The sequence below is a fragment of the Stenotrophomonas sp. MYb238 genome, from assembly GCF_009496535.1.
Classification (GTDB): Bacteria; Pseudomonadota; Gammaproteobacteria; order Xanthomonadales; family Xanthomonadaceae; genus Stenotrophomonas.
In genome coordinates, this window is record NZ_WIDL01000002.1 from 111967 (window position 1) to 224143 (window position 112177).

At 66.3% G+C, this 112177-nt stretch carries 106 protein-coding genes, 1 pseudogene and 1 riboswitch (1 of these 108 cut by a window edge); of the genes and pseudogenes, 63 read left to right on the plus strand and 44 right to left on the minus strand.

Annotation, left to right across the window (positions count from 1 at the left end; genetic code table 11):
* Window positions 1-1951, plus strand: a 1951-nt coding sequence (ligD, locus tag CQ393_RS01970; RefSeq protein ID WP_194269550.1) for a DNA ligase D, incomplete at its 5' end; no start/stop codon positions are given.
* 273 nt (window positions 1952-2224) lie between these two features.
* On the opposite strand, the gene CQ393_RS01975 is transcribed toward ligD, so the two are convergent.
* Window positions 2225-2572, minus strand: coding sequence for a BON domain-containing protein (locus tag CQ393_RS01975; RefSeq protein ID WP_153189950.1), 348 nt, complete (start codon window positions 2570-2572; stop codon window positions 2225-2227).
* Window positions 2573-2603: 31 nt separating this feature from the next.
* On the opposite strand from CQ393_RS01975, the gene CQ393_RS01980 reads away from it, so the two are divergent.
* The 4 genes from CQ393_RS01980 (at window position 2604) to CQ393_RS01995 (ending at window position 4971) form a co-directional block, all read left to right on the plus strand.
* Window positions 2604-2837 (plus strand): hypothetical protein, encoded by a 234-nt coding sequence (locus CQ393_RS01980; protein ID WP_153189951.1) that lies wholly within the window; start codon window positions 2604-2606, stop codon window positions 2835-2837.
* Between the two features lie 110 nt (window positions 2838-2947).
* Complete coding sequence (locus tag CQ393_RS01985) at window positions 2948-3199, plus strand: hypothetical protein (protein ID WP_153189952.1); 252 nt, start codon at window positions 2948-2950, stop codon at window positions 3197-3199.
* Between the two features lie 143 nt (window positions 3200-3342).
* Complete coding sequence (locus CQ393_RS01990) at window positions 3343-3945, plus strand: DUF892 family protein (RefSeq protein ID WP_153189953.1); 603 nt, start codon at window positions 3343-3345, stop codon at window positions 3943-3945.
* Between the two features lie 12 nt (window positions 3946-3957).
* Complete coding sequence (locus CQ393_RS01995; RefSeq protein WP_153189954.1) at window positions 3958-4971, plus strand: CorA family divalent cation transporter; 1014 nt, start codon at window positions 3958-3960, stop codon at window positions 4969-4971.
* Between the two features lie 63 nt (window positions 4972-5034).
* Here the strand turns inward: CQ393_RS01995 and CQ393_RS02000 are convergent, their stop codons facing one another.
* Window positions 5035-5214, minus strand: coding sequence for a hypothetical protein (locus CQ393_RS02000; RefSeq protein WP_153189955.1), 180 nt, complete (start codon window positions 5212-5214; stop codon window positions 5035-5037).
* A gap of 196 nt (window positions 5215-5410) precedes the next feature.
* Here CQ393_RS02000 and CQ393_RS02005 point away from each other — a divergent pair, with 196 nt between their 5' ends.
* From CQ393_RS02005 to CQ393_RS02025, 5 genes are all read left to right on the plus strand, one after another.
* The gene (locus tag CQ393_RS02005) at window positions 5411-6070 is read left to right on the plus strand and encodes a DUF6766 family protein (protein ID WP_153189956.1); all 660 of its coding nucleotides are present in this window, start codon (window positions 5411-5413) and stop codon (window positions 6068-6070) included.
* Between the two features lie 102 nt (window positions 6071-6172).
* Window positions 6173-8545, plus strand: a complete 2373-nt coding sequence (locus CQ393_RS02010) for a catalase (RefSeq protein ID WP_153189957.1) — start codon at window positions 6173-6175, stop codon at window positions 8543-8545.
* 210 nt (window positions 8546-8755) lie between these two features.
* Window positions 8756-10369 (plus strand): FAD-dependent oxidoreductase, encoded by a 1614-nt coding sequence (locus CQ393_RS02015; RefSeq protein WP_343199454.1) that lies wholly within the window; start codon window positions 8756-8758, stop codon window positions 10367-10369.
* On the plus strand, window positions 10366-10890 hold the full coding sequence (locus CQ393_RS02020; RefSeq protein WP_153189959.1) for a hypothetical protein: 525 nt from the start codon (window positions 10366-10368) through the stop codon (window positions 10888-10890). Before CQ393_RS02015 ends, CQ393_RS02020 begins: the two co-directional genes overlap by 4 nt.
* Before the next feature lie 173 nt (window positions 10891-11063).
* Window positions 11064-11345, plus strand: coding sequence for a DUF3247 family protein (locus CQ393_RS02025; RefSeq protein ID WP_153189960.1), 282 nt, complete (start codon window positions 11064-11066; stop codon window positions 11343-11345).
* A 7-nt stretch (window positions 11346-11352) separates the two neighbouring features.
* Here CQ393_RS02025 and CQ393_RS18000 read toward each other — a convergent pair whose 3' ends face one another.
* The 5 genes from CQ393_RS18000 to CQ393_RS02045 all read right to left on the minus strand — a co-directional run bounded on the left by CQ393_RS18000 (window position 11353) and on the right by CQ393_RS02045 (window position 14751).
* The gene (locus CQ393_RS18000) at window positions 11353-11526 is read right to left on the minus strand and encodes a hypothetical protein (protein ID WP_194269551.1); all 174 of its coding nucleotides are present in this window, start codon (window positions 11524-11526) and stop codon (window positions 11353-11355) included.
* 5 nt (window positions 11527-11531) lie between these two features.
* Window positions 11532-12164, minus strand: coding sequence for a DUF4142 domain-containing protein (locus CQ393_RS02030; protein WP_153189961.1), 633 nt, complete (start codon window positions 12162-12164; stop codon window positions 11532-11534).
* Window positions 12161-13036 carry a BON domain-containing protein gene (locus CQ393_RS02035; protein ID WP_153189962.1) on the minus strand — a complete coding sequence of 292 codons (876 nt, stop codon included), beginning with the start codon at window positions 13034-13036 and terminating at the stop codon, window positions 12161-12163. Before CQ393_RS02035 ends, CQ393_RS02030 begins: the two co-directional genes overlap by 4 nt.
* Before the next feature lie 232 nt (window positions 13037-13268).
* Window positions 13269-13436, minus strand: coding sequence for a histidine kinase dimerization/phospho-acceptor domain-containing protein (locus CQ393_RS02040; RefSeq protein WP_228114224.1), 168 nt, complete (start codon window positions 13434-13436; stop codon window positions 13269-13271).
* A gap of 4 nt (window positions 13437-13440) precedes the next feature.
* The gene (locus CQ393_RS02045; protein WP_153189964.1) at window positions 13441-14751 is read right to left on the minus strand and encodes a sigma-54 dependent transcriptional regulator; all 1311 of its coding nucleotides are present in this window, start codon (window positions 14749-14751) and stop codon (window positions 13441-13443) included.
* A gap of 348 nt (window positions 14752-15099) precedes the next feature.
* Here CQ393_RS02045 and CQ393_RS02050 point away from each other — a divergent pair, with 348 nt between their 5' ends.
* From CQ393_RS02050 to CQ393_RS02060, 3 genes are all read left to right on the plus strand, one after another.
* A complete protein-coding gene (locus tag CQ393_RS02050) occupies window positions 15100-15474 on the plus strand; it encodes a response regulator (RefSeq protein ID WP_153189965.1) in 375 nt (124 codons plus the stop codon).
* The gene (locus CQ393_RS02055; RefSeq protein WP_153189966.1) at window positions 15461-16846 is read left to right on the plus strand and encodes a PAS domain-containing protein; all 1386 of its coding nucleotides are present in this window, start codon (window positions 15461-15463) and stop codon (window positions 16844-16846) included. The genes CQ393_RS02050 and CQ393_RS02055 overlap by 14 nt, the downstream gene beginning before the upstream one ends.
* 375 nt (window positions 16847-17221) lie before the next feature.
* A complete protein-coding gene (locus tag CQ393_RS02060; RefSeq protein ID WP_153189967.1) occupies window positions 17222-18415 on the plus strand; it encodes a hemerythrin domain-containing protein in 1194 nt (397 codons plus the stop codon).
* 156 nt (window positions 18416-18571) lie between these two features.
* On the opposite strand, the gene CQ393_RS02065 is transcribed toward CQ393_RS02060, so the two are convergent.
* Window positions 18572-19465 carry a LysR family transcriptional regulator gene (locus CQ393_RS02065; RefSeq protein ID WP_153189968.1) on the minus strand — a complete coding sequence of 298 codons (894 nt, stop codon included), beginning with the start codon at window positions 19463-19465 and terminating at the stop codon, window positions 18572-18574.
* A gap of 123 nt (window positions 19466-19588) precedes the next feature.
* Here CQ393_RS02065 and CQ393_RS02070 point away from each other — a divergent pair, with 123 nt between their 5' ends.
* The 5 genes and pseudogenes from CQ393_RS02070 to CQ393_RS02090 all read left to right on the plus strand — a co-directional run bounded on the left by CQ393_RS02070 (window position 19589) and on the right by CQ393_RS02090 (window position 23937).
* Complete coding sequence (locus tag CQ393_RS02070; RefSeq protein WP_153189969.1) at window positions 19589-20644, plus strand: NAD(P)-dependent alcohol dehydrogenase; 1056 nt, start codon at window positions 19589-19591, stop codon at window positions 20642-20644.
* An 11-nt stretch (window positions 20645-20655) separates the two neighbouring features.
* The gene (locus CQ393_RS02075) at window positions 20656-21690 is read left to right on the plus strand and encodes an alpha/beta hydrolase (protein WP_153190083.1); all 1035 of its coding nucleotides are present in this window, start codon (window positions 20656-20658) and stop codon (window positions 21688-21690) included.
* Window positions 21691-21780: 90 nt separating this feature from the next.
* Complete coding sequence (locus CQ393_RS02080) at window positions 21781-22998, plus strand: MFS transporter (protein WP_153189970.1); 1218 nt, start codon at window positions 21781-21783, stop codon at window positions 22996-22998.
* Between the two features lie 139 nt (window positions 22999-23137).
* Window positions 23138-23494 (plus strand): cyclophilin-like fold protein, encoded by a 357-nt coding sequence (locus tag CQ393_RS02085; RefSeq protein ID WP_153189971.1) that lies wholly within the window; start codon window positions 23138-23140, stop codon window positions 23492-23494.
* Between the two features lie 36 nt (window positions 23495-23530).
* Window positions 23531-23937, plus strand: a pseudogene (locus tag CQ393_RS02090) (cupin domain-containing protein).
* Window positions 23938-24042: 105 nt separating this feature from the next.
* On the opposite strand, the gene CQ393_RS02095 reads toward CQ393_RS02090, so the two are convergent.
* Window positions 24043-24747 carry a hypothetical protein gene (locus CQ393_RS02095; RefSeq protein ID WP_153189972.1) on the minus strand — a complete coding sequence of 235 codons (705 nt, stop codon included), beginning with the start codon at window positions 24745-24747 and terminating at the stop codon, window positions 24043-24045.
* A gap of 34 nt (window positions 24748-24781) precedes the next feature.
* Here CQ393_RS02095 and CQ393_RS02100 point away from each other — a divergent pair, with 34 nt between their 5' ends.
* From CQ393_RS02100 to CQ393_RS02120, 5 genes are all read left to right on the plus strand, one after another.
* Entirely contained in the window at window positions 24782-25426 is a 645-nt protein-coding gene (locus CQ393_RS02100; RefSeq protein ID WP_153189973.1) for a UdgX family uracil-DNA binding protein, read from the plus strand.
* A gap of 308 nt (window positions 25427-25734) precedes the next feature.
* Window positions 25735-26004, plus strand: coding sequence for a hypothetical protein (locus CQ393_RS02105; RefSeq protein WP_153189974.1), 270 nt, complete (start codon window positions 25735-25737; stop codon window positions 26002-26004).
* 114 nt (window positions 26005-26118) lie between these two features.
* Window positions 26119-26844, plus strand: a complete 726-nt coding sequence (locus CQ393_RS02110; protein ID WP_228114225.1) for a hypothetical protein — start codon at window positions 26119-26121, stop codon at window positions 26842-26844.
* A 564-nt stretch (window positions 26845-27408) separates the two neighbouring features.
* Window positions 27409-28929, plus strand: a complete 1521-nt coding sequence (locus CQ393_RS02115) for a beta-N-acetylhexosaminidase (RefSeq protein WP_194269552.1) — start codon at window positions 27409-27411, stop codon at window positions 28927-28929.
* Window positions 28930-28984: 55 nt separating this feature from the next.
* Window positions 28985-29260 (plus strand): hypothetical protein, encoded by a 276-nt coding sequence (locus tag CQ393_RS02120; protein WP_153189976.1) that lies wholly within the window; start codon window positions 28985-28987, stop codon window positions 29258-29260.
* A gap of 53 nt (window positions 29261-29313) precedes the next feature.
* Here the strand turns inward: CQ393_RS02120 and CQ393_RS02125 are convergent, their stop codons facing one another.
* The 5 genes from CQ393_RS02125 to wrbA form a co-directional block, all read right to left on the minus strand.
* Window positions 29314-29739, minus strand: coding sequence for a RidA family protein (locus tag CQ393_RS02125; protein WP_153189977.1), 426 nt, complete (start codon window positions 29737-29739; stop codon window positions 29314-29316).
* 289 nt (window positions 29740-30028) lie between these two features.
* The gene (locus CQ393_RS02130; protein ID WP_153189978.1) at window positions 30029-30508 is read right to left on the minus strand and encodes a carboxymuconolactone decarboxylase family protein; all 480 of its coding nucleotides are present in this window, start codon (window positions 30506-30508) and stop codon (window positions 30029-30031) included.
* Window positions 30509-30590: 82 nt separating this feature from the next.
* Window positions 30591-31520: a transporter gene (locus CQ393_RS02135; protein ID WP_153189979.1), complete on the minus strand. Its 930-nt coding sequence runs from the start codon at window positions 31518-31520 to the stop codon at window positions 30591-30593.
* Window positions 31517-32674, minus strand: coding sequence for an MFS transporter (locus CQ393_RS02140; RefSeq protein WP_343199456.1), 1158 nt, complete (start codon window positions 32672-32674; stop codon window positions 31517-31519). The genes CQ393_RS02135 and CQ393_RS02140 overlap by 4 nt, the downstream gene beginning before the upstream one ends.
* A 59-nt stretch (window positions 32675-32733) precedes the next feature.
* Complete coding sequence (gene wrbA / locus CQ393_RS02145) at window positions 32734-33369, minus strand: NAD(P)H:quinone oxidoreductase (protein WP_153189981.1); 636 nt, start codon at window positions 33367-33369, stop codon at window positions 32734-32736.
* A gap of 96 nt (window positions 33370-33465) precedes the next feature.
* Here wrbA and CQ393_RS02150 point away from each other — a divergent pair, with 96 nt between their 5' ends.
* Window positions 33466-34392: a LysR family transcriptional regulator gene (locus CQ393_RS02150; protein ID WP_153189982.1), complete on the plus strand. Its 927-nt coding sequence runs from the start codon at window positions 33466-33468 to the stop codon at window positions 34390-34392.
* A gap of 543 nt (window positions 34393-34935) precedes the next feature.
* Here the strand turns inward: CQ393_RS02150 and CQ393_RS02155 are convergent.
* Entirely contained in the window at window positions 34936-35802 is an 867-nt protein-coding gene (locus tag CQ393_RS02155; protein ID WP_228114226.1) for an MBL fold metallo-hydrolase, read from the minus strand.
* Window positions 35799-36587 (minus strand): MBL fold metallo-hydrolase, encoded by a 789-nt coding sequence (locus tag CQ393_RS02160; RefSeq protein WP_153189983.1) that lies wholly within the window; start codon window positions 36585-36587, stop codon window positions 35799-35801. Before CQ393_RS02160 ends, CQ393_RS02155 begins: the two co-directional genes overlap by 4 nt.
* A gap of 164 nt (window positions 36588-36751) precedes the next feature.
* On the opposite strand from CQ393_RS02160, the gene gcvA reads away from it, so the two are divergent.
* The gene (gene gcvA / locus CQ393_RS02165) at window positions 36752-37684 is read left to right on the plus strand and encodes a transcriptional regulator GcvA (RefSeq protein ID WP_194269553.1); all 933 of its coding nucleotides are present in this window, start codon (window positions 36752-36754) and stop codon (window positions 37682-37684) included.
* 273 nt (window positions 37685-37957) lie between these two features.
* Here gcvA and CQ393_RS02170 read toward each other — a convergent pair whose 3' ends face one another.
* The 3 genes from CQ393_RS02170 to msuE form a co-directional block, all read right to left on the minus strand.
* Window positions 37958-38986: a methionine synthase gene (locus CQ393_RS02170; RefSeq protein ID WP_153189985.1), complete on the minus strand. Its 1029-nt coding sequence runs from the start codon at window positions 38984-38986 to the stop codon at window positions 37958-37960.
* 29 nt (window positions 38987-39015) lie between these two features.
* A complete protein-coding gene (locus tag CQ393_RS02175; RefSeq protein WP_153189986.1) occupies window positions 39016-39999 on the minus strand; it encodes a DUF1852 domain-containing protein in 984 nt (327 codons plus the stop codon).
* 75 nt (window positions 40000-40074) lie between these two features.
* Window positions 40075-40662: an FMN reductase gene (gene msuE, locus CQ393_RS02180; RefSeq protein ID WP_153189987.1), complete on the minus strand. Its 588-nt coding sequence runs from the start codon at window positions 40660-40662 to the stop codon at window positions 40075-40077.
* A 130-nt stretch (window positions 40663-40792) separates the two neighbouring features.
* Between msuE and CQ393_RS02185 the strand changes: the two genes are divergently transcribed.
* Window positions 40793-41716 carry a LysR family transcriptional regulator gene (locus CQ393_RS02185; protein WP_153190086.1) on the plus strand — a complete coding sequence of 308 codons (924 nt, stop codon included), beginning with the start codon at window positions 40793-40795 and terminating at the stop codon, window positions 41714-41716.
* 41 nt (window positions 41717-41757) lie between these two features.
* Window positions 41758-42603, plus strand: a complete 846-nt coding sequence (locus CQ393_RS02190) for a methylenetetrahydrofolate reductase (protein ID WP_153190087.1) — start codon at window positions 41758-41760, stop codon at window positions 42601-42603.
* A 145-nt stretch (window positions 42604-42748) separates the two neighbouring features.
* On the opposite strand, the gene CQ393_RS02195 is transcribed toward CQ393_RS02190, so the two are convergent.
* The 10 genes from CQ393_RS02195 to CQ393_RS02240 form a co-directional block, all read right to left on the minus strand.
* Window positions 42749-43003 (minus strand): hypothetical protein, encoded by a 255-nt coding sequence (locus CQ393_RS02195; protein ID WP_153189988.1) that lies wholly within the window; start codon window positions 43001-43003, stop codon window positions 42749-42751.
* 40 nt (window positions 43004-43043) lie between these two features.
* On the minus strand, window positions 43044-43703 hold the full coding sequence (locus tag CQ393_RS02200) for an epoxyqueuosine reductase QueH (RefSeq protein ID WP_153189989.1): 660 nt from the start codon (window positions 43701-43703) through the stop codon (window positions 43044-43046).
* Window positions 43700-44590 (minus strand): 3-hydroxyisobutyrate dehydrogenase, encoded by an 891-nt coding sequence (gene mmsB / locus CQ393_RS02205; RefSeq protein ID WP_153189990.1) that lies wholly within the window; start codon window positions 44588-44590, stop codon window positions 43700-43702. The genes CQ393_RS02200 and mmsB overlap by 4 nt, the downstream gene beginning before the upstream one ends.
* Window positions 44591-44603: 13 nt before the next feature.
* Window positions 44604-45776: an enoyl-CoA hydratase/isomerase family protein gene (locus CQ393_RS02210; RefSeq protein WP_153189991.1), complete on the minus strand. Its 1173-nt coding sequence runs from the start codon at window positions 45774-45776 to the stop codon at window positions 44604-44606.
* Window positions 45773-46585 carry an enoyl-CoA hydratase gene (locus CQ393_RS02215; protein WP_153189992.1) on the minus strand — a complete coding sequence of 271 codons (813 nt, stop codon included), beginning with the start codon at window positions 46583-46585 and terminating at the stop codon, window positions 45773-45775. The genes CQ393_RS02210 and CQ393_RS02215 overlap by 4 nt, the downstream gene beginning before the upstream one ends.
* Entirely contained in the window at window positions 46582-47754 is a 1173-nt protein-coding gene (locus tag CQ393_RS02220) for an acyl-CoA dehydrogenase family protein (protein ID WP_153189993.1), read from the minus strand. Before CQ393_RS02220 ends, CQ393_RS02215 begins: the two co-directional genes overlap by 4 nt.
* An 11-nt stretch (window positions 47755-47765) precedes the next feature.
* Window positions 47766-49280 (minus strand): CoA-acylating methylmalonate-semialdehyde dehydrogenase, encoded by a 1515-nt coding sequence (locus CQ393_RS02225; protein WP_153190088.1) that lies wholly within the window; start codon window positions 49278-49280, stop codon window positions 47766-47768.
* A gap of 135 nt (window positions 49281-49415) precedes the next feature.
* A riboswitch (cobalamin riboswitch) is annotated at window positions 49416-49682 on the minus strand.
* 184 nt (window positions 49683-49866) lie between these two features.
* The gene (locus CQ393_RS02230) at window positions 49867-50514 is read right to left on the minus strand and encodes an anaerobic ribonucleoside-triphosphate reductase activating protein (RefSeq protein ID WP_153189994.1); all 648 of its coding nucleotides are present in this window, start codon (window positions 50512-50514) and stop codon (window positions 49867-49869) included.
* A gap of 14 nt (window positions 50515-50528) precedes the next feature.
* Window positions 50529-50720 carry an anaerobic ribonucleoside-triphosphate reductase gene (gene nrdD / locus CQ393_RS18335; protein ID WP_153189995.1) on the minus strand — a complete coding sequence of 64 codons (192 nt, stop codon included), beginning with the start codon at window positions 50718-50720 and terminating at the stop codon, window positions 50529-50531.
* Window positions 50717-52489: a ribonucleoside triphosphate reductase gene (locus CQ393_RS02240; RefSeq protein ID WP_153189996.1), complete on the minus strand. Its 1773-nt coding sequence runs from the start codon at window positions 52487-52489 to the stop codon at window positions 50717-50719. The genes nrdD and CQ393_RS02240 overlap by 4 nt, the downstream gene beginning before the upstream one ends.
* A gap of 476 nt (window positions 52490-52965) precedes the next feature.
* Here CQ393_RS02240 and CQ393_RS02245 point away from each other — a divergent pair, with 476 nt between their 5' ends.
* Window positions 52966-65934 (plus strand): RNase A-like domain-containing protein, encoded by a 12969-nt coding sequence (locus CQ393_RS02245; protein WP_153189997.1) that lies wholly within the window; start codon window positions 52966-52968, stop codon window positions 65932-65934.
* A gap of 510 nt (window positions 65935-66444) precedes the next feature.
* Here CQ393_RS02245 and CQ393_RS18010 read toward each other — a convergent pair.
* Complete coding sequence (locus CQ393_RS18010) at window positions 66445-67041, minus strand: integrase core domain-containing protein (protein ID WP_194269557.1); 597 nt, start codon at window positions 67039-67041, stop codon at window positions 66445-66447.
* Window positions 67042-67678: 637 nt separating this feature from the next.
* Between CQ393_RS18010 and CQ393_RS02255 the strand changes: the two genes are divergently transcribed.
* From CQ393_RS02255 to CQ393_RS02390, 28 genes are all read left to right on the plus strand, one after another.
* Window positions 67679-68239, plus strand: coding sequence for a tetratricopeptide repeat protein (locus CQ393_RS02255; protein WP_194269558.1), 561 nt, complete (start codon window positions 67679-67681; stop codon window positions 68237-68239).
* A gap of 154 nt (window positions 68240-68393) precedes the next feature.
* Window positions 68394-68633 carry a hypothetical protein gene (locus CQ393_RS02260; RefSeq protein ID WP_153190000.1) on the plus strand — a complete coding sequence of 80 codons (240 nt, stop codon included), beginning with the start codon at window positions 68394-68396 and terminating at the stop codon, window positions 68631-68633.
* A 188-nt stretch (window positions 68634-68821) separates the two neighbouring features.
* The gene (locus CQ393_RS02265; RefSeq protein ID WP_153190001.1) at window positions 68822-69970 is read left to right on the plus strand and encodes a tetratricopeptide repeat protein; all 1149 of its coding nucleotides are present in this window, start codon (window positions 68822-68824) and stop codon (window positions 69968-69970) included.
* Window positions 69971-69981: 11 nt separating this feature from the next.
* Window positions 69982-70245 carry a flagellar biosynthetic protein FliQ gene (locus tag CQ393_RS02270; protein ID WP_153190002.1) on the plus strand — a complete coding sequence of 88 codons (264 nt, stop codon included), beginning with the start codon at window positions 69982-69984 and terminating at the stop codon, window positions 70243-70245.
* 4 nt (window positions 70246-70249) lie between these two features.
* Window positions 70250-71014, plus strand: a complete 765-nt coding sequence (locus CQ393_RS02275) for a flagellar biosynthetic protein FliR (protein WP_153190003.1) — start codon at window positions 70250-70252, stop codon at window positions 71012-71014.
* On the plus strand, window positions 71014-72078 hold the full coding sequence (locus CQ393_RS02280) for an EscU/YscU/HrcU family type III secretion system export apparatus switch protein (protein ID WP_153190004.1): 1065 nt from the start codon (window positions 71014-71016) through the stop codon (window positions 72076-72078). The genes CQ393_RS02275 and CQ393_RS02280 overlap by 1 nt, the downstream gene beginning before the upstream one ends.
* Entirely contained in the window at window positions 72075-74141 is a 2067-nt protein-coding gene (locus CQ393_RS02285) for a flagellar biosynthesis protein FlhA (RefSeq protein ID WP_153190005.1), read from the plus strand. The genes CQ393_RS02280 and CQ393_RS02285 overlap by 4 nt, the downstream gene beginning before the upstream one ends.
* A 10-nt stretch (window positions 74142-74151) precedes the next feature.
* Window positions 74152-74817, plus strand: a complete 666-nt coding sequence (locus CQ393_RS02290; RefSeq protein WP_153190006.1) for a flagellar hook basal-body protein — start codon at window positions 74152-74154, stop codon at window positions 74815-74817.
* 12 nt (window positions 74818-74829) lie between these two features.
* Window positions 74830-75594, plus strand: coding sequence for a flagellar hook-basal body complex protein (locus CQ393_RS02295; RefSeq protein WP_153190007.1), 765 nt, complete (start codon window positions 74830-74832; stop codon window positions 75592-75594).
* Window positions 75595-75620: 26 nt separating this feature from the next.
* Window positions 75621-76313 (plus strand): flagellar basal body P-ring formation chaperone FlgA, encoded by a 693-nt coding sequence (flgA, locus tag CQ393_RS02300; protein WP_194269559.1) that lies wholly within the window; start codon window positions 75621-75623, stop codon window positions 76311-76313.
* A complete protein-coding gene (locus CQ393_RS02305; protein WP_228114228.1) occupies window positions 76303-76890 on the plus strand; it encodes a flagellar basal body L-ring protein FlgH in 588 nt (195 codons plus the stop codon). The genes flgA and CQ393_RS02305 overlap by 11 nt, the downstream gene beginning before the upstream one ends.
* Window positions 76872-78002, plus strand: coding sequence for a flagellar basal body P-ring protein FlgI (locus CQ393_RS02310; RefSeq protein ID WP_153190009.1), 1131 nt, complete (start codon window positions 76872-76874; stop codon window positions 78000-78002). The genes CQ393_RS02305 and CQ393_RS02310 overlap by 19 nt, the downstream gene beginning before the upstream one ends.
* A 9-nt stretch (window positions 78003-78011) precedes the next feature.
* Window positions 78012-78389 (plus strand): hypothetical protein, encoded by a 378-nt coding sequence (locus CQ393_RS02315; protein WP_153190010.1) that lies wholly within the window; start codon window positions 78012-78014, stop codon window positions 78387-78389.
* Window positions 78386-78757: a flagellar basal body rod C-terminal domain-containing protein gene (locus tag CQ393_RS02320; RefSeq protein WP_153190011.1), complete on the plus strand. Its 372-nt coding sequence runs from the start codon at window positions 78386-78388 to the stop codon at window positions 78755-78757. The genes CQ393_RS02315 and CQ393_RS02320 overlap by 4 nt, the downstream gene beginning before the upstream one ends.
* Complete coding sequence (fliE, locus tag CQ393_RS02325) at window positions 78757-79053, plus strand: flagellar hook-basal body complex protein FliE (protein WP_153190012.1); 297 nt, start codon at window positions 78757-78759, stop codon at window positions 79051-79053. Before CQ393_RS02320 ends, fliE begins: the two co-directional genes overlap by 1 nt.
* A 2-nt stretch (window positions 79054-79055) precedes the next feature.
* Window positions 79056-80438, plus strand: a complete 1383-nt coding sequence (gene fliF, locus CQ393_RS02330; RefSeq protein WP_153190013.1) for a flagellar basal-body MS-ring/collar protein FliF — start codon at window positions 79056-79058, stop codon at window positions 80436-80438.
* Window positions 80438-80902 (plus strand): hypothetical protein, encoded by a 465-nt coding sequence (locus tag CQ393_RS02335; RefSeq protein ID WP_153190014.1) that lies wholly within the window; start codon window positions 80438-80440, stop codon window positions 80900-80902. The genes fliF and CQ393_RS02335 overlap by 1 nt, the downstream gene beginning before the upstream one ends.
* Window positions 80889-81560 (plus strand): hypothetical protein, encoded by a 672-nt coding sequence (locus CQ393_RS02340; protein ID WP_153190015.1) that lies wholly within the window; start codon window positions 80889-80891, stop codon window positions 81558-81560. Before CQ393_RS02335 ends, CQ393_RS02340 begins: the two co-directional genes overlap by 14 nt.
* On the plus strand, window positions 81557-82882 hold the full coding sequence (locus CQ393_RS02345; RefSeq protein ID WP_153190016.1) for a FliI/YscN family ATPase: 1326 nt from the start codon (window positions 81557-81559) through the stop codon (window positions 82880-82882). The genes CQ393_RS02340 and CQ393_RS02345 overlap by 4 nt, the downstream gene beginning before the upstream one ends.
* On the plus strand, window positions 82875-83327 hold the full coding sequence (locus CQ393_RS02350; RefSeq protein WP_153190017.1) for a hypothetical protein: 453 nt from the start codon (window positions 82875-82877) through the stop codon (window positions 83325-83327). Before CQ393_RS02345 ends, CQ393_RS02350 begins: the two co-directional genes overlap by 8 nt.
* A complete protein-coding gene (locus tag CQ393_RS02355; protein WP_153190018.1) occupies window positions 83314-84120 on the plus strand; it encodes a hypothetical protein in 807 nt (268 codons plus the stop codon). The genes CQ393_RS02350 and CQ393_RS02355 overlap by 14 nt, the downstream gene beginning before the upstream one ends.
* Window positions 84120-84536 carry a flagellar hook capping FlgD N-terminal domain-containing protein gene (locus tag CQ393_RS02360; protein ID WP_153190019.1) on the plus strand — a complete coding sequence of 139 codons (417 nt, stop codon included), beginning with the start codon at window positions 84120-84122 and terminating at the stop codon, window positions 84534-84536. Before CQ393_RS02355 ends, CQ393_RS02360 begins: the two co-directional genes overlap by 1 nt.
* A 10-nt stretch (window positions 84537-84546) precedes the next feature.
* On the plus strand, window positions 84547-85704 hold the full coding sequence (gene flgF, locus CQ393_RS02365) for a flagellar basal-body rod protein FlgF (protein ID WP_153190020.1): 1158 nt from the start codon (window positions 84547-84549) through the stop codon (window positions 85702-85704).
* 4 nt (window positions 85705-85708) lie between these two features.
* A complete protein-coding gene (locus CQ393_RS02370; protein WP_153190021.1) occupies window positions 85709-86455 on the plus strand; it encodes a hypothetical protein in 747 nt (248 codons plus the stop codon).
* Window positions 86456-86503: 48 nt separating this feature from the next.
* Window positions 86504-86758: a FliM/FliN family flagellar motor switch protein gene (locus tag CQ393_RS02375; protein ID WP_153190022.1), complete on the plus strand. Its 255-nt coding sequence runs from the start codon at window positions 86504-86506 to the stop codon at window positions 86756-86758.
* A 2-nt stretch (window positions 86759-86760) separates the two neighbouring features.
* Entirely contained in the window at window positions 86761-87120 is a 360-nt protein-coding gene (locus CQ393_RS02380; protein WP_153190023.1) for a hypothetical protein, read from the plus strand.
* A complete protein-coding gene (gene fliP, locus CQ393_RS02385) occupies window positions 87098-87847 on the plus strand; it encodes a flagellar type III secretion system pore protein FliP (RefSeq protein WP_153190024.1) in 750 nt (249 codons plus the stop codon). The genes CQ393_RS02380 and fliP overlap by 23 nt, the downstream gene beginning before the upstream one ends.
* A 12-nt stretch (window positions 87848-87859) precedes the next feature.
* On the plus strand, window positions 87860-88537 hold the full coding sequence (locus CQ393_RS02390; RefSeq protein WP_153190025.1) for a sigma-70 family RNA polymerase sigma factor: 678 nt from the start codon (window positions 87860-87862) through the stop codon (window positions 88535-88537).
* Between the two features lie 139 nt (window positions 88538-88676).
* Here the strand turns inward: CQ393_RS02390 and CQ393_RS02395 are convergent, their stop codons facing one another.
* Together CQ393_RS02395 and CQ393_RS02400 are read right to left on the minus strand one after the other, a co-directional pair.
* Complete coding sequence (locus CQ393_RS02395; RefSeq protein WP_153190026.1) at window positions 88677-90653, minus strand: TonB-dependent receptor; 1977 nt, start codon at window positions 90651-90653, stop codon at window positions 88677-88679.
* Window positions 90654-90725: 72 nt separating this feature from the next.
* The gene (locus CQ393_RS02400) at window positions 90726-91136 is read right to left on the minus strand and encodes a helix-turn-helix domain-containing protein (protein ID WP_153190027.1); all 411 of its coding nucleotides are present in this window, start codon (window positions 91134-91136) and stop codon (window positions 90726-90728) included.
* An 84-nt stretch (window positions 91137-91220) separates the two neighbouring features.
* Between CQ393_RS02400 and CQ393_RS02405 the strand changes: the two genes are divergently transcribed.
* Window positions 91221-91847 carry a cation transporter gene (locus tag CQ393_RS02405; RefSeq protein ID WP_153190028.1) on the plus strand — a complete coding sequence of 209 codons (627 nt, stop codon included), beginning with the start codon at window positions 91221-91223 and terminating at the stop codon, window positions 91845-91847.
* A gap of 243 nt (window positions 91848-92090) precedes the next feature.
* Here the strand turns inward: CQ393_RS02405 and CQ393_RS02410 are convergent, their stop codons facing one another.
* The 4 genes from CQ393_RS02410 to CQ393_RS02425 all read right to left on the minus strand — a co-directional run bounded on the left by CQ393_RS02410 (window position 92091) and on the right by CQ393_RS02425 (window position 97246).
* Complete coding sequence (locus CQ393_RS02410; RefSeq protein WP_153190029.1) at window positions 92091-92990, minus strand: hypothetical protein; 900 nt, start codon at window positions 92988-92990, stop codon at window positions 92091-92093.
* A gap of 2 nt (window positions 92991-92992) precedes the next feature.
* Window positions 92993-94243 carry a hypothetical protein gene (locus CQ393_RS02415; protein WP_194269560.1) on the minus strand — a complete coding sequence of 417 codons (1251 nt, stop codon included), beginning with the start codon at window positions 94241-94243 and terminating at the stop codon, window positions 92993-92995.
* 480 nt (window positions 94244-94723) lie between these two features.
* Complete coding sequence (locus CQ393_RS02420; protein ID WP_194269561.1) at window positions 94724-95749, minus strand: N-6 DNA methylase; 1026 nt, start codon at window positions 95747-95749, stop codon at window positions 94724-94726.
* A gap of 417 nt (window positions 95750-96166) precedes the next feature.
* Window positions 96167-97246 (minus strand): site-specific integrase, encoded by a 1080-nt coding sequence (locus tag CQ393_RS02425; protein WP_153190032.1) that lies wholly within the window; start codon window positions 97244-97246, stop codon window positions 96167-96169.
* A gap of 103 nt (window positions 97247-97349) precedes the next feature.
* On the opposite strand from CQ393_RS02425, the gene CQ393_RS02430 reads away from it, so the two are divergent.
* The gene (locus tag CQ393_RS02430; RefSeq protein ID WP_153190033.1) at window positions 97350-98285 is read left to right on the plus strand and encodes a DNA-binding protein; all 936 of its coding nucleotides are present in this window, start codon (window positions 97350-97352) and stop codon (window positions 98283-98285) included.
* A 942-nt stretch (window positions 98286-99227) separates the two neighbouring features.
* Here the strand turns inward: CQ393_RS02430 and CQ393_RS02440 are convergent.
* The 7 genes from CQ393_RS02440 to CQ393_RS02470 all read right to left on the minus strand — a co-directional run bounded on the left by CQ393_RS02440 (window position 99228) and on the right by CQ393_RS02470 (window position 107065).
* Window positions 99228-99965: a copper homeostasis protein CutC gene (locus CQ393_RS02440; RefSeq protein ID WP_153190035.1), complete on the minus strand. Its 738-nt coding sequence runs from the start codon at window positions 99963-99965 to the stop codon at window positions 99228-99230.
* On the minus strand, window positions 99962-100966 hold the full coding sequence (locus CQ393_RS02445) for a N(4)-(beta-N-acetylglucosaminyl)-L-asparaginase (protein WP_153190036.1): 1005 nt from the start codon (window positions 100964-100966) through the stop codon (window positions 99962-99964). Before CQ393_RS02445 ends, CQ393_RS02440 begins: the two co-directional genes overlap by 4 nt.
* Window positions 100963-101982, minus strand: a complete 1020-nt coding sequence (locus tag CQ393_RS02450; RefSeq protein ID WP_153190037.1) for a glucokinase — start codon at window positions 101980-101982, stop codon at window positions 100963-100965. The genes CQ393_RS02445 and CQ393_RS02450 overlap by 4 nt, the downstream gene beginning before the upstream one ends.
* A 74-nt stretch (window positions 101983-102056) precedes the next feature.
* Window positions 102057-102443: a fluoride efflux transporter CrcB gene (gene crcB / locus CQ393_RS02455; protein ID WP_153190038.1), complete on the minus strand. Its 387-nt coding sequence runs from the start codon at window positions 102441-102443 to the stop codon at window positions 102057-102059.
* Window positions 102444-102506: 63 nt separating this feature from the next.
* The gene (locus CQ393_RS02460) at window positions 102507-103880 is read right to left on the minus strand and encodes a replication-associated recombination protein A (protein ID WP_343199458.1); all 1374 of its coding nucleotides are present in this window, start codon (window positions 103878-103880) and stop codon (window positions 102507-102509) included.
* A 101-nt stretch (window positions 103881-103981) separates the two neighbouring features.
* On the minus strand, window positions 103982-104620 hold the full coding sequence (gene lolA / locus CQ393_RS02465) for an outer membrane lipoprotein chaperone LolA (RefSeq protein ID WP_153190039.1): 639 nt from the start codon (window positions 104618-104620) through the stop codon (window positions 103982-103984).
* A gap of 90 nt (window positions 104621-104710) precedes the next feature.
* Window positions 104711-107065: a DNA translocase FtsK 4TM domain-containing protein gene (locus CQ393_RS02470; protein ID WP_343199459.1), complete on the minus strand. Its 2355-nt coding sequence runs from the start codon at window positions 107063-107065 to the stop codon at window positions 104711-104713.
* Window positions 107066-107353: 288 nt separating this feature from the next.
* On the opposite strand from CQ393_RS02470, the gene trxB reads away from it, so the two are divergent.
* From trxB to infA, 5 genes are all read left to right on the plus strand, one after another.
* Window positions 107354-108331, plus strand: a complete 978-nt coding sequence (gene trxB / locus CQ393_RS02475; protein WP_153190040.1) for a thioredoxin-disulfide reductase — start codon at window positions 107354-107356, stop codon at window positions 108329-108331.
* A gap of 25 nt (window positions 108332-108356) precedes the next feature.
* The gene (locus CQ393_RS02480; RefSeq protein ID WP_153190041.1) at window positions 108357-109250 is read left to right on the plus strand and encodes a metallophosphoesterase; all 894 of its coding nucleotides are present in this window, start codon (window positions 108357-108359) and stop codon (window positions 109248-109250) included.
* On the plus strand, window positions 109250-110386 hold the full coding sequence (locus tag CQ393_RS02485) for a GNAT family N-acetyltransferase (RefSeq protein WP_194269567.1): 1137 nt from the start codon (window positions 109250-109252) through the stop codon (window positions 110384-110386). The genes CQ393_RS02480 and CQ393_RS02485 overlap by 1 nt, the downstream gene beginning before the upstream one ends.
* Complete coding sequence (aat, locus tag CQ393_RS02490) at window positions 110383-111141, plus strand: leucyl/phenylalanyl-tRNA--protein transferase (protein ID WP_153190042.1); 759 nt, start codon at window positions 110383-110385, stop codon at window positions 111139-111141. The genes CQ393_RS02485 and aat overlap by 4 nt, the downstream gene beginning before the upstream one ends.
* Before the next feature lie 87 nt (window positions 111142-111228).
* Window positions 111229-111447: a translation initiation factor IF-1 gene (gene infA / locus CQ393_RS02495; RefSeq protein WP_005409596.1), complete on the plus strand. Its 219-nt coding sequence runs from the start codon at window positions 111229-111231 to the stop codon at window positions 111445-111447.
* A gap of 207 nt (window positions 111448-111654) precedes the next feature.
* On the opposite strand, the gene clpA is transcribed toward infA, so the two are convergent.
* Window positions 111655-112177, minus strand: partial view of an ATP-dependent Clp protease ATP-binding subunit ClpA gene (gene clpA / locus CQ393_RS02500; RefSeq protein ID WP_153190043.1) — the 3' portion only. Its footprint extends 1757 nt past the window's final position; the window shows 523 of its 2280 coding nt (coding positions 1758-2280); its start codon lies off the right edge, out of view; the stop codon is at window positions 111655-111657.

Here is a 112177-nt window from a genome sequence, read left to right on the forward strand (position 1 = left end):
GGCGCCGGCGCGGGTTCGCCCAGCAGGTCGTCCGCCTCCTGCTTCGCCGCATACCGGTCGCGCGCCGGCCTTCCATGCGCCGCAGCTGGCCACGCTGGCGACGGCGGTGCCGGACGGTGAGGGCTGGTTACACGAGGCGAAATGGGATGGCTACCGGCTGATCGCCCAGCTCGGCCGCGGCAAGGTGCGGCTGTGGTCGCGCAACGAACTGGAATGGACCGCGCGCCTGCCGGCGATCGTGCAGGCGTTGCAGGGGCTCGGCGTCGAGGCGGTGCTGGACGGCGAACTGGTCGCCGGCGCCGGCCGCCAGCAGGATTTCGGCCTGCTGCAGGCCACCTTGTCCGGCGAGCGCGCCGCGCCGCTGTCCTACGTGCTGTTCGACATCATGCAGCTGGGCGACGTCGATCTGAGCGGATGCCGGCAGGACGCGCGCAAGGGCGTCCTGGCCGCGCTTCTCCAATCGCCCGAGCCCCCGCTGGTGTACAGCTCGCACGTGGGCGAGGACGGCGAGCGCGCCCTGGCCATGGCGGTGGAGCGCGGGCTGGAGGGCATCATCTCCAAACGCGCGGCCGCACCGTACCGCAGCGGCCGCGGCGACGACTGGCGCAAGATCAAGCAGCGCGCCTCGGAGGAGTTCGCGGTGGTGGGATACACCGCGCCCAAGGGCAGCCGCAGCGGGCTTGGCGCGCTGCTGCTGGCAGCGCCGGAAGGGCGCCGTGGCTGGCGCTACGCCGGCCGCGTCGGCACCGGCTTCAACCAGCGCATGCTGGACGAACTGGTGCGCGGCCTGCAGCCGCTGGCCCGCGACAAGCCCGCCGTGCGCCTCGGCGCCGACGTCACCGGCCTGGGCAAGGTCCAGTGGGTGAAGCCGGCCATGGTGGTGGAGGTGTTCCACCACGGCACCGGCAATCTCGGCCTGCTGCGGCAGGCCTCGTTCAAGACGATCCGGGCCGACAAGAGCGCGGCGGACCTGCGCGCGCCATCGCCCGATTCCCACGCGGAGGACCCCATGCCAAGCACGATCCGCAAACCGAAGACCCGAATGCCGGCGAAGGACGTGGTGCTGACCAGTCCCAACCGCGTGGTGTACCCCGATGACGGCATCCGCAAGGAAGACGTGTACGCCTACTACCGCACCATGCTGCCCTGGCTGCTGCCGGAGATCGCCGGCCGGCCGCTGTCCGTGGTGCGCTGTCCGCAGGGCACCGGCCGGCCGTGCTTCTTCCAGAAGCACCTGCCCACGGGCATGGAACATGTCGATTCGGTGGCGCTCGAGGAAGAGGATGGAGCGAGCGCGGACTACATCGTGGTGCGCGACGCCGCCGCGCTGCTGGAACTGGTGCAGTTCAACGCCCTGGAGTTCCATCCGTGGGGCGCGCTGGCCGAGACGCCGGACAAGGCCGACCGCATCGTGTTCGATCTCGATCCGGACACCGGCGTGGCTTGGACGCGGGTGGTCGCGGCGGCGCGCTGGGTACGCGACCGCCTGCGCGAACTCGGGCTGGAATCGTTCGTGCGCACCTCCGGCGGCAAGGGACTGCATGTCGTGGTGCCGCTGCGGCCGGCGTGCCCGTGGCCGCAGGTGAAGGCGTTCGCGCGCGCCTTCGCCGAATCGATGGCGGCCTCGGACCCGCTGGCATACGTGGCCACGGCCAGCAAGCGCCTGCGCAAGGGCCGCATCTTCGTCGACTACCTGCGCAACGGCCGCGGCGCGACCAGCGTGGCGTCCTTCTCGCTGCGGGCGAGACCGGGCGCGCCGGTGGCGATGCCGCTGCGCTGGGAGGAACTGGCGCGGACCAAGGGCGGCGGCGCGCACGACATCGTCTCGGCGCCGCGCCGCATGGCGCGCATGAAACAGCATCCCTGGGGCGACATCGGCCGTATCCGCCAGAACCTGGACAAGGTCGCTTCGCGGTTGGCCCGGCATGCGCCAGACGCGGAGAAGGAGTGATGGCCGGCATGCCGCCGCGCACCGGCACCGGCCCGGAAACGCCGCCGGACCCGGCCACTCTCAAGGAACCGCGTGACCCACGCGAACCGAACGTGCGCGACCCGCCGCCGCATGCGCCCTTTCCGGACGAACGTCGCCGGCCGCCGCGCAAGCGCGATCCGGACAAGCGTGATGCACATGCCCGCGACCGGCGCGGCCGCCTCCCCGGCAGGGCGGCCGCGCCGCAACATGGGCTGCCCGTCAGCCGGAGCCGACGGACCCGCCCGCATGCGCTTACTTCGCGCCGCGCACCACCAGCCTGTTGTCCACGCGGGTGACGCCATCGATCTTCCTGGCCGTGGCGACCGCGCGATCGACCTCGGCCTGCGTATCCACGTCGCCGCTGAGCGAAACCACGCCGTTCACCGTCTCGACTTTGATGTCCAGGCCGGAAACATCCTTGGTGGCCAGCAGTTCGGCCTTGACCTTGGTGGTGATCCAGGTGTCGCTGCCGGGCTGCACCGATTCCTTCTGCTGCATGCCGCGGTCCTGGGCGGCCGCCTGGGCCGTGGTGATGGTCCCCGCGCAGGCGGTCGCGACGACGCCCAGGAGCAGGAGGTGCTTCATCTTGCTTGCGCTCATGTCGATTCTCCTCGAGGAGCGGAAGTGCTCCATGGACCATCCTGCCTGCCGGGGGATTAAGAGCGCGCAGCAGGCCGGTGACGAAGAAGTGCAGGGCGGCGTCGCAGGCAGGCACGACGATGGCGGCTGCCGTGCATGCCGCAAAGCGCCGTACCCGGCGATGACTGTGCGCGTCGTGTGCGCGATGCCGCTGGAGGCGCACCGGACTGCGTGCTCCCGGTCGCCGCATGAAAGCGGCGTGCCCACGCGCCGCGATCGCGTGTGACCGGTTGCCGGCTTTCACAAGACGGCGGCGTGATGCACGCAACGGCTTAACTTCGGCGCCGGTATGTAGGCAGGTGCCGGGGCGGGAACGACGAATGAGGAATGCTTGCTGTGAAAGGTATTCAACTCTATCTGCTGGGACCAGGGCAGGAGCGGCGCCCGGTCAGGCACATCTCCACTGAACTGGCCGACATCAAGTCCATGGGCATCCCGATCCGGAGCGGGCCGGCCGCGGCCAATACGCTGGTGGAGATCAAGACGCTGGCCGACGACGCGGGCAACGTGGCAAGGCAGATCGACTGCGAGGGTTTCCGCTACAAGTTCACCGGCTCGGAAATTCCCTGGTCGCTCGTCTTCGGTTGATGGAGGCAGGCCTGTCCGCCGAAGGGCCTGTTCCCGCGCATGACGATGCAGGCGGAGGGTCGCCACCGATCGTTCACGCGGGATCACGCCGTCCTTTCGGGCGCCTGTCTATATCCAAGCCTCCTTTCACCTGGAGAACGTTCATGACCGGCAAGCCGAATGCGGCGCATGTGCGCGAGTTGTTGCTGCAGGCTCTGGAAACCGAGCGCGGCGGCATCGAGGTCTATACCGCCGCCATCCGCGCGGCGCGCAACAAGGACCTGAAGCAGGAATGGGAGGGCTATCTGGAGGAAACCCGCAACCACGAGCGCATCCTGACCCGCGTGTTCGAGGCGATGGGCCTGGATACGGAGACCTCCAGCCCCGGCCGCGACGTCGTCGCCCACCAGGGCGCCTCGCTGGTCGCCGCGATCGAGATGGCGCTGGCCAACGCCAAACCGGCCGACGCCGAAGTGGTCGCGGCCGAGTGCGTCGTGCTCGCCGAGACCAAGGACCACATGAACTGGGAGCTGATCGGCCAGGTCGCCGAGCAGGATGGGCCGCACGCCGACATCCTGGCCCAGGCGCATGCCGCGGTGGAGACGCAGGAGGATCACCACCTCTACCACACGCGCGGCTGGGCCCGTGAACTGTGGATCCGCAGCCTTGGCATGCCGGCGGTGCTGCCGCCGCCGGAAGAGCAGAAGGACGTCCAGACCGCCATCGGCGCGGCGCGTGCGGAGAAGGCGCGCCAGGACTACCTGTAGCGATCTGCACCGATGGAAACGGACAGCGGCGCGATGGAGGAAGACGGCGCGGAGGATGCGTGCGCGTCCTTCTTCTGCAGGATGTTCGACGCGCAGGGCCAGGTGCGGCGGGTCGGTGCGCGGTCGCTGGCCGCGTGCCGGCCCGCGCACGACGCGCTGGCCTGGGTGGACCTGTGCGATCCCGGCGACGAGGAGATCGACGCGGTGTGGGCGGCCTGGCAGCTGCCGCAGGCCGCGCGGCAGTTCCTGGACGGCGGCACCGTGCCGGAGGTGGGGCAGGGCGATGGCTGTTTCTGGGTCCGTGCCGTCGTCGCCCATGCCGGCGGCGACAAGGACAAGATCAGCGGCGCGGTGCTGGTGTGCGTGGCCGGCGCCGACCGCGTCGTCACCTTCCGGCGCGAACCGATCGACTTCCTGGAGGAGCTGCGCGTGCAGCAGGCCGGACGGGTGGGCGTGCTGCGTGCCGAGAGTTTCGTCGCCACGCTGCTGGACCGCCTGCTGGTCAGCTACTTCAAGGCGATCGACGAACACGAGCTGGCGATCGAGCGCCTGGAAGTCAGCATCCTGGGCAAGGGCGCCTGCGATGCGCTTAACGAACTGCAGCGCCTGCGGCGCTGGGCTTCGCGCCTGCGGCGCATGCTGGCGCCCCACCGGGTGGTGTTCGGCGCCATGTCGCGCCCGGATTTCCGGCCGGACGAGGGGCGTGCGGCCGATCGCCACTTCATCGCGTTGAACATGCGCTTCGAGCGCGCCCTGGACATGGTCGAGAACGCGCGCGATCAGGTGCTGGGCACCTTCGAGCTGTTCAGCAACCAGACCGCGCTGCGCACCAACCAGGCCATGCGCGTGTTGACCTTCGTCACCGTGGTGACGGGGCTGATGGCCACCATCGTCGGCGCGCTGGGCATGAACTTCGGCACGCACCTGTTCCAGAGCGACGACGCCGGGTTCTACGGCGTGATCGCCGGGCTGGTGGCGCTGGCCGCCGGCGCGTTCGTGCTCGGCCGCCGCCAGCGCTGGTTCTAGCGGCAGGGAAAAAACATGGCGGGCGGCGAATCGCCGCCCGTCATCATCCGCGCGTGGACCGCGCTATTCCGGCGTCTTGGCCGGCACGAACGGAGAAACCGGGTCGCTGGCCGGGAAGGTTTCCTCCAGCGCCTCGTCGTGGTTCTCGCTTTCGTGTTCCTTGCGTTCGCGGCGCTCCTGCGGCGTTTCGGTGCAGTCGCGGTCGTCGGCCGGACCGGGCGGATCTTTCCTGTCTCTGTTCATGGCGTGATCCTCGCTGGGGAGATCCGATTGTTCGCAGCCGGGGTTGTCGCCGGCGTGAAACCGCGGCGTGCCTGGCGCACGCCGATGGCCCTGCGTTCATCGATGTGACCTGCAAGGGTCGTGCGGCTGCCGGTTCTTTACGCGGCCTTTCGCGCACGCTGACCACGTTCTCTCCGGGCACCACAGGAGAACGGTCATGAAGCAGGGAAAATCCTCGTTCATCTATCGCAATGGGCTTTCGCTGGTGCTGCTGGCGCTGTTCGCCGCGTCGCTGGTCGGACAGACCTGGGCCGGGCTGCGCGCGTTCAACCAGGAACTGGCGGACAAGGGCGCGCCGACGGTGTCGCTGGGCCGGTACCTGGAAAGCGGGCACTTCGTCTCGGCCACGTTCGAGAACTGGGAAAGCGAGTTCCTGCAGATGGGCATGTACGTGCTGCTGACCGTCGTGCTGCGCCAGCGCGGTTCGGCCGAATCGCGCAAGCTCGACCCGGCCGAGGAGGACGACGAGGTCGAACCCGGCACCACGCCGTGGCCCGCGCGCAGGGGCGGGCTGTGGAAAGTGCTATATGCCAACTCGCTGTCGCTGACCTACCTGCTGCTGTTCCTGCTGAGCTTCGGCGGCCATTCCTACGGCAGCTGGCGCCACGAGAACCAGCAGCGCGCCCTGGACGGGCTGGCCGGCATCGGCTGGGCCGAGCACCTGGGCAGCGCGCAGTTCTGGTTCGAGTCGATGCAGAACTGGCAGAGCGAGTTCCTCGCGGTGCTTTCCATCGTGCTGCTGAGCATCTACCTGCGGCAGAAGGATTCGCCCGAGTCCAAGCCGGTGGAGGCGCCGCACACGCAGACCGGCGCCTGAGCGCAGGCACGGTCAATTTCCCGTGAGCCGCGCGCCGGCAAGGGTCACGTGCGTTTTACCGGCCGCGGCTATGGTCAGGAGCCCTTCCAGCGAGATGCCGCCATGGCCAGCAAGAAAGGCGCTTCGTCCCACCGGCCACACACCACGACCGCCGCGCGCTCGGACAGCGGCCCTGCGGACAGCAACGCACGGCAACCGCTGCGTTCGGCCGACGAGGTGCCCGGGCTGGTCGACGACTGGGCCGGGCAGCGCACCCACAACGCCGACAAGCGCGCCGAGCATGGCGCCGGTGCCGCGCGGCCGCCGGAGGGCGAGCACTACCTGGCGCCATCCGCGGCGGCCGGCGCCAGCACGGTAAGCGAGAGCAACGGCAGCGCCAAGGCCGGCGCGCCCGCCGCGGAGGGGCAGGACGCCAATGCCGGGCCGCTGCAGCGGGTGCGCAACGATGGTTCGGGCCAGCGCATGACCACCAACCAGGCAGTGCCGTTAGCGGACAACCAGAACAGCCTCAAGGCCGGACTGCGCGGGCCGGCGCTGCTCAAGGACTTCATCCTGCGCGAGAAGATCACCCACTTCGACCACGAGCGCATTCCCGAACGCGTGGTCCATGCCCGCGGTTCCGGCGCGCACGGCTACTTCGAGGCCTACGAGGACCTCTCGCCGCTCACCCGCGCCGCGCCGTTCCAGGAGGCGGGCAAGATCACCCCGGTGTTCGTGCGTTTCTCCACCGTCGCCGGCGAGCGCGGCTCCAAGGACACCGCGCGCGACGTGCGCGGCTTCGCGGTGAAGTTCTACACCGACGAGGGCAACTGGGACCTGGTGGGCAACAACATGCCGGTGTTCTTCATCCAGGATGCGATCAAGTTCCCGGACCTGGTGCACGCGGTCAAGCCCGAGCCGCACCACGCCATGCCGCAGGCGGCCTCGGCGCACGACACCTTCTGGGACTTCGTGTCGCTGATGCCCGAGTCCGCGCACATGCTGATGTGGCAGATGTCCGACCGCGCGATCCCGCGCAGCTACCGCATGATGCAGGGCTTCGGCGTGCATACCTTCCGCCTGGTGAACGCGCGCGGCCGGTCGGTGTTCTGCAAGTTCCACTGGACGCCGAAGCTGGGCACCCATTCGCTGGTCTGGGACGAGGCGGTGAAGATCTCCGGCGCCGACCCGGACTATCACCGGCGCGACCTGTGGGAGGCGATCGAGGCCGGCGAGTACCCGGAGTACGAACTGGGCATCCAGGTGTTCAGCGAGGAGGAGGCCGACGGTTTCAGCTTCGACGTGCTCGACGCCACCAAGCTCGTGCCCGAGGAACTGGTGCCGATCCGCCCGATCGGGCGCATGGTGCTCAACCGCAATCCGGACAACTTCTTCGCCGAGACCGAGCAGGTCGCGTTCTGCACGGCGCACATCATTCCCGGTATCGACTTCAGCAACGATCCGCTGCTGGCCGGCCGCATCCATTCCTACGTGGATACGCAGATCAGCCGGCTGGGCGGGCCGAACTTCCATGAGCTGCCGATCAATGCGCCGGTCGCGCCGGCGCACAACAACCAGCGCGACGGCATGCACCGCCAGGCCATCCACCGCGGCCGGGTGTCCTACGAGCCCAATTCGCTGGCCGGCGGCTGCCCGTTCCAGGCCGGCGCGGCCGGCTTCGTATCCTTCGCCGAGCCGCCGCAGGGCGACGAGGTGCGCGCCAAGCCGGAGAAGTTCGCCGAGCACTACGCGCAGGCCACGCTGTTCCACGACAGCCAGAGCCCGGCCGAGCGCCGCCACATCGCCGACGCGTTCCGCTTCGAGCTGAGCAAGGTGACGGTGCCGGCGGTGCGCCGGCGCGTGGTGTCGCTGCTGCGCAACGTCTCCGAGGAACTGGCCGGCGAGGTCGCGCGCGGGCTGGGCATGCCGCTGCCGCCGAAGATGCCGAAGGCCTTCGACGGCGAGGTCGCGGCGGAGGTCGTGTTGTCGCCGGCGCTGTCGCTGCTGTCGCGGCCGGGCGAGGGCGGCATCCGCACGCGGCGGATCGCGCTGCTGGTGGCCGACGGCAGCCGCGCCCGGGACGTGACGATGCTGCACCGGGGATTGACCGGACAGGGCGCGATGGTACGGCTGCTGGGGCAGCATGTCGGCCTGCTGCACGATGACGACGGCAATGCGCTCGATGCCGACGCCTCGCTGGAGAACGAGCCCGGCGTGCTGTTCGACGCGCTGGCGGTCGTGGGCGGCGCCGCGGGCGCGGCGGCGCTGGCGCGCGATGCGCGGGCGCTGGAGCACATCCGCGATGGCTACCGCCACGGCAAGCCGCTGCTGTTCGTCGGCGAGGGGCGGCAGGTGTGGGACGCCGCCGGCCTGACGCCGCTGGACAACGACCCGATGCTGCTCTTCGCCGAACCCGACGCGCGCGACACGGTGGAGCGCTTCGCCATCGCCATCGTGCAGCACCGTTATCCCGAGCGCGAGCCGGCGATGCTCTGACCGGTACGCCTCCGGCCCGCGCCAAGGCGGCGGGCCGGAGGCGGGTGCGAGAGGGATCGCGAGCCACGCACCGCTCCCCCGTTCCGCAGAGAGGGGGATGCCGTGGCATGTACGGCGCGGGGCGGGCCGCCGCCGCATTGGCGGTGGCCAGGTGCGGATGCGGCGCGGCGTGCTGGCAGCGTGTGATCGCCTTCCTCTCGCGGATTGACGGTGCGCTTACCGGCGCGGACCTACCGTCGCAGACCTCATCCACTGCCTGGGGTGTCGATGAAGACCGCACATACCCGACCCGTATGGGACGACGTCACCGCCGCCACCGCCGACTGGTGGCAGGACCCGGTCGCGGACGCGGAAGTGATCGTAGTCGGCGCCGGTATAGCCGGGTTGAGCGTCGCGCTGGAACTGGCCCGCGCCGGAAAGCAGGTGCAGGTGGTGGAGCGCCAGGGCATCGGCGCCGGCGAAACCCTGCGCACCAGCGCGCACCTGGCCTCGGCGCTGGACGACCGCTTCCAGACGCTGGCGCGCTATCACGGCGAGGCCGGCGCGCGGCTGGCCGCGGCCAGCCACGCCGCGGCGATCGACTGGATGGCCGCGGTCGTGGCGCGCGCGGGGACCGACTGCGGTTTCCGGCGCGTCCCGGGCTATCTGTTCTCCTGCACCCGGGACGTCGAGGACCTGCGCCGCGAATGCCGGGCGGCCGGGGCGGCGGGGCTGGCGGTCGAGCTGCAGGCGGAGGGCATCGCGGCGGCGCCCGCGCTCGGTCCGGTGTTGCGTTTCGACGACCAAGCGCGTGTGGACATCGGCCCGTACCTGCTGGCGCTGGCGCGGCAGGCGCGCGAGGCCGGGGTGCGCTTCGCGCGCGGCGACGTTACCGCGATCGAAGGCAGCGGGCGGCCGCGCGTGGAGTGCCGCGACGGTCGCGGGCTGCACGCCGACGCGGTGGTGGCGGCGACCAACGTGCCGGCGCACGAGACCGGCGCGACCTGGCTCAAGCAGGCCGCCTACCGCACCTACGTGGTGGCCGGGCGCGCGCCGGCGCACAGCATTCCCGACGCCCTGTACTGGGACGACGGCGATCCCTACCACTACGTGCGGCTGCGCATGCCGCCGGGCATGGATGCGGACGAGGTGGAGGTGATCGTCGGCGGCGGCGACCACAAGACCGGGCAGGACGACGACCCCGGCGTCTATGCGCGCCTGCAGGAATGGGCCGACGCGCGGTTCCCGTCGATCACGCGCTACACCCACGCCTGGTCCGGACAGGTCCTGGAGCCGGACGACGGCCTGGCGTTCATCGGCGCCGATCCGGACAACGAGAACGTCTATCTGGTGAGCGGCGACTCCGGCAACGGGCTCACCCACGGCACGCTGGCCGCGCTGCTGCTGACCGATCTGGTGCTGGGCCGCGACAATCCGTGGGCGGCGCTGTACGCGCCGGGCCGGCACCGCCTGCTGAGCGCTGGCAACTGGCTGCGCGAGAACGCCAACACCGCCCTGCAGTACCGCGACTGGCTCGCTTCGGTACCGGCCGACGCGCTGGCCGGGCTGGCGCGCGGCAGCGGCCGGGTGGTCCGCTGCGGCGTGCACCAGGTGGCCGTATACCGTTCCGGCGACGGCATGCTGCACGCCCACAACGCCCGCTGCACCCACATGGGCTGCGTGGTGCGCTGGAGCAGCGAGGAGAAATCCTGGGATTGCCCGTGCCATGGCTCGCGCTTCAAGGCGACCAGCGGCGCCATCCTCAACGGCCCGGCGAGCGAACCGCTGGCGCCGTTCGACCTGCCCCAGCAGGAGGTCGTGCGCGATGCCGGCCCAGACCAATGAGCGGCGCAGGGTGGGCCTACGCCGGCTACCTGCTGTGGCTGCTGGCCGGGTGGGCCGATTTCCGCTGCCATCGCCGCAGCGACCTGCCGCACACCTCCGGCCTTGCCGAATCGCTGCTGCACGTGCTGCAGATGGGCCTGATGGGAACGCTGGTACTGGCGTGGCTGGCCGCGCGCCCGGGGTTGCCGCTGCTCGCGCTGTCGGCGCTGCTGGTCCTTGCGCATGCGGTGGCCGGCTACATGGATACCCGTACCGCTTGGGGTCGGCGCCCGGTCACGCCGCTGGAGCAGCACATCCACAGCGTGCTGGACGCCGCGCCGTGGATCGCGCTGGGCGTCGCGGCGTTTGGCCAAGGGCCGGCGGCGCTGGCGCGCGGCTGGAGGTGGGAGTGGCGTGCGCCAGCGCCGCCGGCATCGGCTTGGATCGCGGTGCTGCTGCCGGCACTGCTGCTGTGCATGCTGCCGCTGCTGGCCGAACTTACCGCAGCCTGGCGTGCCCGCGCCCGGCGCGGCGGCGGCTGACGCGGCCGGCGATCACGGCAGTGGTGGCGTTCGCTCCTGCGGAAGAACGCACGCGTCACGTCGCCGCAGGGCGGCGATGGCGCCTGGATACACCGCGGCCATCGTTCCGCCGTGGCCGGGCATCGGCCGCGGCCTGTCATGCACCGATACATCACGCAGAGAGCGAGGACACCATGAGCAGAACAGCCCCCCGCATCCACGTCGAGCAGGCGGACATCGAGCGCCTCAAGGCGCTGCAGCTGGCGCTCGATGCCGAGTTGATGGTCGAACTGCACATGCGCGGCGGCACGACCCTGGTCGGCACCCTGGTGGACCGGCCCACCGTCCAGCAGTTCCGCGACGCGCAGGGCAACGAAGGCACCAACGGCCAGGTGCGGATCGACCTGGGCGGCGGCGACATCCGCGACCTGTGGCTGGACGAGGTCGAGCGTTTCACGCGGCTGGGTTCGAGCTAGGCGCCGCTCAGTCCCTGCGCCGCGGCGCCGGCGGGCGCTCGTAGTCTTCCGGGTGGGCGGTATGTTCGGCCTCGGGCATGTCCGGCCGCTTCCACTGCGCCTTGTCGTTGCGCAGCTTGTCCGGCGTATGCGCCTTGTCCTGGTCGCTGGCCTTGCCGGGATTGAGGGGAAGTTTGTTCATGGCATTCACCGTTGTTGGGAGGCGTCCTGCGCCGGCGGCGGTTCCGAGGCCGGCAGCGCGCGCGCCTGTTCCAGGTGCTGGGCCACGCGGGTCCGCGTCTGCTGCAGGTGCGCCTGCACGTCAGGACGGTTTGCGGCAGGGATGAGGGTATGGTCCAGCGTCGCCAGCGCCTCGGCATGGCCGGAGACCATGGCCTGCACGTAGGCGCGGCGGTAGGCTTCGCCGCTCTTGCCGGCGAGCTGGCGCAGGACGGTATCGCCCTTGTCCCGCTGCGCCCGGGCATTGGTGCTGTCCGGGGTGGGGCGCAGGGCATCGGTCTGCTGCCTGTTGCTGCCGTGTTCGTCGATCATCCGCCGGGCGTAGTCGGCGACGGGCCCCTGCACGCCCTTTTCCAGGGCCTGCCGCCCCATGGCGATCTCGTGGTCGTTGATGGCATTCAGTACCGCCAGCGCGTCGCCATCGCCATCGTTGCCGGCATCGGTGCGCGGGACCGCGCCGGGCGCTCCTTCGCCGGGCGTGGCCGCATCGGCCGCGGGGGCGGCGGTCCCGCGCGACGGCATGGGTTCGTCGTTGCGGCACGCGGCCAGCAGGACGACGCCTGCCAGCAGGAGCGGCTTGGCCATGTCGAAGGCGTTCATGGGCGGACTCCGGGCAGGGGCGCATCGCCGGCGTCGTCCGCGGCGGCGACGGTGATCTCGTTGCGGATGTCCTTCACGCCGCTGCAGGAATCGGCGATGTCCTCGGCCAGGTGGCGCATCCAGCGCGAGGCGACGGTGCCGCTCAGGGTGGCCACGCCGTCGGCGACCTGCACGCTGATGTCGCTGGCATCGAGCATGTCGTTGTCGGTGAGGCGCTCGTTGAGATCCTCGGTGATGCGTTCGTCCGACCGCGCGTAGTTGCGCGGTCCGCGGCCCCGGTACGGGCCGCGGCGGGCGTCCGGCGCGCGGCCGTCGTCGCGGTCCTGCGACCATCGCTGCTGCCGGCCGTCTTCTCCCGGGAAATCGCGGTCGTACCCGCCGCGCCCTGCATGGGGCGACGGCCCGCCACGATCCGCTTCGCTGTACAGGGAGTTTCCCTGCCAGCCAGGGTGGCGGTACTCGCCGCCGTGCGCGTGCCTGCCGTAGTCGCGCAGGGCGCGTTCCTCCTCGTCGGCATGGCCGCGTTCGCCCCAGCGGCTTTCGCCACCGCGGGGCCCGGCATAGTCCGCCTCGCCGGCGCCGAACAGGGCACTGTCGCCGCGCGCCATGCCGCGCCAGAAACCGCCGGCCGTGCCGCGCTCCTGGTCCTGGTCGCGGCGCCAGTCGGTGGCGCGTTCGTCCCGCCCGCGCTCGTGCGGCCCGGCGCCCTGCGCGCCGCTCCAGCCGCGCGGCGTTGCGGCCACGTCCCGGTAGCGGCGTTCGTCGTTGCCGTACGCCGCGCTGCCGGCCGGGTGATGCGGTCGGTCCTCGCCGTATTCCCTGCCGAAGGAACGGCTGCCTTCGTTCCGTTCCTGCCAGTCGTTGCGGTTCATCTCGTTCTCCTGCATGCCGGTGGGGGCGTGGTGCTCCGCCTTTCGCGATGGAAGGGCGGATACGCGGTGGAATCGCAAGTCCCATGCCAGCGGTGGAAGGCAGGAAAGACGCGGCTCCGGCGGACCGGCGTGGTCGCGGTTACCTGCATCTTGTGCACGGGGATGAAGATTCTGCAGGGCACGGCATGCCTTGCGCGGCCGCCGGTGAGGTTCGAAACCGCGCGTGGCCCAGTCACCGCGGTTCCGTCGCCGCGACCGCCTTCGCGCAGCGCTGGGCGGCCAGTTCGATCCTGCGCAGCATATCGCGGGTTTCCGCCGAAGCATCGCGCTCGAGCTGGCGTTTCAACAGCGACAGTCCCAGCGCCACCACGTTCAGGTCGTTGCGCAGGCGGTGCAGCACGCGCTCATCCATGGCGCCGGGTCCGCGCCAGGTGGTTGTGGATGGTGCGCACGCTGACTCCGAGGCTGCGCGCGGTGGCGGTCTTGTCGCCGTTGTGGAAGGCCAGCGTGCGCCGGAGCATCTCCTCCTCGATGTCCTGCAGCGGCGTACCCACGCGGAACTGCACCACGTCGCCGCTGTCGGCCTGGCGCCGGTCCAGCACCAGCGGATTGATGTCGACCATCGGCCCGCCGGCGTCGAGATAGGCACGCTCGGTGGCCGCGATCAGCTCGCGCACGTTGCCCGGCCAGGAATGCCGCAGCAGCCGCGCGGTGCCGGCCGGGTCCAGCCGTTTCGGCGGGCCGCCGTACTTGTCGTTCAATGCCGCGACGAAGCGGTTGGCCAGCAGCCGTACGTCGTCGCCGCGCGCGCGCAGCGGCGGCAGTTCGAGGAGGTAGTGGCCCAGGCGGTAGAACAGGTCCTGGCGCAGCATGCCTTCCTCGGGCAGGCGGTTGGTGGCCGCCACGATGCGCACATCGACGGGGATTTCGCAGGTTCCGCCGACACGCACGACGGTGCCGGTCTCCATTGCCCGCAGCAGGTACACCTGCAGCGCCGGGGGCATCTCGCCGATCTCGTCCAGGAACAGGGTGCCGCCATCGGCCTGTTCCAGGAAACCGGCATGCCGGTTGGCCGCGCCGGTGAAGGCGCCGCGCTCGTGGCCGAACAGCTGGCTGGCCAGCAGTTCGGCAGGCACGGCGCCGCAGTTCACGCACACCAGTCGTCCCTGCCGCCCGCTGTGCGCGTGCACGGCACGCGCCACCAGTTCCTTGCCCGTGCCGGTCTCGCCCAGCACCAGCACGTTCAGGTCGGTGGGCGCCACGCGCAGGATGTCCTGCTTGACGCGGCGCATGGCCGCGCTTTCGCCGACGAGGTCGTGGTCGAGCCGTTCCTGTCCATGGGCGCGGCAGCCGAGGTCTTCCTGCACGCGGCGGAACAGCTGCTCCAGCGCGTCGGCGCCCACCGGCTTGCCGAGGAATTCGGTGGCCGGCGTCGCCACCGCGCGGCGGATCTGCTCGGTGTCGCGGGTGCCGGACACGAAGACGATCTGGCCATGCCGGTCCGAGGGGATGCGATCCAGGAGGTCAAGGCCCGTGCCGTCGGGGAGCGCCATGTCCAGAATGGTCAGGTCGACCTCGTTGCTGGACAGCCAGCGCGTGGCGTCGCACACCGTGTGGAACTGGTGCGTGAGGAAGCCTTGGCGCCTGGCGACCCTCGTCAGGAACACGGAAAAATCGGGATCGTCGTCGACGATGGCCAGGGTGGGAGCGGACACTCGCGTCTCCTTCGTTGCACGAAAACGACGCTAGGCGCGCAGGCGTTATTCCCCTGTCAGCGACGCGCGCCCGCCTTTGATCGACGCAACACACCCGCGCGCCGGCGCATGCATCTCCGCGTGCATCGCATGGACTGCAACGCGGCGCACACGCACGGACGTACACGCGGCGCGCATCGGAGGAACGGCTTGGCGAAACGTTTCCATGTCGTGCGCGGGCTGGAGAAATGCCGGGCGCGGCGACGCGCATGGGCAGGCACGCGGCACCCACGCCGCCATGACCTGCGCTCACGTGCTGCAAACATTCCCGTATCCATATTCAGCCACCCGGCCGAGAGATGAACGACGATGAATGCCAGCCTTGCCGGACGCCGGATCCTCGTGGTCGAGGACGAGTACATGCTCGCCGAATGCCTGCACGATCTGCTGCAGGGCGACGGCGCCGAGGTCCTGGGTCCGGCCAGCAGCGTCGAGGACGCCAACGCCCTGCTGGACCGGTATCCGATGCCGGATGCGGCGGTGCTGGACATCAACCTGGGCCGGCAGAGCGTCTATCCGGTGGCAGACCGCCTGAGCGGGCAGGGGGTGCCTTTCCTGTTCACCACCGGCTACGACCACGGGCTGATTCCCGAGCGCTATTCCGATCGCCTGCAGTGCGTCAAACCGTTCGGCGTGGAAGACGTCAGGGTGCTGCTGCTGGAGCTGCTGCATGCCGATCCCTAGTGAAGCGGACGATGCGCGGAAAGGGGAGCGGCATCTCATCGCGTCCGCGCACCTGGCCGGCTGGGTCTGGCATGTGGGCAGCGACGCGATCACCTGGGCCGATTCAGGCTTCGAGATGGACGGCTACCGGCCCGGCATGGTCGCCCCGGACATGCGTGGCCTGCTGTCGCGCGTGCACGAACAGGACCGCGACCGCCTGCACGATCTGCTGGCGCGCGCGGGCGAGGGGCGCGTGGACTCGGCCTGCCGCTTCCGCTACTGGCTGCCGGACGGACAGCAGCGCCACCTGCTGCTCAAGCCCCTGTTCCGGCTGCGCGAGGCCGATGATCCCGGGCGGGTGGTCGGGACCCTGCATGACGTCACCGACCCCGTCGATGTCGACAAAGCGCTGCATGAAAGCATGGCGCAGTTCGGCGAAGCGGCTTCCGACGTGCTGTGGGTCCGCGACGCGCGCAGCATGCGCCTGGAATACCTGAGCCCGGCGTTCGATCGCCTCTATGGCTGCGACCGTGGAATGATGCTGGCGAATCCGACGCTGGACAGCTGGACCAGCCGGATCCTGCGCGAGGACAGGCGCCGCGTGCACGAGGCGCTGGCCCGGGTCCGGGCGGGCGAACGCATCGTGGTCGAGTACCGCATCGGCCGCGACGACGGCGCCATCCGCTGGATGCGCGACACCGCGTTTCCGCTGCTCGACCGCGAGGGGCGGGTGGTACGCATCGGCGGCATCGGCCACGATGCCACCGAGGAGAAGGAGGCGTCCGGTCGCGCCCAGGTGCTCATCGCCGAACTGCAGCACCGCACCCGCAACCTGATGGCGGTGATGCGCGCGGTGGCCGAGCGTACGCTCGACGAATGCCAGACGCTGGGCGAGTTCCGCGACGCGTATTGCAGCCGCATCAGCGCCATCTCGCGCACCCACGCCCTGCTGTCGAGCCTGGACGAAGGCAGCATGGTCACCTTCGACCGGCTCCTGTTCGAGGAACTGGAAGCGCATGGCGCCGACCGCGCCCGGGTGGTGCTGGACGGGCCCGGCGACATCGCTCTGGAGTCGGCGTCCCTGCAGGCCCTCGCCCTGGCGCTGCACGAACTGATGACCAACGCCACCAAGTACGGCGCGCTCTCGGCGGCGTCGGGACGGCTGGAAGTGCGCTGGCGCCGGCGCCGGCGCGAGGATGGCACGCCGGTGCTGCGCATGGAATGGAACGAGGTATCGCACGGCACCGCGCCGCCGGACCCCGGACGCGAGGGCGGCTACGGGCGCGAACTGATCGAACGCGCCCTGCCATACCAGCTCAAGGCGCGCACTTCCTACCGGCTGACCGGTCACGGCGTGGAGTGCGTGGTCGAGGTTCCGCTGCGCGCTGGCTGAATACTACAGGCTGCCGCTTCCGGCCTGATCCAATACCGCAGGGCATGCGAGCCGATGCGTTGGCGTGCCGTGTCGCCGACGGCGAAGGCCTCCGGCATCGCGTCGCGCTTCGTGCGACCAACGCTGTGCGGGCATGGCCTTGTGTTGATCGCCGGCAATCGAACGCAACGCGCATGTAGCCATCGGTGCCAGCGCGCGCGACCGCATCGCCTGTCGTATCCAACCCCGGAAATATTTTCACCGGTGCGCATTTGCTTCGCGCCTGCCGATGCGCGCGGAAGCCGCGCGATGCCTTGAAACGCCGTGTCTGCGTGTTTTCCGCGATTGGCATGGTGTGTGCTGCCTCTCCTGGTACCGCACACGGAGTCCCAGGAAATGAAGGCAAAAACCACCAAGGCCGCCACCGTGACGAAGACCGCCGGAAAGACCGCCAGGGCCGCCGGCAAGACCGCCGCCGGCAAGGCGCAGACGTCCCCCCGTGTTTCGGCCGGCGGACAGGACGCGGTCGCACTGCTCAAGGCGGACCACCGCCAGGTCGAGCAGATGTTCGCCCGGTGCGCCGCCACCGACGACCCCGACGACAAGTCCGAGCTGGTCAGGAACATCGGCAACGCGCTGGTCATCCACGCGATGCTGGAGGAGGAAATCTTCTACCCGGCGTGCAGGGAGGGCGGCATCGAGGACGCCGTGATGGACGAGGCGCAGGTCGAACACGACACGGTCGGCATGCTGGTCATGGACCTGACCGAAAGCAGCCCGGAAGCGCCGTACTACGACGCCAAGGTCAAGGTACTTGGTGAATACGTGCAACTGCATGTCCGCGAAGAAGAGAAGCCGAGCAGCGGGATCTTCGCAAAGGCCGTTTCAGCCGGCCTGGACATGGCAGAGCTGGGGGAACGCCTGAAAGCGCGCAAGCAGGAACTCGAACTGCAGGCGGAAGCCGAAGGCGTCATTCCCCCGATTTCCCGCTCGCTCGGCACACAGCGTTATTCCGATCATGGAGATATGAACATGGCACGATACAACCAGGAACGCGATGACCAGGGGCGGTTCGTGAGCGATGACGATCGCCGCTATTCCAGCCAGGGCCGCCAGGACGATGACGACCGTCGCTATGGGCGTTCCCGCTATGAGGACGACGACCGCTCCTCGCGTGGTCGCAGCGACGACGACCGCGGCGGCCGCTACAGCCGCTCGCGGGACGATGACGATCGCGGCGGTTCCAGCCGTTCGCGCGGCGACGACGATCGCGGTGGTTCCTCGCGCGGCGGTCACGGCGGCTGGTTCGGCGATCCGGAAGGCCACGCGCGCGCGTCCGAACGCGGCTGGGAAGGACGTCGCAACGACGACGACGACCGCGGCGGCCGCTACAGCCGTTCGCGCTACGACGATGACCGTGGCGGTTCCAGCCGCTCGCGTTACGAGGACGATCGCGGCGGTTCCTCGCGTGGCGGGCACGGCGGCTGGTTCGGCGACCCGGAGGGGCATGCGCGCGCCGCCGAGCGTGGCTGGGAAGGGCGCAGGGACGATGACGACGACCGCGGCCGCCGCAGTTCGCGTGGCCGCTGAGTAGGCCGTGCGCCCATGCACCGCACGAAGGGTCCGCCTGCGGGCCCTTCGTGCGTATGGCGTGGACTAGCCGCAGGCAATGGCCACGCGACCGCCCGTGCGCGAAGGCGCGGGCCGACACCGCTGTCGACGCCGGCGCGTTCGCGGCGCATGCGGTCAGCTGCCCACGCGCAGCGCCTCGATCACCAGCGCGAATGCCGGCGAGTGCTGCTTCCGGCTCGGGTAGTACAGGTGGTAGCCGGAGAACGGCGGGCACCAGTCCTGCAGCACGCGCACCAGCCGGCCTTCCTCGATGTGCGGCGCGAACTCCTCTTCGGGCAGGAAGGCCACGCCGAGGCCGTCGAGCGCGGCCAGCACGATCGGCGGCGAGGTGTTGAAGATCGCCTGGCCCTCGACCCGCACGTTCACCTGCCGGCCGCGGCGTTCGAACTCCCAGACGTACAGGCCGCCGGCGGTAGGGAAACGGATGTTGAGGCAGTTGTGCCCGGTGAGGTCCTCGGGAACCCGGGGCGGGGGATGCCGGCTGAAGTACGCCGGCGAAGCGACGGCCGCCATGCGCAGCTTCGGGCCGATGGGCAGGGCGACCATGTCGCGGTCGATGCTCTCGCCCAGGCGCACGCCTGCGTCGAAGCGGTCGGCGACGATGTCGCGCAGGCCGTAGCTGACGTCGAACTCGACGCCGATGTCCGGGTAGCGGTGCATCAACGGCAGCAGCCGCGGCAGCAGCACCGTGCGCAGCACATGGTCGCCACAGGTGATGCGCACCGTGCCGGCCGGCTTGTCGCGCAGTTCGGTCAGGGCGTCCAGCTCGGCCTCGATCTCGTCGAAGCGGTTGCCGATGGCCAGCAGCAGCCGCTCGCCGGCCGGGGTGGGGGAGACGCTGCGCGTGGTGCGGGTCAGCAGGCGGATGCGCAGCCGTTCCTCCAGCGCCTTGATCGCCTGGCTCAGCGCCGACTGGGAAACCCCCAGCGCCGCGCCGGCGCGGGTGAAGCTGCCTTCCCGCGCCACGGTGACGAAGGCCAGCAGGTCGTTGAGGTTGCGTCGTGCCATGGCGGCAGTGTGGCACTCCAGATTGATTAGTGGAACTAATAGACCTTAAAAGAATCCATCGGCTAATACCTGGAATGCAGGAGGCGCAGAATGCACCCGTCTTCCCACCAGGATGCAGCGCATATGACCCAGCCCGTCAAAGCCTACGGCGCCCACGCCGGCGACCTTCCCCTGGAACCGATCGACATCGTCCGGCGCGCGCCGGGCCCGCACGACGTGCAGATCGAGATCACCTATTGCGGCATCTGCCACTCGGACCTGCACCAGGTGCGCGGCGAATGGCAGGGCACCTGTTTTCCCTGCGTGCCGGGCCATGAAATCGTCGGCCGGGTTTCCGCCGTGGGCGGGCAGGTGACCGGTTTCGCGCCGGGCGATCTGGTCGGCGTGGGCTGCATCGTCGACAGCTGCCGGCACTGCGCGGACTGCGCCGATGGCCTGGAGAACTATTGCCACGGCATGGTCGGCACCTACAACGGGCCCACTGCCGATGCGCCGGGCTGGACGCTGGGCGGCTATTCGGAGCGCATCGTCGTCCACGAACGCTACGTGCTGCGCATCCGCCATCCCGAAGCGCAGCTGGCGGCGGTGGCGCCGCTGCTGTGCGCCGGCATCACCACCTGGTCGCCGCTGCGCCACTGGCAGGCCGGTCCCGGGCGCAAGGTCGGCGTGGTCGGCATCGGCGGGCTCGGCCACATGGGCATCAAGCTGGCCCATGCGCTGGGCGCGCGCGTGGTCGCCTTCACCACCTCCGAATCCAAGCGCGAGGCCGCGCTGGCGCTGGGCGCCGACGAGGTGGTGGTCTCGCGCGACCGCGAGGCGATGGCGGCGCACGCAGGCAGCTTCGACCTGATCGTCAATACTGTGGCCGCGCCGCACGACCTGGACGCCTTCCTCGCGCTGCTGCGCCGCGACGGTGCCATGGTGCTGGTCGGCGCGCCGGCCACGCCGCACCCGTCGCCGAACGTGTTCAACCTGATCACCCAGCGCCGCACCCTGGCCGGGTCGATGATCGGCGGCATTCCCGAAACCCAGGAGATGCTCGATTTCTGCGCCGGGCACGGCATCGTCGCCGACATCGAACTGATCGCCGCCGACGGCATCAATGCCGCCTACGAACGCATGCTGGCGGGCGACGTGAAATACCGCTTCGTCATCGACAACGCGACCCTGTCCCGATGAGGCCGATGCCGATGAGAACGCTGCTGCTCGCGCTGGCGCTCGCCGCCGCGATTCCTGCCGCCCCGGCGCAGGACCTGTCCCACGGCGCGGACAATTTCTACCGGAGCGGGCGGCTTACCCAGCGCAAGGTGAACTTCGACAACCAGTACCGCATGCGCATCGCCGGCAACCTGTTCCTGCCCGGCGACCATGAACCCGGCAGGCGCTACCCGGCCATCATCGTCGGCCATCCGATGGGCGCGGTGAAGGAACAGAGCGCGACCCTGTACGCGCAGAAGCTGGCCGAGCAGGGCTTCGTCACCCTCGCCATCGACCAGTCGTTCTGGGGCGAAAGCGCGGGGCAGCCGCGCAACGTGGTGGCGCCGGACATCTACGCCGAAGCCTTCAGCGCCGCGGTGGACTACCTGGGGATGCAGGACTTCGTCGACCGCGAGCGGATTGGCGTGCTGGGCATCTGCGGCAGCGGCAGCTTGGCGATCAGCGCGGCCAAGATCGATCCACGCATGAAGGCCATCGCCACCGTAAGCATGTACGACATGGGTGCGGCCAACCGCGATGCGTTGAACCATTCGCAGACGCTGGAACAGCGCAAAGCGATCATCGACGAGGCCGCGCGGCAGCGCTGGGTCGAGGCCGGGGGCGGCGCGACGCGGTACACCAGCGGCACCGTGCACCGGCTCGAGGCCGATACCCATCCGATCCAGCGCGAGTTCTACGATTTCTACCGCACCCCGCGCGGCGCGTTCACGCCGGCCGGGTCGTCGCCCGAGCTGACCACGCACCCGACGCTGAGCAGCAACGTGAAGTTCATGAACTTCTACCCGTTCAACGACATCGAGACGATCTCGCCGCGGCCGATGCTGTTCATCAGCGGCGACCAGGCGCACTCGAAGGAGTTCAGCGAACAGGCCTACCGCCTGGCCGGCCAGCCCAAGGAACTGGTCTGGGTGAAGGGTGCCGGGCACGTGGACCTGTACGACCGCACCGACCTGATCCCGTTCGAACGGCTGGCGTCGTTCTTCCGGCGCAACCTGCCGGCGCCATAGCCGCCGCACGCCTTCCGGCGCTTCCGCCTTCCCGCTGTCGACGACCGCGCCCGCACCGGGCGCGCGGCGTCTTTCGTCCATGGAACCGCAATGACCTCTTCTCCGATATCCGCCGCCGCGCCGCAGGACGCCGGCCGCGAACGCGCCCGCTGGGGCGGCGTGTTCGCCATGACGCTGTGCGTGTTCGCCCTGATCGCCTCCGAATTCATGCCGGTCAGCCTGTTGACGCCGATGGCGGCCGACCTGGGCGTCAGCGAAGGGCTGGCCGGCTACGGGATTGCCATCTCAGGCGTCTTCGCGGTGCTGACCAGCCTGTCGATCGCGCGGCTGGCCGGCGCCATGGACCGCAGGACGCTGCTGCTGGCATTGACCGCGCTGATGGCGCTGTCCGGCGCCGTTGTCGCGCTGGCCCCGGACTACCCTACCTACATGGCCGGCCGCGCACTCATCGGTGTGGTCATCGGCGGCTTCTGGTCGATGTCGGCCGCTACCGCCATGCGCCTGGTGCCCGCCGGCCAGGTGCCGCGCGCCCTGGCCATCTTCAACGGCGGCAACGCGCTGGCGACGGTGATCGCCGCGCCGCTGGGCAGCTACCTGGGCGCGGTGATCGGCTGGCGGGGAGCATTCCTGTGCCTGCTGCCGGTGGCGGCGATCGCGTTCGCCTGGCAATGGATCAGCCTGCCGCGCATGGCGGCGGCGACCGGCACGACGCGCGCGCAGGTCTTCCACCTGCTGCGGCGCAGGCCGGTGCTGCTGGGCATGGCCGCCTGCGGCGCTTTCTTCATGGGCCAGTTCGCGCTGTTCACCTACGTACGCCCATTCCTGGAGACGGTCACGCGAGTGGATGCCAAGGGCTTGTCGCTGGTCCTGCTGGGCATCGGTGTCTCCGGCTTCCTCGGCACCGTGGCGATCGGTGCGTTCCTGCGGCGCGGCCTGTACCGCACGTTGGCCGTCATTCCGGTTGCGATGGCCGCCATTGCGCTGGTGCTGATTCCCGCCGGTGGCTGGCTGTGGGCCGCAGGGGCGCTGCTGGCGCTGTGGGGCATGCTCGCCACCGCGGCACCGGTGGGATGGTGGAGCTGGGTGGCCAGGAACTTTCCCCACGACGCCGAGGCCGGCGGCGGGCTGATGGTCGCCGTCGTGCAGTGTTCCATCGCGCTGGGTTCGACCGTGGGCGGGCTGTTGTTCGACGGCCGTGGCTACCAGGCCACCTTCGTCGCCGCCGCCGCGATCCTGCTGCTGGCGGCGCTGCTGGCCGGGCTGACGGCGGCGGCGACGAGGCCGCAGGCCGCGGGAGGCGAGGGCTGATGCGCGCCTGCGTCCGCACCGCGCTGCTGCCGGTGGCCTTGATGGCCTGCTGCCCCTTGCGCCGGCCGCATGCGCAAGGGGCGATGATGCCGCTGTCGCCGCAAGTCCCTGGGTTGCCAACACACCGGAGAACCGTTCGATGAAGATCCGCCTGGTGATCGATGGCCACGTACTGCCCGCCACGCTGGAGGACGGCGCCGCCACCCGCGATTTCCTCGCGCAGCTGCCGCTGGCCCTGCAACTGGAGGACTACGCCGCCACCGAGAAGATCGCGCAGCTGCCGCGCCCGCTCACGACCGCGGGCGCGCCCGCCGGCGTGACCCCGGCCGCGGGCGATCTGGCCTTCTACGCGCCGTGGGGCAACCTGGCGATCTTCCACACGCCGTTCGGCTACTCGAAGGGCCTGGTCCGGCTGGGCCGCATCGACGGCGACCTGCAGGCGCTGCGGCGTCCGGGGCCGGTACAGGTCCGCATCGAACCGGCCACGGACGACTGACATCCCGAAGCTCTCACCCAAGAAGCGAGGCATTCCATGGAAATCAAGCGCGCTGGCTCCCAGCCTTCGATCAAGGGCCCGGCCGAGTGGTTCACCGGCACGGTCCGCATCGACCCGTTGAACGCGCCGCCCGAACCGGCGCGCGCATCCTGCGCCGCCGTCACCTTCCGGGCGCACGTACGGCCTGGCATACGCATCCGCTGGGCCAGACGCTGATCGTCACCTCCGGCTGCGGCTGGACCCAGTGCGAGGGCGGACCCATCGTCGAGATCCGCGCAGGCGACGTGGTCTGGTGCCCGCCGGGACACCGCCACTGGCATGGCGCGTCGCCGACCACCGCGATGACCCATATCGCCATCTAGGAAGCGCTGGACGGCCGGAACGTCGAATGGGCCGAGCATGTCAGCGACGCGCAATATCTGGCCGGTCCACCGCGGGATTGAGCAGAGCGGCGGCATGCCGCGACGACGGGCCCGCGCGCAGATGCGAGAGGCCGGCGCATTGCCGACCGCCGCCGCCAAGCGCGCTGACGCCAGCCGCCAGCCTTCTCACGCGGTGAATGCGTCCCGTGCATCGGTGGCGTTGAACGGCAGCCAGCGCAGCCGCGAGCGCGGCGTCGGGTCCATGACGACGCGTTCGACAAGGTCGTGCCGCGTGCCGCCCATGTCCAGTTCGCGTTCGACGGCTGCCAGCCGCGGCGACAATATGCGCAACACCGCTTCGTCGCGGCATACGCCCAGCCACACCCGCATGCCGGCGCCATGCACGCCCGGCCCGTCGTAGGCCGCGAATGCATGTTCGGCACGCGCGGCGAAGGCGTCGAGGTGGGCGTTCGCCACTGCGAACACCAGCGCCACCACGATGCCGCCGGCACCGCCGGGCCGCACTACCGGGTCGACCGCCGGAAGCACGGCGATGCCGCGTCCGGGGTGCAGCGGCGGCATCGGCATCTCGCTGTCGTTGTCACTGGCGGGCAGGATCGCGTTGACCTTGGCGCGGTGCTCACGCCATGGCGGACCGCAGTAAAAGGCGGCGTTGACCACCGGCCGCGCCTGCTGGTCGTGGAATCCGCGCAGCCAAGTGAAACGCTCCGGATCGCCGTGTTCGACGAACTGCCCGGACACCGTGGCGCCGGGCAGCTTCGATGGCGTGCCGGCATGAACCGACGCACCGGCTTTGGCAGCGGCGTCGCATCCGGCTTCACGCGTATCGGACGCCGCGCGGCAAGGCGGAGCAGCGCCGCGATGATTCACGCCACGGCGAGCGTAGCCGGTCTACGGTGCCGGCATGGCACGCAGATCCGTACGCGAACCGCCGCAGTTGGCCAAACCGGTGGACGAGGTGCCGGCCGGGAGCCTGGCCGTCCTGCGCCGGGAAGCGGCCGATTGCCGGCGCTGCCCGCTGTGGCGGCATGCCACGCAGACCGTGTTTGGCACCGGACCGCGCCGCGCGGCGATGATGCTCATCGGCGAACAGCCCGGCGCGCACGAGGACCTGGAGGGACAGCCGTTCGTCGGGCCCGCCGGTCGCCTGCTGCGCGAGGCGCTCGCCGACGCCGGCCTCGATGCCGCCGAAATGTACATGACCAACACGGTCAAGCATTTCAAGTACGAACAGCGCGGCAAGGCGCGCCTGCACAAGCGCGCCAGCGCTTCCGAGCAGGCCGCCTGTCGTCCGTGGCTGGCCGCGGAACTGCTGCAGGTACGTCCGCGCGTGGTGGTCGCGCTCGGCGCGATGGCGGCGCAGACGTTGTTCGGCACTACGTTCCGGATCAGCCGGCAGCGGGGCACGTGGCAGGCACTGGGAGAGGAAACGCAGGCGCTGGCCACATGGCATCCCTCGGCGATCCTGCGCATGCCTTCGCCGCAGCGTGAACGCACGCGTGCGGAACTGGTCGCCGACCTGGCGCTCGCGGCAACGGCGCTTGCCTGACGCAGCGGAGAGTCGCGCATTCATGCGCTTGGTGCATGGGATGCGCGCAGGGCAGGCGGCTATTTGGACAGAGAGCAGAGGCAGTACCCACACGCATTGGCTTTCAAGCCTGATCAACAAATGCGTTCATGCCGAGAGACTTTCTTGTGCGGAGAACGGCGTGTTTGTCGAGGTTTGTCGTCTGCTTCGTGTTGGCAGCATGAGCTTCTTCACGTGCCATCCACGTGTTCCAACCTCAACTGAAGGCGGATCGGGGATCCTGCGAAAAGGCCGCTATATTCCCAGCTCCGAGACGAAGGAGGATTGGAATGTTCCTGACCAAACAGCATCTGAAGACGGCCGGTACGCTGGGTGTGGCGCTCGTCGCCACCTTGAGCCTTGGCGCCTGCGCCACCTACAAGGACGAGTTTGCAACGATCAACACCCGCCTCGATCAGCTCGACGCGCGCGTGCAGGGCGCGGCCCAGAGTGCCGAGTCCGCCAATCAGTCCGCGCAGCGGGCCAACCAGCGGCTGGATCAGATCGAAGGCCGCGTCCAGCAGCTCGAAACGGCACCGCGCCGCAACGCGCGCGGTTGAGCGCTCTTGCCTGGTTCGTGATGGACATCTGAACCTGGAGCCCGGTGGCCTTTGCTGGCCACCGGGTTGCTTTTGACAGTGCAGTCTTCGTTGCAGAGGAGCCCTCCCATCGGCATGTACAGATACGTTGCAGTCCGGATCGTCCATGGCGCGCTGGCAATGGCGCTGGCATGCACGGGCATCGGCGCGGCCAGCGCCGGGGAGGCCGCCGCGCAACCGGCGGCCGCCGTCGACCTGCTTCCCGAAGGCCAGGACGTCTCCGACACGGTGATCGAGCTTGCGGGTTGGGTGGTCGCGACCCGGGACAGCGAGGGCTATCCGTTCGCGATCATGGACAAGGCCGCAGCGCAGATACTGGTGTTCGGCGGCGATGGCCGGCTTCGCGGCGCGGCGCCGGCGCTTTTTGGTTCGGCGGTCGGCGATCACATCGCCCCCGGCGTCGCCGGTCTTGCGCTTCGCGAGATCCCGGGCCGGGACCGCACGACACCGGCGGGTCGTTTCGTGGGCGGCTTCGGCCCCTCGATCGATGCGGGGCGCGTGCTGTGGGTGGACTACGATTCCGCGGTCTCCATCCATCCCACCGCTACCGGCGTTCCTGCCGAGCGACGCCCCGAACGCCTTGCATCGCCGACGCCGGACGACAACCGCGTCACCCATGGCTGCATCAACGTCGCGCCCGATTTCTACGAGCGGATCGTGCGCCAGACGTTCGAGCGCGGTGGGGTTTTCTACGTCCTCCCGGACAAGGCGTCGTTGGCGGAGACCTTTCCGGAGTTCGTGCAGAGCCGCTCGGCCGGGCAACGCACCGGGGGAAGTCGCACACGTTCCGCCCGCCATTGAAGAGCGCGCCGGTGGAGTACTCCGGATGTATGAGACAGCGCAGCTGACATTGTTGCGTGGCGATCTGGTGGTCACGACACCAGTGGCAGATTGCTCCTCGGTGCCACAGGCTGGCCGATTCCTCAGCGGGAAAGACAGACCCACTAGGAAGATCGCGTACGCGGCGCCTTGACTTGGCGCGGTAGGCATCGGGCGATAGTCGCAACGCCGCTCGATCGGCACTCCTGATCGCATTCCACCCGCCCCTCCGTAAGGCGCCGATCAGTCTCCCGCGCTCATCGGTTCGATCTGGGGTTCCCGAGCAAAGGTGATCCGATGTGCAGTGCATGGGTTCGCCATAAGGCTGCGGTTGCCGATGGCGCACTTCCGGATATCCGCGGAAGAAAACACCGCCGGGCGAGGGCACGGTCCGGCCAGGCGTGCCGGACGTGGAGCGCAAACCACGAATGATCCAGGGCCGCCATGCGTGCGTTCCGGTTCCCGCCCCATCGCGGAGCATTCGATGGCGTGGCCGTTTTGAACTGTGCAGAATGCGGATGTCTTCCCAGCCGGTCGATGTCCGCGATGAAACCGTTCTTCAAGCTCGAAGTCCTGTCGCTCTGCCTGGCACTGGGCGTGAGTGCGGGATGCGCTTCTCAATCCCCGGCCATGGCCGCCGATGCGCCGGCTCCCGTTGCGCACATCGTGCCCCTGCCGTACTCGATGCAGACCTCGCCCGGTGAACTGCGGATCGACGGGGCGGTGGCGTTGGAGGGTGGGACGGCCGCGCCCAGGGCCGGGCGCGCAGTGGCCGAACTGCTGGCAACGCTGCACATCGCCACGGCGGATGCGGCCACGCCGCTGCGGCTGCGGCTGGTCGACGACGCGGCCCTGGGCGATGAGGGTTACCGGCTGGTGGTGGACGAGGCGATCGACCTGAGCGCGCGGACCGACACCGGCCTGCTGCACGCGGTGCAGAGCCTGCGCCAGCTGCTGCCGGCCGACGCGTGGCCGGCGTACCGGTTGCCGCGCGTGGCGATCACCGACGTGCCGGCCTACCGCTGGCGCGGCCTCTCGCTGGACGTGGCCCGCAGTTTCCTGCCGGTCGAATACCTTGAGAAGCACATCGACCGCATGGCGCTGTTCAAGTTGAACCGCCTGCACCTGCATCTGACCGACGACCAGGGCTGGCGCATCGAGATCAAGCGCCATCCGAAGCTGACGGAAGTCGGCGGCGCCAGCGCGGTGGAGGGCGGACACGCCGGTTATTACACGCAGGAGCAGCTGAAGCATCTGGTGGCCTACGCGCAGGCGCGCGGCGTCACCCTCGTGCCCGAGATCGACATGCCCGGGCATGTGCAGGCCGCGCTGGCCTCGTACAACGAACTGGCCTGTGCCGACACCAGGAACCTGTCCACCTATTCGGGCGTGGAAGTGGGCTTCAGCGTGTTCTGCCTGGAGAAGCCCGAGGTCGTCTATCCCTTCGTGCACGACGTGCTGGAGGAGGTGGTGGCGATCTTCCCGTCCAATGAAATCCACATCGGCGGCGACGAGATCAAGCACCCGCTGTATGCCGATTTCGTCGGGCGCGCGGCGGCGATGGTGGACGCGATGGGGCGTACTCCCATCGTGTGGGAAGAAGGGTCGGTGGCCGACATGAAGCCCGATGCGCTGCTGCAGCTGTGGAACGACGGCTATGCCATCGACAAGGCGGTCGCCAAGGGCCATCCGCTGATCCTCTCGCCCTGTTCGTACCTCTACATCGACCACGGCAACTACGCCGGTCAGCCCGGCGCGGACTGGTGCCGCGCGGAGGGCGTGCCGCTGAAACGCGTCTACAGCTTCGACCCGACGCCCTTCAAAACGGCGGTGGGGGTCGAGGCGGCGCTGTGGACCGAGTTCGTGCATACCGATGCGGCAGCGGACGACCACCTGTGGCCGCGGCTGGCAGCGGTGGCGGAAGTGGCGTGGAGCCCGGCCGGGCAGCGCAGCTACGACGGCTTCGTGCAGCGCATGGGCGCATTGCGCCCGCAGCTGGATGCGCTGGGCATCCGCTATCACGCCGAACCGGATCTGGGCTGGACGGACGCGAAGGACGCGCACTGAGTGCCGCGTCGGCCTGACAACAGAGTATCGCTCCGCGTTCCGCGCCGGCGGCGGCATGGCGATCGCCGCGCTGGCACGTGCCTCGATGCTTGCAACACAGTCAGGACGGCACGGCGAGTTCGACGGCGTACAGTACCTGGCCGACGCGGAGCGCGGCTATGCGCACCTGCGCAGGGTCAACCCGCGGTACTGCGCTGATCGCAAGGAGAACATCATCGATGACTTCACCGCGCTGATGGCGCTGGTGGAGTTGCACAACGCCACCGGCAAGCAGGCCTATGCGGATGCCCGGTTGCGCGGACGGACACGAATGCTGGTCCGGCCACAATGAGGATGGCCGGGTATTTCGACATGCCAGCATGCCCGCGCCGGGGAATGCGCGTACTACCCGCGAATGCAGACGATGGCTTCGACCTCGAACAGCATGCCGTCGAGCGCCAGCCGCGGCACCGGGATCAGGGTGCAGGCGGGCTTCGGGCCGGGACCGTAGGCGCGCGCGATCTCTTCGCCGAGGACCTGCAGATGCGTTTCGGTGTGGTCGACGATCAGGACGGTCTGCTTGATCACATGCTCAAGGTCACCGCCAACGGCACGAACGGCGGTGCGCAGGTTCTCCAGCGCCTGTCGTACCTGTGCCCGGAAGCCGTCGGCAAGCATGCCTCCTGCGTCCTCGCCGCCTTGACCGGCGATGTACGCCAGCCGTGCGCCGGCTGGCGGAATTCCGATATGCGAGTAGCCGTTCGGTACAGGGTCGTAGAGGCCCACGGGGTTGAGAAACGTCGGCAGGGCTTGGAGTGCATGTGGATTCATTTCGATTGTCTCCGGGGTTGATGGGGGAGCGTGCGCCTGCGGTCGAGACGCATCGTCGAGGCGAGGGCAGGGGCGTGGCGATCTGTCGGCGGATCAAGGGTCAGTCCGTCGCGCTGCGTGCTGTTTTTCGGTTGGCGATCCAGCGGGAGATGCCGTGATGTTCCATGACGGGCACGCAGATATGGCCCTCGCCAATGCGGCCCTCCAGTCGCGCCTGAGTTCCACCGCGCTCTGGTGGGACCGGACCATGCGTACGCGCGATCGGGCATGGCCGCGCAACCGGGACGAATCATTCAAGCCCTGACGCGGTCAGGCCGAACGCCTCGTCCTGGCTGCCGGGAATGGACCTGAAACCGACATTGACCCGGTTCCATGCGTTGATCGCGCCGATGGTGAACGACAGGTCGGAGATTTCCTGTTCCGAGAACTGCGTGCGTACCCGCTCGTAGAGGTCGTCCGGGACGCCCTGTTCGGAAAGCCTGGTCAGGACCTCGGTCCATTCCAGCGAGGCGCGTTCGCGCGCACTGAACAGCGTCGACTCGCGCCAGACGGGAAGGTGATGGATCCGCAGCGGCCTTTCTCCGTGAACGGTCGCCTGCTTGATATGCATGTCGATGCAGAACGCGCAGTGGTTGATCTGCGACGCGCGGATCATGACCAGGTGCCGGATCGACTCCTCGATCGACGATTGGAGAAACAGGGTGTCGAGCTCGACCAGCTTCCTCGCCAGCCCAGCAGACTGCCGCATGAAATCGACGCGTTGGCTCATGGATGTGATCCGTGGTTGAGGGTTGAACAACGATGCAGCCGCAGCGGCGGGCAAACGGTCGCCACGGCAGGTCCTGGAGAACCTAGAAACCAACCGCATACCTGAGGCTGAGCCTGCTGCCTTCAGTGCGATCCTTCGCCAGCGTCTCGACGTAGGCGGTCGCGTGGAACGAGGAACGTCCGCGCGACCAGGCCAGGGAAGGACCGAAGCCCAGCACGCGCTCGCGTCCGGGTAAGCGGTGGCCATCGACACGGTCGTCGGCGATCTGGACGAGGGCGTACATCGATCCGCCGACGCGCAGGTGTCCGCCCAGCGAACGGGAGATCGCCGAATTCAGGTGGACGGCATCGCCAGCCCGGGTCGCGGATGCGGCCGCTCCGGCGCCGGAATCACGATGGGTGCTGGCCCGGAGATAGTGGATGCGCCCGCTGATTTCCCATTCGGGCGATGCCTCCCATGTAAACGCGTAGTGCGGATTGAACAGCCACGCGTTGCTTCCCAAGTCCAGCCGCGCGGGGCGTCCATGGCGCCCGGTCGGCAGTGTCACGTTGAGGTTGAGCCGCTGCCAGAAGGGACGCCCGGCCAGCGAGGTCTGCGGCCATTGCAGGATCAGCGGGCTGATGAAGACGTCGCCCGCTCCCGTCGCATGCAGCGTGGGGCCCGCCGCAGGTTTCATCCGTGCATGGACGAACGGGACGATCGCTTCCGCACCCCGATAGGCACCGAGTACGCGATGTTCGGACAGGTAGCTGGCCTGCGCCAGCAACGCGACGGATGCGACTTCGGGCGGCGCGCCGCTGCGACGGCCATTGGCATCGCGGAAAGTGCTGGCGTGGTAGGCCGACAGTGTTTGCTGGAACAGCCATCCCGGGCCGGCGATGCCGTCCTGGAACGTGCTGTCGCCCAGATTCACCGGCGGCAAGGCGACCCCGGCGCATGCCGGGCCTGCGTCCACCACGCCGGCAGCGATCGCCACGGCCAACGGTGCCAGCCTGCGCAGCCCGGTCCTCATCGCGCGGCCTCCAGCCGGTGCCGGTATGCATGCGCGCCGGCGGCGGCCGCCAGCGCCACCGCCACGACCGGCACCGCCAGCCACGACCAACCGGCGGTGCCGGCGATGGCGCCTGCCGCCGCCGGACCGATCACGATGCCGGCGTTGTTGCCCTGCGTCGCCAGGCCCACCACCGAGCCGAGCAGCGAGGGCCGCGCGGCCAGCCGCGGCGCGGCATCGAAGATCACGACCGGGATGAAGGCGCCCGCGAACGAGAAGAGCACGCAGAGCGCGTACGCCAGTTCGCCGGGCAGCGGCAATAGCAGCATGCCGATGCTGCAGAGCGCGATGGTCGAGAATCCGACCACGAGCAGGTGCGATGCGCGCCAGCCACGCGTGAGCAGGGCGCCGCACGCGATGCAGCCGGCGGCGCCCGCGGCGACGGCGATCGCGCTCAGCATGCCGGCGGCCGCATCGCCCACGTCCAGGCGATCGCCGAGGAGGGTGGGCAGGAAACCGAACAGCGCGAAGAACACGGCGGTATAGGCACAGAACTGGCCGGCGAGGAACCAGGCGCCTCCGCTTCCCAGCGCATCCCGCAGGCTTCGAAGCACGCCGTCGCGCGCCGTCTCGCCAGCGGCCGTGCCGCGCAGCCGACGTGTGCCCATCGCCAATACCACCGCATAACCAGCCAGCAGCGCTGCATTGGCCCACCACAGGCCGCGCCAGCCGAGCCTGCCCAGCAGCGGCGCGGCCAGCATGACGACCGCCATGCCCACCGGCATGAAGGTGGCCCACGCCGCGAACGCCCGTTTCCTGGACGCAGGCGTCGTGGCGGCCACCACCATGGCCGGCGCGGCTACCGTGACGGCGAGGAATCCCAGTCCTTCAAGCGCGCGCGTCGCCAGCAGCGAAGGCAGCCCCGTCGCCAGCGCGCCCAGCGCCGACCCCGCTGCCTGCACCGCCAGCCCCGCGATCACCGCGCGCCGCGCCTGGAGGCGGTCCGACACCGCGCCGATCAGCAGGCTGGTCAGCGCGCCCACCAGCGCGAACGCGGACAGCACCCACGACACGGCGCCCAGGTCCACGCCCAGATCCGCCCGCAGGGACTGCAGCGCCACCGGCACCTTGCCGACCTGGAAGGCGGAGACGATGCCCGCGCCGATCACCAGCACCAGTGCCGCCCTGTCCGTGGCCGGGCGTGGGAGCGCATCGTTCGCGGCGACGGGCGATGTCATGGCGCCGAGTCCGCGTGCACCGCGTCCTGCCTGGCCAGCGCGGCCGCGATCCGTGCGACATGCCGGCCCTGGAACATGGCGCCGTCGAGTTCGTTGTCCGATGGCTGGCGATCGCTGTCGCCCTCTCCGCTGGCCAGGGTGGACGCGCCGTAGGGCGTGCCGCCGGTGACTTCGCCCATCAGCAACTGGCCCTTGAACGAGTAGGGCAGGCCGACGACCACCATGCCCAGGTGCAGCAGCACGGTGTGGGTGGATTGCAGCGTGGTCTCCTGTCCGCCGTGCTGGCTGCCGGTGGAGGTGAACGCGCTGCCGACCTTCCCCACCAGCGCGTCCCGGAGCCAGAGCCCGCCGGTCTGGTCGAGGAAGTTCTTCATCTGCGCGGCCATGTTTCCGTAGCGCGTGGGGGTGCCGAGGATGATCGCGTCGTACCCGGGCAGCTCCGCGACGGTGGCGATCGGTGCGGCCTGGTCGGTCTTGTAGCCGGACCTGCTGGCCACGGTCTCCGGTACCAGCTCCGGTACCCGTTTGATCGCCACCTCGGCGCCGGTTTCGCGGGCGCCCGCGGCCACGGCTTTTGCCATGGTTTCGACATGGCCGTAGGCCGAGTAATACAGCACCAGGATCCTGGGCATGGCGACGTTTCCGAAGGGGTGTGCGGATACGTTCGCAGTCATGAACGATCTGCGGAAGTGCTAATATTTCGCAGAATCCGATCTAATGGATGGATCATGCTGGACGCCCTGACCCTGGACCAGCTGCGCGTGCTCGTCGCCGTCGCCGAGACAGGAAGCTTCCGTTCCGCCGCCAAGCGCATCCTCCGGGTGCAGTCCGCGGTGAGCCATGCCATCGCGACGCTGGAAGCCCAGCTCGGCGTCACGCTTTTCGACCGCTCCGCCCGACGCCCGGACATGACCCCGGAAGGCCGCGCCCTGCTCGCCGATGCCAAGGCGATCCTGCTCAGGGTGGACGCCATGCGCGCCCGCGCGCGCGGCCTGGGCGAAGGCGTCGAACTCGGTGTTTCGCTGGTGGTGGACACGCTCTTCCCGGTGGCGTCCCTGGCGCATGCATTGCGGGCCCTGCGCGACGCCTATCCCTCCGTGGCCGTGCACCTGCGCACCGCCCCCTTGGGGGAGCCGCTCGCCGCGCTGCGCGATGGCCGCTGCACGCTTGCCATCACCGTGGGCGAGGAGTTCCGCGAGCCGCAGATCCAGCTGGAGGCGCTGTCGCCGATCCCGTTCGTGACGGTCGCGGCCGCCGGTCACCCGCTGTCGCGGCGGGAACAGCCCGGGCAGGTGGACCCCGCCGAGCTGGCCGAGCATCTCCAGATCGTGCTGGAAGACACCACGGCGCGGACCGCCGGCAAGGATTTCGGCGTTCTTTCGCCCGGGACGTGGCGCGTCGCGGGCCAGGACATCAAGCACGCCATGATCCGCGAAGGCCTGGGCTGGGGCCGGTTGCCCCTGTGGGCGGTGGAGGAGGACCTGGCGCGGGGACGACTCAGCCGGCTCGACGTCGCGGCGCTGGGGCGGCACGGATGCGTGGAACTGGAGGCCTACCTCGCGCATCGCCGCGACCAGACGCTGGGGCCCGCGGCGCGCGTGCTGCGCGCGGGCCTGCTCTCGCATCTGCATGGCGGCGTGCCTGCACACGGCTGATGCCCGTCAGCCCTATGGCCGGCGAAGACGTCAGATGCGGGCGTCATCCACGTGCTCCCCAAGCACGAACGTGCAGCGGCCAACTTCTTCGAAACCGCACCGGGCATGGAACCGCTTCGCCCGATCGTTGTGGTCGAACACCGTGAGAAGGTTCCCCGGCCCCGGGATCATGGGCGTCGCGAAGGCGCATGCCCTCGACGCCTGCACGGAGCCGGTGCCGTGCCAATCGGCAAGCACATGGATCTGCTGCAACCTGAGCGCGGACGGGGCGGGGGGGGCGCCCGCGTCCTGAGCGGGTCAGTCTTGCGTAGCGATCGGCGCGCCGTCGGCGAGCGTTGCCATCCTCCTGGCGAAGCCGTGCGGCGCCAGGAGGACGGACTTCCGCGCAATGGCGCCGACGGCTGGGTGTGGCCCGGAAGGTGCGCGGCACGATCGCGCCACAGCAGGAACGTACCGGTGGAAATGACGGTGGATTCTCTTTCTGGTTCCTCGTGCGTGCGCGCCGTCCGCGACCGGCCCGCGCGCGCGATGCGCGATGCCGGCCTACGCCGGCCAGTCCACCCATTCGCCCGGCGCCAGCTCCTGCACGGCGATGGAGCGCTCGCGCGCGACGCGGCGCAGCTCGCCGATGGGATCGTCGACTTCGACGTACTCCTTCATTCCGGACACGCCGTAGTGGATCGGCACGAGCAGCCGCGCGCCGAGGACGGCTGCCGCGGCCACCGCCTGTTCCGGCGTCAGCACGCCGGGCTGGTCGCTGACGGGCTGGCGCCAGCCGAAGCGTGCACCGTTGACCGGCAGGAAGGCGGCATCGAAGGGCCCGAACTGGCGGGCGATGCGCCACCAGTTCCCGTGCCAGAGCGTGTCGCCACCGTGGAAGATGTGCCGCCCGCCCGCCGCGACCACCCAGGACACCTGGGCATCGCCGTAGCCATCCGCCGCCGGCACCGGCGTGGCGGTGAAATCGCCAAGCAGTTGCGGCTCCCACAGCGGACTGGGCCGCGCGCGGACGCCGGCGGGCAGGGACAGCGGCGGGATGCCCGCCGGATGCGCCAGTACGCCGCCGCGATGCAGCGCGGCGGCGGCCGCCATGGCGTCGAAGTGGTCCGGATGGGCATGGGTGACCAACACGCTGGTATCGCCCACGGCGTCGTCCACCGGCACCAGCCGGTCGGCAAGCGCTCCGCCCCAGGCATCGGGGTTCACCAACGGATCGATGAAAAGGGTCGACCCAGGCAGCTGCAGGCGGATGCCCGCCCAGGCCAGGCGCTGGATGCGCAATGAGGCGCGTGCGGGCGATGCCCGCAGCATCCCGGCCGGCAACAGCGCGGCCGCGGACGCACTGGCGCAGCAGGCGAGGAATCGCCGGCGCCCTTCGCTGGGCGGCCTTCCGTCCATCCGGTGGCTCATGCGGCCTTCTCCAGCGCTGCAAGCGATGCGTCCAGCGCGAAGATCGATTGCGCGACGATGGCTTCCAGGTTGTTGCCGTGCCATTCGCGCTCGAACGCGGTGGGCACGACCTGCGGCGCCAGGCAGTCCTCGATGCGGATGGCCGCGATGCGGGCCGCCACGTCCGGCGCCGGCGCCTGCGTGCGGATCCGCACCACGCTGTCCTGGATCCGCGCCAGGTAGTGCAGCGCGTTGTCGAGCACGGCCGCATCGAAGGCGCCGATGTGCCCGCCAACGATACGGCCGCGTCCGAACTGGCGGATGCGGCCGATGGCGGCGCGCTGCAGCGCGGGGTCGGCCCTGGACAGATAGACGATATTGCCGACGATGTTGTCGCCGACGCAGACCAGATCGGCGGTCGGCACGTCCACGCTGAAGTGGTCCATGGTCTTGCCGGGGTTGTACAGCAAGCGCAGCTGGTGCCGTCCCCAGCGCACGGCCATGTTGTCGAGGATGAGGTCCGGTTCCCGGTAGAACGCCGCGACCAGGCGGTTCTGCGACAGGAACGCATGGCGGAAATGCCGGTGGGCCATGACCAGAGCATCGGGAAACAGGGACAGCCCCGCGATGTGGTCGCTCATGAAATGGGTGGACGCGATCATGCGCACGGTCTTGCCCATTCCATCGCAGAGCACGCGGCGCAGCTCCTCCGCGTCCTCCGTGCTGCCGAGTGAATCGACCAGCAGCACGTTGTCGCCATCGATGAATGCGGTGGCGACGGATTCGACGGAATCGCCTACGAACATCACCACATCGGAACACAGTTCTTCTACTCGCACGGCAGGGCCTCGGGTTGGGACGACGGCATCGTCGCCAGCGCGAAAGGCGGTGACAAACGAGTTGTTCTGGCCGTTCGCGTTAGAAAAACTAATGCGATACGATGCCGCGACCCTGGTCGCCCCGGACGCCCGTGAAGCCGCGCCATCCCGCTCCCCTCAATGCATTGCGCACGTTCGAGGCCGCGGCGCGCCACCTCAGCTTCAACACCGCGGCCAGGCAGCTCTTCGTGACGCCGGCAGCGGTCAGCCACCAGGTCAAGCATCTCGAGGCGTACCTGGGCGTCGCCCTGTTCCAGCGCAACCACCGGTCGGTCGCGCTGACCCCGGAGGGCCAGGCGCTGGCCGCGACGGTGGGCGAACTGTTCGGGCAGCTGGACCTGGCGATAGACCGCGCGATGTCGCGCGCATCGGCGCAGCTGCGGGTGACGACGATGGAATCGTTCGCCGCGAAATGGCTGGCGCCGCGACTGCACCGCTTCCACCACGCATGGCCGGACATCCGGGTGCGCATCGTCACCGGCGACGCGCATGCCGATTTCGCGCGCGAAGGCTTCGACGTCGGCATCCGCTACGGACCGGGAGGCTATGCGGGCGTGCAGGCGGAGCCGTTGATGGAAGCGCAGGTGTTTCCCGTCTGCGCGCCGTCGCTGCTGGCCGATGCCTCGCGCCCTCTCCAGCGTCCCGACGATCTTCGGCACCACACACTGTTGCATGACGAAAGCTCGTCGGGCCGGCCGGGCGTGCCGGCATGGCCGGACTGGCTGAAGGCCGTCGGCGCCAAGGACGTGGACGCGCAGCGCGGCCCCATCTTCGCCAGCATTTATCTTGCGCAGGAAGCCGCCGTCGCCGGCCACGGCATCGCGCTGGGCGTCGCACCGCTGGTGGAGGAAGACCTTCGCCAGGGCCGCCTCGTCAGGCCGTTCATGCACGGCTCGGACAATGCGTACAGGTTCTGGCTGATCCGGAGCCCGGCCGAGCCCGACGCCGGTGCGGAAGCGTTCTGCGCCTGGCTCCGGGAAGAAGCGTCGGGCGATTCGGCATCCGCGCTGCGAACGCCGGATTGAGGGTGGGCAGGAACCCGGCGATGCCCAGCCCGGCGGGCAGGCGGCAAGGACGTTTCCGTATTGGCCAGGTCGGCGATCGGCGAGAGGATCGAGGCGGCGAACGGCGACAGGGAACCTCCTGCGCGGACGCGGCGCGGCCGGTCGGCATGGACGAGGGCGGCACGAGGCAAGCGCCATGTGACGCCACCCTCTCCGTCACCCATTCCGGCGCATTTGGCGTTTTTCAATCTACCGATGCCAGCCCTCGGAAACGCGCCGGGCTTCCGCTGGCCATCAGCTCAACAGTTCACGTCGGATGATTTCCGCGCCAGCGCTCAGGGCAAGCAGCTTGCCTCTGGCCACCCGTCGCGACAGGGGGGCCATGCCGCAGTTGGTGGATGGATAGAGTTTGTCCGCATCGACAAATCGAAGTGCGTTCCGCAAGGTGTTCGCCACTTCATCCGGCGTTTCGATGGTGTCGCTGGCCACGTCAATGGCGCCTACCATCACTTTCTTGCCGCGAACCAGTTCGATCAGATCGATCGGCACATGTGAGTTCTGGCACTCCAGTGAAATGATGCCGATGCTGGACTGCTGCAGCTTCGGGAAGGACTCCTCGTACTGGCGCCACTCCGAGCCCAGCGTCTTCTTCCAGTCGGTGTTGGCCTTGATTCCATAGCCGTAGCAGATATGCACGGCGGTCTCGCACTTCAGCCCTTCAACCGCGCGTTCCAGGGCGGCAACGCCCCAATCATTCACTTCGTCGAAGAAGACATTGAAGGCGGGTTCGTCGAACTGGATGATGTCAACGCCCGCCGCTTCCAGCTCCCTGGCTTCCTGGTTGAGAATCCCGGCGAATTCCCAGGCCAGCTTTTCGCGGCTCCTGTAGTGGGCGTCGTAGAGCGTGTCGATCATCGTCATCGGGCCGGGCAGGGCCCATTTGATCGGCTGCCTGGTCTGTTGGCGCAGGAACCTGGCATCGTCGACGAAGACCGATTTGGGTCTACTCACCGCACCCACGACCGTCGGCACGCTGGCATCGTAGCGGTCGCGGATGCGCACGGTCTCACGCTTCTGGAAGTCCACGCCCTCAAGGTGTTCGATGAAGGTGGTGACGAAGTGCTGGCGGGTCTGCTCGCCATCGCTGACGATGTCGATGCCGGCCTGCAGTTGTTCGTGCAGCGAAAGACGCAGGGCATCCTGCTTGCCTTCAACCAGTTCCTCGTCCTGCAGCTTCCAGGGGGACCAGAGCTTCTCGGGTTGAGCGAGCCAGGACGGCTTGGGCAGGCTGCCGGCGGTTGACGTGGGCAACAGTTTCTTCATGACGGGTGATTTCTTGTTCCGGGTGATGGTCAGAGCGCGCAGGCGGCGGCCCACTGCTCAAGCGTCTGGCGGTAAGGATTGATGAAGTTCTCTTCCGTGAACTTTCCCTGCTTGACGGCCAACTGGCTGCGTTCCTCGCGGTCATAGACGATCTTGGTCAGGGAGTAGTCCTGGTGCTTCAAACTGGGCTGGTAGACGCTCCCGGCGGCCGAGTTGGCGTTGTAGATCTCCGGCCGGTAGATCTTCTGGAAGGTCTCCATCGTGCTGATGGTGCCGATCAGCTCCAGGTCCGTGTAGTCGCCGGGCAGGTCGCCGAAGAAGTAGAAGGCCAGCGGCGCAACGCCGTTCGGCGGCATGAAGAAGCGCACCTGCATGCCCATCTTCGCGAAATAGTGATCGGTCGAGGAAAGCTCGTCCTGCAGGTATTCCACGCCCAGCACCGGGTGCTGGTTCGCGGTGCGCTGGTAGATCCTGCTGCTCGATGCGCTGATGCAGATCACCGGCGGCTTCCCGAAGTGGGCCTTGTAGGCGTCGGAGCTCACGAAGTGCTTGAACAGCTTGCCGTGCAGGTCGCCGAAATCCTCCGGCGTGCCGAACACCGGCCGGGTGCTGTTGTATGCCGGCAGCAGCACGCTGAAGTCGTAGTCACGCACGTAGGAGGAGAAATTGTTCCCGGCAATGCCCTCGATGCGCGCCCCGGTTCTGCCGTCGACGATGGTGGTCTTCAGTATCTCGATCAGCGGGAAGGCGGCGGCCGCGCCATGGGCACTCATGTCCATCTCGACGGAGACGATCTCCAGCTCGACGGCATAACGATCCCCGGTGGGGTTGTCCCAGTCGGCCAGGCTGTTGAAGCGGTTGTCGATCATCTTCAACGTGTTGCACAGGTTTTCCTGGCGACGGGTGCCCCTGGCCAGGTTGGCAAAGTTGGTGGTCAGGCGCGTGCTGTCCGAGGGCTGGTAGTTTTCATCGAAGCGGATGCGCTTGATGCTGAATTCAAAGTTCTCTTTCATGGCGGTCCGTTACCGTAGGTTCTGCGGGTGGAATCCGGCACAGCGTCATGCTGATCCGGTGTGGCGGGATTGCTTTCAGGCGGCTGCGACGTTCCCGGTGGCCCGCATTCCTGCCTGGCAGGCCAGGTCGAGTACCGGCAATGCCCGTTCGACCGCCAACCTGGCGCGCTGGACCAGCGCTTCGTCGTGCAGGCGGCCGCCCGCGAAATCCCTGTCGGTCGCGTATACGCCCAGCGGTAACGTGCGCGCCTGGAAGAAGCTGAACAGTGGCCTCAGTTGATGGTCGATCATCAACGCATGGCGCTCGCTGCCGCCGGTGGCAGCCAACAGGACCGGCATGTCGACCAGGGCGTCCTGATCGACGAAGTCGAAAAAGTGCTTGAACAGCCCGGTGTAGGAACCGCGGTAGACCGGCGTGGCCACCACCAGGACATCCGCCTGTTCGACCGCCGCGAGCTCCCGCTCCACCGTGTCGGGCAACTGGGCACGCCTGACCGTACCGGCAAGCTGGGGGGCAAGTTGGCCGAGCTCGATCAGGTGCCGTTCGCAGGGGATCTCCGCCGCGATCAGGTCCGACAGATGCTCAGCCAGCGCCGCAGCCCTGGAAGGCCGTTGCAGTCCGCCGGAGACCGCGACGACGCGTAGTGGAAATGGGAGTGTCATTTTCGCCTTTCATGTAGCTGGTTCGTCCGGCAGCTGAGGGGGGGACGGATGCCGAAGGCCGATCCTAGTCAGGAGGTTCGATGAGGTAAAATGGTATTAATTCAAGAATCCATGATTGGAATTCATCGATATGCTTGAGCGTATCCACCTCAACATCGTCCAGCAGGTCGAAAAACAGGGCTCGTTGACGGCCGCGGCGGGCGTGTTGAACCTGACCCAATCGGCGTTGAGCCACAGCATCAGAAAGCTCGAGCAGCAGCTGGGCACCGACATCTGGCTGCGCGAAGGCCGAAGCCTGCGCCTCACCCAGGCCGGTCAGTACCTGCTGGCGGTAGCGAACCGCGTGCTGCCGCAGCTGGACCTGGCCGAAGAGCGCCTGGGCCAGTTCGCACAGGGCGAGCGTGGGGCGCTGCGCATCGGCATGGAATGCCATCCCTGCTACCAGTGGCTGCTCAAGGTGGTGTCGCCCTATCTGGCCGCATGGCCGGACGTGGATGTGGACGTCAGGCAGAAGTTCCAGTTCGGCGGGATCGGGGCGCTGTTCGGCTACGAGATCGACCTGCTGGTCACCCCCGACCCGCTGTACAAACCGGGCTTGAAGTTCGAGCCCGTGTTCGACTACGAGCAGGTGCTGGTCGTGGCCAAGGATCACCCCCTGGCGTCGGCAACTTACGTCAAGCCCCAGCAGCTGACCCGGGAGATCCTGATCAGCTATCCCGTGGATATCGAGCGCCTGGACATCTACAGCCAGTTCCTGTTGCCCGCCGGCGTAACGCCCCGGCGGCACAAGACCATCGAAACGACCGACATCATGGTGCAGATGGTGGCCAGCCGCCGAGGTGTGGCCGCGCTGCCCCGCTGGTTGGTGGAGGAGTATGCGAGCAGGATGGAGGTGGTGCCGGTGCGGCTGGGCGCACGGGGCATCGCCAAGCAGATATTCCTCGGCGCGCGTGAGGCGGACACCAGCATCGATTACGTGCGGGCCTTCATCGACCTGGCCCGCCACCCGACCGCGGTGGCCGCCGCCGGCACCGGCCGAGGAGCAAGGCGATGAACGGCAACACCGGTCGCAGCTCGCTCGCGCGGCCTTCCGATATGCCCAGGCTTGCCAGCATCATCACCGACGGCTATTCGCTGGAAGTAAGCGCCAGAGCGATTCCCGCGCTGGCCGCAGTGGCACCCCGGATAGCTCCCGGCACAACCGTGTTCATTCCCTACCTGCCGGGCGAAGACAACGAGGCGCGGCTGGGTGCAGCTGCTGCGGTTCGTGGACTCGGCTTCGAGCCCATGCTGCATGTCCCGGCACGACGCATGGCCTCGCTCGCTGAACTGGATTCGTTCGTCACGCGCGCGGTCGCCGAAGCCGGGGCTGAGCGTTGCTTCGTGATCGCCGGCGATTCGTCCAGCCCCAAGGGACCGTTTCCCGACAGCGCTTCGCTTATCGAAACCGGTGTGTTCGAACGCGCGGGCATCAAGCTCCTGGGGGTGGGCGGACACCCGGAAGGTCATCCGGTAATGGGCGAGGCGGCTCGCTGGGAGGTGCTTGCACGCAAGTGCCGCAGCATCGAAGGCCGTGGCATGACGCCGCTGATCGTCACGCAGTTCGGGTTCGATGCCGACATCGTATTGGCCTGGCTGGAAGCATTGCGCGGGCATGGCATCGAGCACCCGGTGCGCGTGGGCGTGCCGGGTCCCGCAGGCGTGGCGGTGCTGGCACGTTACGCGGCAATGTGCGGTGTCAGTGCAAGCGCCTCGATATGGTCCAGATACGGCATCTCGATCGGCAAGCTGTTTGGCACGGCCGGGCCGGACCTGTTTGTCGATCGCCTGGCCAATAGGCTGACGGAAGCAGCCGGAGAAGTGAACCTGCATTTCTTTCCGTTCGGGGGCATTGCCCGGTCCGTGGAATGGATAGAGCATTACCGCGTTCGCAGCCACTAATGCCCTGCCCATTGGACAAACATGATGTGCCGAGTGAAGGGCACCTCCACCGTCCACGGTGTTCCCCAAAGCAATGGCCGGTATGTCCGTATGAGCGGGAATAAAAAGAAGGGCATGGGCAACCAGCGGTTGCCCGATGCCTGATTCATCCACGGCCAGGCCGTGCCGCCCGCTTGACGATTCGAGGCGCGATATCGTGCCCAGGGTGGAGTGCCCTGGCCAGAACTAGGGCTTCGCGTCGGTTGCTCGCGCGGATGGGCTCGATGAACGCGAGCTCCTCGGCAGGCAGGGCGGCTGCAACGCTGGATTGGCGCTGATGCTGTTCCTGTTTCAGAAAGTCGCGGAACAGCGCTTCTTTGCCCCGGTACACCACCGTGACCAGATAGGTGGGCTTTGCCATCAGCTCCGTACCGGCAACGGTAGTGGGGCGCCGCGCAGGATCATCCTTCCGTGTCCTCGGTGCCGTAGAACTTGACCCCGAGTCGGATCTTGTCGCGGCCCTGGTCGCGGCGGTGGCGGTTGCTGTCGCGCAACGAATAGACGCAGCCGCAGTACTCCTGCTGGTAGAAGTTCTCGCGTTTGCTGATCTCGATCATGCGCGAACTGCCGCCGCCCTTGCGCCAGTTGTAGTCCCAGTAGACCAGGTCCTGGTAAGGCGCGGCCGCGCGATGCCCGCAGTCGTTGATCTGCGCCATGTTCTTCCAGCGCGAGATGCCCAGCGAACTGGTCATCACCCGGAAGCCATGCTCGTGCGCGTAGAGCGCGCTGCGCTCGAAGCGCATGTCGAAGCACATGGTGCAGCGGATGCCGCGCTCGGGCTCGTTCTCCATGCCCTTGGCGCGGGCGAACCAGTTGTCGGTGTCGTAGTCGGCGTCGACGAACGGCACGCCATGCTTCTGCGCGAAGCGGATGTTCTCCTGCTTGCGCAGCTCGTACTCCTTGAGCGGGTGGATGTTGGGGTTGTAGAAGAAGATCGTGTAGTCGATGCCCGATTCCACGAACGCTTCCATCAGCTCGCCCGAGCACGGCGCGCAGCAGGAATGCAGCAGCAGCTTGTCGCCGCTGTCGGGAAGCACCAATTTTTCGCGGGTGGCGTTCATGCGTCCTTCGCCACCAGCTTGACCACGCTGGAGAAGTCCAGCCCGCCGTTGCCCTGCCGGCTGTTCATCGCGTAGAGGTTGCGCGCCAGCTCGCCCAGCGGGATCGATGCGCCCACGCCCATCGCCGCCTCGGCGGCCAGCCCAAGGTCCTTGAGCATCAGGTCGTTGCCGAAGCCGCCGCCGTAGCCGCGCGAAGCCGGCGCGTTCTCCAGCACGCCGGGCCACGGGTTGCAGACCTCGGTGGCCCAGCTGCGGCTGGTGCTGACCGCCATCATCCGCGACAGCGCCCTGGCATCCAGTCCGTGCGCCACGCCCAGCGCGATGGCCTCGCCGGTGACCGCCATGATCACGCCCAGCGCCATGTTGTTGCACAGCTTGGCGACCTGTCCCGCGCCGGCGTCGCCCATGTGGAAGATGTTCTTGCCCATCGCCGACAGCACGGGATGCGCGCGCTCGAGCGTCTCGGCGCTGCCGCCGACGATGAAGGTCAGGGTGCCGGCCGCTGCGCCGGCGGTGCCGCCGGAGACCGGCGCGTCGATCATGGCCAGGCCGCGCGCGGCGGCGGCCTCGGCGACCTTGCGCGCGGAAGCCGGGGCAATGGTGCTGCAGTCAATGACCAGCGCGCCGGCGGGAATTTTCGCCAGCAGGCCGGCGTCGCCGAGGTACAGCCCTTCGACGTGGCGGCTGGCCGGCAGCATCGAGATCACGACCTCGGCGTCGGCCACCGCCTCGATGGCGCTGGACGCCGCGCTGGCGCCGGCAGCGACGGCGGCGGCTACCGCGGCAGGCGCGAGGTCGAACACGCGCAGCACGTGGCCGGCCTTGAGCAGGTTGGCGGCCATCGGTCCGCCCATGTTGCCGAGACCAATGAAGGCGATGCGGGACATAAGGGGTTCTCCGTCAGCGGCCGAGGTCGGCCAGTGGATGGGCGTCGGCCGGCCACGGCGCGGCGAAGAACGCCTGCGCCCAGCCCGCCGTGGCGGCGGCCAGCGTCGCCGGCTGCCAGCGTGGGTTGCGGTCCTTGTCGATCAGCAGGGCGCGGATGCCCTCGGCGAAATCGCCGTGCGCGGCGCAGTGCAGGGCGACGATGTATTCGAGGCGGAACACCTCGGCCAGCGACAGCGTGGCGGCGCGCTGCTGCAGCTCGTAACCCAGCCGCGCCGAGCCGGGCGATCCGGCGGCCAGCGTGGCCTGCGCGTTGCGCAGCCACGGGTCGTCGCCGGCATCGAGTGCGACGATGGCGGCGGCGATGGCGTCCAGCGTGTCGTGCGCGCAGGCGGCGGCGATGGTCTGCGCATTGCGCTGCAACGGTCCAGGTGCGGTCGGCTGCGCGAAGCGGGCAAGCAGGGCGTCGAGCTGTGCGTGCGCGCCGGCGGGCGACCACGCTTCGGCGGTCAGCGCGTCGAACACCTCGCTGCGCCGCGTCTCCGGCACGAACACGTCGGCCATGCCGGCGTGGATGGCGTCGCCCACATCCAGCGGCGCGCCGGTCAAGGCCAGGAACAGGCCGGCGCGCTGCGGCACGCGATGCAGCAGCCAGCTGCCGCCCACGTCCGGGAACAGGCCGACGGTGATTTCCGGGAAGGCCAGCTTCGAGCGCTCGCTAACCACGCGATGGCTGGCCCCAGACATCAGGCCGATGCCGCCGCCCATCACGATGCCATGGCCCCAGCACAGCACCGGCTTGGGATAGGTATGGATGCGGTGGTCGAGGCGGTATTCGGTCGCGAAGAAGGCTTCGGCGTGCGGGTTGCCGCACGGGTCGGCAAAGGCGTCGCCTTCCCAGCGATCGCGCTGCTGGTACTCGCGCATGCCGCGGTACAGGCCGTGCAGGTCGCCGCCGGCGCAGAAGGCCTTTTCACCCGCGCCTTGCAGGACGACCAGCGCGATGCCGTCGTCGCCGGCCCATTGCACCAGCTGCGCGTCGAGCAGCCGCGCCATCTCCAGCGACAGGCCGTTGAGCGTCTTCGGCGAATTCAGGATGGCGATGGCGAGGCGCATGCCGTTGCCGGCGGCGCGCTCCTCGAACAGCACGCACGGTTCGGAAGCCGCTGCCTCGGCGGCGGCGTTCATGCGTTCTTCCATTGCGGGGCGCGCTTGTCGAGGAAGGCATTGACGCCTTCGGCCTGGTCGGCGCGATCGAACAGGTCGACGAAGGCCTCGCGCTCGGATACCAGCGCGGTGGCGTGGTGTTGCGTGCGGGTGGCCTGCACGAGGCGCTTGCACGCGGCCACGCTGCTGGGGCTCTGCTTCTCGGCGTGCTTTGCCCAGGCCAGCGCACGTGCCTTCGCCTCGCCCTTGGGAGTCACGTCCTCCACCAGCCCGACCCGCAGTGCGGTAGCGGCGTCGATGCGCTCGCCCAGCAGGATCATCCGCTTGGCCCAGCCCTCGCCGACCAGGCGCGGCAGGTTCTGGGTGCCGCCGGCGCAGGGCAGCAGGCCGACCGTTGCTTCGGGCAGCGCCATCTGCGCCTGTTCCTCGGCGATGCGCAGGTCGCAGGCCAGCGCACATTCCAGCCCGCCGCCCATCGCGTAGCCGTTGATCGCGGCGATCGACACGCCGCCGAACGCGGCCAGCGCCTCGAACGCCTCGCCGAAGCGGCGCGCCGCTTCGCGTGCCAGTGCCTTGTCGCCATCGGCGAACTGCTTGAGGTCCGCCCCGGCGGAGAAGAACTTTTCGCCTTCGCCGGTGACGACCAGCGCGTAGATGTCGCGGTCCTCGTCCAGCGCCTTGATCAGGTCGCGCAGCGCCGCCAGGCTGTGCACCGTCCAGGTATTGGCCGGCGGGTTGGACAGGGTGACGACGGCGGTATGGCCGTCGATCTCCAGTTTCAATCCCGCCCATTCGCGGCTGCGGTAGTGCTTGATGACGTGGGCGCTCATCGCAATTCCTCTTCGGTGTTCAGCAGGTGGCGCGCGACGATCACGCGCATGATTTCGTTGGTGCCTTCCAGTATCTGGTGCACGCGGCAGTCGCGCAGCAGGCGTTCGATCGGGTATTCGCGGATGTAGCCGTAGCCGCCATGCAGTTGCAGGGCGTCGTTGCAGATCGCAAAGCCGGCATCGGTGGCGAAGCGCTTGGCCATGGCGCACCAGACGGTGGCATCGCGGGTATGCGCATCGAGCTTGCTTGCCGCTGTATGCACCATCTGCCGTGCGGCGACCAGCTGCGTCGCCATGTCGGCCAGCTTGAACTGCAGCGCCTGGAACTCGGCGAGCCGCTTGCCGAACTGGCGGCGCTCGCCCAGGTAGCGGCGCGCGGCGTCCAGTGCGCCCTGCGCCGCACCCAGCGAGCAGGCGGCGATGTTCAGGCGGCCGCCGTCCAGCCCCTTCATGGCGATCCTGAAGCCTTCGCCTTCCTCGCCCAGGAGGTTGGCCGCCGGCACGCGCACGTTCTCGAACGTGATGCCGCGTGTGGGCTGGCTGTTCCAGCCGAGTTTTTCTTCCTTGCGCCCGTAGATGATGCCGGGGGAATCGGCGGGCACCGCGAAGGCGCTGATGCCGCGCGCGCCGTCGCCGCCGGTGCGGGTCATCACCACCAGCATGTCGGTCGCGCCGGCACCGGAGATGAAGGCCTTGCTGCCATCCAGCACGTAGTCGTCGCCGTCGTGCACGGCACGGGTCTTCAGCGAGGCCGCGTCGGAGCCTGCGCCGGGCTCGGTCAGGCAGTACGAGGCCAGCTTCTCGCCGCTCGCCAGCGCCGCGCCCCAGGTGCCGCGCAGGGCGGGGCGGGCATGCGCGGTCAGCATCCACGTCGCCATGTTGTGGATGCTGATGTAGGCGGCGGTGGACGGATCGACCGCCGCCAGTTCCTCGAACACGATGGCCGCGTCCAGCCGAGTCAGCCCGCTGCCGCCAGCGGCTTCGTCCGTGTAAAGCCCGCAGAAGCCCAGCTCGCCGGCCTTGGCGATGGCCTCGCGCGGGAAGATGCCCTCGGCATCCCAGCGTGCCGCGTGCGGGGCCAGCTCGACCAGCGCAAAATCGCGCGCGGCCTCGCGGAACGCGAGCTGCTCTTCGCCCAGCCCGGGCGGCCGTGCGGCGTGCAGGTTCATGACGGCGGCCATCACTTCAGGTTGATCGTGGTGTTGACGCCGTGGCCGGCGGTCTCGTCGTCGAACCAGCGCGCCGTCACCGTCTTGGTCTGGGTGTAGAAGGTGACGACCTGCTTGCCGTAGGGGCCGAGGTCGCCCAGCTTGGACGCGCGCGAGCCGGTGAAGGAGAACATCGGCAGCGGCACCGGGATCGGCAGGTTGATGCCGACCTGGCCGACGTCGATCTCCTCCTGGAACCTGCGCGCCGCCGCACCGCTCTGGGTGAACACGGCGGTGCCGTTGCCGTTGGGGTTGGCATTGACCAGCGCGATGGCGTCGTCCAGCGTGTCCGCCTCGAGGATCACCAGCACCGGGCCGAAGATTTCCTCGTCGTAGATGCGCATGCCCGGCTTCACGCCGGAGAAGATGGTGGGGCCGACGAAGTTGCCGCGCTCGAAGCCGGCCACGTCCGGCCTGCGGCCGTCGAGTTCGAGCGTCGCTCCCTGTTCGATGCCGGAGGCGATCAAGGCCTCGATGCGCTCGCGCGCGGCGCAGGAAATCACCGGGCCGACGTCGGTGCCGGGCTCGGTGCCGGCATTGACCTTAAGCGTCTTCGCTTTGGCGACGAGCTCGGGAATCCAGCCGCGCGCCTCGCCCACCAGCACCACCGTCGAAGCCGCCATGCAGCGCTGCCCGGCCGCGCCGAACGCCGCGCCGGCCATCGCGTTGAGGGTCTGCTCCTTGTTGGCGTCGGGAAGGATGACCGCGTGGTTCTTCGCGCCCATCATGCACTGCACGCGCTTGCCGGCCAGCGAGGCGCGGTTGTAGACGTGGGTGCCGACCTTGGTCGAACCGACGAACGATACCGCCTTGATGTCCGGGTGGTCGCAGATCGCATTGACCACGTCCTCGCCGCCGTGGACGACATTGAGCACGCCCTTCGGCAGGCCGGCTTCCAACGCCAGTTCCACCAGCCGCATCGTCACCATCGGGTCCTGCTCCGACGGCTTGAGCACGAAGGTGTTGCCGGTGGCGATCGCCATCGGGAACATCCACAGCGGGATCATCGCCGGGAAGTTGAACGGGGTGATGCCGGCGCACACGCCCAGCGGCTGCAGCAGGGTGTAGGTGTCCACGCCGGTGGCGACGTTGTTCGCCAGTTCGCCCAGTTGCACGTTGCCGATGGCGGCGGCGTGCTCGACCACTTCCAGGCCGCGGAACACGTCGCCCTCGGCGTCGGGCAGGGTCTTGCCCTGCTCTGCGGTGAGGATGGCGGCCAGCTCGCCCATGTGCTCGCGGATCAGCTGCTGGTACTTCAGGAAGATGCGCGCGCGGGTGCCGATGGGCGTCCTGCGCCAGCTCTTGAAGGCCTCCTTCGCCGCGGCGACGGCGGCATCGACCTCGCCGGCGGTGGCGAACGGCACCCGCGCCAGCACATCCTGCGTCGCCGGGTTGACCACGTCGCGCCACTGCGCGCTGCCGGACTCGACGAACTCGCCGTCGATCAGCAGCTTGACCGTCGCGGCGCTGGCCGCAACACGATGCATCTCATTCATTTTCCTGTCTCCGAATCGCACACCCGCGAAGGAAGGCGGGGTGGAGGACAGGACAAGATGACGGGCGCGCACGGCGGCTCCATCAGCTCGCCGAGTCGCCCACCGCAACGCCCGAGAGGGATGTCTTTCCAGACATCCCGCACAGGCCGGTCTCCGGGCTTGCGAGCGATGCGTCACGCATCAATCCGACACCTTCCCGCGCTGCGCGCAGTGGTCGTCCGTCGGGCTTTCTCGCCTACCGTTGCGGGGGCAGCGCCGGCATTGAGGAGTGCGGCCACGGATGGCTGCTTCTTGCCTCTGCGGTCATGGATGACCGCAAAGCCCTCGCACCGGCTTCCCGTTTCACCCTGCGCACCGTGACGGCGGCAGGACACCTGTGATGCGCCCGAGTCTAGGGGTTGGTATCAAGTGAAAGCAAGTTGCAATGTGCAATGTGGGGTACCGCGCCGGAGGCGATGAAGGACCGATGATCGTCACGGCATGTTGTGATTCCGGCCTTGGGGCGCGTGCACGTCCAAGTGGATCTGCCTGACGATCCGCCTTGGCCCAGTTGCGACGGCACGAGTACTGGACGGCTTCATCGGCCTCGGAAGGTGAAGCAGGGGAAGTAGCTGCCAAGGCGGATCAGATCTGCAGACTCGCCTTCATGTCGCCCGCGCCCCGGCTCGCGGCATTCCTGCAACGCCCAACGCCGGACGCCGCGCGCGGCCAGCTGCTCGGCCAGGCGGTACAGCGCCTGCACCGGGAACAGGCCCGAGTGCCAGGTGGTGCGGCACTCGAAGGCAACGCCGCTTTCCAGCAGGTGCCCCAGTGACAGTTCGACCGGTGCTGCGCTGCCGCGCCGGCCGGTGATGGCGTCGTGGTATTCCGCCGGTCCCTTGATGTCCAGTCCCACCCAGTCCAGCAGCGGCAGCAGCCGTTGCAGCCGTGCCGGATACATGCCGCCGGTGTGCAGGCCGATCTGGAAACCCATCGCCTTCACCCGCGCCATGGCATTGGGCAATGTCGCCTGCGAGGTCGGTTCGCCGCCGGAGAACACCACGCCGTCGAGCAGGCCGTGACGACGCTGCAGGAAGGCCTGCACCGCATCCCAATCGAGGCCGCCTTCGCCGCGTGCCGGCAGCAGCTCCGGGTTGTGGCAGTAGCCGCAGCGCCATGGGCAGCCTTGCAGGAACAACACCGCTGCCAGCCGACCGGGAAAGTCGATGCTGGTCAGCGGTGTCATTCCGGCCACGCGGATCATGCGGCTTCGGCCACCGCGATGGCGTCGGCGCGCTCGGTGAAGAAGCGCCGCTCGGCGTGCTCGCCCTGCTTGCCGATGTTGAAGCTGGACACCGGGCGGTGATAGCCCATCACCCGGGTCCAGACTTCGCAGCGCTGGCGGTCCTCGGCGCGCAGCGACGCGGCGGCGGAAGAGGTTGGATTGTTCATGCGTATGTCTCCTTGGAGGTCGGGGTATCGACGGTGGTCGGCGGCACGCTGGCCGCCCGTTGTTCGGCCAGCAGCCGCTCGTCGCAGCGCGGGCAGAATTCGTGTTCGCCTGCCAGGTAGCCGTGCACCGGGCAGATCGAGAAGGTGGGCGTGATCGTGATGTAGGGCAGGTGGAAGCGGGTCAACGCGCGCCGCACCAGTTCGCGGCAGGCCTCGCCGCTGGACAGACGTTCGCCCATGTAGAGGTGCAGCACGGTGCCGCCGGTGTAGCGCGATTGCAGCGCCTCCTGCCGCTCCAGCGCCTCGAACGGATCATCGGTGAAGCCCACCGGCAGCTGCGAGGAGTTGGTGTAGTACGGCTTGTCCGCGCTGCCGGCCTGCAGGATGTCCGGCCAGCGCCGGCGGTCTTCCTTGGCGAAGCGGTAGGTGGTGCCTTCGGCCGGCGTGGCTTCAAGGTTGTAGAGATGGCCGGTCTGCTCCTGGAACTCCACCATCCGCGCGCGCACGTGGTCGAGCAGGCGCAGGGCGAAGGCATGGCCCCATTGGCTGGTGATGTCGTGGGCATCGCCGGTGAAGTTGCGGATCATCTCGTTGATGCCGTTCACGCCCAGCGTCGAGAAGTGGTTGCGCAGGCTGCCGAGGTAGCGCTTGGTGTACGGATACAGGCCGTCGTCGATCAGCTTCTGCACCACCTCGCGCTTGATCTCCAGGCTGCGCCGGCCTAGTTCCAGCAATTCGTCCAGCCGCGCGAACAGGGCGGCCTCGTCGCCGCGATGCAGGTAGCCCAGCCGCGCGCAGTTGACCGTCACCACGCCCAGGCTGCCGGTCTGCTCGGCGCTGCCGAACAGGCCGTTGCCGCGCTTGAGCAGTTCGCGCAGGTCCAGCTGCAGGCGGCAGCACATCGAGCGGATCATCCCCGGGTCCAGCTCGGAGTTGATGAAGTTCTGGAAGTACGGCAGGCCGTACTTGGCGGTCATCTCGAACAGCCGCTGCGCGTTCTCCGATTCCCATGGGAAATCGGCGGTGATGTTGTAGGTGGGGATCGGGAAGGTGAACACCCGGCCACGCGCATCGCCCGCGCTCATCACCTCGATGTAGGCGCGGTTGATCATGTCCATCTCGGGTTGCAGCTCGCCGTAGGTGAACGGCATTTCCTCGCCGCCGATGAAGGGCGTCTGGTGCTTCAGGTCCTGTGGGCACACCCAGTCGAAGGTGAGGTTGGTGAACGGGGTCTGTGTGCCCCAGCGCGAGGGCACGTTGAGGTTGAAGATCAGTTCCTGGATGCACTGGCACACGTCCTCGTAGGCCATCGCGTCCTTGCGCACAAACGGCGCCATGTAAGTGTCGAACGAGGAAAACGCCTGCGCCCCAGCCCATTCGTTCTGCAGGGTGCCGAGGAAGTTGACGATCTGCCCCACCGCCGAGGACAGGTGCTTCGGCGGGCCGGCCTCGACCTTGTTGGGCACGCCGTTGAGCCCTTCATACAGCAGCGTGCGTAGCGACCAGCCGGCGCAGTAGCCGGACAACATGTCCAGGTCGTGGATGTGCAGGTCGGCCTCGCGGTGGGCGCGGCCGATCTCGGCCGGGTACAAGTGCGAGAGCCAGTAGTTGGCGGTGACCTTGCCGGACACGTTCAGGATCAGCCCGCCCAGCGAGAAGCCCTGGTTGGCATTGGCGTTGACCCGCCAGTCGGAGCGGGTCAGGTATTCCTCCATCGACCGTATCGGGTCGATCAAGGGAGCGGTTGTCGCCACGCATCCGGATTCCATGGATCATCTCCATCAACAATATGTTGTGGAAATGATCCTGCATGACTACTACATGTTGTTTGATCTGGATCAAGAGAGCGGCGGTTGATCTGGTTGTCTCTTGGGGCGTTAGAGGTCACTTCCGTCCAGCGTGATGACCTCTGCGCCAATGTCGGCCTTTCAGACTTGTTATCGGACCCAGAGTGGAACGGACGCGGAATCAAGATGCTTCGTTACCACAATGAGCAGCATCGCGTCACGAAGCCGAAGGCGCAGATCTTTGTGTTGATGGACTTGGCGGGTTTTGATGAATGGGGATATTGGAACGACCCTGCACACTGCTTGCCGGCGAAGTGTGCCTACGACATGTTTCCTAGGGTCGTTAGGAAAGTGCCGATGGGCGTCCCCCCTAAACTTCCTCCAGCTTGCCGGGACTGATCTTCTGAGGGGCCCGACTGCGTCCATGAGGGACGCGGGGGTAGCCGGGGAGTTCGGTCATGTCGGCAGTGTTCACGGGTAATGGTCTGGGTCTGTTCAACACCTCGCTGAGCCAGTTGGGGTATGGGCTGGGCGGTGGTGCAGGGGTTGGCCAGGGGCGCGACAGCCAATACGTGAACGCGGCCACGGGCAACCTGGTGTGGCAGAGCAGCGACGAGCACCTGGTATTCCGCGGGTTGAGCGTGAACCTGACGCGGACCTACAACAGCCTGGGGCTGTTGTCCGAGGTCGGGGCTGATGGCTGGGTGACGGGCTTCGAGCGGCGGGTGGCGCTGCAGGGCGGCACGTTCAACGCGGCGGGCAGCGTGATGCGGCGTTTTGCCGGAGATGGCTCCTACCAGGACTTTGCCTATGTTTCGGCCAATACCTATCGATCCACCGGCGGAGATGGCGCCGATGACACCCTGACCTGGACGGGGAGTGGGTGGCGTTATGTGGAGGGCAGCACGCGGCGGGAAGAGGGGTATGCCGACCATGCCGATACCGTCAGGCAGGGGCGACTGACGTACCTGCGTGACCTGCGTAGCGATGGTGCGCTGCCAGTGACCTGGCAGGTGGACTACGACGTCAACCAGCGGATCGCACAGATCCGGGCCGACGATGGCAGCAGCAGCGGGGATGCCCTGGTCTTCGGGTACGACGGCGCCGGCCGGCTGGGCAGTATCGCCACCCGGGAGGGGGGCGTGGTGCGTCACCAGGTGGCCTACGAGTACGACGGCCAAGGGCGGCTCGTCGGGGTGGTGGCGGATCTGACGCCGAACAATGCAGCCGACAACACCTGGAACGGCACGAACGCTTCGCAGAACGACGGAAGGTTGTTCCGCACGCAGTACAGCTATGAAGGGACGAGCCTGCGGCTGGCGTCGGTCAGGCAGGGCGATGGGACGGTGGTGAGTTTCACCTACCACGCCGATGGCCGGATCAAGACGGTGACGCGGGGGGATACGAACGCCAACGATGCCGATGGTCTGGGTGAGACCTTCACCTATACGTATGCGGCGGGCAGCACCACGGTGAGCGACAGCCTGGGCCGTGCGTGGGTGTACGGGTTCGATGCCGAGGGACAGCTGACCAGCCTGGTGGCACCGGCGGTCTCGGGGCAGTCGGACGTGACGACCTATCAGTACGATGCGTCGGGCAACGTGCTGCAGGTCAAGACCGTGCGTGGCGCAGCGGTGCTCTCGCAGGTGGACTATGCCTACGATGCGTCGGGCAACGTGACGTGGGAATGGGACGGGCTGGGCAATGCGATCAGCCGTACCTGGAGTACGGGCAACCAGTTGCTGAGCCTGACGCGGTACACAGGGGTGGACCCGGACCGGGAGGGTGCAGCGCTGCCCACGGGTGGGCTGACGACGCGTTACGTCTATGACGCACAGGATCGGCTGCGTTTCGTGGTCGATGCGCTGGGCCAGGTGAGCGAGTTCACCTATGCAGCCAGTGGCGATGGGATAGGGCAGCAGAACAGCCTGCGGCAATACCTCGGGGCCAGCTATGCCGGCACTTCGGATCTGGCAGGGTTGGAAGCATGGGCGACCAGTGCGAGGAAAGCGAGCAGCCAGCTGACCGAGCTGGGCTATGACGCCTGGGGGCGGTTGAGCCTGCGCACGGAGTACGCCACGGTCAACGCTTCAGGCGTCGGTGTGCTGGACTCGGGGGCAAGTCTGACCCGTTACACGTACGATGCGCAGGGCACGCTGCGCCAGCAGATTACGCTGCGCAATGGCAGCCGCACGGGGGATGGGGCGGCGCTGGCGGGCAGCCAGCAGATCGACTACGTCTATGACGGCCTGGGCCGGTTGCTGAGCAGCACCAGCCGCGAGATCGGCGTGGCGGGCATTGTGCAGACGACCTATGCATACCTGGATTCGGGCCACCAGGTCGTGATGACCGAGGGCGGTGGTCGCGTGGTCACGCAGACGCGCGATGCGGCCGGGCGGCTGGTGTCGGTCAGTGAGCAGGGCAATGCGGGCGGTGGCAGCCAGACCCGCACGCAGTTGAATTATTACGATGCGAGCGGGCAACTTCGCGCCAGCGAAGATGCCGCCGGTGGGCGCAGCTACTTCTTCTATGACGCCAAGGGGCGGCTGGAAGCCACGGTGGATGCCACCGGTGCGCTCATCCGGACCTACTACGACGGGTCGGACCGGGTGGTGGGCACGCGGCAGTATGCCAACCGTCTGACGACCAGCAGCTGGCTGGTGGCGGGCAAGGTGGTGCCGACGCAGGCGGACAGCCTGGGGATCGTGGCCAATGCGTCGCTGGACCGGGTCAGCGGCCGCACTTATGACGGCGCCGGGCGGTTGGCCACGCAGACCGATGGGCTGGAAGGCAGTGCCGAGCGCTCGATCAGTACCTACACCTACGATGGCGCGGGCCGGCTGCTGCAGGTACGCACGACCGATGCGGCGGGGACGGCGGGTACGGCGCGGGCGGTGCGTTACCTCCATGACGAAGCCGGCCGGCAGGTCGGTGTGCTGGATGCGGACGGTTACCTGACCGAAACGCAGTATGACCGTGCCGGCCGCATCCTGTCGCTGACGCGCTATGCGAGCGCGTCGCCGCCGGCACATTGGGCGGCCGGCTCGCTGGCGCAGCTGCGTCCCGGCACGACGGGCCAGGACCAGACCACGCGCTATTTCCACGATGGGCGCGGGCAGCTGGTGGGCGTGCTGGATGCACAGGGTTACCTGACCGAATACGTCATCGACGAGACATGGAGCGTGCGCGCCGAGCGCCGCTATGCCACGGCGGTGGCGGCGGTTGCGGGCGACACGCTGGCCACCCTGCGTGCGCAGGGCGGCACGTACCAGCAGGTGCGCAAGTACTACGACGGCCAGGGCCGGCTGGCGATCGAGTCCAATGCCGAAGGCACGCAGACCCGGTACACCTACGATGTGGCCGGTCGCCTGGTGAAGACAGAGACGGCGCAGGGCACCAGCGAGGTGCGGGAAGGGAACCGGCGCTACAACGCCTTCGGTGAGCTGATCGGGGAGATCAGCGGCGAAGCGGCGCTGCAACTGCTGCCGGGGATGAGCGAGGCGCAGCTGGATGCGATCTATGCGCAGTATGGCGTGCGTCACAGCTACGACGTGCTCGGTCGCCGGATCGAGAGCATCGATGCGGCGGGCAACAAGACCTGGTACTTCTACGACAGCGCGGGCCGGTTGACCTTTACGGTCAAGGGCGTGGCCGACGAGGTGGGCCTGCAGAACGCCCGCGGCGAGGTGACCGAGACCCGCTATACGGCCTTCGGCGATGTCTCCGACACGATCGCCTACACCGGCCGGTTGACCATCCCGGTGCCGGGCAGTCGTGCCAGCGCGGCCAATGCCATCAGCACGCTGGCTTATGCGGCGGCGGTGGATACACGCCGGCAATATGCCTATACCGCTCGCGGCCAGCTGGCCCAGGTCATCGATGCCGAGAACGCGGTGACCACCTATGCGTACACCGCCTTCGGCGACCTGAGCCGTGTCGTTGCCGCCAGTGGCACGGCATCGGCCTCGACCACCGACTATGTCCACGACCGTCGTGGCCACCTGACCCAGCGCACCGAGGGTGTGGGCAGTGGCAGCGTACGCAGCGTGGGGTTCAGCTACGACGCCTTCGGGCGGGTGATCGGTGAAGTTGATGGCCGCGGCACGCCGACCGCTTATGGCTACGACCGCCTGGGGCGGCAGATCAGCGTCACCCGGACGGTGCAGGGCCGGGTGGAGACGGTGAGCACCACCTACGATGCCTACCGGCGCACCCAGGTCACCGATGCCCGCGGCATGGTCACCACCTATGCCTATGACCCGGCCACGCAGGTCATGACGGTGACCTCGGCCGAAGGCATCCAGGTGAGCACGGCCTACAACCGGCATGGCCAGGTGCTGACGGTGACCGATGCCGCCGGCCGGGTGGTCACGCGCAATACCTACGACCGCGATGGTCTGCTGACCAGCAGCAGCGATGCGCTGAACCAGGCGTCGACCCAGACGTACGATACCCGTGGGCTGTTGACGGCCACGGTCGATGCCAGCGGCCGTCGTGTCGAGTTCCGCTACGACGCACAGGGACGGTTGCTGCAGCGGATCGAGGATCCGGGGGCGGGCAAACTCAACATCACCACGAGCTACCGTTACGACGGGCAGGGGCGCCAGCTGACGGTGACCGATGCCAGCGGGCGGGTGACCGGCTACAGCTACGACCGGGAAGGGCGCCTGACGCAGGTGGCGCAGGACCCGGCTGGCCTGAACCAGCGCACGGTGTTCGCCTACGACGCGCAGGGGCGCCAGGTCGCGGTGACCGAAGGCTACGGCACGGCCGCGGCCACGGTGAGGCAGTATGTCTACGACGCGCTGGGGCGGCGGACCGCCGAGGTGGTCGACTCGGGTGTGGGCAAGCTCAACCTGACCACGTCCTATGCCTATGACGGCAACGACAACGTCATCCGCCGCACGGATGCGACCGGCGCGGTCACGCGCTATTACTACGATGAAGCCAACCGGCAGACGTACGCGGTCGACCCGCTGGGCGGGCTGACCCGCAACTGGTACGACGCCAATGGCCGCCTGGTGGCCACCCGCAGTGCTGGACAGGCGTTGACGGCAACGCAGTTGGCCTCGTTGGGCGATGCCACTTCCCTGGCCCAGCTCGATGCGTTGCGCGTGGAGAGCGCTACCGACGCCGGGCGCTACCTGGCCTATGACAACGACGGGCGGCTGCGCTACAGCATCGATCTCACCGGCGCGGTCGAGCAGAGTCTCTACGACAGCGCCGGGCGCCTGATCCGCACCCGGGCGCATGTGAACCGGGTGGACCTGACCCCGGCGCTGGTCGGCCAGCTGCGCGCCGGTACCGCCACGGTCACGACCATGGGCTCGGGCGAGGACCAGGTCACCTGGAGCGTGCTGGACGAGGCCGGGCGGGTCCGCTACAGCATCGACCGGGCGGGCAACGTCCAGGAAACCGGCTACGACGCTGCCGGACGGGTGGCCTGGACGCGCGCCTACGCTACGGCCCTGGTGCTGGACAGCGCGCTGACGGTCAAGCTCAACGCCGGCACCACACAGCTGGGCGATGTCAGCAGCCGGTTGGTGGTGGCCGACGACAAGGACCTGCGCCTCTACCGGATCTACGATGCGGCCGGGCGCCTGCGCTTCTCGGTCGACGCCTATGGTGCCCTGCAGAAGCACTTTACCGATCCGGCTGGCCGTGAGGTGGGCAACCGCCGCTATGCGCCGGCGATGACGCTGGACGCCGCCTTGCTGGCCAAGCTGGCCGATGGCACGGCCACCGAACAGGACATCGCCGCCCGGCTGGGGTCCGACAACGCCCGCGACCTGCAGACCTACCAGGTGTACGACGCTGCCGGTCGCGTCCGCTTCATCATCGACATCGTCGGCGACGCGGCCGGGAACATGCACGGTGCGGTGACCGAGCTCTTCTACGACGCCAGCGGGCGGGTCGTGGGGCGCGCCTCGCGGGAAACCCTGGTCGATGCGGCCGTGCTCACCTCCCAGCTGCCGCAGGTGCGTGCCGGTACCCTGCCGGCGAGCACGGTGGCCGGATGGTTGTCCGGGGCGTCGCGTACCACGCAGTGGGTCTACGATGCGGCGGGGCGTGAGCGCTACACCCTGCATGCCGACGGCAATGGCGCCTACACCGTGCAGGAGCGTCGCTACGATGCGGTCGGCCGGGTCGTGGCCGAAACCGCCTATGGCGTGACCATCCCGTCGGCCACGGCGCTGACGGTGGAGGGCGTGAACGCCGCCCTGGTCGCGGCCAACGGCAATGCCGCCGGCAACCAGCGCACCACCCGCATGGTCTATGACGCCAACGGCGCGGTGCGCTTCGTGCTGGACAACCTGGGCGGCGTGATCGAGCAGCGCTACGACGCCTTGGGACGGGTCGTGGCCCATCGCCAGTACCCGGTCACCATCCCGACCAGTACGCCTGCGACCGAGGCGGCGGTCGTGGCCGCGGTGGCCGACCAGCCGGCCAGCAGCCTGCGCATCACCCGCACCGGCTACGACAGTGCCGGCCGGGTGGCGTGGCTCATGGATGCCAAGGGCGCGACCGAGTCCTTCGAGTACGATGCCGTCGGCAACCGTATCCGCTACACCAACAAGCTCGGCCATGTCTGGACCTATGCCTATGACGCGGCCGGGCGCATGGTCAGCCAGACCAGCCCACCGGTCAGCGTCGCCTCCAGCGACAACGCCGGCAACGTCAGCCATGCATCCCGAGTGGTGGTCACCCTGTACGGGTACGACGCGCTGGGAAACCCGGTGGCCCGGACCGAGGATGCCACCGGCCCCCAGCCGCGCATCACCGAGTACCGGTACGACAACCGTGGCAACCAGATCAGGACGATCCTTCCCGATGCCGGCGTCCTCAACGCCGCCACCGGTGCGATCACGCCCAGCGGAGTACGGCCGACCATCGAGGTCACCTACAACGCGCTGAACCAGGCGGTCGTCCAGAAGGACGTCAACGGGAACTACAGCTACAAGGCCTACGATTCCCGCGGGCAGCTGGCCTATGAAGTCGATGCCGAGGGCTATGTCACCGGCTATACCTACAATACGTTCGGCGAACAGGCCACGCTGACCCGCTATGCCGACAAGTTGGTCGCCTCGGCGATCAGCGGCTGGAGCGAGGGCATGCCGCTGGTGGCGGCACAGGTCGCCGCCGGCCGGCCGGCCGGCACGATGGACCGTACCTTGACCACCCGCTACGACGCGCTGGGCAGGAAGACCGAGGTCACCCAGAGTTCGGTCTACTACTACCAGGCCGACGGTACCCGCGGCGAGACGCAGCCGACCACGCGCTTCCGGTACAACGCGTTCGGCGAACTGGCCAGGACCGCGGTGCTGCTGGATCCGGTGGCCGGACGCTGGTCGCCCACCTATCAGTACTACGACGGGCTGGGCCGCAACATCCTGACCGTGGATGCGGAAGGCTACGTGACCCAGCGTACCCATGACGCCATGGGGCAGGTGACCCAGGTCATCGAATACGCGCGGGCACTGGACGCGGTGACGTTCGCGGCGCTGACGCCGACCACACCGCCGCCGCCGCTGCCGGCGGCCGGCGATGCCGCCATCGGTCACGATCGCGTATTCGCGTATGGCTACGATGCGCTCGGGCGCAAGACCAGCGAAGTGTTGCTGCGGCACTACCGGCAGGGCGATGGCACCGCGGTCGTAGGGGACGTACGGACAGCCTTCGCCTACGATGCCGCCGGCCGTCTTACCGGCGTCACCCGGGATGCGGGAACTGCGGCGGCTGCGACCACGATCACCGAATACGATGCGCTGGACCGCGCCGTCTCGGTGCGCGAACCCGAGCGCGCCGTGCTGGCGGATACGGCCGAAGCCGCACTGATCGGCAGCACCTCCAACACGCTGGGTACCGGCACGCTCTATCAACAGGTATCACCCTATGTGACGATGGCCTACGACGCCTTCGGCAACTTGGTGACCGCTCGCCGATATGCCAATGGCTGGGTGCAGGGCACCACGGCGCCGGTCGCCGATGCAGGGCGGGACCAGGTCATGGTCACGCGCTATGACGGGCAGGGGCGGGCGGTCTGGGAGAAGGACGCCGAAGGCAACGTGGTCATCCGCAGCTTCGATGCCGCTGATCGTCTCCTCAGTACTTCCCATACCCTGACCAACGGCGATGGCAGCAGCGTCACCATCACCAGCACGGCCATCTACGACAAGCTTGGCCGTCAACTGAGCCGGCTGGTGATGCGCGACGCCGCGCGGGATACCGGCGAAGCGGTTGCCTACAATGCGTTCGGCGACATCATCAGCCGCGGTCCGGGTGCTGGCGACCAGCGCGCATTCTATGCCTACGACCGCGCCGGTCGCCTGGAGAGCGACAATGCCACCGGCGCCCCCCGCTGGTACGGTTACGATGCTGCCGGCAACCAGGTCAAGGCGTGGCACAACCTCGACGCAAGCCTGGTTGCTACCACTCTGATCCAGACGGATCGCCTGGGACGCGCCACGCAGGTCCGCACGCCATCGAACCAGGCCGACGCGACGATCACCCATACCAGCAGCCGCACCTATGACCGTTGGGGCAACCTGCTGAAACTGGTGGATGCCAAGGGCCTGACGACCGACTACGAATACGACGAGTTGGGTAACCTCGTGCGCGAAATACAGGCGCTGGTACGTGTGGTGGCCAACGGCACGCCTGCGCAGCAGATGCGTCCCGAACGCAATTGGTACTACGACGGCATCGGTCGCCTGGTGGGGGAGCGGGATGGCAACGGCAACCTCAGCCGGTACGAGTACGACCTGGGAGGCCGGCAGGTCAAGGTGATCGACGCGGCGGGCAACGTGCGCCAGCAGGCCTACAACGCATTGGGCCAGCAGGTGCTGTCGCAGAATGGGCTGGGCTATCTGACCCATACCCAGTACGACCGCCTGGACCGCGTGGTCGGCCATGGCGACTACCTGACCAACGCGGCCGGAATCGCGCGCGAGAAGAAGACGCGCGAGACCTACCAGCTGAACCAGAACGGCGACCGCATCCGCGTCACCAACGCGCTGAACCAGTCGTCCCTGTACAACTACGACAGCCGCGGCCTGATCGTGCGCAGCCAGAGCGCGGCCGGCGTGGTGATGGACTACGGCTACAACGCGGCCGGCCTGAAGATCCGCGAGACCTACAACCTGGCGCATACGGCCATCGTCGACCGCGAGGGCGAATCCGTACTGACCAATGAGCTGACCTGGAACTACGATTTCTTCGGCCGGCTGGTCGACTACAACGACCTGAGCGGCCGCGACTACGACTACACCTACGACGCGGCCACGGGGCTGCGCACCGGCGAGACCAGCAGCGACGGCCTGAGCCGGACTACGCTGTACTACGCCAGTGGACTGGTCCGCGAGGTCCAGGAGCCGAACGGGGTGGTCTACCGTTACGAGTACGACGCGGCGGGCAACCGCACGGTAGAGGAGAGCATCACACGCGATAGTCGTGGCAAGGTCGTGCAGGTGCGTACCGAGATCGAGTACGACAACCACCATCGCCTGCGCCGGATCAGCCAGCGCGACATGGTGGCCGGCAGCTGGGTGTTCGACGCGGTGTACGAGTACGACGCGGCGGGCAACCGCTCGCACGTGGCAGCGCGCTCCGGCTATGGCACTGGTACCGCGCCGGTGGGGGTGATGTATATCGCCAGCAGCGGCCTGCCCAACCGGGCGGTGAGCGCGGGCGTGCCGGTGGACTTCGAGTTGCCGGGCGGCGCGTTCCGTGCGTTGCCGGGAATGACGCTGGGTTATGCGGCCGAGGTGCTGGTCGGCAACAGCTGGGTCGGGCTGTCGCAGCTGGGGCTTTCGATCAACGCCACGACCGGGCGGATTACCGGCACGCCCCAGAACTTGGGCCAGTCCAGCTACACGGTGCGGATCATCGCCACCGACGGCGCCAGCGGCGCTCGGGATGTCGGCCAGTTCCTGCTCGGGGTAGGCAGCGTGCCCACGGTGCTGGCACCGACGCCGGCAAAAGTGACGACCATCGGCGGCACCACGATCCGCCGCGACGAGTCGTGGTACGCCTACGACAGCCTGAACCGCGTGGTGGTGGTCAACGGCACCGTGGATGCCAATGGCCAGGTGGTGGTGGCCGACAACAACCTCAGCTATGGCTACGGCTACGACGCCGCCGGCAACCAGGTAGCCCGCTACTATTTCGGCAACGAAGTAATGCTGGGCGGCAGCTTCGGCGCACGCACCCTGATGCTGGTCCAGCAGGACTATTCGCAGCGCGGTGAACTGCTCAACATCCGCAATGCCAGGCCGTTGTCGGGCTGGGACCTCTCGCCTTATCCCTACGTGGAGCAGCGCAGCTACGATGCGGCGGGCCGTCTGCTGGAGCGCCGCACCTATTACGCCAACGGCGAGACGCGGCAGAAGTTCGGCGGGGAGGAATCGGTGGCCGGCTGGCTGGCGTCGGTGGAGAGCACGACGTACGACGCCGACGGCCGGGTGTTGACCCTGGAGACGCTGCGCCGCCCGGAAGTGCGCGACCGGGTGAACGACCCGCGCTACAGCCCGATCATCCAGCAGCCGGAGATGATCGATCCCAGCAGCTGGGCCGACCACCAGAACGTGTCCGAGCTGACCCAGGGCAATCGGATCAGCTACAGCGGCGCGGGACTGGGCTATGACACGGCCGGCCGGGTGAAGGGCTATACCTACCAGAACTGGGGCGATGCGGCCTACACGCACACCTACACCTATGCGTACGAGGGCTGGGGGAGCTACCAGGAAAAGACGATCACCGGCAGCAGCAGCAACAGCAACTACAAGACGACCACCAGCACGATGAGCTTCGACCTGGCCGGTCGCCTGCAGGAGATACGGGAGAAGACGGTCGGAGCGACGCTGGACGACCGGCTGCGCACGTTCGCCTACGACGGCAACGGCATGATCCTGAGCCGCCGCGATGGCACGGTGACCAGCGGCAACGTGTTCCAGCAGAAGAACGCCCAGGGTCAGGTAGCCACGGGCGACGTGCTGGGCCGGATGAACCAGCGCAACGTGTACGCGACGGGCCAGCAGGTGGCCAGCCTGGACGAGGCGGGCAAGCTGGACGTGCTGAGCCGGCTGACGGCGTTCAGCAGCAGCGACACCGGGGCCGGCAAGGTGACGGTGCAGGCGGGCGACACGCTGTACACGCTGGCGCAGCGCGTCTACGGCAACGGCAACCTGTGGTACGTGCTTGCCGAAGCCAATGCGCTCAAGGGCGACAACGACCTGGTGGCGGGAGCGACGTTGAATGCGCCGCAGGTGAAGACCAACAGCAACGACGCCAGCACGTTCAAGCCGTACAACCCGGGCGAGATCACCGGGCCGAGCACGCCGAGCCTGCCGTACATCCAGCCGCCGAGCAACAGCGGCTGCGGGACGCTGGGCACGATCATCATGGTGGTGGTCGCCGTGGTGGTGACCATCTATACGGCCGGTGTGGCGTCCGGGGCAATGGGCAGTGCGGCGGTAGGCACCGGCGCTGCGGGTACGACGGCAGGAGTTACCGCCAGCGCGGCCACGGCGACCGCGGCGGCGGGCACAAGCGGTTTTGCGGCCACGATGTCCACTGGCCTCAGTGCCTTGGCAGGAGGCTATGGCACCACGGCCATGGTGGTTGGTGCGGGTGCCGGTGCATTTGCCGGCAGCGCCGCCAGCCAGGCGGTGGGCAGCGCGATGGACATGACCAGTTTCAGCTGGCGCAATGCGTTGCAGGCGGGCGCCTCGGCGGCGGCGGGCGCGTGGATCGGCGGCACCGGGATGATGCAGGGGCTCAATGGCGCACTGGGAGGCACGCGTTTTGCGCAGGCCGCGGTCAGCGCGGTTGTGGGGCAGATGACCAGCTACGCGGCCAGCAAGGTGGCAGGCGTGGACGCCAGCTTCAGCTGGAGTCGCATTGCGGTAGGAGCGGTATCGGCGGGCCTGACCGCCACGGCAATGCCGCGCATCGGCACCGCATTCGATATCGACCTGACCACGGCCGGCGGCCAGTTCGCGGCGGACATGGCCGGTGGTGTCGTCGGCGGGAGCCTGGCCTTGCATGTGGGCCGGCAGTGGGGACTGGGAGGGGACGTCAACTATGGGCGGATTCTGTCCGATGCGTTCGGCAACGCCTTGGGCAACGCGGCAGGCGGCAAGCACGAGAGGTGGGCGGTGGAGGAGCGGCTGCAGCAGATTCGCGCGGCACAGCAACGCCGGGAAGACATGCAGTTCGCTGCCGATCTGATGTCCAACGGTCTGGTCGGGCCTCCCAGGGAGGCGCGGCTGCAGCAGATTCGCTCGGCACAGCAACGCCAGGAAGACATGCAGTTCGCTGCCGATCTGATGTCCAACGGTCTAGTCGGGCCTCCCATGCTGATGTTGCTGGGAGGCGGTCAAGCTCCCGGGGAGGAAAGCTCACACGCGATGCAGGGAGCGACAAACTTGGATACGGTCAACGTCTATCCGGACGTGGACAGGACAAATGCCGCGTGGGCTGAATGGCAGTGGCGGCAGGACTACAACGCCTGGGTAGGCAGCAGCCCGCTGTACGCTAAGATTCCGGTGGGGGTGACGGTGGAACAGGCGCACGGGACGTTCTACCAGACCAATAGCGGGTGGATGCAGAAGAACCGCCCGGACGACTATGCCAGGGCGTTGGCGGGACCACAGGCCCAAGGCCAGCCGTTGGGCGGTCGCAATGATCTGCGCGACCTCCAGGCGATGGGCCGATTCGTGTGGGGCGGTTTCAAGGGGGCAGTGAATGGAATCGCGGGATCGCTGCAGATGGCCCCGGGCCAGCAACTCATGCGCTGGGCGAGCGGCACCGAAGTCTGGGAGCCGTTTGAACTGAACGGCTCGTTGGAGCAGGCCGGTTCGATTGCCTTTGGCGTGGCCGGGTTGTTTGTCGGGGGCGGGAGTGGAGCCGTATCCGCCGCCAGGTCGGCTAGACTGGCTTCCGGTGTAGGGATGGCCGAAAGGGTGGAGGTGGTTGCGGCGAGCCGGGCGCGGTGGGTGGCGGCTCAGGAGAAGGTTCCAGACACTGCGGCCCCCTTCAGTCGGCTTGTAGAAGGCGGCGGATTGCAAGCGCACGAGGCTGCCGGCGGTCACTTGTTGCTCAAGCACGTCGGTCAGTCTGAATCGCCCCTCATGACACGCCTCGTCAACGAACCAAAGATCAGCGGTTCCTCGTCCTTCTATGATCGTGCAACTGCAGAATTGGCTACCTCAAGAGCAATCGAGGCGAGACAGACGGAAATTGCGGCGTGGCTCAGCACATCAAAGCCGGGAACTACAATCACCTACAGGTCTGCTGAGAATGTGGGCATAACGGTAAGTCGTGGCGCCACTAAGGCCGTGGAAACACCTAGCCTGAAGCTAGTGCTGCGCCGCGATCCGACGATGCCAATGGGTTACAGAATTCACACGGGGTTCCCTGAACAATGACATCTAGCTACGCAAACCTAGCGGAATTCTTGGCGACTTACTTTCACCAAGACTGGACGAGTGATGCCGACTCCAGCATGGAGATCGCGCAAATCTATTTGTCTGAGTGGCCGAGACAGGAGGTGTCTCTAGCAATGCAAGAGATCGCACTCCTACTGACTGAGAGCGAGGATGAGGTCGTTCGCATCATCGATGGCATGGGTTGCTACTTCGTCCCGGCTTCGGAGGGGTACGACTCGGCTGCCGCTTGGCTACGAAGTGTTGAAGCGCTCATGCGGCAGACTTTGGCGGACTAACGAAGTCCAGTCATCACTGCCCGGTAACAATCGGGCAGTGATGTTGCAAACGGCGGTGCGGGGTGTCCCGTCCACGCTGTCCACGAGCAGTTTTTACCCGGCCGATGTTGTGTTTCTTGCCATTCGACGGGGTGTTGTGAGTGCTGCGCAGCTCAATTTCTCATTTTCATCGCTCTTTCTTCTACGGTTACCGGCGGGTTTGAGCGGTTCTCTGCTAGTCGCGTGTTCTACCCATGGACAGCACCAGCTGTCCGGTAGTCAGCATTGGACGTGCACTGGCTTCCCATCGGGGTGGGAAGTGCCAGCCAGTGATCTGACCTTCCCACACGCTTACGAACCATGGTGGGCGCGTGGATTTCGGGGTGCCACTCCACGCTTCGGCGGGAGTGCGGCCGTCCAGATGCTGATGGGGGCGGGCGTGGTTGTACCAGGCCCGGAATTCCACCAGTTTGATGCGCAGGTCGTCACCGTTGGCAAGGACGATGCGGTCCAGTTGCTGCTTGAGCGTACCGAAGAATCGCTCGATACGTCCGTTCTGCCAGGGGCAACGCAGCGCCGTGGTTTGCAGGTGGACGCCCAGCAGTCTCAGGGCCGCCTTCATCGTCCGTGATTTGAAATAGGCTTCGTTATCCACACGGATGCTGCGTGGAACGCCGAATTGACGAAAGGCGGCAAGCAATTCCAAAAGGAGGGTCAGGCTGCGTTTGTCCGGGAATGCCGTCAGCCGCAGGCACGCCCGGCCGCCATGATCGAGCAGTCCCAGCATCATGTGCCGATTACCAGAAACATCGCTCTTTCCGGTCAAGTCCATCGCCCATATCCGGTTACGGGGCATTGCCCTCGGTACACGGTGCTTAAGGGACCGCCGTAACCGCATGACATCGGCCCGCGACTGGCGCAGCACGTGTGCCACGAAGCTCTTTCCCACGCTTTCCCTGCGTTCACCGAACTGACGGTTGAAACAGTCGGCCAACGTGCGGCAGCCAAGGCTGGGGGACAGCGCCTTCAAGCGGATCAGCTCGCGCCATACCCAAGGTGGCTTGCGCTGGCTGCGGACAGGTCCGCTGGATGGTGGGATGAAGTGCCGCACAGGCCACGACGGCTTCACTTTTCTCCACGCCGGCAAGCGACTAGGCCCCCACACCAGCCATAGTGCGAGCACGACAAGCATCAACTCCATGGCATCCCTCGATATCCATTCGTTCAGGCCGAAATACAGTTGTACATGTCGGAGGATATCGCTGGAACGTTCGGTTGATGATTGCTCTGCCCGAGCTCCAGCAAGATCGGATCAGTCATTGGTTCTGCGATCTGTGCGTGTCCCCTCATGCTGGGCGTGCCACCGTCAGCTGGTCACGAATGTCTGGGCTAAACTGCGGCCAGCTTCAGGGGATTTCATGTTGAAGGGCCTGCAGTGTTGCGGGTGATACCTCGTTGGGATGAGTACGATGGAATATGAAGCGCTGGATGATGATGAATTGCTGCACCTGTCGCTTGAAGCGATCAACGGCGCGCGTGATGCCGATGCGATGGTGCTGTTGAAAGTGTTGGCCGGTCGCAGCCCAGGGAACCCGCTGGCGCACTATCTGCTCGCGGCACAGCATGCCCAGACCGGTCTACTGGAACGTGCTGAACAGGGTTTCAGGCGGGCCGTGGAGTTGGCACCAGAGTTCACGATGGCGCGGTTCCAGCTGGGGCAGTTGATGCTGGTGAAGGGGGATGGCATGGCGGCAGCGCACGAGTTTCGCCTGGTCCGCTCTGATGATCCGGCCATTGCCTGCTATGCCGAGGGATTGTGTGCTCTGGCGGAGGAGCGGCAGGCCGAAGCCTTGGCTTCACTGGGGCAAGGGCTGGCGTTGCCCCAGAAGATTCCAGCATTGGCGCAGGACATGCAGCAGTTGGCCGACGGGATCGGGGTCACGGCCCTGCCGGAAGAGCGGCAGAGCGATGGCGTGGCCAGCTTGACCGTGGCCCCTATGCTGTTGTCAAACTACAGCCGTTACAACTGACGGTACCCCTGTGGATATCAATCGCCTGACTTCGACGGCCGCGCTGATATCCGCGATCCGGCGGGACGTCACCTCCAGAACCGGAATGGTCGCTACGGCGGCCAAGAGCGATTCCGTGAGCAAGGGTGAGACAACTGGCCGTGGAGCTCCGGCCATGGCGGTACTGCGCAGGCAATTGACTGAGCTTGCACGTGAAGTGGATGTCGAGGATCCGGTAGCCGTGCGGCAGGCACGCACGCGTTTCATCCGCGCCGTGTTGCTGTGGGAGTTTGGTCCGGAGCTGCGGGAACATCCCGAGTGGCGGCCGCTCATGGAGGGGGTGGAGGAGGCGTTGGCTGCGCGTGGCGAGAACGGTGATACGGAGTTCGTCGCTCTGTTGGCGTCGCTCAAGTAACGATCGTCGCTATTGACAGCCAGGCCATTGCTTGGTTTAAATTTTCGAAGGGGATACACAGCGGGTTACGCAAAGGATTGCAGACGCACCCATGGTGCGCAGGCATCCCAAGAGGCGTGGTTCGATGGGGATCATGGGTTGTTGCCTGGCTGCCGCGCATCAGCGTGAGCGGCGCTCATGGAAGTGCCATGTTGTCGATAGATCGATTGACGCAGTACCTGGCGGTAGACCCATCGAATATCGAATTGGCCGCGGACCTGGCAGAGTTGTATCTGCGCGGGGGCGATCATTCAGAGGCAGTGCGCGTGTTGCACGGACTCCCTGCATCCTCGCAATCGAGTCCGAGAATCCAATTTCTCCTGGCACAGTTGGACCTGGCTGCAGGCGGCTACGCCGCGGCCGGAGAGCGCCTGGTGCGATTGCGGGAAAGTGGCCATGATGGTTTGGCCATAGGCCACGATCTGGCGTTCGCGCTGCTGTGCCAAGGACGCCTGGATGAAGCCCGGGCGGTGCTCTTCGATGTTGATGCCAGGCACCCGAACGAGCCGGTGGTGCATATCGTCCATGCCCGCATCGAACTATTGGCGGGAAACATGGCTTTGGCCGATCAGTGGCTTGGAAAGGTGCTTGAGGTGATCCCTGCGCACCCGACTGCGCTCGGCCTGAGGGCGCTCGGCCTTCTGGATACGGGCGATGATGCAGGTGCGCAGGCACTGTCCAGCGCCTGCCTGGCAATCGACCCGGACCAGCACGAAGCCTTGATCACCGCCGGATCGCTGGCTCTGACCAACCGCCAGTCAGTTCCCGCCGGCGAGTACTTCAGCCGTGCGCTGGCGCGTTTTCCAAATTCCGGGCGGGCGCTGTCAGGGCTGGGACAGGTACAGATGCTGCAGAACGAGTTGCAGCACGCCGGGCAGACGCTGGCACGGGCCGTTGCCTGCATGCCCGACCATATCGGGACCTGGCATGCCTTGGCGTGGACGCAACTGTTGTGCGGTGATGTCGTGGCGGCGGAAGCCAGCTATCGCAGTGCGCTTGCGCTCGATCGGAATTTCGCCGAATCACATGGCGGCATCGCGATCGTTGCATTGCTGACGGGCCGTACCGCGGAAGGTGAAGCGAGTATGACACGTGCGCTGAAGCTGGATCCAGGCGCTGTCAGTGGCCGGTACGCAAAAACACTATGGCTGCAGGACAATCGCAGGGAAGCCGAATCCACTGCATTGTTCGGGGAGCTGATGATGCGCGGCCTATTGCCGGGCATCGATGAGCAGGACCCGATGCTGCTGGCGCAGCGGTTGAGGTCTCTCATCACAGTACGCTCGTCGTCACGCTGAAGCGCTCTCACATGGATGCTGATATCGCGATGCAGCTGCTGGCTGACACGCTCATTGCCGCGGCCAAGGTGTCGGCGCCGATACTGGTGGCGACGCTGCTGATCGGTCTGGTCATTTCGGTGGTGCAGGTCGCCACCCAGGTGCAGGAGATGACCCTCACCTTCATCCCGAAGCTGATTGCCGTGGGAGCGATCTGCTTGTTGCTGGGAGGCTGGATGATCGCCACCACCGTGGAACTGGCCAAACGCCTGTTCTCCTTCGCCGGGGGGCTTTGAGCCGATGGAGGCGATTCAATCCTTCCTGATCCTGTTTGCGCTGGCGAGCCTGCGCTACCTGCCGGTGACAGTACTTCCGGCATTCTCGCCATTGGCATGGGCGCCGATGACGATACGTATCGTCGTCATGCTGGCATTGGCCTGGTTGGCCGTGCTTGCACTGCCGGGACAGATCGCCTTCGAGGGCGGCACCGGACGGCTGCTGTTGGCGGTACTGGGGGAACTCATGCTGGGAGCTGTTTTCGGCCTGGCCTTCTTGTTGCCGAAGGCCGCGCTGCATGGAGCGGGCTGGCTGGTGGACATGCAGGCTGGCCTGGGGGCAGCCACCCTGTTCAATCCATCCGCAGATACCGGAGCGGAATCATTGCTGGGCCACGCGCTCATGCTGGCGATGACAGTGCTGTTCTTCGTGCTTGATCTGCATCTGCTTTTGTTCCGCACCATGGCGGCCAGCCTCCAGTGGCTCCCGCTCGGCGGAGGAGGAGTACGACTGGGTGCCGATGCATTCCTCAGGATGCTCGGTACGAGCTTCATCGCCGGGCTGATGCTGGTGGCGCCGGTCGTCATCGGCTTGTTCTGCGTGGATCTGGGCGTGGGCTATGCGTCGCGGTCCATGCCCCAGGCCAACATGTACTTTCTGGCGTTGCCGGTAAAGATCGCTGTTGCCATGGGAATGCTGGCGCTGACGTTGCCCCATCTCCCGGCGTTGATGGGGCGGCTTTTCATCCAGGCGACCGAACAGGTTCCTTCCGTACTGGGAGGGCCCTGATGGCGCAGGGCGACCAGGACAAGACCGAGAAGCCGACCCAGCACAGGCTGGAGCAGGCGCGGCGGCAGGGGCAGGTAGCCAAGAGCACGGATCTGGTTGGCGTGTCGAGCCTGCTGGTGTTCGTGTTGACGTTCGCGGCGCTCGCTTCGGGAGTGGCGGAATCGATGGCCTGGCAGATGCGCCAGATGATCGCGATGGCGGGTGCGCGGCCGCACATGGGGTCCGGCTTCGCCGCATGGTTGGGACAGTTGCTCGGCAGGCTTGGCCCGCAGCTGATCCCCCTGGTGCTGGCGATGGTGGTGGTGGCCATCGCGGCCAATGTCCTGCAGACCGGTCCCATCTTCTCGGCGCACCCGGTCAAGCCCGATTTCAAACGCATGCACCCGGGCAACGCGATCAAACGCGTCTTCTCGATGCGGGGCCTATGGGAGCTTGGCAAATTGCTGGCCAAGCTCGGCCTGCTGGCTGCCCTGTGCTGGATGGCGGTCGGTGTTGCGCCGGAATTCGTCCAACGTGTCGTCGGAACTCCTTCATCCCGCTTGCCGGAGCTGCTGCTGGGCACGGTCTGGAAGGTGTCGCTGTATGTGATCGCCATATCGGCGCTGGTTGCTGTGGCCGATTTCCTGTTCGTGCGCCGTAACCATTTGAGCCAGCTGCGCATGAGTCGTCGGGAGCTGAAGGACGAGAACAAGCAGCGTGACGGCGACCCCGAGGTCAAGGCGCGGCAGAAGCGCAGCATCCGCGAGATGCTCAAGAAGACCCGGGCCATCCAGCGCATCGGCGATGCGGACGTGGTGTTGACCAATCCCACCCACTATGCGGTGGCACTCCAGTACCGCCCCAGGACCATGCGTGCCCCCATCGTTCTGGCCAAGGGCCGCGGCTTTCTGGCAGCACGGGTGCGTGATATCGCCATGCGCAAGGGGGTGGTGGTGATTCCGGCGCCGCCGCTGGCGCGTGCGCTGTATCGGTTGTGCGAGATCGATGCGCCGGTGCCCGAATCCCTTTATGGACAGCTTGGTCCGATCTATCGCCGCCTCTATGCGATGAAGGACGTCGCATGAGGTCGATGCTGTCCATGTTGTGGTCAGGCAAGCGCGACCTGGCGCTTGTCATGCTGATCGTCGGCATCCTGATGGCGTTGTTCGTGCCGGTGCCTTCGCCGCTGCTGGACTTCCTGCTGGTGATCAACATCAGTCTGGCACTGTTGATCCTGCTGGTGACATTCTTCACCGAGTCGCCGCTGAACTTCTCCACCTTCCCGACATTGTTGTTGATCGCGACGATGTTCCGGCTGGCGCTCAATGTCTCGGCGACCCGGTTGATCCTGGAAGGAGCGGATGCGGGCAGGGTGATCGGCGCCATCGGCTCGTTCGTGATCGGCGGGAACTATGTAGTGGGCATCGTGGTGTTCCTGATCCTGGTCGTGGTGCAGTACGTGGTGGTGACCAACGGTGCGCAGCGCGTGGCCGAGGTTGCCGCGCGCTTCACGCTGGATAGCATGCCCGGCAAGCAGATGAGCATCGATGCCGACATGAACATGGGGCTGATCGATGAGCATGAAGCCCGACGCCGACGCGCGATGATCGAGAAGGAGGCCAACTTCTATGGTGCGATGGACGGCGCCACGAAGTTCGTCAAGGGCGACGCCATTGCCGGCATTGTCATCATCCTGATCAATATCGTCGGCGGCCTGGCCATCGGCATCGCCCAGATGGGCATGCCATGGACCGAGGCGGTGCAGCGCTTCACCCTGCTCACGGTGGGCGATGGCATCGTCACCCAGATTCCGTCGCTGGTGATCGCGGTCGCAACGGGCATCATCATCACCCGTGCGGCAGCCGACGCCAGGCTTGGTACCGAGATCCCGCGACAGATTCTTTCAAGTCCGCGCGCACTGCTGGTGGTGGCATTCGCATTGCTGGTGATCCTGGTACTTCCGGACTTCCCGAAGCTCCCGGTACTCATCGTTCTGGGCGGGGTATTGGCGCTGGCATGGTATGCGTTCCGACAGGCGACTACGCAGGAAGCTGATGGCGACGCCCCCATGGAGGAAGAGAGGGGGCCCGCGGCTGGGTCACCACAGGATGCCTTGCAGCAGGCATTGCGGATAGAACCTATCGAGATCCGCATGGGCGGCGCGGTGCATCAGTTGCTGCTCGGCCCGCTGGGAGACTTGCAAGAGCGTATCGACCATATGCGTACCCAGGTCGCTGCCGACCTTGGTTTCATCGTGCCGCGGATCCAGACCTGCATCCGATCCGAGCTTGGGCCGCATGACTACGAGCTATGGATACATGGCTACCGGGCCGGACGGGGCAATCTGATTCCGGATCGGATCCTGGCGATCAATCCAGGAGGCACGCGTGCGCAGCTGGAGGGCGTGGATACGCGCGACCCCGCCTATGGCCTGCCCGCGCAGTGGATCGACCCTGCGCTACGGCCGCAAGCACGCGGCGCGGGCTACACGCTCGTGGAGCCGGATACCGTACTGATCACGCATCTGAATGAGGTGATCAAGCGGCAGGCACCGGAGCTGCTGACCCGTGCCGAGACCGAACGCATGCTGCTGCGCCTGAAGGAACGTTGCGGGCCGATGGTGGAGGAACTGGTGCCCAATGTCCTGAGCTATTCCGACGTCCAGAAGACGCTGCAGTTGCTGCTGCGCGAACAAGTAAGCGTACGCAACCTCGAGGCCATCGTCGAAGTACTGGTGGACGCGGGACGGTCGGTCAAGGCACCGGAAGAACTGGCCGAGAAGGCGCGCGAACGCCTGGGGCCGGGGATCTGCCAGCGCTTCAACGACCCCAAGGGTGACCTGAACGTCCTGACCCTGGCGCCAGAGGTGGAGCGGACGCTGATGGGCGCCCAGCGCAACGCCGAGGGACGTGGCGCGTTGTTCTCCGATATCGGCCAGTTGGATGCCTTCATCAAGCAACTGGCACGCCAGTCCGAGGCCATGATGGGACGCAGCCTCAATCCTGTCCTGCTGTGCCCGGCCGCGCTGCGGCGGCCGCTGCGCGGCTTGGTCCAGCGGTCGCTGCCGCATGTGGCGGTGGTCGGCCTGAACGAAGTTCCGTCCAATACGGTGGTGCGCTCGTTCGCTGCTGTTGGGGCCTCCAGTTGAGGAATACGCGATGAGCGACACGATCCAGGCCTTGGCCCGCGCCCTGAACGCGGACATCCAGGGAATCAATGCAGTCAGCCACAACGTAGCCAACATCAATACACCGGGTTATCAGGGCGTGCGTGCGGTTGCGGATTTTGGCGCCAGCGTGGGGTTGTCGCGCCAGGTCGTACTGGGTGATGGGCCGCTCAGATCAACCGGGCGATCGTTGGACCTGGCCTTGCGTGGAGATGGGTTCTTCGTGGTCGATCGTGGTGGTCAGCCCCTGTTGACCCGGGCCGGCAGCTTCGTGCGTGACACCGAGGGGTATCTGGCGACCCGCGGCGGAGATCGGGTAGTGACAGATGGCGGGGCTTTGCTTCTGCCTGACGGTGGGGTCCGGGTGGACGAGCAGGGCGTGGTGTGGTCAGGCGACCAGCGCCTGGCACAACTGACGGTCGTGGCCGCCGACCCCGGTCGGCTGCAGGCCGTCGAGGGCGGCTATCGCTATGACGGTGAGCTGATGAACTGGTCTGGCCGGGTACAGCAAGGCGCCACCGAGCAATCCAACGTGGATGCGGCTGCGCAGACATTGCAATTGATCGAACTGACCCGACACGCGGAGTCCGTCCAGCGCGTGGTGTCCATCTACGACCGCACGCTGGACGTAGGTATCAACCGAATCGGCGACAACTAAGGACGTTTGACCATGATCGACGCACTCTATATCTCGTCCACCGGTCTGCGCAGCCAGCAGGAGCAGATCGACGTCATCTCCAACAACGTGGCCAACATGCAGACGCCGGGCTTCAAGCGTGGCCGCGTCAACTTCGCCGAGGTCGCTTCCTCGCCGATGTCGGGCGACGCACAGCTGTCGGGGGTCTCCCATGGGGGCGGCACCCGGGTGGCATCGGTGTCGCAGGAGTTCGCCAGCGGCGCCATGCAACCAACGCGCGGACCGCTGGATCTGGCCATCGATGGCAATGGCTTCTTCGAGCTCGAGGACGCCAATGGCAACCGCTTCTACACCCGTTCCGGCCGGTTCCACCTGGACGACCAGGGATATCTTGCCGCCGTCAATGGAATGCGCCTGAGCGCTGGGCTGCAGGTGCCGCAGGGCGCGAGCGACATCCTCGTTTCCGCGGCCGGCGAACTGAGCGCATTGCTTGAGGGAGGCGAGGAGCGCACCGTGCTCGGCAACGTCGAGCTGGCGCTCTTCACCACCACGGAAGGACTTGAATCGACGGGTGACAATCTGTACCGGGCTGGTTCCCGCAGCGGTGGAGCGGTGATGGCCATCGCCGGCGAAGGGGGGAGCGGCCGGCTCCAGCAGCACTACCTGGAAGCCGCAAACGTCGACATGATCGACGAAATGACGGGGCTTGTGCTCGCGCAACGTGCCTATCAGCTCAACGCACGCGTACTCCAGGCATCCGACCAGGTGCTTGAAACCATCAACAACCTGCGCCGCTGATGCGCCTCATGCGGAATGCATGGCTGATGCTGCTCGCGCTGCTGCCAACGCTGTCGGCGGCGGCGACGCACGTGCCTGCCGGACGTCTGATCGAGGTCGCGCAGGCGCGCCTGCGGATGCGGGCCGAGGGCATTCCCGCGGAGTGGCAGTTCATTCCGTCCGGTACGCCGATGGCTTCGGCGGTCGTCGCGGACGGAGAGCTCAGCATCGAGGCGGGCGACGTAGATGGCGCCTGGCCGCGCAGCAGGGCCGGGGTGCCGGTGACCCTCCGGGTCGATGGCGCAATCGCACAGACACGCATGGTGTGGTTCACCATGCGGGCTTGGCGCGACGCGCATGTCTATGTACGCGATTACCGCAGCGGGGAAGCCGGCGACGATCTGCAGACTGCCACCCGGCGCGTCGATATCGCCGCTGAAGGTGGCGATGAGGTCGTCGCGGCGGATGCCGCTGCACCGGTACCACGAGGCTACCGTCTGCTGCGCGATGTGCGCGCAGGCCAGCCCGTATTGGCGCGCGACCTTGGGCCGATGCCGGCCGTTGCCCGTAATACCCGGGTCGCGCTGCAGGTACGCCGGGCGGGGCTCGCCCTGAGTACCATCGCACTGGCCCGGGATGACGGCGTCGTGGGCGAAGTGGTGAGGGTGCTGCCGCAGGGGGCTACGCAATGGATCAGGGCAGCGGTGACGGGCCACAACGAGGTGACGATTGAAAACTGAGTTGCTCATCGCGGCGTTGCTGGGCGCCTCCCTGGCCGGCGGGGCGGGGAACTGCCACGCGCAGGAAAGCCTGATCAATCCCGAGACCTATCGCGGCATTGCCGCCGACCGGCGTGCCTATCGTGTCGGCGACATTCTGACGGTCAATGTGCTGGAGGCCGCACGGGCACGATCCAGTGCCAATACCGACGCGAGATCCGATCTGCGCCTTGGCGCCTCCGCATCCACCTCCGGATACCAGGGCAGCGCCGCGGGCAGCTTGGCGGGAGCCAGTGCCGGCGGAGCCGAGACCTCGCGTGCCGGCGAACTGCGCACGCAACTGTCCGTGCGCGTGCTGGAGGTGCTGCAGGACGGCACGCTGGCGGTGGAGGGAGCGCAGTCCCTGATTATCAACGGCGAGGACCAGCGGATCACGCTCAGCGGGCTGGTCCGCCCCGAAGACATACGGGCCGACAACAGCCTGTGGTCGCATCGAATCGCCAACGCGCGCGTTGAGTTCAGCGGTTCCGGCGTCGTGAGCGAGTCCCAGCGCACCAGCATTGTCTATCGCGCACTGAAATGGCTGAGGTTGCTGTGAGGACGTTCCTTCTTCTGCTGGCGGCATTGTTGCCTGGCTTATCGCACGCCAACGAAGCCAGCGAAGTCCGGGTCAAGGATATCGCCCGCATCGCCGGCGTACGCGACAACCCGCTGACCGGCTATGGGCTCGTATTCGGCCTGTCCGGCTCCGGCGATTCGACCCGCAACCGGGCAACGCTGCAGTCGGTATCCAACACGCTGCGCAACTTCGGCGTCAACGTCGACCTCGGCGACCTGTCCAGCCGCAACGTGGCGGCTGTTCTGGTGACAGCGAAGCTGCCCGCGTTCGCCGAGCCGGGCCAGCAACTGGACGTGCAGGTCGCCTCGTCCGGCGATGCTCGCAGCCTGGTGGGCGGTACCTTGATGCTGGTGCCGCTCAGCGGTCCGGATGGGCAGGTCTATGCGATCGCGCAAGGGGCGGTTTCGGTGGGTGGCTATCAGTTCGAGGCCATCACCGCGTCCGTGCAGAAGAACCATCCGACCGTCGGCTGGGTTCCGGCCGGAGCTACCGTCGAACGTAGCTCGCCCTTGGGAGTGGTGGGCGACGGGCAGTCGCTGAGCATTCTTCTCAACGAGCCGGACTTCACCCTGGCCCAGCGCATGTCGCAGGCCATCCAGGAAGCGCTCCCGGATGCCGAAACCACTGCCGAGCACGCAGGCAAGGTGACAGTGAAATTCGACGCACAGGATCCGGGCCTGGTCGCGCGCATTGCCCAGATAGAGAACATCCGCCTTGCCCGCGAGCGCCGTTCGCGGGTGGTTGTGAACGAGCGCACTGGAACCATCGTCGCGGGCGGCGGTATCCGCATCGGGAGCGTGAGCATTACTCACGGGGATCTACGGGTCGAGATCAATACCCGCTACAGCGTTTCGCAGCCAGAAGGATTTTTTGTACGGCCCGGCAACGACGTTCGCAGCGTCGTAGTGCCGGAAAGTCGCATCGATGTGCAGGAAGGTGTGGCTCCTGTGGTGTCGGTGGCCGAGGGCACGACCGTGGCTGAACTGGTATCCGCATTGCGGACTATCAAGTTGACGACACGCGACGTTATCGCGGTACTTCAATCAATCAAGGCAGCTGGCGCGCTGGATGGCGAGCTGCTTATTCAATAAGGGGGAGCTATGTCGGGTGATCTGACAGTCGACGCCGTCCGGACGGCACTGGATATGAGTCGGACGCGTGCGGAGGTCGCAGGATGGAACATCGTCAATGCTTCTGTGGCGGGAGCGTCGTTCTTCGTGCTTGACCAGAGCGGCGCAGCATCCGCGTTGACCTTGGCTGCCGGGCCAGACAAGGCCGCCGGCCAGCAGGCATTGGCCGCCGTGCGTGATTCGGGATCGTCCCTGATAAGCGAGCATGCCGGCTCTGACCGGCCTGGACTGGACGAGCTGGTGGCTGATTCCGTGGCTGCCGGCTTGCAGTATCAGGTGCTCAGCGAGTCGTTGGGACGCCATTTCGGCCTGATGCGGCTGGCGATCACCGGGAGGAGCGGCGCATGAGCATTGACGCGATCCTGGAGGCCAGCAGGACAGGTATGCAGAACGAACGGACACGCATGGACGCAGCCAGCCGCAACGTCGCTCTGGCCAACCAACCCATCGATCCGCGTTCCCTGGGAACGGGGGGCGCAACGTTCTCCAACGTGCTTGGTTCGCCTGGACAGCCGCATCCGACCGCGACGCGCTCGGTCCTGGACCCTGGCCATCCGATGGCTGATGCCGAGGGCAAGGTGCATTACCCCGCCGTGGATATGGTGCAGGAGATGACGACTCTGCTTGCCGCCAGTCGCGGCTACGAGGCGAATGTCAGGTCGTTCAACACATTACGTGGCATGGAGTTGAAAGCCATGGAGATCGGGGCAAAGTGATGAGCATCGAAGCGATCGGAGCGCTGGGCACCAGTGCAGGCGTGGCAGAAACACAGGCATCGGCCAGGATTGCGCATGCGGACTTCTCCGCCGTGGTGGGACTTGGCCTTGAGGGGGTTGATGGGGCACTGAAAGGAGCCGATCAGACTGTGCGCGCGGTAGCTGCGGGCCAGGAGATCGCCACCCATGACGTGATGATTTCGCTCGAGCAGGCACGGATGCGCTTGATGCTGCTGGCGGAGGTCCGTAATCGTGTCGTCGAGGCGTACCAGGAACTGTCACGGATGCAGCTCTAATCATGTCCACATTGAACTCTATCAAGAGCATGTTCATGGCGATGCGCCGTAGCGCCCGTATTGGCCTGGGGATCGGCGTGGCGGTGATCATGCTGGCGACGGTGCTGGCGCTTTGGCTGGTCTTCTCGTCAAGGCAGGAGTTGCTGTTCGGCAATCTTTCCGAGGCCGATGCCGCCGAGATCGCATCGACTTTGGGGGAATGGAAGGTTCCTTACAGCCTCTCGGATAACGGTACAGGCATCATGGTCGATAGCGCGCAGATGCTTGATACGCGCATGCGGCTGGTATCCGCTGGCATCCCCAAGGGCGGGCATGTCGGCTATGAATTGTTCGACGACAACGAGTTCGGGGTCACCGAATTTGCGCAGCGCATCAACTATCAGCGTGCGCTGCAGGGCGAGCTGGAAAGAACCGTCGCCAGCATTTCAGGCGTGCAGAACGTGCGCGTGCACCTGTCCATCCGGCGTGCAGGCTCGTTTCTTGGCGAAGATGCCAGTTCCAAGGCCTCCGTGGCACTTACCCTGCAACCCGGAACAAGTCTGGCCAGGCGCCAGGTGGCCGGTATCCGCAACCTAGTCGCGTCGGCGGTGGAAGGATTGTCGCCGGCCGCCGTGGTAGTGGTTGGCCCGGCAGGCCTCCAGCTTGCTGGCGGTGGCCAGGCGGATGCCGGGTCGACGGGCGAGGGCGAGGGCGCCGATGCGGCGTCGGACATGTCCGCGCGCATCCAGGCTCGGGTCGAGCAGTTGCTTTCCGAAGCTCTGCACGGGCAGCGTGCTTCCGTGTCGGTTGACGTGCGTCTGAACTTCGACAAGGTCCATAGAACGCTTGAGAGGCCGGTGGCACTGTCGGGTACGGCGCAGGGCATAGTCGTACGGCGCAGCAACAGCGGAGGGCGGCCCGTCGAGGGTGCTGGTGAAGCGGCGTTGATCAATGAGCAGATCGAGTATGCGCATGGAACCGAGCGCGAAGAAGTAACGCGCGCAGTAGGTGCGATTGAACGCATTTCGGTTGCGGTGGTCCTGCCGAGCGGTGTTGCAGCTGCTGAGCGCGAACGCCTTGTACGCCTAGTATCGGTGGCAGCAGGCCTGGACACCTCGCGGGGGGACAGCATCGAGATGGGCAATGCAGCCGAGTTGCCCTCGACGCCGGCCGCGGTAGCGCCTTCCGTCGAGGCAAGGGCGATGCCTGCGAAGGCCGGTGTCATGTCTTTGTGGCCAGCACGGAGTGGTCCCATCTGGGCGCTTTTGGGATTCCTGCTGGGCGTAATCGCGGCGGTGATGTCGATAATGTGGCGCCGCAGGGCCGGTCCATTGCTATTGACCAAGGACGAGAGCGAGCGAGCGGCGCTGCAGGTGCAGGCCTGGCTGAAGAATGGGACGCATTGATGGATGCCGAGATTGTCCGTCGTGCAGCCATCGTGCTGGCAGCCATGCATCCGCAGACGCGTACCGGCCTGCTGACAGGGCTGGATGCCGCCATGCGAGATCAGTTGTCGCATGCAATCACTGAAGTGAAACGGCGTGGGTGGAACCACCGTGCCATGGCCTTGCGGGTACTTGAGACACCGGTTCCTGTCGAGGCAACCACACAGGACACCGCCTGTGATGACGTGATGGTTCTGATCGATTACCTGGAGCCCGCCGCGTTCGCCTGTGTACTGCATGCCGAGGGTACTCGGAGCGATGACTTCCGGCTGGCGGTTATCCCGGTAGCTCGCCAGCTTGAAGTACGTGAGGCACTTGCGGCCCGCAAACCCATGCCGCCGCAACTGCGTGAAGCTACCCGTGCAGCTGCTCAGGCCATGCTGCGCGAACTGCGGGATGGTGGAGGCGAGCATGCGCCGCGTTGATGCCAGCACCGTTGCTGCCGCGCCGCTATGGGCGACCTGCACGTCACCTGCAGGTGCGGAGGCTGCGCGGGACACTGGCGCGGAGGAAGCCGCACGGCGCGATGCTGAGTACAAGACCATGATGGATCGGGGCTTCCAGGAGGGATACGCCCAGGGCATGGCGCAAGCGCAGGAAGCTGCACGCAAGCAATCAATGACATGGCACCAGGAGCGCGAGAGCGAACTGAATCGGGTTCGAGCGCAATACGAACAGGCCCGCAAAGCATTCGATGAGCTGGTCGGAGCCCTCGGGGAACAGATCAGGACAGAGGTCGCAAAGGCAGAAGAGCTTGCGGTGGAACTCACCTATAGCGCCGTGGCCCGATTGATGGGAGAAAGTTATGCCGCTGGTGCGCTGATTCCTGCGTTGGTCCGCCATGCAATGCTGGAAGTGGACGCCGGGGTGGAGACCGTTCTGGTATCCAGGCAGGACGCGAAGATGCTGGAAGATATCGACGAATTGTCCGTCGAAGTGGACAGTCGCTTGCTGCCTGGACAATGCCGCCTGCGGACCCGATTGGGCAGCTATGACACCGGCCTGGACGTACGCATGGACATGCTGCGTACAGCACTACTGACCGGACTCTCGGAGCATCGCGCAGTGAAGGGAAGCGCATGAGCCTGCAGGCCCATCTCCAGTCCGCCATTGCGCGCGCCGGTGTCTATCGACGACAGGGCCAGGTGGTGGCCTTCAATGGCCTGGTGATCGAGGCGCAAGGACCAGATGCGGACATCGGTGAGCTATGCGAAATCCTGCCCGGAGATGGACGTCCCGTCGTGCCAGCTGAAGTGGTCGGCTTCGGCAAGGAACACATATTGCTGATGCCGTATGGGGATTTGAGCGGTATCTCAGGTCGTAGCCTGATCCGCGCCACAGGCCGGCCACTCGATGTGCCGGTAGGGGACGCCATGCTGGGACGCGTGGTAGACGCGTTCAGCCGGCCGCTCGATGGCAAGGGTGCCCTTGTACTGCCAACCAGATACCCGTTGCACGCTTCCCCAATCAATCCGATACATCGGCAGGGAATCGACAAGGTGCTTGAAACTGGCGTGGCGGCCATAGATTCCCTGTTGACGCTTGGCCGTGGCCAGCGCGTGGGGGTGTTTGCCGGCAGTGGTGTCGGCAAAAGTACCTTGCTGGGCATGTTGGCGCGCCATGTCCAGGCTGATGCCATCGTGCTGTGCCTGGTGGGGGAACGTGGGCGCGAAGTAGGAGATTTCATCAGGGATTCGTTGGGAGAAGATGGGCTGCGGCGGGCGGTGGTCATGGCCGCCACGGCAGACCAGCCCGCATTGGTGAGGACGCATGCAGTGCACGCCTCGCACGCGGTGGCCGAGTACTTCCGTGACCAGGGAAAGTCCGTGCTGCTGGTGGTCGATTCGATTACCCGCTTTGCGATGGCGCAGCGCGAGATCGGCTTGGCTATTGGCGAGCCGCCGACGCTCCGAGGCTATACCCCTTCGGTATTCAGTTGGCTACCTCGCATCGCTGAGCGTTGTGGACGGCACGGCAAGGGAGAAATCACAGCCGTCTACAGCGTGCTGGTGGAAGGCGACGACATGAATGAACCGATTGCCGACCATATGCGAGCCGTCCTTGACGGCCATATCGTGCTGAGTCGCGAATTGGCGCAGCGCGGCCATCTGCCCGCCATCGACATTCTGCAGAGCGCGAGTCGCCTGCTGAACGCACTTGCATCGCCGGGCGAACTGGCATGTGCGATGGAGGTGCGCCGCATACTCGCACAGTACGACGGAGCTCGCGACATGATCGAGCTTGGTGCATACCAGAAGGGAAGCAACGCTTCGCTTGATGCCGCCATCCAGGCGCATACGGAACTGTCCGGCCTGCTGCGACAACCGCCTGGGATGGCGATGCCACGTGCCACGGTGCTGCGCCAGCTGGCCGCCGCCATCGGTACAGGTATGAGCAATGCATAAGCGCAGGCAATCCAAAATCGACTCGCTGGTCCGCATGCGCAGGATGTCCGAGCAATGTGAAGAGCTGGCGCTTGAGAAAACTGCTGGAGCGGTGCGTGATGCCGAGATTGAACTGTGCCAGGCCAACACCCGGCTGAGCTCGGTGACCGAATGGAAATCCGGCTTGGAACGGGAGTCGAACGGTTGGCTTGGTCTTTACGAGCAGGCGCTGCTGGCGGAAGGGAATCTACTTGTGGAGGCGGAGTCTGCCGATGCTTTAGCACGCGATGCCAACGCCGAGCACTCGGCACAAGCGGCACGGCTGCTGCAAGCCACTCGTGGCCTTGAGGTCGCGCAGCGACGCAGTGATCGGTGCATGCATGAGGCAGGCCGGGTATTTGAACGAAAGATGGCGGACGAGGTGGCTGATATGTGGTTATCAAGGAGGTTGAATGCAGATTCCTGATCCTGCTGCCATCGCTCCATCGATGAAGGCGACTGGTGAAACCCCCATGGCCAAAGGTGTTGGGGATTTCGGGAAGATGTTGCTGCCAGACGCTGCGGAGTCGCCGGTGATTGCCTTCGTATATCCCGCGGTCGAGGAAGCTACGGCGACACCGAATGTCGCAGAGCTGTTGCCGGGGCCCGAGCTGTCGATCGGAGAGGAGGAACTCTGGACTTCCCCGGCGATACCGGATGCGTTCATGGCTGCCAGCCAGCTGGAAGATCCGGATGCCTTGCCGGGCGATGTGCTGTACCCATGGCAACTGGTTGCCCAGGCTGCGATGTCACAGCTTGGGCAAATGGCATACGGTCAGGCCATGCGCGTCCAGGAACCCATGATTGGCTTGGGCGGGCATGCGGTCGGTAAGACGGAAACTGCTGCGCCCGGCTTATCTGCAGCTGCATCGCCTTGGACTATGGTGCTGGGACCGACCGAATCTCAAGCAGCACCTGCGGCAATCGCGGCAGGTACCGCTGCCCGCATCGAGAGCGCGAAGCGCGGATCAGCTGCCATATCCACGGAAGAAGCTGCCCCGGTGCTGGGAGCATGGCTCGAGCGCATCCAGCGTCGTGTCGAGAATGCCGAGGGCCAGGCCACCGTGTGGTTGCGCGACTACCGTAGCGACGGAGCTTCACAGGCTTCGATCATCAACGACATCATCGCGTTCTACGGCCCTGCCAAGCCCGTATGGCGCATCGTGGTCAACGGCAGCGAGATCTGGCGACGACCGTCTATCCAACCGGGAGAAGGCTGATGGCCATCGACTCAATTGGCACTGTGGTGAACAACGGAAGTGCCAGCTTGCAAGCGCGCAACACCATCGATCAGGAGGGTTTCATCAAACTCTTCCTGTCGCAACTGCAGTTCCAGGATCCCCTGGAGCCGGTGGACAACCGCGAGTTCCTGGCCCAGTTGGCACAGTTCAGCAATCTTGAACAGTCGCGCCAGCTTGGAATCAACATGGAGGGCATGTTGACGATGGAATCGTCCAGCCAGGCATTGGCGCTGCTGAGTCGCGCCGTGGATGTCGTGCAGGTCACGGGCGGCAACATCGCCGGCACCGTCGCTGCCGTGCAGTTCACCAATACGGGGCCGGAGCTGACCATCAATACCGCTGCCGGCGTCCTGACCGGAGTTCGTCTACCCCAGGTAAGCCTGGTCAAGCCATAGGAGTCGCTCCATGTTCCAAGCATTGTTTAACAGTCTCTCCGGACTGTTCGGCTTCTCGCGCAGCCTGGATACGGTCAGCAATAACGTCGCGAACATGAACACCCCGGGTTTCCGTGGTCGCGATTCGTTCTTCCAGAACGTGGGACGCCAACACGGTACGCGCATTGCCGGGGAGGGGCTGCGCACGAATGCGGGCGACATGCGCCAGACCGGAAACCCCACCGACGTGGCGGTGGACGGCACTGGATTCTTCGTCCTGCGTGACGGCTCAGGCCAATTGCACTACACGCGGGCAGGCCAGTTCATGTTCGATGATGACGGAATTCTCATCGACAGCGTCAGCCGGTTCCAGGTGATGGCCCTGGATGCCTCCGGGAATCTGCTGCCTATCTCGCTGGAAGCCTATCGCACGCTGCCCGCTGAGCCGTCGACCAAAATAGCTTTCAGCGGAAATCTGGCTCCGGGCGAAGCCACGCACAAGGTTGAAGGCCTCACCATCTACGATGCGGCCGGCAAGAGCCATGCATTAAAAGTAACGTTCACCAACAACAAGGATGTGACCCCGAACAGCTTTCTGGTCAAGGTGACCGATGAAAAGGGGGCCGAAGTGGGAGGTGGTGAACTGCGCTTCAGTGTTTCCGGAGCATTGGAAGCAGGGTACGGCTCCATTGCCTTGTCGCTTCAGTTCGATGGTGTCAGTCAGTCGGTGGAACTGTCGTTCGGTACCCCTGGTACCTTCCAGGGAACGACGAGCCTGGCTGGTCTTAGCAATACGGTGGCCGGCACCGTGGCCGACGGGCGTTCAGTGTTGGGCATCACCGAGGTTTCATTCGATGAGAAGGGCGTATTGCGGTTTTCCTACGGTTCTCGCGAAAAACGCGAAGGTCAGCAGTTGGCGCTGGCAAGCTTCGCTAGCGAAAGCACGCTGGACCTCAGCGGTGGTCGCATGATCTCCAACGCTGATGCGCAACGGCGGTCGCTCGGCCATGCCCTTGGTGGTGGGTTCGGCAAGGTAATGGGGGGAACCCTGGAGATGTCGAACATCGACCTTACTCAGGAGTTCGCCGACATGCTGATCATCCAGCGTGGTTACCAGGCCAGCTCTCGTGTGATGACGGTGAGCAACGAGATGATCGAGCAACTCTATAACAGCACTCGTGGCGGTTGAACGGATGAAGCGGATCCATTGGCAGGGCGCTGACCGGGCTTCCAGACTGCAGGTGCAGTTGAGCGAACGGCTGCAAACATGGGTCCGGGAATGGGGCAGCGAACAGTGGTGGCAAGCTGTTGTACTGGCTGGGGACACCCGAACCGCTACGCGTGCGGGAGGTCGGGAGAACTGGTGGTTCTCGAGCCCGGACGGAGCCGTCATGTGGATAAATGCCGAAGCACATGCCGGAATATCTCTGGCGGGTAGCGCACTGGATCTGAGCGGGAGCCGAGGGCATGGACTGGGTCTGGTGGAGCAGGTCGGAAAGCGCTGCTTGACGGCATTGCATGCCTGCCTATGGGGAAGCAGCGAACTACCCGCTGCGACCGATGTCTTGCCGGAGCGGCTCGATTCGTTCGAGCCACGGCATGGTGGCTTGGCTTGGCGGATATCCCATCTCCCAGGTGACTTCCAGATCGCAGTGAACGACGTCTGGTGCACAGTCCACCTGCCGCACGACAAGGCCGTCGCGTCCAAGCCCCGTCTGGTCGATCGACGCACTGCTGTCGTCCCGGCACGGGTACGCGTGGATGCCGCGATCGAACTGGGCAATATCGAGTTGCTGGATTCGCTGCAACTGCGCGTGGGGGAGGTATTGCTTACGGACGTGTCGCGGCAGCCCAGCGTGGTGCTGTCCACTCCGTCAGGGCGTTTGCGCACCGGTCGTATCGTTCCCGACCACGTGCAGCGAACCGTGATATTGGACTGAGTGCGGTTTAGATCTCCTGTTTTCGCACCAACACTTTTGGATCAATTGATGAACAAAGAAGTAGCGATTACTGACAAGGACCTGAGTCTTCTGGGACATGTGAAAGTGTCCTTGGTTGCGAATATCGGCAGTGCCGAAATGACCATCGATGAATTGTTTCGGCTGCAAGGCAAGGATTTGGTGACGCTGGACCAGGGCGTCGAGGCGGAGGTGACATTGCTGCTCAATGGGCGCCCTGTTGCTCGCGGCGAGTTGGTTGCGGTCGAGGACAAGCTGGGCGTCCGCATCACGGAACTGGTTTGACGATGATGGTGCTGTCCAGCGCGATTCCATATCGATCAGATCCGGCAATTGGTGCGGGCGACGTGGTGTGGGCCAGCCTCATAGCCCTGGGCCTGCTCGCATTGGCGTTCATCATCCTGCTACAGCTGCGCCGCAAGGGGTGGTTGGGTGCATGGACGAACGGAGCGCCCGGAACCAAAGACGGCCCGCGCTGGAACGTTCAGAGTCAGCGCATCAGCCGCAGGGCCGTGGCGCACACTCTGACCCGTGAGGGGCATTCCTTATTGGTGGTGGAGACTCCCAGCGGGATCGCCATAGCCCCGCTTGCGATGGACGGTGAGCAACAGGCAGGAGGCGTCCATGGTGACCAGGACGAGCGATAAACTGGCGACAGGCATGCTGATGTTGTGCCTTCTGGCCGTCGGCGATGTCCACGCGGCGGCTCCTGCTGTTGACGCAATGGGCGAAGCCGTAAGGCAGGACTTGGCGCCGGCGCTGCGAACCTTCCTTGCACTCAGCTTCCTGTCGTTCATTCCAATTGCGCTGATCGGAATGACGTCCTTTACCCGCATCATTGTGGTGCTGGCACTGTTGCGGCATGCGCTGGGCATTCCGCAAACCCCACCCAACAGTGTGCTGATCACCCTGGCGATGTTCCTGACCCTGTTCTCGATGGGACCAGTGGCGGACCAGGTTTACACCGAAGCCATCAATCCCTATTTGACCGAGCAAGTGAGCGCGAGCACCGCCTTGGACCGTGCAAGCGACCCTATCCGTGGCTTCATGGTGCGGCAGACGCGGGAGTCGGATCTACTGGCAGTTCTGGAGATGGCTCGGGTCGAGCCTCCCAAAACCATGCAGGATATCCGCTTCACCCACCTGGCTGCGGCATTTCTTCTGAGCGAACTCAAGACCGCCTTCCAGATTGGCTTTGTGATCTTCCTGCCGTTCCTGCTGATCGATCTGGTAGTGGCGGCCATCCTGATGGCGCTGGGCATGATCATGTTGCCTCCAACGACCATCAGCCTGCCATTGAAGATACTGCTCTTCATTCTTATCGATGGCTGGGTATTGGTGTCACGTACATTGCTGGGCAGCTTCTGGACCTGACGCCCATTCCCCATGGATTCCGTCGAGAAGGAGCTCTGGCGAAGGTATACGCATCTGTCCGACACGGAGGCGCGTGACTACCTGTTTCTGCGCTACTGCCCATGGGCGCGAATGGTGGCGCGATCAGTGGTGCTGCGTACCTCGTTGCGCATGATGGAGTGGGCCGATCATGTGCAGAACGCACAGATCGGTATGCTCGAAGCGATGATGCGGTACGACGTGGAGTACGGAATCGAATTTATCCAGTATGCCAAGCCAAGGGTTCGTGGCGCGGTCTTCAATGGAATGAGGATATTCCTTCGCGCGGACGCTATGGATAGCAAGCATCGCGTGCCGGTGGAGCGACTGGAATCTCTGCGCGATGATGAGGACGATGAGCTGATCGCCTTTGTCGATAGTGTCGTCGGACTGGGCTTGGGCCTAATGCTGGATGGGCAGTGCGAAGATATGAACGCTGACCAGTACGACTCAGGAAGCTGGAGTTCGCTGCTGCAAGAGTCGCTCCTGGATATTTCTGTACGTCGTCGCGAGATACTCATTGCTCACTATATCCATCAGAAGCAGTTCCAGGACATCGCGCGCGAGATGGGGGTGACCAAGGGCAGGGTGTCCCAGCTACACAAAGAAGGACTCGTGGCGCTGAGAGAATGCATGCGAAAGAGAAGATTCGAAAGGGATTGCTTTTTCTGAGTTCCTGCTGGCAGGGCACCACGACCAAGTGCCGGCGAGGGACAATGGAGGGTGTTTGGTTAGGGATGTTTATCGAGGGTAGGGTGGATGTCGGACGCTGGCCGGAAGCAGGCATGGGCCAAGGGCGTTGGGTCACAGGCTAGAACTTCAGCCTCACGCCACCGTTCACCACAAACCCTTCCAGCGGCGCCCATGCATCCACGGTCCACTGCCCATCGGCGGCGCGGCGGGGACGCAGCATCGGGTTGTAGCCGCTCTGGCGGACGTTGAGGATGTTCTCCAGGTTAAGGAACAAGCTGACTCTTCCCAGCACGATCTCTCCCAGTGCACCGACTTCCAGATACGGTCGGCTGCGTCGGCGCCAGGGATTGTCATCAAGCGCCTGGATGCCGGTGTAGTACGCCTCGAGGCCTATGCGGCCACGGTCATGCTGTTCCCACATGGCAACCAGGCCGGCGCTGTGGCGGGGCGTGAGTGAGACCAGGCGGCGACCGGCGCCTTCCTCATCGGGTTCGCGCGCATCGGTGTAGACATAACTGCCGGTCACCGTGATGTCCTGCCAGCGATAGCGCAGCAGCAGTTCACTACCCCGGGTGCGGGTGACGCCCGCCACATTGGCCAGTTGTACACGTTCACCCGGCGCGTTCGCAGATTCCACCAGGCGTACCGCATGGTCGATATCAGATGCGAACACGCTGAGGTTCATCTCCCAGGGGCCATGCACATAGCCTGCATCGATGGACCCGGTTGTAGCGATTTCCGCGCGAAGGCCGGTGAGCGGCTCCAGGCGTGACAGGCCAGCGGCCTCGATCTGTTCGACGAAGGGCGTAGGCGCATAGAAGCCTCTTCCCATCGACGCGCGCAGGGTCCACTCGTCAGGGCGGAACAACAGTGACACGCGGGGGCTGAAGTGCCCGCCATAGACGCTGTGGTCATCCCAGCGCGCACTGACTGAAAGCGTGAGGTCATCGCGCAGCGCCTGCTCGGCCTGCACGAACAGGGCAGGCACGGTGTAGCGGTAATCAAACTGCGGGTATCGGGCGGAACGGAACCGGTCCTGCTGCGCGGCAATGCCTGCCAGCCAGCTGGTGGCATCTACGCCGGACGCATAGCTGATTTCCGCAAATCCGGTCTGGTGGGTGTCGTTGTCCTGGTCAGGGCCGTACCCGTGGTCGTGATCGGTGGACATGGCCGATGCGCGCAGCTGCAGGCGGTCGCTCTCGCGCATTGGAACATCGACCACCGCGCCGGCATCAACGCGCTCCGTGCGCTGCGTGAGAGCGAAGGGCTGCCCGTCGGGCGCCCGTTGACCGGGCAGTGTTCCGCCCAGCCGACTCTCGCGCATTGCGCCAGCCGTCAGCAGTGCACGCGCTCCGCTTTCCGATTCCCAGAACAACCGCGGCCGGACCGTGGCACGCTCGTAGCCGGGAATGTCAGCCCAGCCGTCTCCGTCCAGGTCCTGGCGGTCCTGGCGATGGTAGCCACCCACCACCGAGAGGCCCCAGTGCTCGGCCAGCGGCCCCGCTGCGTAGCCGGTCACATCCTGCCCGCCACGGCTGGTGGCATTGAGAAGCATTTCGGCCTCTGCGGTTTCCTTGGGCCGGCGCGATATCAGGTTCACTACACCGCCCAACGCTGCCGGACCGTACAACGCCGACGCGCTGCCCTTGATGATCTCGACACTGCCAAGGTCGGTCGGGGGAATCTGCAGCAGGCCGATGGACGATGACTGGCCGCCGTACAGCGGCAGACCATCGGCCAGCAGCTGGGTGTACCGGCCGCGCAGGCCCTGGATGCGGATGTTGGATGCGCCCATGCCCGGCGAGGTGTTCTGCACCCGCACGCCCGCCGTCTCGGCCACAAGCATGGAGACGTTGCCCGGCGACATCAGCAGCTTCTCTTCGATCTCTTCCTGCGATACGACGTCTACCCGGATCGGTTCGTCGGAAACGCGGCGCCCTGACCGGGTTGACTGCACCACCACCGCATCCAGCTCCACGGCCTCATCGTGGTGGTCGTCGTGCGCGGCGGGCGGTTCATGTGCATTGGCCGGGGCAACGGCGGACAGCAGGGTGGCGCTCAGCGCCAGGGCAAGCGGATGGGGCAGCAGGGTCATGGGTCGTCAGGGCGGCAAGGCCGCGCGGTGGCGAAGTAGCCCGGCGTTGTAAACCTTGATGCGGCTACAAGGTCAAGCGGCAGGCTGCGGCTGAAGGGCTTCGAGCACCCTGCAGTCGGCCACGCGGCCGCCCGGGCAATTGCCGATCATCCGCTCCAGCTCGCCCTGCAACGCCTGCAGGTCCTGGATACGGCGCGTGATGTCCGCGATATGCGCTTTCACCACATCGTCCACCGAACTGCACTCGTGTTCCCGCTGTTCACCAAAGGCAATCAACTCGCGGATCTGTTCGATAGAGAAGCCAAGTTCCCGAGCACGTCGCACGAACGACAAGCGCCTCTGGTCCTGGACGCCGTAGTAGCGGTAGTTGCCCTCCGAACGCAGCGGCGGCTGCAGCAGGCCGATCTTTTCGTAATAGCGGATGGTCTCGGCCTTGGTGCCGGTCTGGCGGGCCAACTGGCCGATGGTGAGGTGGCTGGGCATGGGCTTGACCTTGTAGGGGCTACAAGGTTGATAACGACTGTCCCACCTCTTTTCAAGCCCGGGCTGACCTGGCGGGAGACACCCATGGACCACTGCTGCGGCCACAAGCGCCAGGAACTGGAGGCCTTGGCCCTTCACAGTGCGCAGCGGCGCGTACTGCTGGCGGTGCTGATCATCAACCTGGCGATGTTCTTCATCGAGTTCGGCGCGGGCATCGTGGCGCGCTCCAGTGCCCTGCAGGCCGATGCCGTGGACATGCTGGGCGACGCGATCGTGTACGGCCTGAGCCTGTGGGCGGTAAATCGCGGGGCGCGCTGGGAGGCCGGTGCAGCCCTGGCCAAGGGGCTGTTGATCCTGGCCTTCTTTGTCTTCATCGTGGTGGAGGTGGTCAGCAAACTGGTCCACGGCGTGCCACCTTCCAGCGGCTTGATGCTGGGCTTCGGAGCGGTTGCGCTGGTGGCCAATCTGGTGTGCCTGGCACTCCTGTGGCGGTTCCGCGCGCTCAACATCAACATGAAAAGCACCTTCGAGTGCTCCCGCAATGACGTTGCCGCCAACATCGGTGTACTGGTGGCTGCCGGTGGCGTTGCGCTCACCGGAAGCGGCTGGCCGGACATCGCAGCAGGCGCGGTGATTGCCCTGTTCTTCCTGAAATCTGCGCTGGGGGTGATTGGTGAGGCATGGCCCGCGTGGCGTGCAGCGGCGAAGTAGCAGGGCGATCGAGATGTGCGTTGGTTACGATTGTGCCGCATAGATGTCCGCTACTGGCCGAAAGCGGACACCAGCGAGGCAGGGGATTAGGAAGATTTATCGGGGGTAGGGAAGGTCTGTTTCAAGCCCATATCTTCATCCACGCGGGCCACCTAGCGGCGGGAGTTGGACCTGTGCTGATGAACTTCGGAAATCACGGCATGGCGCGCCGCCAGGCTGTAAGGCTTCCTGAGCAATCACATTCTATCTGTCGCCTTTTTGCCGTCCAACGTTCTTGAACGTTGCCCTGTAACGCTCATACATCTCCTCCATAGGCGGAGAGGGCGTGGCGTCCCGCTGACTCGCGAATATGGCGTAGTAAGCTGAATAAAGCTTCTTATCCCTTGCCTTGTTCCAAGTCCAACCTAACCCCACTGCCTCCGCGCCTTTGAGCTTGGAAGTTGCTGCACGGTTTAGAACAAAACGAAACGCCTCATTGTTAAGAGACTTAACTAGAACGAAGAGCAAGTCGACGATGGATTCCATGTTCGCACGGGTAAGCAACAATGGCTTCTCAAGGTACTTCTTATGGCTCTCAAGCCCAAGCTCGACCGCATTCTTCGTGCCCAGTTTACCAAAGCGATGCACACAACAGTGCCGCAGTTCACATACCGCGTTGTAGCGTGTGAGGAGTTCCTCGAACGGCTTGTTTCCAGCCAAGCCCCAGTTCAAGAACTTTTGGATATTTGTAATTACCTGTTTTTTTCCAGAGAACACTACTTCCTCGAGCAGAGCCTCTGGAAGAAGGCTCTGCCGCTGATGACGCGCGGCTGCGTATGTCAGTGTGTAGGTTTCACAGTGCAACTGTGAGTAGGGGTCGACCATAAGGATGCGCCTTATCAACGCTCGAAAAAATCCTTCGACGGCTGAAACATAGCCCAGGATTAGCAGCATCCCCAGTTCCCGCGGCAAAAAAGCGTCGCCGCCTGTGCCTACCCACATCTTGTTAAGGCTTACCGCGTTGTCAATGAACTGATCGATCGGCGATACATCGGAATCATCGTGGTCAGCGTGAAACCACTGTCTTGTATCAATCTCGCCCGTGACCTGGCGAACCGTCAGAATCGCAGAAAAATCGGCGGCAGGGGTAGCTTTCGGAGGCATAATTAAGACAAATACTCGTCGACGAAACCGTTAAGCACATCCACAATTCTCGCCGTTCTGCGGCGCCCAAACCCTCGTACTGTAAGCAGGTCGGCCGCCGGATCTTGCTTAGCCAAAAAGTCTCGCAACGTCTTCAAGTTTGGCAAATGCTCGTCGATCTGGGCGCGCTGCCAAACTGTGAGTCCCGGAACCTGGGCTATAGGTGTTTCTAGGCACTGCGAAAACGTCGACGCATCAACGAGCTGCTGTCCACAGTTGTGACAGAAGCGTTGACTATCCGTCATTCGAGGGGCGTGGCATGAAGCGCATTTCGGAAGCGATAAGCTCAAGCTCCCAAAATCCACCTCTGGAACAATGCGCTGAAGGCTTTTTCTCACCGGATGCTTTGCGGACTTGAACCGAATCGCCTCAACAGTTTGGCGAATGCTGCCGCCGCTTTCGCCACCGCCGATTGCTCTAATGGAAAGCAGGTTCGCTGCATGGGGGATATATCGGCGGTATATTCGTGAAGGAGTGCCATGCTTAACTGTAGAATTGTCGTAAGTGAGCCCCGCTTCAACCAACAAATTAAACATCCGCTCTACAACTGGCGTCAGTTCACTTTCTACAACTCCGACTGTGAGCTGGCGATGCCCTTTCCCCCCGACTCCTTCATTGAACGTCTTAATTTCGCGGACCATTCCATCGAGCACTTTCTCTCCGGCCTCAACGAGGGACGCAAGCTTGGGAACCTTCTTTCCTAGGGAGCGGAACTCCGCCAATCTTGCATCAAGATGCTCCTGAATCGTTCGCGTCACGCCTTGCTGGGTCGTGCGGTGATCGCCGCGAAGAAACTCGTCCAACATAGTTAAATAAGCCCGCGGAATGCCAAATGCAGCGAATCGCAACATAACTCGGACGTCCACAGGAGTGGACTGAAAACCCTTGACGCGAGTATGGGCTATGCCATCCATCACGTCGTCATATCCAGGATCTTCAATACAAACCCATGCGGGTATTGCCACCGAGTCTTGGCCTTGGTGAAACTTCGGACTTACCTCGGTTGTGCCAGGATACACCGACGCCTTTGGCGCCAAGTCTATTGACTTCAGCGACCGCACAATGTCAAGAAACTCAATAAGATAATCAGGGGTAAGCGTCAGTGCTGCATCGTCCATTAGCAGTACGCTGAACTTCCGCCCGGCCTGCGCACGAGCGGACGCAATTAATGCTTGCACGCGCTCAATTGAAAGCCCGTCAGCAATAACCTTCATGTCATCGTCAAGTGGCAGGTTGCGCTCTGTCCTGGACACGAAACTCTGAAGCCCCCCCTCCGTCAAAGGCGGAGGAAGTTCGACCGACACTTCAGGCTGCCAGGATTGGGCGCTATCGACTACAGCCAAAATGATCCTCGCTAGGACCCAAGAGTGAAACTGTCCAAGCGCACTCGCGTGGCTAGAAAGTAAGGGCTCAAGTCGGAAGTAGCGATTGAAACTAACGTATACAGCGAAAGGCATAGAGCTGTCATCACGACACTTCAGCCAAGCGAAACGCATCATGTGCGTCTTTCCGCACCCGCGCGGGCCCACGATGGTCCGCAATCCGCGGTTTGTCAGCTCCTGAGCGACTCTGCTGAACAGATCACCTTGCTGCGAGGTTTCGTTTAACAGATCCTCGATTGGAATGTAGTCTGCCCGCTGCTGGAGGGCAGATTCGAGCTCAACACCGTCAATTCTATCTGCCATATCTTGGACTCAGAAGCATATTTTCATTAAAGCATTTGCGGTGATGAACCTAGCCCCGACGCCGTGCGCAATTGCATCGATGGCCACACGGCCACGAGGACTATTCAGAACCTTAAATAGATTATCTTCCTCGCCCACATTCGGTCGAAGCACGAGAAAGCAGTCCGATACAACAATCACACCACGGTCAACCCGACAGATTTTATCGGACAGGTTTCTGCCGACTCTAGCCACCAGAACGTCACCCGCACGCGCCGTCACACCAGCCACCACTTTCTGGAATTCCTTACTGAGTGCGAATTCGCTAGGCACTTCAGTCATTCCGGCCGTAAGGTCAGTTGTGTGGAAGACCGGATATCCGACATTCTTGCGAGTTCGCGATGAGAGCGTGCCGCGCGAGATAGATGCTATTAATTTTGACAACCGGACGACCCGAGAAGTGCGCGAGGGCCTCACTGATGAATGGTATCCATAATCCAGGCGAAGAAGTCCCCGCTCTGGCGATATCGTCATCGCATCTGATAACTCACCGGTCGACGAAAGCTGCCGAACGGGAATGTGCGAGACCTGTGTTGCGGCTTTCGTTAGAATGACTATGTGAGCCTTGGCTTCGGTTCGGCGAAAGATATTCCGAGGCAACTCGATGACTTGGTCAATCGAATGGCTTTCGATCAATGACTGGCGAAAACGCATAAAACGCTCGCCGGAAATAAGCCCGTCTGGAATGATCATTCCAAGCCGCCCGCCATCCTTCAGAAAACGAAGGTTCTGAGCGATGAAAAGGATATCCGCAGGAATGTCCTCCGCATGTGGCAGGACGTGACTAAGGCCTACTTCCTCCATGATTTCGCCGAAGTGGCGACGCCAGCGAGGCTTGATATAGGGTGGATTGCACAAGCCAACACAGGCTTTTCCCCAATGAAGGCCGAGCCGATGATCTAGGCCAACATCCAAGGCATCGCCCGTGAAGTGGCGGAATGCGCCTCCCCTCGTTACAGGAAGGCGACTGCTCTCTGCCTTGTCGTCGATATCCACGGTAACAAACCGAGCCCTGCTCCAGAGCTTCGCACCTGCATCGACAAGTGTCCCGTCGCCGGCACCGAGGTCAATGACAGTCTTGGGAGCGGCTACATTCATCGATGCGACCAACAACGCCGCGACCTTCCCATGGGTGTAGTACCGCCCCAGGTGGTCCGATTGCCTACTCCCAAGCACCATTTCTAAACGCACTCCTCTCGATTCGCACTAATTTACAACAACTGACAGCGGTGGTGACCTACCGCCACCCCGCACGCCGGCACCGCGGGCAAAAAAGCATCATCGGGTCCCAAATGAGGGCATTCGCTGGGCTCCTGACTGGTAAGCTGCCGGACCTCCCGCCACCAGTGTCAGCGTTAGGACCCTGCCTCCCTAGGCGGGAAACAGGCGTGTCGAGTCAGCGTTGAGTACTTTTCATTTCAGTAAGCGACCTGCCGGATTGTCTTCTGCAGCTCCAGCCTGGAAGTACCCCATCACACTCGCCACCGAGCGATGTTCCGTCATGGCCATCACCGCCGGCAGCGGCACACCTTGCTTACCGGCCTCGGTCACGAACCCAGATCGCAGACTGTGCGCCCCGAAGTCCCCCTCAAGTCCAGCCCGTGCGGCCCGCCGTTTCACGATGGCTGCTACGGATCCCGGGAGCAGGGGAGGGCCGATCCGCCCCTTCCAGATCCGCCGAAAGATCGCCCCCTCATGGATCTCCGCCGCCTCCAGCCAAGCCCTGAGCGCGGCGGCGCTGCGGCCCAGGATTGGCTTGTCCGGGGTCGAGTCCGTCGTCACCCCCGCCTGCTGCGTCTTCGAGTACTCCAGTCGATAGAGGTAGCCGTCCTCGCCGATCTTGCGCAGGTCGCGCATGTCCGCCGCAGCAATCTCGCTGCGCCGACGTCCGCCACTGGCGAAGCCGAAGCAGAGCAGGGCACGGTCACGCCGGCCTTCTAGGCTGTCATCGCAGGTGGCCAGCATGGCCTCCAGTTCGGCGCGGGTGATCGCGGTCTTCTTGGTCGGCCGCTCACCCCGTTTGACTGAGGCTCGGCGGGCACGGCTCAACAGCGTCCTGACACTGGGCAGCTCGCATGGATTAGTCAGGCGCTTGAGTTTGTGTGCCGTGGACAGCACGGCCACGCGCTGGACCACGGTCGACAGCTTCAACGGCCCGACCTTGGCCTTGAGGCCGGCGGCCACCAACGCTTGGTCAATCGTCGGCGGCAGTTCGCTGACTAGGCCGGTCTTGCCTTTGCGCTGGATGTGGTCGACCAGGAACTGGATCACCGCAGCCTCACTAACCGGCAACGCCAACTCGACGCCGTAACGACCTTGGTGCCAACCGGCCCAGTAGCGTAGGGCAGTTGCGTAGCTGCGGGTGGTGTTAGCTGCAGCTGCTTCAGCGAGCAACTCGCGAACCGCATCGGCGGCTTGCTGGGCGAGTTGTTCCGGCAAAACTAGGCTGGTGACGGTCGCTGCGCTTGTCGGTAATGTGTTATTTCGCTTCATACTATGTAATGTATGCTATGAAATAGGGTGTCTACTAACGATAATCATCACTTATCGTGAGTACGTGATCAACAGAGTAGGGCGCCGATACAGGAGACACTTCATGGCCCGCGGCATCACCGAATCCGATGTCCACACTGCCGCCGACCAGTTGGTGGCCAACGGCGAACGCCCGACAGTGGAACGGATCCGTGCCCATCTCGGCACAGGCTCGCCCAATACCGTGACGCGCTGGCTGGAGACTTGGTGGCAACGGCTGGGCGAGCGGCTGCAATCCCATCACGCGCGGCTAGCAGTTCCGGGGGCGCCCGATGCCGTGGCTGCCTTGGCAGGGGAGTGGTGGGCTCTGGCGCTGCAGAGCGCTCAGGCGCAAGCCTCGCAAGAACTTGTCACCGACCGAGCCGCCTTGCTGACCGATCAGCAGGCACTTGCGCAGGCCCGTGAACGTTGGGCAACCGAGGCCGCCATGTTGCAGGCGCAGGTCCAAGCCAGCCAAGACGCGGAGCGCCTAGCGTCCGCTCAGGCCATGCAACTGCAGTACCGGGTCGACCAGCTCCAGGACCACCTTAGGACGTTAACCGACGAGCGCGATGCGGCACAGGCCCGGGCAGCGCAGGCCGGGACCGCACGCCAGTTGGCAGAGGATCATCTTCGGACCCAGGAAGCGGCGGCCCGCACCGAGCGCGCCGCCACTGCCCAGCATGTTCACGCCGTGGAGGAGCGCGCCGGCGTAGAGATCGATCGAGCGCGTCAGGAGACCAAGGATCTGCAGAAGCGGATCGCCGCGTTGAGCCGTGAACACCGCGAAGCGCTCGTAGCGGCCCAGCGATCCGTTGAGGACGCTTCGCTCCAAAAGTCCGAGACCCGCAAGGAGTTGGACATCCAGCGAGCCCGTGCTGACGCGCTGGAAGCACAACTCGGCAGAGCCCTTGACCTGTCATCAGCTGTGGAAGCCGCTCTTCGACGCAGCTCCGCTATGGCGCGCAAGACTTCTTCCACCCCTGCACTGACCAAGCCAGGGAAAAGGCGAAAAGCGTGAGCCATCTGTGCGTGTTTTCCGTGTCACCCAGATGAAGGTCAACGCTGGCGCTCGAACGTCATGATCCGCACCAAGACCCTGATTTTGTAGGATCCGAGACCGAACGACAGCACCTCGCGGCCACCGATCAGCTGACACGAAAAACACGCGATCAGGGTGTCGGAAGGACGCCGGCTGGGTTCTCAAACAATGAGATGAGACACTCTTAGAGTGAAATCTATGCGGGTCAGCACCCTGAGGTCTGAAATGCTACCAGAGTGCGGCCCTTGAGGATGGTGCGGCTGCTGACCATACTTTGGTGCGCCCAACAATTTGGTTCAGGCCGGAGCCTTCTTGGTCGATTTGGCGCCGAAGCTAGAGCGCGCTGAATAAGTACCCGCACATAAATAGGCGTAAGCACTTGAAGACGGCCTTGGTAGGCGCACAATGAGCGCTGACACGTCCATGCATCTTGCTTTTGGGGATGGCCACTATGCCTATCACACAAGAAGAAGTCTCAGCGGCGATTGAATCCCTACTAATAAAGGGAAAGCCATCGACTCAGTGTAACGTCCGACATGAACTCGGCGGGCGCGGCTCGAGTCCGAGGCTGAAGCGCATGATCGCTGCTTGGTACGCCGAGTTCGGGCCAGTGTGGTCGAAGCCACCAGCCTCGACGATAAAGGAAGCTGGTGTCGCGCCAGCCACCGGAGAGGCGGAGCCTGAGTGAGAGATCGGCGGGCCCGTTCATGTGTAGTTACGCCATAAGAAGTACAGATTTAGATGGCGCAAAAGTACAGATCTAGTTGTCCCGTCAGTGATCCAGAGCCAAATCCAGCGCAGTCGGCGCAACGCGGCCGCCTTCGCCCGGGCCATCTTCAATTTCGCATAATGTATATTATGTTAATATCGCAATGGCCATTCGGCTGTATCTCGGCTTGTGATTCAGGACACCTAACTCGCCTATTCCGCCCGATCCAGCGCCTGCCGCAACGCGCTCACCAAGCCCTCGTCCGACTGCACCCAATCGCTTTCCAGTCCGATCAACGCTGGATTGTGGTGACGCGTGCTTGACGTGCGTACCGCCTTGGCGGATGCATGCAGTTCGTTGCAGCCGCTCTGGTTGGCGACGTCGGCGATGTTGTCCGCATCCAGGCCGGCGCCGGCCATCAGGTGGATGCGGCCGGCGGCCTGGGTGGCCAGCTGCCACAGCATGGCGCTGCCGGCCATGGCGCTGGCGGCGCCGCCAGAACTGAGGATGCGGTGGCAGCCCAAGCCGATGACCTGCTCCATCGCCGCCTGCAGGTCGCGGGCCGCGTCGAAGGCGCGATGGAAGGTGATGCCGAGCGGCCCCGCGGCAGCGACCAGTTCGCGGCACAACGGGACATCCACGGCGCCGTCGGCATCCAGCGCGCCGATCACCACGCCGTCGCATCCCAGCTGTCGGCAGCTTTCGATGTCGCGCAGCATGATTTCGGTTTCCTGGGCGTCGTAGTGGAAATCGCCCGGTCGCGGACGGATCAGTACGAACAACGGAATCCGCAGGCGGTCACGAGCCACGGCGACGCTGCCGCGCGATGGCGTGGTGCCGCCTTGGGCGAGGTTGTCGAACAGTTCGATCCGGTCGGCGCCGCCGGCCTGCGCGGCCATCGCCGATGCGACGGAGTTGCTGGCGATCTCCAGCAGGCGGCGTCCACTCATGTCTGTTCGCTGGTGTAGACGGAGGTGGAATCCAGCAGCGCGTCCTGTTTGCGGGAATCGCATACCGCGTAGACGAAGCCGCGATGCAGGGCGTAGGCGCCGACTTCGCCGTTCCTGTTCATCGCCAGGAAGCACACCTGCAGGGTGCGGCTGGCTTCGGGGCGCTTGTGCACCACCCGCTCGATGGCTTCGCGGCAGGCGTCGGCCGGCGAGCGCCCTTGGCGCATCAGTTCGACCACCAGGAAGGAGGCGGCGTTGCGGATCATTTCCTCGCCCATGCCCGAGGCCGTGGCCGCGCCGACTTCGTTGTCGACGTACAGGCCGGCACCGATGATCGGGCTGTCGCCTACGCGGCCGTGCATCTTGAAGGCCATGCCGCTGGTGGTGCAGGCGCCGGCCATGCCTCCCTTCGCGTCGATGGCGAGGATGCCCAGGGTGTCGTGGTTGTCCTTGTCGCCGGGACGGCCGCGCCGCTCTGCATTGATCTGCGGTGCGTAATGCTCGGTCCTGAGCCATTCGCGCCACGCATTCTCGGCTTCCGGCGTCAGCAGCCTGCGGCGCTCGAAGCCCTGCTGCACGGCGAACTGCTGGGCGCCCTCGCCCACCAGCATCACGTGCGGGGTCTGTTCCATCACCCGGCGCGCGACCGATACCGGATGCAGGATGTCGCTGAGCGCGGCGACCGAGCCGCAGCGGCCGTCGCCGTCCATGATGCTGGCGTCCAGGGTCAGGATGCCGTCGCGATCGGGGTTGCCGCAGTGTCCGACGGTGGGGTTGCACAGGTCGCTTTCCGCCCAGCGGGCGCCTGCCTCCACCGCGTCCAGCGCGCTGCCGCCGGCCGACAGCACCTTCCATGCGGCCTGGTTGGCGCCGACGCCGAAGTCCCAGGTCGAGACCACGCGCGCGCCGTCGGCCGTAGCCGGCGAGGCCAGCAGGCGCGGCGTGGCGCCGGCCGCAGCCAACAGCATGGAGGTCTGCAGGAACTGCCTGCGTGTGCTCATGGGGTTTCTCCGGTTGTAGTGGGGCGGCAGGCGTCGTCCGCATGCCAGGCAAGCGCGCCGAGCACGCCCAGTTCGCCGTCGTCGATGCGCCACACCGGGACGTGGCGCAGGGCCGGCGAAAGCGCGCCCTTGGCGAGGAAGCGCCGCTGGAAATCGCCTTCGTGCAGCCAGTCGGCGAGATGGCCGGTGATGCCGCCGGTGAGGTAGACCGAACGTGCGCCGAAGGTGAGGGCCAGGTCGCCGGCGACGCTGCCCAGCCAGCCGCAGAACGCGCGGGTGCTGGCGAGCGCGAGCCGGTCGCTGCCGTTGCGCGCTGCTTCCACCAGCGCGGCCGGCGTATCCCAGCGCGGCGCCGCGCCTTCGCGCTCGCACAGGCAGGTGTAGAGCGTCATCAGACCGGGGCCGGAGAGGATGCGCTCGCTGTCGACGTGCCCATGGCGTTGCAGTAGCAGGCGCAGCACGTCCAGCTCCAGCAGGTTGCCCGCGGCCAGCGAGGCATGCCCGCCTTCGCTGGCCAGCACCGGCGGCTGGCTGTTTTCCAGGCGCACGGCCACGCCCAGGCCTGTCCCCGGCCCCAGCACCAGCGCCGGACCGTGCGGGCGCTGAGCGGTATCGCCCGACAAGGCATGCAGCGCATCGGGTTCTACATGCGCAATGGCCTGCGCCACGGCCACGAAATCGTTGATCAGTTCCAGTTCGCCGATGCCTGCCTCGCGGCGGGGATCGGCCAGCGAGACGTCCCAGGCCAGATTGGTGTTGAGCAGGCGGTCGCCGTCGAGCAGTCCGGCGATGGCCACGACCGCGCGGTCGACGGGAGGAATGGACGCATCGCCGCGCAGGCTTTCGGCGTAGTCGCGGAGGATCGCCGCCAGGCTCGGATGATCCGCGCAGGCATAGCGGCGAAAACCATTGACCCGGATCGGCCCGCCCGGCTGCAGCGTGGTCCAGCCCAGGCGGGCATAGGTGCCGCCGACGTCAGCGCCGATGATGGTCGTTGCCGCCACCGGTTCGTTCATTCCGCCCTGCTCTACCGGCATGTCGTCTTTCAATCGTTCCAAATGGAAAGCGGATCATGCGGTGCAAAGCCGGGTCACGCCAAGGGGCGCAGCATGCGCCAGGTGGCCCAGCCCAGCGCCGTCATCGACAGCGAACCGGCCAGGTGCAGGCCGATGGTCGCCAGCGCCCAGCCCAGTTGCTGGCGCAGGAACAACTGCACCACTTCGGCGGAGAACGTGGAGAAAGTGGTCAGACCACCCAGCAGGCCGGTGACGATGAAAAGCCGCCACTGCGGCGCGATGTCCGGGCGCACCGCGAACCAGGCCAGCGCCAGGCCGATGACGTAGCCGCCGAGCAGGTTCGCGGCCAGGGTGCCCAGCGGGACGGTGGGATGGATCGGGTTCAACCAGACGCTCAGGCCGAACCGCAGCCACGCGCCGAGCGCCGCGCCGACGCCTATCGCCACAAAGGAAAGCCACATCGGGTGCTGCCTCCTGCTGTCGTCATGGGCGCCCCGGCCGCTCGGGCCGGATGCGGTACCTGTTCATTCCTGCGGCTTGCCGCCGCCCGCCCTGGCCTGCTCGCGCGCCGCGCGCAGGCGGTCGAGTTTGTCCTTGAGCTTGATCTCCAGCCCGCGTTCGACCGGCCGGTAGTACACGCGCTCGCCCATCTCGTCGGGGAACGCGGTCTGGTCCAGGGCGATGCCGCCTTCGACGTCGTGGTCGTACTGGTAGCCCTTGCCATAGCCGAGGGTCTTCATCAGCCGCGTCGGCGCGTTGCGCAGGTGCATGGGAACCGGCAGCGAACCGAGTGCGGTTACATCGGCGCGGGCGGCGTTCAGCGCGGAATAGGCGGCGTTCGACTTGGCGGTGCTGGCCAGATAGACGACCAGGTTGGACAGGGCGATGTTGCCCTCCGGCGCGCCGATGCGGTCGTAGGCGTTCCAGACGTTGATCGCCATTTCCAGGGCGCGCGGGTCGGCCAGGCCGACGTCCTCCACCGCCATGATGGTCAGCCGGCGCAGGAGGTAGGACGGGTCGCAGCCACCGTCGAGCATGCGCGCCAGCCAGTAGATCGCCCCGTCCGGGTTGGAGCTGCGCACCGACTTGTGCAGCGCCGAGATCTGGTCGTAGAACTGCTCGCCGCCCTTGTCGAAGCGGCGCGTGCGGTCGGCCAGCACCTGCAGCAGGGTTTCCGGGGTGATCTGGCCGCCCTCGCCCGCCGCCAGTTCCGCGGCGATTTCCAGCAGGGTCAGGGCGCGGCGCACGTCGCCATCGGCGGCGCGGGCGATCTCCAGCAGCGACTCGGGCGATACGCGGATGTCCTCCTCGCCGAGACCTCGCTCCTTGTCGTTCAAGGCGCGCTGCAACGCTTCGGCCACGTCCTCGGGCGACACCGCCTCGAGCACGTGCACGCGGCAGCGCGACAGCAGCGCCGAGTTCAGCTCGAAGGACGGGTTCTCGGTGGTGGCGCCGACGAAGATGATGGTGCCGCGCTCGATGTGCGGCAGGAAAGCATCCTGCTGCGACTTGTTGAAGCGGTGCACCTCGTCGACGAACAGCACGGTGCGCCGGCCTTCGGCGAAGCGCTGCGCGGCCTCGCCCAGCACCTGCCGCACCTCCGGCAGGCCCGACAGCACCGCCGAGATCGCGCGGAACTCGGCGTCGGCATAACGCGCCAGCAGCAGCGCCAGGGTGGTCTTGCCGCAACCGGGCGGACCCCACAGCACCATGGAATGGACGCGGCCGGATTCGATCGCGCGGCGCAGGGCGGTGTTGGGCGCCAGCAGGCGCTTCTGCCCGACCATCTCGTCGAGCGCGCGTGGGCGCATGCGCTCGGCGAGCGGTCGCATGCTTTCCCGGTCCGCGCTCAGCAGGTCGGCAGGAGGATCGGAGAACGTGTTTCTGGATCTGGCCACGCCGGCATTCTAGCGTGGCTGCCCTCTCCGGTAGCGCCAGTCGCCGGCCGGCGCTGCCGCGGGAATATCGGGAACGCTTGGCTGCGGCCGGCAGCCGGGTTTTACCGCTCGCCGATGACGTCCACGTCCTTCGGCGGCGTGAAGCGGAAAGTGCCGTTGGAGAAGGACGGGTTCTTCTTCCAGCCGCTGAACTCGATCACGGTGCGCTGCCCCACCGCATCGACCACTTCCATGCGGCCCAGCCCGCCCTGGCCGAAGCCGAGCGCGGCGTACTGGAAGCTGGCGTCGGTCTCGCGCTTGGGGCTCAGCGACAGCCACTGCAGGCCGTCGCGCGGTGCGGCTTCCTCGCTGACGTCGTACTGGCGTTCCAGTTGCGCCGGATTGATCAGCGCGGTCAGCGGACTGTTCTGTTCCTCCTCGCCCTGCCCGCGCACGGTGGCCTGCTGCAGGTCGGGCTCGTAGACCCAGACCTTGCTGCCGTCGGCCACGATCAGCTGCGGATGCGGGCGGGTGTATTCCCAGCGGAACAGGCGCGGCGCCGACAGCGCCACGCGGCCGCTGGAGGATTCCTTGAGCTTGCCGCGGGCATCGAACACCTGCTGGCTGAACTGCCCGTCCAGGCCGCGCAGGCCGTTGGTGAAGGTCTTCAGGTCGTCGCGCGCGCCGGCATGCGCGGTGGCGGCGATGCCGGCGGCGGCCAGGGTCACGGCGATCAACGTGGGGCGCAGGAAGGCGTTCATGGCGGTTGTCATCGTTGGACGGAGGAATGGGCAGAGTCTGCCCGGATGGAACTGAATGGGCGGCAATCGTCCTCGACGGCCGCCCCTGCCTCACTTGGGCGGTGGCGGCGCCAGCACGCTGCGGTCGCCGTTGTGCTCGGGCGCACTGACCACGCCGGCCGCTTCCATCGCCTCGATCAGGCGCGCGGCGCGGTTGTAGCCGATCTTCAGGCGACGCTGCACGCCGGAGATCGAGGCGCGGCGGGTCTCGGTGACGATGCGCAGCGCCTCGTCGTACAGCGGGTCGGATTCGTCGCCGCCGCTGCCGCTGCTCTCCGGCAGGCCGTTGGCGCCGACGACCACGCCGTCGCCCATGGTCTGCACTTCGTCCAGCACGCCCTCGATGTAGTCGGCCGGGCCGCTGGCCTTGAGGTGCTCGACCACGCGGTGCACTTCCTCGTCGGAGACGAAGGCGCCGTGCACGCGGTCGGGCATCGCCGTGCCCGGCGGCAGGTACAGCATGTCGCCGTTGCCCAGCAGCGCTTCGGCGCCGGACTGGTCGAGGATGGTGCGCGAGTCGATCTTGGAGCTGACCTGGAAGGCGATGCGGGTGGGAATGTTGGCCTTGATCAGGCCGGTGATCACGTCCACCGACGGGCGCTGGGTGGCCAGGATCAGGTGGATGCCGGCCGCGCGCGCCTTCTGCGCCAGGCGCGCGATCAGTTCTTCGACCTTCTTGCCGACGATCATCATCATGTCGGCGAATTCGTCGATGAAGATGACGATGAACGGCAGCGGCTCGAGCTGGCGCGGCGCCTCGCCCATCTCCGGGTTCGGCTTGAACAGCGGGTCCATCAGCGGCTGGCCGGCGTCGATGGCGTCCTTGATCTTCTTGTTGAAGCCGGCCAGGTTGCGCACGCCCACCGCGCTCATCAGCTTGTAGCGGCGCTCCATCTCGGCCACGCACCAGCGAAGGCCGTTGGCGGCCTCCTTCATGTCGGTGACCACCGGCGCCAGGAGGTGCGGGATGCCCTGGTAGACGCTCAGTTCCAGCATCTTCGGGTCGATCATCAGCATGCGCAGGTCTTTCGGGCTGGCCTTGTACAGCAGGCTCAGCACCATGGCGTTGACCGCCACCGACTTGCCCGAGCCGGTGGTGCCGGCCACCAGCAGGTGCGGCATGCGCGCCAGGTCGGCCACGGTCGGGCGGCCGGCGATGTCCTTGCCCAGCGCCAGGGTCAGCACGCTGGCCGACTTGTCGTATTCCTTCGAGCGCAGCAGTTCGGACAGGAAGATCATCTCGCGGGTGACGTTGGGGATCTCCAGGCCGATCACCGACTTGCCCGGGATCACGTCGACCACGCGCACCGACTTGACCGACAGGCCGCGGGCGATGTCCTTGTCCAGCGAGCTGATCTGGCTGACCTTGATGCCCGGCGCCGGCTCGATCTCGAAGCGGGTGATGACCGGACCGGGATAGGCGCCGACCACCTGCGCGTCGATGCGGAAATCCTTGAGCTTGAACTCGATCTGCCGCGACAGGGTTTCCAGGGTCTGCTCGTCGTAGCCCTTGGGCTGTGGCCTGGGGTCGTCCAGCAGCGCCAGCGGCGGCAGGTCCGAGCCGTCGCCATTGACGCCCTGGAACATCGGGATCTGCGTCTCGCGCTTGGCGCGCTCGCTCTTCTCGATCACCGGCGCCGGACGCGGCTCGATCTTCACCGGGTCGCGCTTGGCGCGCACCTCGGCATCGACCTTGCGCACCTCCTCACGTTCCTCGCGCAGCGCACGGGTCTGCTGCCACTCGCTGGCCTGTTCCTTCTTCTTGTTCAACAGCGGGCCGAGCGCCAGCACCCACTTGCCGATCTTCTCCATCACCATGAACCACGACAGCCCGGTGGCCAGGGTGATCGAGGTCAGCAGCAGCACCAGCAGAAACAGGTTGCTGCCGACCGGGCCGAAGCCGCTCTGCAGCGACTTGCCGACCAGCACGCCGAGGCCGCCGCCGGCACGGGCGACGTCGCCCGGCGGCAGGCGCAGGTAGAGGAAGCCGGTGGCGCCGATCAGGAAGCCGACGATGCCGACCAGGCGCAGCGCCGGGCCGAGGTCGTCCTGGCCGCGGTCCTCGCGGTTGAGCCCGAACATGGCGATCCAGGCGACTGCCGCGAGCATCAGCGGAACCAGATAGGCCACGTAGCCGAACAGCTGGCGCAGCACGTCGGCGATCCACGCCCCCACCCTGCCGCCCATGTTGTGGATGGGCGCGACCACCGACCCGGCCTGCGACCAGCCCGGGTCGGTCGGGGAATAGGTGAACAGACTTGCCAGCAGGTACAGCAGCGCCGGCGCGATCGCGATCAGCGCCAGGTCGCGCCACAACTTGTTGCGGCGCGGAGCGTCCGCTGCGGCGGCCTGCCTGCGGGTATTGCCGCCAGCGCCCTTGTCACGTTCCGGGACCTGTTTCGCCACCTTGGACCAGACCTTAGAAATGCATGGTTAGTGATTGATATTAAACGACAGACGCCACGGTTTCATCCGCCCATCTCCCACCATGCAGGGAACGGAAGGCAACGGCATCGTGAGGGCATACGGAAAGCGCGTGCCGATCTGCGGCAGCGGCGCGGGAGCGGTCCTGCGGGTCGCGCAGTTCCATTCCTGCGCCTTGATTCACCGGGGCCCGGTCGCCACTCTATGACCTGCCCGGACGGTCGCCATGCACCGCGATCGCGCCGCCAATCCCGACTTCCGCGAGTATACATGAGCACTTCCAGCGCCCCGTCCCTGCCCACCCGCCACCAGCAGCTCGTCATCCTCGGCTCCGGCCCCGCCGGCTGGACCGCCGCGGTCTATGCCGCGCGCGCCAACCTCAAGCCGGTGGTGATCACCGGCCTGCAGCAGGGCGGGCAGCTGATGACCACCACCGAGGTGGACAACTGGCCGGGCGACGCCCACGGCCTGATGGGACCGGACCTGATGGCGCGCATGCAGGCCCACGCCGAGCGCTTCGACACCGAGGTGGTGTTCGACCATATCCATACCGCCGATCTGTCGCAGCGTCCGTTCAAGCTGACCGGCGACAGCGCCGAGTACACCTGCGACGCGCTGATCATCGCCACCGGCGCCACCGCCAAGTACCTGGGCATCCCGTCCGAGGAAACGTTCAAGGGGCGTGGCGTGTCGGCCTGCGCCACCTGCGACGGCTTCTTCTACAAGGACCAGGACGTGGTCGTGGTCGGTGGCGGCAACACCGCCGTGGAAGAGGCGCTGTACCTGTCCAACATCGCCCGCAAGGTCTACCTGGTGCACCGCCGCGACACGCTCAAGGCGGAGAAGATCATGCAGGACAAGCTGTTCGCCAAGGTCGCCGCCGGCAGGATCGAGACCGTGTGGCACCACCAGGTCGACGAGGTGCTGGGCAACGAGATGGGCGTGACCGGCGTGCGGGTGAAGTCCACCCAGGACGGCAGCACCCGCGACATCGATGCCCATGGCTTCTTCGTCGCCATCGGCCACCAGCCCAACACCGACCTGTTCGCGGGCCAGCTGGCGATGAACAACGGTTACCTGGAGATCCGCTCGGGCCTGGGCGGCAACGCCACCATGACCTCGGTCGAAGGCGTGTTCGCCGCCGGCGACGTCGCCGACCAGCATTACCGCCAGGCCATCACCTCGGCCGGCTTCGGCTGCATGGCCGCGCTCGACGCCGAACGCTTCCTGGACGCGCAGGGCGGCTGATCGCGGTCGCCTCCGGCAGCCGGGCATGGACACGGTGTTCGCCAAGCAGTTGCTGTTCCACGGCAGCTGGCTGGTGGTCCCCGCCATGGCCTGGCTGCTGTGGCGGTGGCGCCGCGACCGGCGCCATCGCGCCGTGCTCGCTTTCCTGCTGCTGGGCTGCGGCGTGTTCGCCTGGGCGCGGTTCGTCGAACCGCAGCTGATCCAGGTGGACCACACCGAACTGCGCGGCACCGGCATGCAGGCGCGCATCGCCCTGGTCAGCGACATCCACCTCGGGGTCTACAAGGACCGCCGCTTCCTCGAACGGCTGGTGGACCGCCTCGATGCGCTGCCCGTGGATGCGGTGGTCATCGCCGGCGACCTGACCTATGAACCGCAGCGTCTCGTGCTGTCCGAGGCGTTCGCCCCGCTGTCGGCGCTGCGCGTTCCGGTCTATGCCGTGCTGGGCAACCACGACCAGCAGGCGCCGGGGCCGGACATCGACGCGCCGTTGCGCCAGGCGCTGCGCGCGCACGGCGTGCGCGTCATCGAGGGCATGGCCTTCACCGACGCGCGCGGCATCCGCTGGGCGGGACTGGGCGACCGCTGGGCGGGAAAGGACGATCCCGGTTTCCTGCGCGCGGCGGTGGAGCCGGCGCCGGCGATCGTCGTCGCGCACAATCCCGACAGTGCCATGGACCTCCAGCCGGGCGAGGCGGCCATCGTCCTTGCCGGCCATACCCATGGCGGACAGATCCGCATTCCCTGGCTGTACCGCAAGGTCATCCCCAGCGCCCACGGCTTCGATCGCGGCGAGCAGGTCGCGCCCGCCGCGGCCGGTCCGGTACGGGTGTTCACCACGCGGGGCGTGGGCGAAGTCGGCCTGCCGCTGCGCCTGTTCAACCCGCCCACCATCGACGTGCTGCAGCTACGGCCATGATGGCGGTCCTGGAAACGCGCGTGCTCCCGTCCATGGCCCTGGTGGAGGCGGCGCAATGGGATGCCCTGCACGACCAGGGCAATCCCTTTGTCAGCCACGCCTTCCTTGCCGGGTTGGAACGGCATGGCTGCCTGCGCCCGGAATGGGGCTGGCAGCCGCGGCACATCACGCTGTGGCGCGGCGATGAACTGGTGGCCGCCGTGCCGGGCTACCTGAAGGAGAACTCGCACGGCGAGTTCGTGTTCGACCATGCCTGGGCGAATGCCCATGCGCGGCATGGGCTGGAGTACTACCCCAAGTGGCTCGGTGCCGTCCCCTATTCGCCGGTGACCGGGCCGCGCCTGCTGGCGCGCGACGATGCGCAGAGACAGGCATTGCTGCGGGCCATCGTCGGGTACGTGCAGGACACGGGGCTGTCCTCGGCCCACATCAATTTCCATGGCGCGGACGAGGACGAGGCGTTCGGCGCGGACTGGCTGCGGCGGGTGGACGTGCAGTTCCAGTGGCGCCGCCAGCCGGGCTGGCGGGATTTCGACGATTTCCTCGCGGCGATGGACCACAAGCGCCGCAAGAACATCCGCCAGGAGCGCGCCAGGGTCGCGCGCAGCGGCATCGGCTTCCGCATCGTGCATGGCGACGAGGCTTCGGCCGGCGACCTGCGCGCCATGCATGGCTTCTACCTGCAGACCTTCGCCGAATACGGCAACGCGCCGGCGCTGACCCTGCCGTTCCTGCGCCACCTGGCCGAGGCCCTGCCGCGCCAGCTCGTGCTCTTCCTTGCCGAGCAGGATGGCGTGCCGGTCGCCGGCGCGTTGTGCCTGCGGGGCGGCGATACGCTGTACGGTCGCTACTGGGGCGGTGCCGCCCTGCCCGGCCTGCATTTCGAGACCTGCTACTACCAAGGCATCGACTACTGCCTGCGCGAAGGCCTGCAGCGCTTCGAGCCGGGCGCGCAGGGCGAACACAAACTGGCGCGCGGTTTTCTCCCCGCCGAAGTACGCAGCCGGCACTGGATCGCCGATCCGCGGTTCCGCCAGGCGCTGCACGACTGGTGCGCGCGGGAAACGCGCGATATCGCCCGCTACGCGCAGGCGCTGCAGCGGCACTCCCCTTTCAGGAGCGGAGACGACGCATGAAGCCGGCGAAGCATCCGTTCCTGCTGCCGCCCGACCCCGGTGCGCCGTTCCCGCCGGCGGAACTGGCGCTGGACGAGCCCGACGGCCTGCTCGCCATCGGCGGCGACCTGTCGCCAGTGCGGCTGCTCAACGCCTATGCCGGCGGCATATTTCCGTGGTTCTCCGAAGGGCAGCCGATCCTGTGGTGGTCGCCCGACCCGCGCATGGTGTTCGGCACCGATGGCGTGCGCCTTTCCTCGCGCTTCCGCCGCCAGCTGCGTTCCAGCCACTGGACGGTCGCCGCCGACACCGCATTCGCAGAGGTGATGCAGGCCTGCGCCGACGCGCCGCGTCCGGGCCAGGACGGCACCTGGATCACCGCCGGCATGCAGCGCGCCTACGTGGAAATGCACCGGCTCGGCTACGCGCATTCGGTGGAGGTGTTCGATGGCGGGCAGCTGGTCGGCGGCATCTATGGCGTGGCCATCGGCCGGATGTTCTTCGGCGAAAGCATGTTCAGCGGACGCAGCGGCGGTTCCAAGGTCGCCCTGGCCGCGCTGGCGCATGTCCTGCATGGCTGGGGCTGGCCCCTGATCGACGCCCAGGTCGAGAATCCGCATCTGCTGCGCATGGGCGCCGGGCACCTGCCGCGCGACGTCTTTCTGACCCGGGTGCGGGCGCTGGTCCAGGAGGCGGAAAGGGAGCCGGCCGGGAGCTGGGCGCGGCGTTTCGGCCGCTGGCCGGCCGCAGTTTTGGCGGGTGGGGCCGGGGTTTAACGCAAACTTTGCATGATTCGGCGACGCGGGGTAAAATGCTCGGCTTCCGGGCCTGAAAAGGCCATCCGCAGAACCGCACAGGATTACATGTCGAAAGACGACTCCATCGAGTTCGAAGGCACCGTCAGCGAGACGCTGCCGAACACCACTTTCCGCGTTCGACTGGAAAACGGGCATGAAATCATCGCCCACATCTCCGGCCGCATGCGCAAGAACTACATCCGCATCCTTACCGGCGACCGCGTCAAGGTTGAAATGACGCCGTACGACCTGACCAAGGGCCGCATCACCTACCGCATGAAGTAAGCAGCGGTAGCCGGGCATCCCGAAAGCCAGCCTTGGGCTGGCTTTTTTGCGTGACTGCGGGGCGGGGAATGGGGAGGAGGGAAGCGGGAATGTGGAAGGCCAGGCGATGGTGATCTCGCCGGCCTAGGCTGGCGGAGCGGACCGATTCCGCCGCCCACATGGCGCTCTCTTCCCATTTTCCGGGTCCCGCCTCCCTGCTCTCCTGCCTCAGACCGTCGCCGGCAACAGGTGCTCCGGTTCGGCTTCGGTCTCCACGACCAGTTCGCCTTCGCGCACGTCGATGTTGACCTTGCCGCCGCCCACCAGCTTGCCGAACAGCAGTTCGTCGGCCAGCGGGCGCTTGATCTGGTCCTGGATGACGCGCGACATCGGCCGCGCGCCCATCTGCGGGTCGAAGCCATGGTGGGCCAGCCAGTCGCGCGCGGCCGGGGTGGCCGACAGCGAGACGTGCTTGTCCTGCAGCAGCATCTCCAGCTCGATCAGGAACTTGTCCACCACCCGCAGGATGTGGTCCAGGCCCAGCGCCTGGAACTGCACCACCGCATCCAGGCGGTTGCGGAATTCCGGGGTGAAGCCCTTGCGGATCACCTCCATCGCATCGGTGGCGTGATCCTGCTTGGTGAAACCGATCGAGCGCCGCGCCGCCTGCGCCGCGCCGGCATTGGTGGTCATCACCAGGATCACGTTCTTGAAGTTGGCCTCGCGGCCATTGGTGTCGGTGAGGATGCCG

What these genes read in the sequence shown, in the direction of transcription:
- CQ393_RS01975 (WP_153189950.1), bottom strand. Translation starts at nt 2,572, where the DNA reads ATGAGCGCAAGCAAGATGAAGCACCTCCTGCTCCTGGGCGTCGTCGCG.
- CQ393_RS01980 (WP_153189951.1), top strand. Translation starts at nt 2,604, where the DNA reads ATGGACCATCCTGCCTGCCGGGGGATTAAGAGCGCGCAGCAGGCCGGT.
- CQ393_RS01990 (WP_153189953.1), top strand. Translation starts at nt 3,343, where the DNA reads ATGACCGGCAAGCCGAATGCGGCGCATGTGCGCGAGTTGTTGCTGCAG.
- CQ393_RS01995 (WP_153189954.1), top strand. Translation starts at nt 3,958, where the DNA reads ATGGAAACGGACAGCGGCGCGATGGAGGAAGACGGCGCGGAGGATGCG.
- CQ393_RS02000 (WP_153189955.1), bottom strand. Translation starts at nt 5,214, where the DNA reads ATGAACAGAGACAGGAAAGATCCGCCCGGTCCGGCCGACGACCGCGAC.
- CQ393_RS02005 (WP_153189956.1), top strand. Translation starts at nt 5,411, where the DNA reads ATGAAGCAGGGAAAATCCTCGTTCATCTATCGCAATGGGCTTTCGCTG.
- CQ393_RS02010 (WP_153189957.1), top strand. Translation starts at nt 6,173, where the DNA reads ATGGCCAGCAAGAAAGGCGCTTCGTCCCACCGGCCACACACCACGACC.
- CQ393_RS02020 (WP_153189959.1), top strand. Translation starts at nt 10,366, where the DNA reads ATGAGCGGCGCAGGGTGGGCCTACGCCGGCTACCTGCTGTGGCTGCTG.
- CQ393_RS02025 (WP_153189960.1), top strand. Translation starts at nt 11,064, where the DNA reads ATGAGCAGAACAGCCCCCCGCATCCACGTCGAGCAGGCGGACATCGAG.
- CQ393_RS18000 (WP_194269551.1), bottom strand. Translation starts at nt 11,526, where the DNA reads ATGAACAAACTTCCCCTCAATCCCGGCAAGGCCAGCGACCAGGACAAG.
- CQ393_RS02030 (WP_153189961.1), bottom strand. Translation starts at nt 12,164, where the DNA reads ATGAACGCCTTCGACATGGCCAAGCCGCTCCTGCTGGCAGGCGTCGTC.
- CQ393_RS02035 (WP_153189962.1), bottom strand. Translation starts at nt 13,036, where the DNA reads ATGAACCGCAACGACTGGCAGGAACGGAACGAAGGCAGCCGTTCCTTC.
- CQ393_RS02050 (WP_153189965.1), top strand. Translation starts at nt 15,100, where the DNA reads ATGAATGCCAGCCTTGCCGGACGCCGGATCCTCGTGGTCGAGGACGAG.
- CQ393_RS02055 (WP_153189966.1), top strand. Translation starts at nt 15,461, where the DNA reads ATGCCGATCCCTAGTGAAGCGGACGATGCGCGGAAAGGGGAGCGGCAT.
- CQ393_RS02060 (WP_153189967.1), top strand. Translation starts at nt 17,222, where the DNA reads ATGAAGGCAAAAACCACCAAGGCCGCCACCGTGACGAAGACCGCCGGA.
- CQ393_RS02065 (WP_153189968.1), bottom strand. Translation starts at nt 19,465, where the DNA reads ATGGCACGACGCAACCTCAACGACCTGCTGGCCTTCGTCACCGTGGCG.
- CQ393_RS02070 (WP_153189969.1), top strand. Translation starts at nt 19,589, where the DNA reads ATGACCCAGCCCGTCAAAGCCTACGGCGCCCACGCCGGCGACCTTCCC.
- CQ393_RS02075 (WP_153190083.1), top strand. Translation starts at nt 20,656, where the DNA reads ATGAGAACGCTGCTGCTCGCGCTGGCGCTCGCCGCCGCGATTCCTGCC.
- CQ393_RS02080 (WP_153189970.1), top strand. Translation starts at nt 21,781, where the DNA reads ATGACCTCTTCTCCGATATCCGCCGCCGCGCCGCAGGACGCCGGCCGC.
- CQ393_RS02085 (WP_153189971.1), top strand. Translation starts at nt 23,138, where the DNA reads ATGAAGATCCGCCTGGTGATCGATGGCCACGTACTGCCCGCCACGCTG.
- CQ393_RS02100 (WP_153189973.1), top strand. Translation starts at nt 24,782, where the DNA reads ATGGCACGCAGATCCGTACGCGAACCGCCGCAGTTGGCCAAACCGGTG.
- CQ393_RS02105 (WP_153189974.1), top strand. Translation starts at nt 25,735, where the DNA reads ATGTTCCTGACCAAACAGCATCTGAAGACGGCCGGTACGCTGGGTGTG.
- CQ393_RS02110 (WP_228114225.1), top strand. Translation starts at nt 26,119, where the DNA reads ATGTACAGATACGTTGCAGTCCGGATCGTCCATGGCGCGCTGGCAATG.
- CQ393_RS02115 (WP_194269552.1), top strand. Translation starts at nt 27,409, where the DNA reads ATGAAACCGTTCTTCAAGCTCGAAGTCCTGTCGCTCTGCCTGGCACTG.
- CQ393_RS02120 (WP_153189976.1), top strand. Translation starts at nt 28,985, where the DNA reads ATGGCGATCGCCGCGCTGGCACGTGCCTCGATGCTTGCAACACAGTCA.
- CQ393_RS02125 (WP_153189977.1), bottom strand. Translation starts at nt 29,739, where the DNA reads ATGAATCCACATGCACTCCAAGCCCTGCCGACGTTTCTCAACCCCGTG.
- CQ393_RS02130 (WP_153189978.1), bottom strand. Translation starts at nt 30,508, where the DNA reads ATGAGCCAACGCGTCGATTTCATGCGGCAGTCTGCTGGGCTGGCGAGG.
- CQ393_RS02135 (WP_153189979.1), bottom strand. Translation starts at nt 31,520, where the DNA reads ATGAGGACCGGGCTGCGCAGGCTGGCACCGTTGGCCGTGGCGATCGCT.
- wrbA (WP_153189981.1), bottom strand. Translation starts at nt 33,369, where the DNA reads ATGCCCAGGATCCTGGTGCTGTATTACTCGGCCTACGGCCATGTCGAA.
- CQ393_RS02150 (WP_153189982.1), top strand. Translation starts at nt 33,466, where the DNA reads ATGCTGGACGCCCTGACCCTGGACCAGCTGCGCGTGCTCGTCGCCGTC.
- CQ393_RS02155 (WP_228114226.1), bottom strand. Translation starts at nt 35,802, where the DNA reads ATGAGCCACCGGATGGACGGAAGGCCGCCCAGCGAAGGGCGCCGGCGA.
- CQ393_RS02160 (WP_153189983.1), bottom strand. Translation starts at nt 36,587, where the DNA reads ATGTTCGTAGGCGATTCCGTCGAATCCGTCGCCACCGCATTCATCGAT.
- CQ393_RS02170 (WP_153189985.1), bottom strand. Translation starts at nt 38,986, where the DNA reads ATGAAGAAACTGTTGCCCACGTCAACCGCCGGCAGCCTGCCCAAGCCG.
- CQ393_RS02175 (WP_153189986.1), bottom strand. Translation starts at nt 39,999, where the DNA reads ATGAAAGAGAACTTTGAATTCAGCATCAAGCGCATCCGCTTCGATGAA.
- msuE (WP_153189987.1), bottom strand. Translation starts at nt 40,662, where the DNA reads ATGACACTCCCATTTCCACTACGCGTCGTCGCGGTCTCCGGCGGACTG.
- CQ393_RS02185 (WP_153190086.1), top strand. Translation starts at nt 40,793, where the DNA reads ATGCTTGAGCGTATCCACCTCAACATCGTCCAGCAGGTCGAAAAACAG.
- CQ393_RS02190 (WP_153190087.1), top strand. Translation starts at nt 41,758, where the DNA reads ATGCCCAGGCTTGCCAGCATCATCACCGACGGCTATTCGCTGGAAGTA.
- CQ393_RS02195 (WP_153189988.1), bottom strand. Translation starts at nt 43,003, where the DNA reads ATGGCAAAGCCCACCTATCTGGTCACGGTGGTGTACCGGGGCAAAGAA.
- CQ393_RS02200 (WP_153189989.1), bottom strand. Translation starts at nt 43,703, where the DNA reads ATGAACGCCACCCGCGAAAAATTGGTGCTTCCCGACAGCGGCGACAAG.
- mmsB (WP_153189990.1), bottom strand. Translation starts at nt 44,590, where the DNA reads ATGTCCCGCATCGCCTTCATTGGTCTCGGCAACATGGGCGGACCGATG.
- CQ393_RS02210 (WP_153189991.1), bottom strand. Translation starts at nt 45,776, where the DNA reads ATGAACGCCGCCGCCGAGGCAGCGGCTTCCGAACCGTGCGTGCTGTTC.
- CQ393_RS02215 (WP_153189992.1), bottom strand. Translation starts at nt 46,585, where the DNA reads ATGAGCGCCCACGTCATCAAGCACTACCGCAGCCGCGAATGGGCGGGA.
- CQ393_RS02220 (WP_153189993.1), bottom strand. Translation starts at nt 47,754, where the DNA reads ATGAACCTGCACGCCGCACGGCCGCCCGGGCTGGGCGAAGAGCAGCTC.
- CQ393_RS02225 (WP_153190088.1), bottom strand. Translation starts at nt 49,280, where the DNA reads ATGCATCGTGTTGCGGCCAGCGCCGCGACGGTCAAGCTGCTGATCGAC.
- CQ393_RS02230 (WP_153189994.1), bottom strand. Translation starts at nt 50,514, where the DNA reads ATGACACCGCTGACCAGCATCGACTTTCCCGGTCGGCTGGCAGCGGTG.
- nrdD (WP_153189995.1), bottom strand. Translation starts at nt 50,720, where the DNA reads ATGAACAATCCAACCTCTTCCGCCGCCGCGTCGCTGCGCGCCGAGGAC.
- CQ393_RS02240 (WP_153189996.1), bottom strand. Translation starts at nt 52,489, where the DNA reads ATGGAATCCGGATGCGTGGCGACAACCGCTCCCTTGATCGACCCGATA.
- CQ393_RS02245 (WP_153189997.1), top strand. Translation starts at nt 52,966, where the DNA reads ATGTCGGCAGTGTTCACGGGTAATGGTCTGGGTCTGTTCAACACCTCG.
- CQ393_RS18010 (WP_194269557.1), bottom strand. Translation starts at nt 67,041, where the DNA reads ATGGACTTGACCGGAAAGAGCGATGTTTCTGGTAATCGGCACATGATG.
- CQ393_RS02255 (WP_194269558.1), top strand. Translation starts at nt 67,679, where the DNA reads ATGGAATATGAAGCGCTGGATGATGATGAATTGCTGCACCTGTCGCTT.
- CQ393_RS02260 (WP_153190000.1), top strand. Translation starts at nt 68,394, where the DNA reads ATGGCGGTACTGCGCAGGCAATTGACTGAGCTTGCACGTGAAGTGGAT.
- CQ393_RS02265 (WP_153190001.1), top strand. Translation starts at nt 68,822, where the DNA reads ATGTTGTCGATAGATCGATTGACGCAGTACCTGGCGGTAGACCCATCG.
- CQ393_RS02270 (WP_153190002.1), top strand. Translation starts at nt 69,982, where the DNA reads ATGGATGCTGATATCGCGATGCAGCTGCTGGCTGACACGCTCATTGCC.
- CQ393_RS02275 (WP_153190003.1), top strand. Translation starts at nt 70,250, where the DNA reads ATGGAGGCGATTCAATCCTTCCTGATCCTGTTTGCGCTGGCGAGCCTG.
- CQ393_RS02280 (WP_153190004.1), top strand. Translation starts at nt 71,014, where the DNA reads ATGGCGCAGGGCGACCAGGACAAGACCGAGAAGCCGACCCAGCACAGG.
- CQ393_RS02285 (WP_153190005.1), top strand. Translation starts at nt 72,075, where the DNA reads ATGAGGTCGATGCTGTCCATGTTGTGGTCAGGCAAGCGCGACCTGGCG.
- CQ393_RS02290 (WP_153190006.1), top strand. Translation starts at nt 74,152, where the DNA reads ATGAGCGACACGATCCAGGCCTTGGCCCGCGCCCTGAACGCGGACATC.
- CQ393_RS02295 (WP_153190007.1), top strand. Translation starts at nt 74,830, where the DNA reads ATGATCGACGCACTCTATATCTCGTCCACCGGTCTGCGCAGCCAGCAG.
- flgA (WP_194269559.1), top strand. Translation starts at nt 75,621, where the DNA reads ATGCTGCTCGCGCTGCTGCCAACGCTGTCGGCGGCGGCGACGCACGTG.
- CQ393_RS02310 (WP_153190009.1), top strand. Translation starts at nt 76,872, where the DNA reads ATGGCTGAGGTTGCTGTGAGGACGTTCCTTCTTCTGCTGGCGGCATTG.
- CQ393_RS02315 (WP_153190010.1), top strand. Translation starts at nt 78,012, where the DNA reads ATGTCGGGTGATCTGACAGTCGACGCCGTCCGGACGGCACTGGATATG.
- CQ393_RS02320 (WP_153190011.1), top strand. Translation starts at nt 78,386, where the DNA reads ATGAGCATTGACGCGATCCTGGAGGCCAGCAGGACAGGTATGCAGAAC.
- fliE (WP_153190012.1), top strand. Translation starts at nt 78,757, where the DNA reads ATGAGCATCGAAGCGATCGGAGCGCTGGGCACCAGTGCAGGCGTGGCA.
- fliF (WP_153190013.1), top strand. Translation starts at nt 79,056, where the DNA reads ATGTCCACATTGAACTCTATCAAGAGCATGTTCATGGCGATGCGCCGT.
- CQ393_RS02335 (WP_153190014.1), top strand. Translation starts at nt 80,438, where the DNA reads ATGGATGCCGAGATTGTCCGTCGTGCAGCCATCGTGCTGGCAGCCATG.
- CQ393_RS02340 (WP_153190015.1), top strand. Translation starts at nt 80,889, where the DNA reads ATGCGCCGCGTTGATGCCAGCACCGTTGCTGCCGCGCCGCTATGGGCG.
- CQ393_RS02345 (WP_153190016.1), top strand. Translation starts at nt 81,557, where the DNA reads ATGAGCCTGCAGGCCCATCTCCAGTCCGCCATTGCGCGCGCCGGTGTC.
- CQ393_RS02350 (WP_153190017.1), top strand. Translation starts at nt 82,875, where the DNA reads ATGCATAAGCGCAGGCAATCCAAAATCGACTCGCTGGTCCGCATGCGC.
- CQ393_RS02355 (WP_153190018.1), top strand. Translation starts at nt 83,314, where the DNA reads ATGCAGATTCCTGATCCTGCTGCCATCGCTCCATCGATGAAGGCGACT.
- CQ393_RS02360 (WP_153190019.1), top strand. Translation starts at nt 84,120, where the DNA reads ATGGCCATCGACTCAATTGGCACTGTGGTGAACAACGGAAGTGCCAGC.
- flgF (WP_153190020.1), top strand. Translation starts at nt 84,547, where the DNA reads ATGTTCCAAGCATTGTTTAACAGTCTCTCCGGACTGTTCGGCTTCTCG.
- CQ393_RS02370 (WP_153190021.1), top strand. Translation starts at nt 85,709, where the DNA reads ATGAAGCGGATCCATTGGCAGGGCGCTGACCGGGCTTCCAGACTGCAG.
- CQ393_RS02375 (WP_153190022.1), top strand. Translation starts at nt 86,504, where the DNA reads ATGAACAAAGAAGTAGCGATTACTGACAAGGACCTGAGTCTTCTGGGA.
- CQ393_RS02380 (WP_153190023.1), top strand. Translation starts at nt 86,761, where the DNA reads ATGATGGTGCTGTCCAGCGCGATTCCATATCGATCAGATCCGGCAATT.
- fliP (WP_153190024.1), top strand. Translation starts at nt 87,098, where the DNA reads ATGGTGACCAGGACGAGCGATAAACTGGCGACAGGCATGCTGATGTTG.
- CQ393_RS02390 (WP_153190025.1), top strand. Translation starts at nt 87,860, where the DNA reads ATGGATTCCGTCGAGAAGGAGCTCTGGCGAAGGTATACGCATCTGTCC.
- CQ393_RS02395 (WP_153190026.1), bottom strand. Translation starts at nt 90,653, where the DNA reads ATGACCCTGCTGCCCCATCCGCTTGCCCTGGCGCTGAGCGCCACCCTG.
- CQ393_RS02400 (WP_153190027.1), bottom strand. Translation starts at nt 91,136, where the DNA reads ATGCCCAGCCACCTCACCATCGGCCAGTTGGCCCGCCAGACCGGCACC.
- CQ393_RS02405 (WP_153190028.1), top strand. Translation starts at nt 91,221, where the DNA reads ATGGACCACTGCTGCGGCCACAAGCGCCAGGAACTGGAGGCCTTGGCC.
- CQ393_RS02410 (WP_153190029.1), bottom strand. Translation starts at nt 92,990, where the DNA reads ATGCCTCCGAAAGCTACCCCTGCCGCCGATTTTTCTGCGATTCTGACG.
- CQ393_RS02415 (WP_194269560.1), bottom strand. Translation starts at nt 94,243, where the DNA reads ATGAAGGTTATTGCTGACGGGCTTTCAATTGAGCGCGTGCAAGCATTA.
- CQ393_RS02425 (WP_153190032.1), bottom strand. Translation starts at nt 97,246, where the DNA reads ATGAAGCGAAATAACACATTACCGACAAGCGCAGCGACCGTCACCAGC.
- CQ393_RS02430 (WP_153190033.1), top strand. Translation starts at nt 97,350, where the DNA reads ATGGCCCGCGGCATCACCGAATCCGATGTCCACACTGCCGCCGACCAG.
- CQ393_RS02440 (WP_153190035.1), bottom strand. Translation starts at nt 99,965, where the DNA reads ATGAGTGGACGCCGCCTGCTGGAGATCGCCAGCAACTCCGTCGCATCG.
- CQ393_RS02445 (WP_153190036.1), bottom strand. Translation starts at nt 100,966, where the DNA reads ATGAGCACACGCAGGCAGTTCCTGCAGACCTCCATGCTGTTGGCTGCG.
- CQ393_RS02450 (WP_153190037.1), bottom strand. Translation starts at nt 101,982, where the DNA reads ATGAACGAACCGGTGGCGGCAACGACCATCATCGGCGCTGACGTCGGC.
- crcB (WP_153190038.1), bottom strand. Translation starts at nt 102,443, where the DNA reads ATGTGGCTTTCCTTTGTGGCGATAGGCGTCGGCGCGGCGCTCGGCGCG.
- lolA (WP_153190039.1), bottom strand. Translation starts at nt 104,620, where the DNA reads ATGAACGCCTTCCTGCGCCCCACGTTGATCGCCGTGACCCTGGCCGCC.
- trxB (WP_153190040.1), top strand. Translation starts at nt 107,354, where the DNA reads ATGAGCACTTCCAGCGCCCCGTCCCTGCCCACCCGCCACCAGCAGCTC.
- CQ393_RS02480 (WP_153190041.1), top strand. Translation starts at nt 108,357, where the DNA reads ATGGACACGGTGTTCGCCAAGCAGTTGCTGTTCCACGGCAGCTGGCTG.
- CQ393_RS02485 (WP_194269567.1), top strand. Translation starts at nt 109,250, where the DNA reads ATGGCGGTCCTGGAAACGCGCGTGCTCCCGTCCATGGCCCTGGTGGAG.
- aat (WP_153190042.1), top strand. Translation starts at nt 110,383, where the DNA reads ATGAAGCCGGCGAAGCATCCGTTCCTGCTGCCGCCCGACCCCGGTGCG.
- infA (WP_005409596.1), top strand. Translation starts at nt 111,229, where the DNA reads ATGTCGAAAGACGACTCCATCGAGTTCGAAGGCACCGTCAGCGAGACG.